A 98,894-nucleotide genomic window follows, 5' to 3' on the forward strand; every position below is an offset into this window, starting at 1 on the left:
ACAAGACTATTACTTGCACATCAAAGAATGCGAATTCAGATTTAACTTCAGAAACGAAGACGTTTATGATATTTCAGTGAAAATAGTCAAGAAATTTTAGGAAGTTCGTGGAAAGACCCTTAATATGATATAATAATTGCTTCGTATCGGTTCGACTCGCAGTGAATGTGAGTTTGCAAGGGAAGACAATTTATATCAGAGGACGTTGATATGAAATTATTAAATATAATAAAACCAAGATGGATGAGCAATAATTTTGAAAAAGCGCTAAAAGCCGTCAGTAAACTGACCGACCAAAATTTGCTGGCCCATGTTGCTGAGAATGCCAAAGACAGTGCTGTACGCATGGAGGCGACTGACAGGCTGACCGACAAAAACAGCGCACAAAAATTTATGCTGACATCGCCGAGAATGGCTTGTACAGCAAATATAGTCGCGAAGAAGCGGTGAACCGCCTGACCGACAAAGACATATTAAGAATGATTGCGAATGGTAGCGCGGAAAAGTATCTCTGCACGCGGACAACGAGTGAAACAGAAGTGGTATATGATGAGTGGATGGTTGCAGGTGGGGGCATACGAGGGACATTTTGATACTACAGAACATGTAACCCACATCTACGAACACACCTTAGACCTCCGCGATGTCGCCCGTAGACGACTGGTTGCATTGTGAAATATCATTAATGAAAATATAGGGATTGCTTGTTTGAAAATAAGCATTTTCTAACCCTGCTCCCAAAATGAAAGAAGCGAATACTTTGTTACGTATTCGTTTCTTCTCTCTATTCCGTATAATCAAGCTGTCTTTGCCTCCGCTTTTTCCGGCTCTTTTTTGGCAGGGTGCTCGCAGAAACGAACATGTCTTTTGCAATATCCTCTGGGTGCAGGGCGTTCTTTTGTGCGTCCATTTCCATTTTTTCTTTGCTTTTGTCTGTTCCTCGTATTCTTTTTGCCTGCAATTTCCCTGTGCTCATGTACAAGGATTTTTTTCACAAGCTCGTTGAACATGGTCGTTGCCAGCGTGTCAAAGTTTTCGTACTTCCAGACAAGGGCGATAAGCTTGTCAGCAGACTTGCGGTTTTTCTCAAACGCCGGTGAAGGTAGCTTCGATTTCTTCAATCTCTTTTGAAAGGGCCTTTTGCTATGTGACATACTGTTCATCAAGAGATATACATCCCGCGTTCCGCTGGTTTCTGCTATATTTGATATGGGTTGTAACCGATTAAAGAGCATTAAATCTCGTCAAGGTATCTCTCAAAAAGAGACGCAGCTTTCAGAAGGTTCGGTGGAAAAGGAATGGTTCTCTCAAAGAACCCTTCGATACCTGGAAACCTCTCCAAGGGAAATCTGATATAAAAACTGAAGAAAGGAAGATTATCCTCCAGCAACCTCATATCCATTTAGGACCCCGCATTCAGTAGGCGTATGGCATGTCATAATAGACGAAACAGGAGAGAAGGGCCATATTTGATGTCAATGTAAGGGGGGACAGAAGTAGATGTCCAAGCGAGAGAGGAGGGGAAAAGGGAAGAAAAGAAAGGGGCTGGTTGGGGACCTTGACCCTTTGAATCGAAAGCGGATATAATTAGGTGTTGGTACCCGGAAGAATTTCCGAAAAGTATCCCGGGGCCTGCCGGTATTTAAACAAGATGTTTTCTATTGACCTCAAGAGAAGGAGGATGTGCCTTGAAAACAGTTGTTCTCTTTGGAAGTCCGCGCAAGGACGGTAATACAATCCAGCTTGTCAGGACAGTGTCGGATGTGTTGAAAGCTAGGGGCGGGAACGTAAGGATGCTTTATCTCAATGACCTGAACATCAGGCCGTGCCAAGGCTGCTACGTCTGCCTGGAGAACGGTGTGTGCAGGATTAACGACGACATGAAGGACATACGGAAATACGTCATGGAATCGGACCTCATCGTGTACGCCACTCCAGTCTACTGGTTCGGGCCGTCGGGGCAGCTGAAAATCACCATGGATAGATCGATTGCCTTTATGGATGAAAATTATAATTCCAGGATCAAAGGGAAGAAGGCGATTACGCTTATGACGTGCGAGGATGAGAAGCAAGATACATGCGAGCCTGCCCTCGGGATGTTCCGAAAGACCTTTGATCTCCTGAATATTGACTGTGCGGGAAACATGGAAGCACTTGGCTGTAGGAATAAAGGTCCCATAAAGCAGGAGTATGTAGAGGAAGCCCGAAAGCTTGCCGAATCAATTGCATGAACGTACCGAAAGCCCTTTACTTCATTACGAAGAAGGTAGGAAAGGCTGTCTGGGATTATAAAATGCTTAACGATGGGGACAAGATCCTTATCGCTGTTTCAGGTGGTAAGGACAGTCTTGCCCTGCTCCGCATCATGCAGGAAAGACTGAAATATGTGCCGGTCAGGCATGAAATCATTGCGTGTCATGTGGATATGGCTTTCAAATGGATGAACACGGAAGCCCTTGTCAGGCATTTCGAGAAGGAGTCGGCTCCTTACGTAATTACCCACGCTCCGGAAGGCTGGAGGGGCACAGAGGACGATCCCGGCTGTTTCTGGTGCAGTTGGAACAGGAGAAAAGCTCTCTTTGATCTTGCCCGTACTGTGGGTGCCACCAAAATCGCTTTCGCCCATCATATGGATGACATTGTGGAGACCATGCTCCTGAACCTTTTTTTTCAAGGCGAGATAGGCACCATGCGGCCTTACCAGGAAATGTTTGGCGGTGAACTAGCAATAATAAGGCCTCTTGCGTACGTTGAAGAAAAGGAGATCATCACCCTCGCCGCTAAGCTTACCCTTCCTGTCATCTCATCTCAATGCCCTCATGGCGATACATCCAAAAGGAAGATTGTAAAAGGCCTTATCGCCGAGATGAAAAAGCACAACAAAAATGTGAAAAAGAACATATTCAGGAGCCACACGCGTATCCGAAAAGAATATTTGCTCGACATAATGAATATACCATGATGATAACTTCAGGAGAGACGCTGAGCTTGGATGACATTGGAGAGAACCGTCAAGTTTTCACTTAGGTGGCCTTGCTGGGTCTGAAAGCGATCGATGCAAATGCCAGGATGACAGCGGGAATCTCCGGTTCGGAGATGCTCTCGTTGGTGGCGGGCTGACCCACGGTGAATCCACCCCGGATGGCGCGGTAGTCTTCTTGTTTGGGATATTTTTAGGTTTCTATCCCTCATACAAGGCTTCGCCCTTGAGTCCCATATATGCGCTTCGGTATGAGTTGGTTCTGCGAGGGGGACACGGTATGTTTTTTTGCGCTATTATTGAGCAGAGTTATGGCCATGAAATGATCTGAAGCCATAGATTGAGATCAACGATTTTTGGAGGATAAAAAAAGGATGGATATGGAAGAAACTGACAAACAGCAAAAATCTGCCGAAGCGCAGCCTGTGAAAATGCGCTTTTTGTGGTGGATTGTCTTGCTCGTAGCCTGTCTTCTGGGCGCGGGAATTTACATACTCCTCATAAGACCTGGCACGGCCCAAGACCAGATCAAACAGGCCCCAATGAACCAGGCGCGGATAGTACCAGTTACGGCAATGGCTGCCAGAAAAGGAGATTTTGGCATCTATGTGAGCGGACTCGGGACGGTCACTCCGGTTTATACGGTCACAGTCAAAACCCGCATTGATGGGCAACTGATGGATGTTTACTACCGGGAAGGTCAGCTTGTGAAGAAGGGGGACCTGATCGCTCAGATCGATCCAAGACCTTTCGAAGTGCAACTGGCTCAGGCCGAGGGGCAGTTGGCACGGGATCAGGCATTTCTCGCAAATGCCAGGGTCGACGCCACCCGCTACCGGACGCTTTGGCAGCAGGATTCAGTCTCGAAACAGCAGCTTGACACCCAAGAGTCACTCGTGAGGCAATACGAAGGTACGGTGAAGATCGACCAAGCGGCGATTAGCAATGCAAAACTTCAGTTGGCCTACTGCCGTGTCACCGCGCCCATAAGTGGCAGGATAGGACTTCGCCTTGTTGATCCAGGTAACATAGTTCGCGTGGCTGACACGAACGGCCTCATCGTAATTACCCAGCTCCAGCCCATTGCCGTGACATTTCCCATCCCCGAAGACCATCTTCAACAGGTCCTTCGCAGATACATGGCCGGAGCGGAATTATCGGTCGAAGCGTTTGATCGGGAGCAGAAGCAGAAACTTGCCATAGGAACGTTGCTCACGATTGACAATCAGATCGACACGAGCACAGGAACCGTCAAACTGAAGGCAACATTCCACAACAAACAAAATGAACTTTTCCCAAACCAATTCGTAAATGTCCGCCTGTTAGTGGATGTGAGGCGGGGTGTCACGATAGTACCTTTGTCTGCCATACAAAGGGGTCCTCAGGGTACATTTGTGTACGTGGTTAAAGAGGACCGGACGGTGACTGTGCGCCCGGTCGGTATGGGAGAGGTCCAGGGAGGCGATGCCGTGATAACGACAGGGATCTTGCCCGGTGAAATGGTGGTTACGGATGGTGCGGAAAGGCTCCGGGAAGGCATAAAAGTGGATCTGAGAGATTTCAACAAAGGAGTTTCCCCCAAGGGACGCTGATGAATATTTCCCGCCCCTTCATCACACGACCCGTGGCAACGACGTTGCTTATGATCGCCATTTTCCTGAGTGGTGCCGTGGCATATAAGCAGCTTGCCGTATCCGCCCTTCCCCAAGTCGATTATCCGACTATTCAGGTCAGGACGTTTTATCCTGGGGGAAGCCCCGAAGTCATGGCCTCTTCAGTGACTGCCCCTTTGGAGCGCCAATTTGGCCAGATGCCCGGCCTTACTCAGATGACCTCCACCAGCTCAAGCGGCAGCTCTATAATTACGCTCCAGTTTACCCTTGATCTCTCCCTTGATGTGGCTGAGCAACAGGTCCAGGCAGCCATAAACGCATCATTTAACTATCTGCCCAAGGATCTCCCAATCCCACCCGTCTACAGCAAGGTGAACCCCGCCGATGCACCGATACTGACACTCGCGCTTACTTCAAAGACCATGCCTTTGACTCAGGTGGAAGACTTAGCGGATACTAGGTTTGCCCAGAAAATTTCTCAACTCCCCGGAGTGGGTCTCGTGAGTATCAGCGGAGGCCAGAGGCCAGCGGTGCGGATTCACGTGAACCCAGTGGCCCTTGCCGCATATAACCTGACGCTGGATGACCTCAGGTCGGCTATTGCTTCCGCCAATGTAAATCAGGCCAAAGGGAGCTTTGATGGTCTGCGGCTTTCGTACATTATAGGCGCCAATGACCAACTGGTTACGAGTCAGGAATACAGTAATCTGATTGTTGCGTATCGCAACAACGCGCCCGTGAAGCTTTCCGACGTGGCCGAAGCGATCGACGATGCGGAAAACGTGAAACAGGCTGCTTGGATGAATGGTGATCCTGCGGTCATTGTGAACATACAGCGGCAGCCCGGAGCAAACGTCATTGAAGTGGTGGACCGGGTAAAAAGAGTGCTCCCTCAGTTTCAGGGTACGTTGCCACCCGCAGTGAAGGTTTCCATATTGACCGACCGTACCAGTACTATACGGGCCTCGGTCCATGATGTCCAGTTCGAGATGATGCTCGCGGTAGCCCTCGTTGTTCTTGTGATGTTCCTTTTCCTTCGTAATGCTTCTGCGACGGTTATCCCGAGTGTCGCCGTGCCTCTCTCTCTTGTCGGCACGTTCGGGGCCATGCATCTCCTCGGGTTCAGTCTGAACAACCTTTCCCTCATGGCGCTTACTATCTCCACCGGTTTTGTGGTGGATGACGCTATTGTCATGATTGAGAACGTGACACGATACATTGAGGCTGGAGACCACCCGCTCCAGGCGGCGCTTAAAGGCTCAAAGCAGATCGGATTTACCATTCTCTCCCTCACCGTCTCCCTTGTCGCCGTTCTGATTCCACTGCTATTTATGGCTGACGTGGTGGGCCGTCTTTTCCGTGAGTTTGCCATCACCCTGGGCATTACCATAGTAATCTCGGCAATTGTATCGCTTACCCTCACACCCATGATGTGCGCCAAACTCCTTAAAAAACACAAGGGTGCGACACAGGAAGGACGATTCTACACCTCCTCTCAGAGGATATTTGACCGGATGATCGGGTTCTACGGGAGAACTCTGACATGGGTTCTTAAGCGACAAAAAGCCACTCTCTGGGTGGCGGTGGGTACCCTGTTTGGTACCATGCTGCTATTCTACTATGTCCCTAAAGGTTTCTTTCCCATCCAGGATACGGGAGTTATACAAGGGATATCGGAGGCGTCTCAGTCCATCTCCTTCCCCGCTATGGCAGAACGTCAGCAGGCGCTGGCCAGAGTTGTTCTGAAAGATCCGGCGGTTGAAAGCCTTTCTTCTTTCATCGGTATAGATGGGACCAATGTAACGATCAACAGCGGCCGAATACTTATCAATCTCAAACCACTGTCAGTCAGGAAGGTAAGCGCGTCCAACGTGATCCGTCGGCTTCAACCGGAACTTGAGAAGGTTGAAGGAATCACGCTCTTCATGCAACCCGTGCAGGATCTTACTGTGGACGCGAGGGTAACCAGAACTCAGTATCAGTATACTCTCGAAGACCCTGATATCAATGAGCTGAACACCCTGTCGCCGAAGCTCGTGGAGGCACTCCGCAACCATTCCGATCTTCGTGATGTGAGCAGTGACCAACAGGATAAAGGACTGTATCTGGCGCTGGAAATCGACCGTAGTACGGCATCGAGACTTGGGATTACGCCGCAGCAGATCGACGATGCCCTTTACAGCGCCTTCGGCCAGCGGCAGGTTTCCACCATTTTTACCCAACTGAACCAGTACCGTGTCGTCCTTACGGCAAAGCCTGACTTTCAGCAAGGACCATCCGCACTCCAGTCCATATATTTGCGCGGCACGCACAGCGTACAGGTGCCTCTGAACTCAATCGTCAAGGCATCCGAGACAACGGGTCCGCTGGTTATCAGTCGTCAGGGTCAGTTTCCTGCCACGACGATCTCCTTTAATCTGGCGCCGAAGGCGGCCCTCGGAGATGCGGTCACCACGATTGAGTCTGCGGAGAAGAAGATGGACTTCCCACCGAGCATCAGAGGAAATTTTCAAGGCACTGCCCAGGCATTCAGGGTTTCCCTAAAAAATGAACCGATCCTCATACTGGCTGCTCTGATAACGGTTTACATCGTCCTCGGAGTACTCTACGAAAGCTACATCCACCCGATTACGATCCTTTCCACACTCCCTTCCGCCGGCGTGGGGGCGATTCTCGCGCTCATGGTCTGTCGCTCGGAGTTTAGTGTCATTGCCCTGATCGGCATAATTCTACTCATAGGTATTGTGAAGAAAAACGGTATCATGATGGTGGACTTTGCCTTGGAAGCGGAACGCAATGAAGGGAAGAGTCCGGCGGATGCAATTTATCAGGCTTCTCTCCTGAGGTTTCGGCCCATTATGATGACTACCATGGCGGCACTTCTCGGGGCGCTACCATTGGCTCTCAGTACGGGGGTAGGGTCGGAACTAAGGCGGCCCCTCGGCATTACCATCGTGGGCGGCCTTGTCGTCAGTCAGTTATTGACTCTTTACACAACTCCAGTGATCTATCTTGCCTTCGATCGGATGGCCAGATGGGTGCGCACCAGTCGGTCAGGAACATCGGACAGTGCCGAGGACGGCCGTAATTCCCAATGAATATCTCATCTGTTTTCATCCATAGACCGGTAGCGACTACGCTTATTACACTTGCAATAGTACTCTCCGGCATAGTTGCAGTCCAGATGCTGCCAGTGGCCCCCCTTCCCCAGGTAGACTTCCCCACTATCCAGGTAAACGCGGGGTTGCCTGGAGCCGATCCCGCGACCATGGCTACGTCGGTAGCAGCTCCTCTTGAGCGCCAGTTTAGCCGCATCGCGGGCGTCACGGAAATGACATCCACTAGTTTTCGCGGTTCTACGAGTATTACGCTCCAGTTCGACCTTGACCGCAACATCGACGGGGCTGCCCGTGATGTGCAGGCAGCGATCAACGCGGCGCGGGGTTTTTTGCCGCCCAATCTTCCAAACAATCCGATCTACCGGAAGGTAAACCCTGCAGATGCGCCGATCCTTATCGTTGCCCTTCAGTCTGACGTGATAGGTGTGCCCCAGTTATATGACGCGGCGTCCAGTATAATGCAACAAAAACTTTCCCAGACGAAGGGGGTGGGACAGGTAATCGTGGGAGGTAGTTCCCTCCCTGCGGTCAGGGTGGATTTAAATCCCACCGCCCTAAATAAGTACGGGATAAGTCTGGAAGATGTGCGTGGAGTACTTGCCTCGACCAGTGTGAACCGACCGAAAGGCCAAGTGACGGAGGGCAACAGAACGTGGGAAATTACTGCCAATGACCAGCTTCGTAGGGCAGTCGATTACCGTCAGGTAATTGTTTCGTATAAGTCTGGCTCAGCCGTAATGCTTCCTGACGTGGCCACTGTTGAGGATTCGGTGGAGGACATCCGCACCGCCGGAATGGTAAATGGCAAGCCTTGCGTAATGGTGATCATTTTCCGCCAGCCAGGGGCCAATATTATCGGTACAGTTGACCGTGTCCGGGATATCCTCCCTCAATTGGCTGCAGCCTTGCCTGGAAGCGTCAAGGTTTCTGTCATACAGGACAGGACCCCACCCATACGCGGCTCTCTCAAGGATGTGGAGAAGGCGCTCCTCGTTTCGGCCGCTCTCGTGATCCTCGTGGTCTTCGGCTTCCTGAGACGCATCCGCTCGACGGTTATCCCCGCCGTTGCGGTGGGGGTTTCCCTTATCGGCACCTTTGGGATCATGTACCTATGTAACTACAACCTCGACAACCTCTCTCTTATGGCGCTTACCATAGCGACTGGGTTTGTGGTGGACGACGCGATCGTTGTCCTCGAAAATATCACCCGGTATATGGAAAAAGGTTTGTCTCCCATGCAGGCGGCATTAAGGGGGTCGAGGGAGATCGCCTTCACGGTCATCTCAATGAGCATTTCTCTTGTCGCGGTCTTTATCCCCATCCTTCTCATGGGGGGGATGGTAGGCCGCCTGTTCCGTGAGTTTGCAGTCACCCTGTCTGCGGCGATATTAGTATCCCTCGTGGTCTCCCTCACCACCACTCCCATGATGTGTGCGACCCTTTTGAGGCCGGAAAATAAATTCTCGAACCATCGTTTCTGCAAGGCAAGTGAGAGTGTCTTTGATTGGATGAAGGGCAGATACGACGTGACGCTCAGGTGGGCACTCCGCCATCACAAGTTCATGCTCTGCATCACGGTGGCTACGGTGATTGCAAGTATCGTTCTCCTTTATACCGCTCCGAAGGGGTTCTTCCCGGAAACGGACACAGGACGTATCCGGGGTACGATACAGGCGGAACAGGACATTTCATTTCAAGCCATGAAGGCGAAACTAGCAACTGTGATAGACATCATAAAGGAAGACCCAGAAGTGCTTTATGCCGCAGGTTTTACCGGCGGCGGCAGCGCGGCGAACACTGCGACCCTTTTCGTCACGCTGAAGCCCTTTGAAGAGCGCAAGACAAATATGGCGAAGCTTATGGCGAGGCTCAGAAATAAACTTGCGGGACTTCCCGGGACGCCTACCTATCTCCAGCCTGTTCAGGACCTGCGTGTGGGTGGCAGGATGGGCAATGCCCTATATCAGTATACATTGCAGGCCGCCGAATTTTCGGACCTGACGACATGGTCCCCTCGTCTTCTCCAGAAATTGCGCACCTTGCCGGAGTTGGTGGATGTGAGTAGCGACCAGCAAAACAAAGGGCTGGAGGCCACACTCGTTGTTGACAGAGCCACGGCTTCCAGACTTGGCATCAACGCGGCGCTGATTGATAACATATTATATGATGCATATGGCCAGCGTCAGGTCTCGATTACCTATACACTCTTGAACCAGTATCGCGTGGTGATGGGAGCGGCGCCCAGCTACCGGCAGAGTCCCGATTCTCTTAAGGATATCTACGTTCCGTCCACCGCCGGTTCCATGGTGCCCCTCAGTGTCTTTACGCATTTTGAACGGAATTCCACCTCCCTTGCAGTTCCACACCAGAGCCAGTTTCCTGCGGTCACTATCTCCTTCAATCTGGCCCCCAAGGTATCGCTCGGGGATGCGGTAGCGGCGGTCGAGAAAGCCGAGCGTGACATGGGATTGCCAGGAACCATCCGCACAAGGTTCGCCGGGGTGGCACAAGCGTTCAAAGACTCCTTGGCCAACCAGCCGCTTTTGATCCTGGCAGCTCTCGTAACGGTCTACATAGTGCTTGGTATGCTTTATGAGAGCTATATTCATCCCATCACAATCCTATCCACCCTGCCTTCAGCCGGCGTGGGGGCGATGCTTGCGCTGCGCATCTTCGGCACTGAGTTGAGTCTTATTGCTCTCATCGGTATTTTTCTTCTTATCGGTCTTGTGAAAAAGAACGGTATTATGATGGTTGATTTTGCGCTAGAAGCGGAACGGAGCGAGGGAAAGAGGCCTGAGGAGGCAATATATGAAGCCTGCCTGCTCAGATTCAGACCTATTATGATGACCACTATGGCCGCGCTTCTTGGAGCGCTCCCTTTGGCCTTCGGAACTGGTGTTGGCTCGGAGCTTCGCCGTCCTCTCGGTATTACCATCGTAGGCGGTCTCACGGTAAGCCAGATGCTTACGCTTTACACAACACCGGTGATGTACCTTTACCTTGACCGCTTCAAGGCCTGGATTAAAGGTGAGCGAAAGGAACATATCTGGCGTAGTCGCAGTGAAATGAGTCAGGATCCGGCGGGTCCTTGATCTGATGAGGTGAGAAAAGATGTTGCAATCGATAAATTCGAAAGACAGGATAAAAATACAGAGGCTGTTGCCGGTTTCCATTCGGATCATTCCCTCTGTCTTTGTCCTTACGGTACTCCTGTTCCTTACTGCGTGTGCGGTTGGTCCTGACTACGTGAGGCCTACGGTTCCAGTTCCGGAATCCTACAAGGAGAATGCGGGATGGAAAGTGGCGGAACCGTCGGACTACATTGATCGGGGCAGATGGTGGGAAATCTACAATGATCCGCAATTGAACGCCCTTGAAGAGCAGGTGGATATTTCGAACCAGAACATAGCCGCAGCAGAGGCGGTGCTTCACCAGGCGCTTGCGCAGGTCAGGATGGACCAGTCCTTTTTCTTCCCTACCATAACGACTAATCCGTCGGCAACGCGTTCGTTGAGATCTTCGAGTCTTACTTCAGGCTCTACGCCATCCGGCACGAGTACCATCTATTCGGCCCCCCTCACTCTGTCCAGTTGGGAGCTTGATGTCTGGGGGCGCATACGACGTACGGTGGAGGGGGATCGGGCGAATGCTCAGGCGAGTGACGCCGACCTCAAAGGGGCGCGACTGAGCGCCCAGACCTCACTTGCCCAGAACTACTTTACGCTCCGGACTCTAGATCGGATGAAACAGCTTCTTGATACCACGGTTGCTGCCTATGAAAAAGCGCTGCAGCTTACGAAGAACCAGTATGAAAGCGGGATCGTCTCACGGGGAGACGTACTTCAGGCTGAGACCCAGTTAAAGAGTATAAGGGCTCAGGCAATTGATTTGGGAGTCCAGCGAGCACAAACAGAGCATGCCATCGCCGTGCTCGTGGGAAAACCAGCCTCCGAGTTTTCTATTCCTGTATCACCTCTTGATACAGTGCCGCCCCTTGTACCAACAGGCGTTCCATCCGAGCTTCTGGAGCGGAGACCAGATATAGCCGGCATGGAGAGACGTATGGCTGCGGCGAATGCCCAGATCGGCGTGGCGAAGGCTGCCTATTTCCCCGCCGTTACTCTAAATGGGGCAATGGGCTATCAAAGTAATGGCATGTCCAACTGGCTTACATGGCCAAACCGGTACTGGGCGTTGGGAACGATGGTAAGTCAGGCTCTTTTTGACGGAGGCTTCAGATTTGCCCAGAGCGACAAGGCGAGGGCGGCATATGATCAGTCCATAGCTGCATATCGGCAGATGGTATTGACTGCGTTTCAGGAGGTGGAGGATAACCTCGCATCCCTTCGTATGCTGGAGGAGATGGCTTCTGTGCAGGACGATGCGGTAAAAACCGCAAGGAAATCTGTGGAGATTGCCCTTAATCAGTACAAAGGTGGGACAGCCAATTATCTTGCTGTGGTCGTGTTGCAGTCGGCAGCTCTTTCAGCTGAAAGGACGGCAGCTACCATTATGAACAATAGAATGACCGCGAGCGTGCTTCTCATCAAGGCCCTCGGAGGCGGTTGGAATGTGGAACCCTTTTTAGGGGTGGATAATGGATCCGCCAAGAGAGTACAACAGGAACCCGAGCCTGTGGAGGCTCCGCCGACGGAAAAGACGACTTCCTCGAATGATGGATAGGTAGCAGATGGCCTCCACAGGAGTAGCAATATATATTTTATACACGAGACTTAAATAAGCGAGATAATTGTCGGAAGATGGAACAAGGAAGGACGAAATACGGTGAGGACTCGATTGCAAGGTTGAAGGATTATTATCCTTACAGGAAACAGATTTATACGGGCTTCTTTCTATCATCGTGACCGTCGCGATCTTCAAGCTTGTATGTGACGCTTTCCTGAAATGAAGGGAATATACACATCCAATCGTTTATTCTCGACTCTTGTTGAAACGGCAAGACCGTTTACCTGGCAGATGATCAAATAGCAAAGAAGGATGAGCATGAAAAGGGCGTTAAATGTGGTCGCTGATTTTCATGATTACTTTTATCGCACAGTTTATATCGGCCCATAATCAGGAGACGATGAAAAAAGATACGGAAGATCTGGGAGTTGTGGCGTCGTCGGTGGCGTTGGAGGCAATGACGGTGAGTGTCCGGTGCGGCGAAAAGAACAGTAACGATCAAGCATGCCGACGATGCGATAAGAACCATCAAGGCAGGCTAGTAGGTTAAGAAGTTCGACCAGATCAGTGCCGGAGATAAAGCGGAGGCCATGTTCTTTGAATTGATCGCTATTTTCGTGATAAAATCTGGTGATAAAGTGTATACCTCTTACGCGAGGGCTGTGGGAGCAGCGGCGCCATGGGGGCTAAACAGGATTGTTTGTAGTGGATATCTTTCAGATAACGGTGAAGATTCGGGATATAGATTACAAGAAGCATGTAATGACATGCTTTTGAGCCGGGGGCAATGCAAGGACGTTCAAGGGCAAGACGGTATGGAATCTCGACTAGGTCAAGGCGGGTAATGAGCTCGTGTTGCCGCTGGTCGACGCGGTGGTTATTGCCTAGGAGAAACCGCAACACAGGATCATGGACAGAAGTCTGTCGATTTTTTAGGAATCAACGATAGGCTATCCATTATGGCCGATTTTATGGGCCAATAGCCTTGGTTCTCAATGATTCAATCAGGACTTCCGGCACCGGAGCAACTTTCCGTGATCTGTAGTCAAACGCAAGAAGCCCTGTCTCGGCCAGTGCGATTATCCGATTTTCTCGTGTTATCCGCTGAAACAGCCGGAAACCGAGGCGGGCAAGTTCACCGATATGGGTGTCGATCAGGAGCTGATCGAACATAAAGGCCTCGGCCTTATATTCTACGGTCAGGTCAGTCATTATTATTCCTGTGTGACCGTCTCCGAGATTTGTCTCGTTTACGCCCATGGTGCGAAACATGTGGGCCCGGGCAGTGCCCAATAGAGAAACGAGTGCATCGTTACCCAGATGTCCGCCGTAATTGATGTCCCGCGGCTGAAGCGTCATAGTATAATGAAACTCGTAACGGGGCTTTTCAATCAATCTAGTTCTCGGCATGGAGCGTCCCCTTTAGTAATTTTCGTGAAGGTGATGAATCTCAATGACCTTCTATACCACTTAGGAGCGCGTATGTCAAAGCTCTTTCGGCACCCAATTTGAGGAGGTCCTGGGCTGGGGTTGGCTTCTTGAGTGGCATTTGCTTGGGTATCTCAGGCGTAAAACGCGCATTGTATCTCGCATTTTTTTATGGTTGACTTGACTATCTTAATTGTTCTCTCATTTCCGTATTAACGGGTCACTTGATTTGATCCCATCATTTTTTAGGTAAGACTCTCTTTTTCTATTCTATACCTACGAGGAAAAATTCAGGCTCAATGAGCATCTCTGCTGTAGGTGACGATGGACATGGTTTGAAAATTAAAGAGAATCCAGTTTTTATTTGACCGTTACTCATAGTAAATGATACTTTCTGTATGTTGATAAATTTTAGTGATAACGAAATGATTTGAAAAGAGAGGTCTTTATGATGCGGAATGTAATAGTTGTGGGAGTGGTTATACTCAGTTTCGTCATAGCGGGAGAAGCGTCGGCACAAATGAAGGACGGTCTCTGGGAAATCACTACCAAAATAGAAATGAAAGGAATGCCAAACCAGATACCTGCCATGACGGTGAAACAGTGCATGACAAAGAATGACATAACCCCGAAACCGATGGGTAAGGATCAAAACTGTAAAATAAAAGACCAGAAGATCATGGGCGACACGGTGACCTATGCCATGGAATGCAAAGGAAAAGATGGGACGGTAACGGAGAGTGTCGGCAAGATGACTTACAAGGGCGATAGTTTTGAAGGCAGTAACAATATAACGACGAAGAGTAAACGGGAAACGATGCAGATGACAAGCAGGATGACCGGCAAGTACTTGGGGTCCTGCACGAAATAGAGCAAGTTAGCTTAATCTCTCGAACGACACGGCTATAAGCGTTAACGATATGTCTGGTGCCTGAACAGGGATCGGAGACAAGGTGTTGAGATTTCAGCCGTTTTCTGTCGCATAACACCCTGTCGGCATAAATGAGACCATTTGGAACCGGGTAATTATGAATCGTACTGCTTCTGAACCTTTTGTCGGTTCCAAATATATATCATATATTTTCGGGCAAATCCTGCCCGTGTCAGCTTGGGCGCAATCATCTGATGATTTTTTTGTCCCGATCTTATATATTATTAATTATTTTTCTGATAAACGGATAACAGAAGTCCTTGTTGAAACCAGACTTAATGGTGATAATGAGTAATAATTGCCGGGAGATGTTTCCCTCCCACGAAAATGATATACCTGAGAGATTTACGAGAGATATCCCCGTTGTATTTGACCAATATCTTATAGGTGGGAGGCTTCGCAGTTGGGATGGGTCCTTTAGGGAGGTTTGTTCCCCGGTCTGCGTGCGTACCAGGACAGGTACAGTCCAGAAAGTCATAGGTATGTACCCACTTATGACGGAGAGAGAATCGTGTGAAGCGCTAAGCGCGGCTGTGGGAGCATACGACTACGGGAGAGGAACTTGGCCTGCCATGAGCTTGGGGCAGCGGATAGAACAGGTGGAGGAGCTTGTTTCCGGGATGCTCGCTTACAGGGACCGGATTACGACTCTTCTTATGTGGGAAATAGGAAAGTCGTATCACGATGCTCAGCACGAATTCGATCGGACAGTGCACTACGTAAGGGATGTCGTTGGTGCTTTCAGGGACATGAGTGCCAAGCCGCCACGGATTGTGGAGGAGCATGGCATTGTGGGGAGGATAGGAGAATCGCCCCTGGGGGTTGTCCTCTGCATTGGACCCTTCAATTACCCTTTATTTGAGACCTTTACCGCACTTGTCCCGGCTCTGCTTGCGGGAAACACGGTAATTTTCAAGCTTCCGAGGTATGGTGCGCTCATTTATCAGCCCCTTCTTGAGGTCTTGGCCGGTCTGTTCCCGGCTGGAGTGGTTAACATGATTTCGGGAGAGGGGCGAGTGATAATTCCGTCCCTTCTTGCTTCCGGACAGGTCGACGGCTTCGCTTTTATCGGGACAAGCGAAGTCGCATCTTTTCTGAGAGGGCTTCATCCTAAACCCCATAGGCTTCGTTGTATTCTTGGGCTGGAGGCGAAAAATCCCGCCATCATATTGGCTGATGCTGATCTTGAGACAGCGGTAAAGGAATGTCTGTCAGGGGCGCTTGCCTTTAACGGACAACGTTGCGCGGCATTGAAAATATTTTTTGTACACGTGACTATCATGGAGGAATTCCTAAACCGTTTATCTGGTGCCGTGGAGAATGTGAAATGCGGAATGCCATGGGATGATGGTGTAATGGTGACTCCTCTCGTGGAGCCGGGCAAGCCTGTGTACCTGAAAGAACTCACAAAAGATGCCGTTGGTCATGGAGCCATGGTGGTTAATGAAAAAGGCGCTATTACAGACAGCACCTTCTTTTATCCCGCCATCCTCTCTCCTGTTACCTCTTCTATGAGAATCTACCGGGAGGAGCAGTTTGGTCCTCTCATACCTGTGGTTCCATTTAATGACATTGATAAAGTTATTCGCTACGTGCAGGACTCAAATTACGGACAGCAGGCAAGCGTCTTCGGTAGAGACATGGATGAGATAGCGCTCGTTGCGAATTTTCTTACAAACCATGTATCGAGAGTAAACATTAACTGCCAGTGCCAGAGAAGTCCGGATACCACCCCTTTTACAGGAAGGAAGGATTCTGGTGAAGGAAGCCTCTCCGTTTCTGACGCTATTACCGCGTTTACGGTTCCTTCCTTTATCTCTGCCAGAGATACTGAAGAGAATAGGAAGATCGTGGAAGTGACAAGCCGGATGAAAAACGGCTGACCCCGGTATAGACGAGGACCAGTTTTTTGGATGCAGTCAAGTCGGGGTGGCCTTATAATTAGATGTCGCATCAGATCAACAAGACCACCTCGGAAATCAATTAGGTTGCCGTAGCATCCGAACAGGAAACGGCAGCAAAAACGAGATTGCGATGAGTATTCAGCAGATTTCGACGGTGATACGAGAGACAGCCCATAGGATTCAGGATAATACAGGCGCTTCAGCTCAACTTGCCGGTATCCAGAAGAAACTGCAAAATGGTCAGGCAGTTCACGATATGACCGAATAAGTGAATCCAGGATGGAAGCCGATGCGGCATGAAAGCCGTGGCCCTTTTTTCTTGCATCACACTCACCGTTTTTCTTGTTGCTTTATCACCCTTAACCCTGTTAATTTAGAAAGTTGGTAATGGCCGGAAATTTTTTTATAAATATCCCATACCGGAAGGTCAGGCAAAATTTCAAGAGAGTCCTGAGTTTGGGCATAGGTATGGAGATCTACTTGGAAAATCACCTGTTAGAAGAATTGGTTGCTTCCGAAGTGAGAGAGTTAAGGAGTAACATTGAGGGGAACGGTCTGGAGTGTACTGTGCATGCCCCTTTCATGGACCTGAGTCCGGGAGGATATGACCGGGAAGTCAGGAGGATCACAAGAGAGAAACTGAAGAAGACAGTCGAGATCGCGGCTTTGCTCCGCGCGAAGGCCGTTGTATGCCATCCTGGTTATGATAAATGGCGGTTTAATAGAAACGATAAGCTATGGCTTGACAGGAGTATTGAAACGTGGACTGAAGTGCTCAGAGAGGCGGAGGGAGGCCTCATGGTCCTGGTGGAGAATATTTTTGAGGAGCAACCGTCTACGCTGATAGAACTCTTCGATCATTTCCGGGAGGAGAACCTGTGGTTCTGCTTTGACTCTGGCCATTTCAATCTTTTTTCTACCGTTTCTCTTGACGGGTGGCTCACGCCTCTGAAAGGGCATATCAGGGAGATGCATCTTCATGACAATCACGGAGGTTGGGATGAGCACCTTCCGGTGGGGGCGGGGACTTTTCCTTTTCGCGAATTGAAGGCGTTCCTTAGGGGGTGGTCTTCCGATATTATGTTCACCAGTGAAGTGCACGGTGAGGACCGGGCAGAGGAAGGCATAAAAAAATTAAAGGAGTTTCTATCATAAATGACTTACAGGATTGAAGTCGCATATAAAGAGGGAATCAGAGACGTTCCCGGAGAAAAACTGAAGAAGCGCATTAAAGGCGATTTCGGGTTGGAAGTTGAGGTTCATGTCGCGGATGTCTATACAGTCGACGGAGATGTTGAAAGCCGTATCATTGATGTGCTTGCCCAAGACGCATTTATAGATCCTGTTACTCAGATAGGGTATATGAACGGCCCTGCTCCCACAGACGCCGACTGGGTGATTGAAGTAGGATTCAAGCCCGGGGTGACGGACAATGTGGGAAGGACTGCGCGAGAAGTGATTGAGGCCTTGTCAGCAAAGAAATTCAGAGAAGGGGAAGGGGTTTTCACGTCCAGGCTATTCTTCCTGAGAGGCAAGTTGGACAAGAAGGATGTTGTACGCATCGCTGAGGGTATGCTTGCCAATACGCTTATCAACAGGTATACATACAAGAGCAAAGACCAGTATGTGAAAGACAAGGGCATGGGCATATATGTGCCCAAGGTTGCCATTACACATGAGCCTATTGTTGAGACCTTCCCGCTGACTGCCAGTCTTGATGAGATGATGAAGATCAACAGGGAAAGGACATGGGCGCTTTCGCGGGATGAAATGATCGCCATTCAGCGGTATTTCATCCGAAAAGAGGTCAGAGAAGAGAGAGAGCGGGTAGGCCTCACGCAAGCTCCTACAGACGTGGAGATGGAGGTCCTTGCCCAGACATGGTCCGAGCACTGCAAGCATAAAATATTCAATGCCGTCATAAGGTATGAGGAGGGGGGGGGCGTACGCACCATCGATAGCCTTTTCAAAACTTACATAATGGGTTCCACCGAGGCGATACGCACGCAGAAAGGCCATAGAGATTTCTGCCTCTCCGTCTTCAAGGATAATGCAGGAATTATACGGTTCAACGAGAGATTCAATCTTGCGTATAAGGTTGAGACGCACAATACGCCTTCTGCTCTCGACCCTTACGGCGGCGCCCTTACAGGGATCGTAGGCGTAAACCGTGATCCTTTCGGCACTGGCAAGGGGGCCAAGCTTGCATTCAATACGAATATTTTCTGCTTTGCCCCTCCTGACTATAAAGGGGATATGCCGCCGCGCCTCCTTCACCCCAAGAGAGTTCTTGACGGTGTTCGGGAAGGTGTGGAGCATGGGGGCAACAAAAGCGGTATACCGACCGTGAATGGCTCTCTTGTCTTTCATCAGGGCTATCTCGGTAAGCCTCTGGTTTTTTGCGGTACGTGCGGGATTATGCCCCGCACCATAAAAGGTGAGCCGACTTACACGAAGCAGGTCTGGAGAGGCGATGCGATTGTTATGGTTGGCGGTAAGATAGGCAAGGACGGCATTCATGGCGCTACGTTCTCATCCGAAGAACTATCTGAGGTTTCGCCCACGAGCGCCGTCCAGATAGGAGACCCTATCACGCAAAAAAGAATGACCGATTTTCTCCTTGTAGCGCGGGACATGGCCCTCTACACCTCCATCACGGACAATGGGGCAGGAGGCCTTTCGTCTTCGGTGGGCGAGATGGCGCAGGATACGAACGGATGTATTATCCATATTGACAGGGCGCCGCTAAAATACCAAGGGCTTTCGCCGTGGGAGATACTCCTCTCAGAGGCCCAGGAAAGGATGACTGTTTCAGTAAGCCCGGATAAATTGGACGAGTTCATGGAGCTTTCAGAAAAGATGAACGTTACGTCCACAGTGCTGGGAGAATTTACTGGGTCGGGTAAATTCCACGTACTGTACAAGGGAAAGACCGTGGCTTACCTTGATATGGATTTCCTCCATAATGGGCTTCCGAAAATGAACCTCCCTGCGAAGTGGGTTCGTGTTATAAGGGATGAACCTGCGGTCAAGGAGCCCGACGATTACGGCACGGTTATCAAAAAGGTTCTAAGACGGTGGAACGTGTGCAGTAAAGAGCACGTGGTCCGCCAGTACGACCACGAGGTTCAAGGTGGAAGCGTGGTCAAACCCTTAACCGGCAGCCTCAATAATGGACCGAGCGATGCAAGTGTCGTAAGGCCCGACCTCGACAGTTCCTGGGGGGCGGTGGTAAGCCATGGGATATGTCCAAAATACAGTGAATTCGATACCTACAATATGGTTGCTTGTGCCATTGACGAGGCAATAAGGAACAATATCGCCACTGGCGGCGCTTTAAACAGAATGGCTCTTCTTGACAATTTCTGCTGGTCTGACCCCGTGGTATCTGAAAGGAACCAGGAGGGTCCATACAAACTCGCCCAACTCGTGCGGGCCAACATGGCTCTTTATGACTACACTACCCTTTTCGGCACGCCGTGCATATCGGGCAAAGACAGCATGAAAAACGATTACATATTTAAAGATATAAAGATTTCAGTCCCTCAGACTGTACTGATATCGGCTATTTCAGTAATCGACGATGTGAGCCGCGCAGTAACCATGGATTTCAAGGAAGGCGGGGATCTTGTTATCATCATCGGAAAGACATATGGCGAAATGGGAGGGTCGGAGTATTTTGCCTCGTTAGGTCTTCATGGCAACATATCTCCAAGAGTGAGGGGGCGAAGCGCGAAGACGATATATACCCGCCTTGAAAGAGCCATCAGGAACGGCATAATCAGGTCCTGCCATGACGTCTCGGACGGAGGCATTGCCTGTTCTCTTGCGGAGAGCGCGTTTGCGGGTGGTTTGGGGGTGGACATAGACCTGTCACGGGTACCTTCCGCTGGGGTGTTCAGGGACGATCTTCTTCTCTTTTCAGAGTCCCAGAGCAGATTCATAGTGTCTGTGAGAGAAAGCGATTACAAAGCATTCCAGGCGCTGATGAAAAGCGTTTCCTACAGTGTCATAGGAACCGTAAGGAAAGACGATAGCTTCGTACTGAAGGGGATTTACGGTAACACGATCGCTCACCTTAAAATAGATGAGTTGCGTGAGGAGTGGCAGGCTCCGTTCAGGGAGATATTTGCGTAAGACATTCGTTAGTCATTAGCGGTATATATCTTTCGGACTCTTTGGCAGAAAAGTAACTTGGAATTCCATCGTCCGTTCCTCCGTGTTCTTTCATTCTGACATCATCTTGTATGTTTTTTTTGGATTTACCGCGTTTATGATACACAAACCAAAGGCAGTTCCATGATACGCTGCCAGTGAGGGTAGTTCTTTGTCAAGGAAGAGACAAAGAGGAGCAAGCCCTTATCTGTCTTATCTACTGAGATCTCATGGCCGGTCAACAGGTTTTTCATTTCCCTGTCGTCGCTTGGGCTGTCTCGTTCTGACCCAGGCCTATCTCGACATTTTTCTTGAAAAACGAGTAACGTATGTAGGTTGTCCCCCCCCCTTGTAAGGGATGCACTCTACGCGGTCGCTCCCTTGTCCATTCAAGCGTTGCGAGCCGTGCTCGTTTTTAGGGAGCGGATAGGGCAGGTTTACTGTCTTCCATATCTTGACTTAAAGGGTATGGGATCTATTTGCCAGTTCCCTTAAGAGATACTATTGTCTGCCCATTTGGGGCATTGGGGACATTGGATGTGATGGTGAGGGAGTCCGTATACGTGGTTTTTACGGCATCAGGCGTGAAGATGATGGAAACAGGGCATGAGGCGCCTTTTGCTAATGTCTGACCATCATTGCAATTGGTTGAGCCTATGACAAAAAACCGCTCACTGGCCAATGACACGCTTCTGATAACGAGATCGGACAATCCTGTATTCTTGACGCTAATGGTCTTGGTGAGAGAAGTGTTTGCCGCTACGGAACCGAAATTGAGAGCTGAGTGTACGGTGATCTTGGGCGGAACCACATTGGCCTTCAGTTTTACTGTCAGCCCATTAGGTTTATTGGTGGCGTTGGAAGTGATAATAAGTTGTCCGGTCTTGACTCCAAAGGAACCAGGGCTTATCTGGATGGTTATGCCGCAACTCTCTTTTTTTCCGATAGGCGAAGCAGTACAGTTGTTTTCGGTTATTTTAAATTCAGAGTCTGGCTGGGCGGCGGCTTTATATATCGTCAGGTGTGAGGTGCCCGTATTTCTAAAGGTGACCGTTTTTTGAAATGGACCAGCCATCTTTAAATTGCCAAAATTGAGGGTCCCAGAGGAGGGCGATATCTTGGGTGGGGGATTGAAAATGGCGGTGATATACGACACTGAGTTGACATTCACGGTACAGACCGATCCTGATGGCCCCGATGATGTGGAGTCGCACCCATCCCAACTGTCCAGGAAGGAATTCTTATTTGGCTTTGCTTCAATGGTTACGTCTGTTCCTTGAGAATAGGCCCCGAGACAGGTATATTTGTCTGTTGAGCAGTCAAGATCAGTTCCGATGACTGTCCCCTTTTTAGTGCCCCCTATACTGGCAACAATGGCGGCGTCGTTATACGCTTTATCGATGTTGATCCGTTTTTTGCTTATTTTGGCACACTTGCCGGAGCCAGGGGCGGTCGTCCCTGTTGCGGCTAATATATTCTGTATGTCACTTACGCTTAGGTCTGTGGTGGCAAAGGGGAACCTTTGCCGCATCACGGCGAATGCCCCGGCTACGTGGGGGGCAGCCATGGACGTGCCTGCCATGAGAGCGGAGCCCCTTTCAGGGATAGATGATGTGATATAATAATTGGTGAAGGTGTCGCCTCCGGGAGCAAGGAGGCTTAGAAAAGATGCAGTATTGGAATAGCTTGTCACGTTGTCTGAGTTACCTGTCGCGCCGACGCTAATTGCGGACGATATGCAGGCGGGGAACGTCAGGGCGCCGCAGTAGCCTTTGCCTTTTTCGTCCCCGTTTCCGGACGCCACAATGGTGGCGATTCCGGCGTCTCTCAAACTATCTATTGTGTCCTTGAATGGTTTGTATTGTTTATCGCAGCTCGCTTGGGTGGTATACTTGCCGCTGCCGATGCTCATATTTACCGAGGCAATATTCGTACCTCGTAGCTCGTAGACTCTTTCGAGACCCTTGAGTATATCTGCCGTGCTCGCTCCGACGCATGGAGAAACCCTCGGGTAGCAGAGCGAGGGGTGATTAAGACGGGAAAACACTTGTATGGCGATGATACTGGCCTCCGGGGCCACACCTCCCCCAGGACTTTCATTTACACCCGTCCGACCGGCCGCGATCCCTGCCACGTGCGTTCCATGGTCGCAGTTGGGGGGAGTACATCCGTTGATGACGTAAGGTATAGCCGACCCGTCGGCAATGGATTCGGAGGCGCCGTCGGGGCAGAGGGAAGAAATAAGGCCATCGCTGGTGTTTGTTGAATAACATGCCTCAGACACCACAGCGCCACTGAGGTAAGGATGGCTCTTGTCGACGCCTGTGTCGAGTATGGCAATGGCAGTGCCTTTTCCGGTCACGTCTGACCCGCGCAGATCAGTGACCCCGATTAATTGCATATTCCAGTCTATGCCTGTCGCCGGTGGAAGGAAAATGTCCTCTACGATGCTTTCAACAAGCCGGGACGAACGGAGGGCATCCAGAGTCTCCTTGTCGACAGTCATAGCCAGATAGGGAATATATTTATACCTGTAGGCGGCAGCCGATTGTAATCCATTTGAGGCGAGTTCGGAAATGACAGACTGCTGGGCGTTTGAAATGGTCGTGTAATGCGCCATTGAAAATGGAAAGGAAGGTTCAGGGATGAAACCAGCCTTGGCTCCCACTATAATTCTTACAGAACCCTTGGTTGCGGCTGTTGAGGCAAGGACTCTGTAATTATCGGGGGTTACAAACTTTGACTCATTTGCATCGTTGGCAGAGGCTTCGCCTGGGCCTGCAAAACCAGCGGCCACAAAAGCAAAAGAACTTACCAATAAGACAATATTTACCCAAATACGAATGTTGCTGATCATTGCCCCTTCACTATAAACTTTCGCCTTAGTTCAGCTTATCCGATGTATGGGAAGCCATAGGTATCAAGGGAGACACTCTCCTTGAGGGGTCTTTTCGGTGTAGTTCTAGGTATTTCATCAAAGTAACCGACCGGGGTCAATTCTACAACGGCAAACTCTTCAGGCACCTTAAGTATCTTCTTTGCAGCCTTTGCATCAAACATGCCCACATGCACGGTTCCCAGACCGAAGCCCCACGCTGCAAGGACTATGTGTTCCATGGCGATACCCGCATCAAACATCAGCCAGTCCCCTTTGTATGTGGCGGGAACTCCTTTATGATAACCAGATAGTCCTTTTTTTGCGATGATGCAGATCACACACGGGGCATTTGTAACAGCCTTTTTGGCGGGATTAGTGGGGGGCAACGTTTCGCCAAGGGCTTCCATTACGCATCGGTTTTTTACCACGATGAACCGTGGAACCTGGGTGTTGGCCCATGATGGTGCGTTTCTTGCCGCATCAAGGATCTCAATTATTATTTCGTCCGGGACCGGGTCGGTCCGGTATTTTCTCACGCTTCGTCGTTCACGTATCGCCTTAAGCAGTTCCATAGTCGCTCCTAGCACCTGATTTTCCAATATAGCGCAAGAAAGACAAGACTGTCAAGAATGATGTAGTTTTGAAGTTCCTCCTGTATTGGCCGTCTTTTAACTCTTAGCTGATTAAAGAGGGCCTGGATTTACTTATGGATTGTAGTGAAAGGAGAGCCAGACCGTCTTTCCGCTCTTATCCGTCCATTCGACCCGGTGTCTTACGTGGGCGGGAATGGAGACGTAATCCCCAGGACCCATTACTCGGACATCCCTTTCGCCCTCGAAAAGGAGACCCGCGCTGCCCGTGAGAAGGATGACCCATTCCGACGTCTCCTGATCATACCACTCCCCCGGTGCAGTGGCGTGGCCGTCAGATACAATGCGTTCCATCCTGAAGCCTTTAGTGGCAAGAAGGATCTCAAGGAGTTCTTCCTTCAGGGAATGAGGAACCATGGAATAGATGTTTCCCTGTTTTCCACCCTTTGGTGCGGGATTGTGCTTTACCATCAGGTCTCCGGTCCGGTTTTCAGGGACCGCAGGAATTCCACGACGCGATACCCCGATCGTTCGGAGGCCCTGAGAAGCAGCCCGACGAGAGAGCGATATTTCTTAACTTCAGCCTCAGTCAGGTCTTCATCTGTGGCCCTCTCTTTCGCCTCCAGCGTGACGGTTTCGGCAGCAAGAAATGAAATAAGCATGTCACGAAGGCTGTCCCTGTTGAACCAAAGGATTTCCTCATATTCGTTTACCTGGAGGAATCGCCTTGCCTCCTCATCAGCGAAAAGCCGCTCAAAGCCTTCATGGAGCTGCGCTGTGCCCATGGCTTCAAAGATATTTTCGTAATTATTGAGAAGCTTGACCATAATCGTTGCACCATATGCCGACTGGTCGTCCATCCCGAGATTCTGGAAGACTGCCGTAATGATAGGCCCAAGGTACCATTCGTCGATCAGCCTGCGGCTTTCCGCGGAACTAAGTGGTTTTTGCGTGACCATACGGCCCGAATACCTGGTGATGACCCAAGCGGCTAGAGTATAAAAGGTAGCAGGGTTCATCTCCTTTTCATGGCACGAATAGCCGGTTTCCCGGTTAGCGGACCCGTTGCCCTTTACTCTTGCTTCAGGCGGACATGACGGTGTAAGCAACAAGGATTCAAGCATGAGGCGCATAGTGTTTGCCTCTGCCACTTCGTTCCCTTGACCGTCGCCATGTTTTTTTATCTCGTGGAGGAAATTAAGGGCTTGGCCTTCCATTTCATTCATGAGGCGAGATGGGATCACCCGGTCTTTCGAAACAAGCGCTTGCGTATGAGCTTCCCAAAGTTGGCGCAATGTGCTGGCATTCATCAATTCCCGGAAAGCATGAAGCGCAGGCTGGAGAAGCATTTCGGCAAGAGATTTTTCTATGTCTGGGACTCCGCGGCCGTTAAGGTGTGAGACGAGACGTGAGTAATGGTCCCACTCGTTGTCAAAAACCTCTCTAAAATCGAGAAAGACGTGATAATCATAGGCTCCGAGTTCCAGGTAGAGGCCTTTCTCGTGGATTTCCTTATTCTTTCTTATAAATTGAAGGTTTGATGCATGGTCTCTGAAGATCGTGAAGGCGTCACCGTTGTCTTGCAGGGCGAGTCCTTCGCCAAGAGACTTCTGCGCGAGGTTTCGTGAATCACCATGGCCGGTCTTCTGTGAATAGGCTACTGCCATCTTGATCCAGCCGGCGGTCTCAGCGAATTTATTGTGATAGGCAACAACAGTATGCTGGCCGCCGTGTTTGTTTGAATAGGCAAATACATCTTCGTTCACGTGGCCTTGAGAGGTAAAGAAATCGTAGAAAAGAAAATGCTCTACGCCGGCAAACAGGTATCTCAGGCGAAGGAGAGGGAATATTTCCCGCTCGTGCCGTTTGATAAGGTGAGGGTCAGGCGTCTCGTCCCAGTATGCCCTCCGGTATTCCATGCCATATTTTTCACTGAGTCCCTCAAGTTGGCCATGACCGAACATGGGCAGACCAGGCATGGTTATCATCAAGATGCAGACGCCGAAATATTTGCCGTCCTTGTCGAACTGGTCCACTGCCGTCCGTTCGTCAGGATTGTTCATGAAATTAACGAATCTTCTCAGGACTTCTGGGTCGAATTCAAGAGTATTTTTCATGGTTTGACGGTATCCCGCGTTGTCCTCGTCCCGGAGCATATGCATGAAGGCGCTGTTGTAAACTCTGTGCATGCCGAGGGTGCGCACGAAATAGCCTTCCAGAAGCCAGAATGCTTCGGCTAGAAGGAGGGTATCGGGCGCTTCTGATGCCACGCGGTCTACGACCTCCCGCCAGAATTCCTTGGGCATGGCATGATTGAATTCTTCTTTGGCGAGACCGTGCTCCGCCCGTGTCGGGATCGCTCCCCCCGTGCCTGGTTCCGGAAACCAGAGTCGCTGGTAATGCTTCTTCGTGAGTGTCATGGCTGCATCGAAGCGGATTACCGGGAACTTTCGTGCCACGTGGAGAATAGTCTGGATCATTGCCTCTCGAACCTCAGGATTCAGGTAGTCGATCTGTGCTGTGTCGTTCCACGGCATGCTCGTGCCGTCATTTCCATGGTAGACATAACGTTCACTCCCAGTCCACCGGTCAACCCGCTTGAAAACCACTGCCGCGTCGGTACGGTTGTAATAATGGTCTTCGACGAAGATGCCCACTCTTTCATCATGGGAAAGATCAGCGCCGCTAAAGGAGTACCAAGGGTAGGGGTTGTAATCCAATGATATGAACCAGTCCGGGTGTTGAATAGTCCATCTTGAGTAAATACCCACATGGTTGGGTACCATATCGCTTGCGAGACGGATACCCCGGAGCCATGCCCTTTCTTTGAGGCTTGCGTATGCTTCCTCTCCCCCCAGGTCTTCCGCGATCTCATAGTCGTAGAGAGAATAGGCGGAAGGAACCGCCTCCGGGTTACCACACAACTGTTTAATCTTTTGTGAGGAAGGGCTTCTTTCCCAGACGCCGATCAGCCATAGTCCGGAAAAACCCTGACGAGAAAGGGTGTCCAACTCTTCGTCTGGTATCTCATCGAGACGGCTGATGGACCGCCCGAATTTTTTTGAGAGCTGATCTAGCCACACGTAGATGTTTTTAGCCATAAGGACGAGACGTGGCATCCAGTCTCTGTCAGGACTGAATTCTTCAGCTTCGCATTCAAGACCAGTGTTTTTGTACTGATATGCCCTGGATTTGCCGGGGCCAGGGAATGTGAGTTTATCTTCTTCTTTGAAGAGATCAAGTCCACCCAGGATACGCCGGATGAATCCTTTGAGGAGAATCCCCCAACAGCCCCTTATGTATTCAAGCTGACCTGAAAGAGAATTGGGCACCAATACCGCAGGACTCCTTAGCATGTCCACAAGGCGCTGGTTGTCGGGGCCAAATGTCGGCTGGGTATCGAAATACATCCTAAGCCCTGATATTATGTGGGCGTAGACGGTCGTCTGCTTAAGGGCCGTGTCGTCGAAGAATTCCATAAAAGGAGAAAAAGCCGGGTTCATATTGGCGAGCCAGAGGAGGAGCATCTCTTCAAGTACGACGACGCGGTTCGGAGTATCTCCGGTAACGCCACTTATATAGTCTTCAAGGGAGATCTCGCCCCGGTATACCGCAACAGGGGGAAACTGTTCTGTAAATTCTCTGATGGTTCTATCCACTTCATCTCTATCAAGGGTCTGATAAATAGAATTGAGGGCCTCCTCCATGGCATTCTCGTTGCATTCACGCCTGAACAACTGGATGACATAATGGAGGATTTCGTCGATAAGACCCATAGCCGATACCTGCCCTGGTTTCACCGCCTGATCGGGAAAACTCTTCAAATCCCTCTTCTGGTTGATCTTCTGGGCAAATACTCGTGCCGCCCTAAAGTCGGCAAAAATCACGTTTCCGTTAAACGAAAAAATTGAGTTGTCGAAATGATAATGGTCCCGGGCCCTTCGGGAAATGTGAAATTCCAGGACGGCTCTGTATTTCATTTATCCATGGTAGCACAGGGGTAGAATAGAGTCAATCAAAGAAGTAAGTGGCGTATGATGTTGATTTTTTTGGGGACGGTCTCCTGATAATATAAGAAAAGATACTGGGTTATGCTGACGCTGCGAGGAAGAAAGAGAGATGAAAGATTATAGATGAAACGATCAAGAGGATTGATGAAAGACTCGCGCAATCCAGAAAACATGATTAGATGGACGATAGAAATCTTGAAGAATTTGTGCAGTTTCTCGGGACTGCTAATAAGGAGACCACGGAGTTTTTTGGATAACTTTCCCATGAGTATCAAGGAAAAGATGATCGGATACGAGAAAGCGACACAAGAAAAAATTGGGTCAGATTAATTATTGGAAGGGGGAGTGACGACTGACGACTAACTTACCACCTTGACACCCAGTTCCCCCTTGTGGAGTCGTATGGTGAGTTTTTCCTCCGGGGCGACTTGGTTTTGGTCTGTCACCACTTCGTTTGTTCCGGTTTTCACCGTAATACTGTAGCCTCTCTTCAGGATATTCTCTGGATTCATATCTAGAAGACGCTGGGTAAGTGAATCGACTGCAGCCTTTTTGTCTTTAAAGTAAAAGGAAAACCCGTGAACCAGGTTGTTACCGATTTCGTCCACATACATCCGATAATTTACCATAAAATCCTTTTGCTCTTTAAGGTCCATCATCCCTTGAAAAAGAAGGAGTTTGGACCGCTCAAGGAGTTTTCTCATTCCCTGTTTGAGTCTTGCATCCATATCGGTGAGAAATGTGGATAGCTCTTTTTTGTCCTTTACCACCAGGTCTGCCGCTGCCGTGGGAGTGGGCGCCCTCACGTCGGCGGCGAAATCGCAGATCGTGAAGTCTATCTCGTGGCCTACCGCCGAGACTACAGGTATTTGGGAAGAGCATACAGCCCGGGCCACGACTTCTTCGTTGAAAGGTGAGAGGTCTTCAATAGACCCTCCTCCACGACCTACGATGATCACATCCACTTCGCCGGTCGAATTAAGATATCTTATAGCTTCCGCTATTTCATGGCATGCTTCATCACCCTGGACCTTTACAGGGCACACGAGGATGCTCATGTTGGTGAACTTGTCGAAGATAATCCTCAGCATATCCCGTATTGCGGCACCAGCAGGAGATGTGACAATTCCGATCCTTTCCGGCAGAAAGGGCAGAGGTTTCTTCCGTTCAGGCGAAAAAAGGCCTTCTTTCAGGAGCCTTTCTTTCAACATCTGGAATTTTAGTTGCAGCAGGCCGACGCCTCTTACCTCTATAACATCCACAAGAAGTCGGTATTCGCCACGCTTCTCGTAAACGTCCACCCGGCCCTTGCATATAATGGCAGTTCCATCTTTAAGCGCGCCATCGGGATATTTCCCCAGGAAATTGAAGACCACGGCTTTTATAGTGGCAAGATTGTCCTTCAGGGTGAAATAGAAATGGCCTGAAGGGTAGAGTTTGGAGTTAGATATTTCCCCTTCCACCAGCACATCCCGGAATTGGCTATTAATAGACTGTCGTATACGGGACGAGAGTTCGGATACGGTATATACGTAAAGTCCCCATTCTGTGGAAGAACGCGCCATCTACTCCTGTTTTTTGAAATAGTCCTTGACTATCTTCATGGCGCAAAATTCGCCGCACATGCTGCATACGTTGTTTTCAAGTTTCCTTTCTTTTCTGAAGTCACGTATCTTATCGGGATCAATGGCGCACGATGTCTGACCTTCCCAATCGAGGGCTTTGCGGAAGATTGACATCGCCTTGTCTTTAGCCATGGCCTTCTTATCTCCTCGTGCCACGTCGGCCGCATGGGCGGCGATCTTACATACCATGACGCCATCTCTGACGTCGGCTGGCGTGGGTAACCCCAGATGTTCGGAAGGCGTTACGTAACAGAGGAAGTCAGCTCCGTAAAAACCGGCAAGAGCCCCGCCTATGGCGGAGGTTATATGGTCATATCCGGGAGCTATATCGGTAACTATGGGGCCTAATACGTAAAACGGCGCATCATTGCAAAGCGTTTTCTGCAGGATCATGTTCGTCTCTATCAGGTTCAAAGGCACGTGCCCCGGTCCTTCTATCATTACCTGGACTCCGTTTTTGATCGCCTCCTGCGAGAGCTCCCCGAGGATTATAAGCTCCTCCACCTGGGCCCGGTCGGTAGCATCGGCGATACAGCCGGGCCTCAGTGCGTCGCCGAGACTCAGCGTCATATCGTACTTTTTAGCAATGGCAAGCAGTCTGTCATACTGTTCGTAGAGGGGGTTTTCTTTTTCGTTGACGATGATCCATTCCGCAAGGAACGCCCCTCCGCGACTTACGATATCGGTTATGCGCCCCTGATTTTTCAGCCTTTCCAAAGATCTTTGCGTTAAGCCGCAATGGACGGTAACGAAATCGACCCCGTCCGCACCGTGTTTTTCAATGACATCAAAGAGTTCGTCTGGTTCCATTTTGGTGATTGTCTTATTCTTTTTCACCGATTCCACGGCAGCCTGGTATATAGGAACCGTGCCTAGCGGTATGCCCGCATGGGATATTATAGTCTTCCTGATTTTGTCGAGGTCGCCTCCTGTGGAAAGGTCCATGACGGCATCAGCCCCGGCTTTAAGGGCCATCTCCAGTTTCCTGAGTTCCGTATCGGCGTCTACCATTTCAGATGAAGTGCCGATATTTGCATTGACCTTTACGCTCAGACCTTTCCCTACTCCTTTTGGTGTATAATTTCGATGCCCGTTGTTGGCCAGAATGGTTGCCTTTCCCTCTGCCACGGATTTGCGTAAGGCCTCTGCATCTATGCCTTCATCGTGGGCGACACGCTCCATTTCTTCCGTGATCTTTCCTTCCCTTGCTGCGCTTAATTGGTTTTTCATGTTCTTATGATCTCCATCTTTTTAATAAGTTTCAGAGGGTCTTCGGCAAAAAGTCTTATGATGGCCTCTTTTCCAATATCTCCCATATCATAAATTATATCAGGCGGATGATTCGTTCCCTGTAAAGCCTTCTCTACCAGAGGATCAAAGTTTTCCCCTATCCATTCCTCTGAGGGCTTAGGCTCTACTTTTCCGTCCGCCAAGATAACATCCATTCCTTCTGTACGGGCTTTTTTTATTGTTTCCTCGCTGAATCGGACATTTGCACAGGATCTAACCCATGGGTAGTGTTTCATGAAAGTCAGGACCATCCTCGCTACGTGGGAGGATGCGCCAAAGCGTGGCTCGCTTTTCACAAGGACGCGGCCCTCATGAGAACCTATCCTGCCCGGAAAGGCAGCTATGTCCTCAATCCCTGAGGCGTTGGCAATCCCGTAACATACGTTGAGTTGTACTTCGGGGATAAATTCGACAATGTTGCGCTCAGTCAAGTGTGCCCCGGCTTTTCTCAAGGTGCTGATGACCCTGTAGCGATCAGCCTCTTTGCTGTGTGTGAGACCAGCCGAGCTATAAAAATATCCTTTTTCATCTATGTGGTAACTCTCGTTCAGCATGGTCGCCATGTACTCCTGACAGGCGAGGAAGCTCTCTCGGAGCGGATATCCATGAGAGAGAAATGCGGTAAGGGCAGCCGAGAAGGTGCATCCCGTGCCGTGGACATGTTTGTTTCTTCGTCTTTTTTGGAAAAGTGAGAAATTCCTTCCATCGTACAGAACGTCGACTGGTTCTCCTGCCATGTGCCCCCCCTTGACTACCACGGCGCGTGGTCCCATCCGGCATATAGTCTCCGCAACCTCCTTCATGTCGTCCGTGTTTTCGATTATTCTTCCGGTGATGACCGAAGCCTCCGGGATGTTAGGGGTAACCACTGAAGCAACCGGAAAAATGGTGTCAATCAGATACCTCAACCCTTCCGTGGTGATAAGAGGGGTCTCGTTCTTCGCACGCAATACGGGGTCGATCACTACGGGAATGTTTTTTTTATCCTTTATGAAGGACGCGATCTCCCGGAGGTGTATTTCATCCCATACCACACCGATTTTGATTCCGTCTATCCTCATCCCCAGGCCAGCCATCCCAAGCATGAACGCAAACTGATTCGCCGGGGTGGGATAGACGGCCTCCACGCCTCTGGGGCCTTGGGCCACCGTTGCCGTAGGGACTGACAAGCCATGGACACGGAGAGAAAAGAAGACGTCCAAGTCCTTTGTGATACCTGCCCCTGACGAGGGGTCATAACCGGCTATGGTAAGGATGTTTTTCATAAGCCCTGATCCGACGGAAAAATATACCTTTCGTGTATAAGTTTTCCAAATATATCATACTTTTGGCACAAGTTGTAGCATAAGATGTTTCTTTACTCACGGGTCAAAAGATGTTAAAAACACCAGTGATGAACACTTCATGCGCAATCCTTGCGGGGGGCAGGAGCAGGAGAATGGGCGAGGACAAGGCGCTCCTTAAACTCGGCGGTCGCCCTCTGATAAACCATGTATATGAGAAGGCACGGCGTGTATTTGACGACATTATCATCATCTCTAACCATCATCATGGTTTTGCGGGAATTGATGTGTCGGCCCTGCCGGATGTCCTTCCTGTGAAAGGCTCCATCGTCGGGGTAGTTTCGGCGCTGATGTATGCTTCCACTCCCTATGTCTTCGTCCTGGCGTGTGATATGCCAAACTTAAGCGAGAAGGCGCTTGTGTACATGGCGGAGGAGGCTCGCGGTGAGGACGTGATTGTTCCCCGCACGGCCCATGGTTATGAGGCGCTCCATGCCATTTATAGCAGGTCCTGTATCTCCCATTTTCTGAGCGCCATTGAAAGGGATTGGCTCAAAATCACAAGCGTGTATCCCTATCTCGCGGTAAGGGAATTGACGGACGAAACAGTCTTCCTGCAAGAAGGGCGTTATGTATTTTCAAACATCAATACCAGAGAGGACCTGCTGGCCGCCTCCGAATTTTATGACGGAGAAAGACTTGCAGTACGGAAGATGACGCAGAAAGATCTGAGTGATATCCTCGCAATAGAAAAAGAGTCCTTCCAATCCCCATGGACGGAAAGGCTTTTTGAGGAGGCTCTTTTATCACCCATTGCCTTCAATTTTGTTATAACGGTGGGGAATGATATTGTCGGCTACTTGTGTCTTTACGCGGTGGAAGATGAGGCGCACATCCTAAACATTGCCGTCAGTCCGCTGCACAGGCAGAAAGAATACGCGTCCATGCTTATGGGCATAGCGATAGAAGAACTGACGGGTAAGGGAATTATCCAGTATTATCTTGAAGTAAGAGAAAGCAACAGCAAGGCATTGCGCCTCTATGGGAAATTCGGTTTCACCGCTATCGGCAAAAGAAAAAAATACTATACGGATACGAACGAGGATGCCCTTGTCATGTATCGTACACAAGGGAATGGATAATAACTGTGGATGATATTGAAGGAAGAATATCTTCAAATAAACTGATTATACCCAACTACTATTTGCTTACCATAAAACTTTCGAAGCCCATGGAGCGGGCAGTGCCAGGACAATTCGTGATGCTTCGCATACCAGGTGGCGAGGTATTCTTAAGGAGGCCTTTCGGCATCTACCATTGCGAGGGGCGAGACCTCACCATTATGTATAAGGTTGTGGGCAAAGGCACCGAGCGGCTGAGCAGTTCGCAGGGGAATGAAATCGTCTTTGTCCTTGGTCCTCTAGGGAAGGGATTCCATGTAGAAAAGAGAGACCGGTATGTGGTGGTGGCTGGAGGTATAGGTATTGCGGGTGTTCACAGCCTCATTAAGCGACTGAATGAGAAGGCGACGCTTTTTTTCGGCTGTTCTTCCAAGGAAGAGATGACTTTGATTGAAGACCTAGAGCATTTGAACCCGTATATCTCAACAATGAATGGCTCGTATGGCTACAAGGGCGACGTGGTGGCCCTTCTCGGCGCTCATCTCCAGACAATGAAAGGCAATATAGAGATTTTTACCTGCGGACCGGGTCTGATGCTCAAAGGGCTGAAGGCGCTCATAGAAAATGACAGGGTGCCGTGTCAGGCGCTTGTCGAAGAACGTATGGCGTGCGGCCTTGGTCTGTGTTTCGGCTGTGTAATAGAGACGGATGATGAAGCGGAACCATTTAGAAGAGTATGCAAGGAAGGACCTGTATTCGACCTATGGCAGATACGACTGTAAAGCTTTATAGTAACACACTCCGAAATCCGGTGATGAACGGTTCTGGCACCCTCGGGTACGGAAAAGAGATTGAGCCGCTCTGGCCCATAGAGACCCTAGGCGCCTACGTGACCAAAGGACTCTCATTGAGACCGCATCACGGGAACCAAGTACCTAGAGTATGGGAAGAACGCTACGGGATGATCAATAGCATCGGCCTCCAAAATGTGGGTGTTACGCGCTTCTTTGACGAATACTTTCCTCTTTTCAGGAAAAAGAATACCCCTGTCATCGTCAATTTTTTCGGATTCACAGAAGATGAGTATGTTGCCTGCGCGGAGAACATAAAACCGGATCCGCTCATAGTGGGGCTTGAAATAAACCTTTCATGCCCTAACGTGAAAAAAGGAGGCATAAGCTTTGGAAAGGATCCAGACATGGTTGGCGGGATTATCCGGCAGGTGAAGGCCGTTACCCCGATTCCCCTCATAGCAAAGCTGACACCTGAAGTGAAAAATATTATGGATATCGCATGTGCCGCCCATGAAGCCGGTGCTGACGGTCTTACCCTCATCAATACCATTCCCGCAGCAGCAGTAGATGCGGTTGGGAAAAAAGTACCCATAAAGGGAGGGCTTTCAGGCCCTGCCCTTAGGTCTGTGGCCCTGAGGGCTGTGTACGAAATCTCGAAGGCTGTACCTGTGCCGGTCATAGGCTCAGGGGGGATCATGGACTACATGGACGCCGTCTATTTTTTTATGGCCGGCGCCAAAGCGGTCGAGATCGGAACCGTTACCTTCGTTGACCCCTTCGCCATACCGAAGATCATTGACGGAATAAAAGATTACATGGAAAGAGAACGTTATGCGGACATGGACAGCATTATCGGGTGCGCACATTGTGAAGACTTGAATGGCCGGTAACAAAACCGTTGAACTGCTCTCCAGGGAGTTAGGTCTGAGCAACCTGTGTGCACGAATTCTCTTTTCCCGGGGATTTTCAGACCCAAGAAAAGCGAAACTCTTTCTTCATCCCAAAATTGAAGATCTTTCGGACCCTTTTCTTCTCCCTGACATGGAGAAGGCGGTTTTAAGAGTCATTGAAGCCATCCGTACCAATGAGAAGGTGTGCATTTACGGCGATTATGACGCGGACGGTGTAACGTCAGCGGCCCTTATGATCAACTTCCTTAAACCTCTTGGGATTACACCCGTAGTGTATCTGCCTGAAAGGCGGGAAGGATACGGTCTAAACGGGGCGGCAATCAGGAAGCTCAAAAAAGAAGGAATAACACTCCTTATCTGCCTCGACTGTGGGGCTACTAATGTGGGAGAAATTAAGGAGGCGAATGCCCTCGGTATAGAGACCGTAGTAATTGATCACCATGAGACGGGCGATGAGCTGCCCCCCGCTTACGCCATTATAAATCCCAAGAGGAAAGATGCGCAGTTCCCCACGAGGGAACTGGCGGCGTGCGGCGTGGTCTTTTTTTTTCTCCTTGCCTTCCGGAGAGTCCTTTTCAGAAACGGACAATTACCCAGAACGATAAATCTGAAGCAAGAGCTTGATCTCGTGGCATTAGGCACGGTTGCCGATATGGTTCCCCTCACTGGGGACAACAGGATTATCGTCAAATTTGGCATGGAAATGATGAAAAAGAAACCACGGACATGGCTTAGGTCATTTTACGCCAGTCGCATACTGGCACGCGGCGCAGTAGATGAATACAGTCTCGGGTTTATCATTATTCCAAGGATTAATGCGTCGGGAAGGGTATCAAGTCCCGATCATGCGCTCAGATTCCTTGTTTCTGAAGACGAATCTGCGTCTAGGGCAATGTTGTCCGAACTTCATGATGTGAACAGGCGTAGGCAGAAGATCGAACAGGAGATAGTGAGAGAAGCGGTAGAGGCCATAGAGATGGAGAATCTAGCGGACAGGAACTCAATCGTCCTCTTCAGGGAAGGCTGGCATATCGGTGTGATCGGTATTGTTGCACAGAAATTGACGGAAATGTACCAAAAACCATCCATTGTGATCACCGAGGTGGACGGGCTTTGGAAAGGCTCGGGAAGAGGGGGGGACGGCATTGACCTTCATAATATAATCGAGTCTGTCTCCCACCTTGTGGAGAAGTTCGGGGGGCACAAGTACGCATGCGGGATTTCACTGCTTGAGGAGAACCTCATACCTTTCAGAGATGCCTTTGATGAACGAGTTGAGGGAACTCTGCAAACAAGAGAAAAGATTATCAGGGCAGATACCAGTGCGGCTTTCGAAGAACTGACAGGCGATCTCGTGGATTTTATCGAGATGGCTGCGCCTTTCGGCATGGGTAATCCGAGGCCCAACCTGCTTCTCAAGCCCTATGCAGTGCGGATGAACAACAGGTTTGCGAAAATCATCGATGAAGCTAACCACATGTGGCATGGTACCTTTCGGGGCCGAATCTCCATGCCGGACGACGAAAGGGCAAACATTATAGCTTCCCCTGTTATAAAAGAGGATATGGGCGAGAGGTTCATCCATCTAGCCATAAAGGAATTTGTGACCCCGGAAGGAGTGAATCTACCCTCGTAACCCTCCTTTTGTTTTTCCAGCCGCTCCTTTTCCCTCTCTCCTGTCCCATATTCTTCCCAGCATCGGACTGGAAAAGCTTGAAGGTATCGTCGTCACATAGAACCCGTGACCCATCCCGAAATAGTAAAACACAATGGAGGTATCTTTGATGACAGTTCCCAAAAAGAATTTCCCCTCTGATGATGAAGGAAAAAATCAGATATACGGTGTGATCAAGTCTGCCGGAAATACATCTTGCACTGCAGATATGACGACAAGCTTAAATACAGGGTACGGAAAAAATTATGATCAATCAACTATTTGATCTCTGAAATAACGATAAGTACGATCTCTGGGCTACCAAGCGCTCCGTTTCCCGGCGGTCAGCCCATGCTGTCGTTTCAAGTTGTTCAACCTGTTGACTTACTCCACGGGAGTTTAGTATAAAGGCAGGAAGGCGGCTGGATACGGTTCTGAAAATCTGCTTTAGGGGCGGGCGATATGCACATATACTTCAATGTTTTCTGTCACACCCAATGGGGACAGCACGTCTGTGTCCTCGGTTCGCTGCCGGAGTTGGGAAGCCAAGACCCTTCGGCGGCAAAGAAAATGTCTTATTCTTCCGTACACATGTGGGTTGCGGAAATTGTCCTTCCCTCTGAACGAGAAGCTGTTTTCGAGTATAAATACTTTATTACCAATAATGCGGGAAGTATCCTCTTTCAAGAGACGTGCATGCGAGTTTTTGCGCTCAACCGGGAAGGCCTCCCTGTCTTGAAACCACAGGACCGACTTGAAATCATTGATGAATGGAATTCTCCGTCCGATCCGGATTCCCTCTTATTGACCGCGCCACTTGTCGGAACGATTTTCAGACGCATAAGTAAGGAAAAACCGACAAGCCAGCCAGCCGAGACCGGTGGCGAGTCAGATTCTACTGTGGTCCGGCTGAGTCTTATCAATCCTCGTGTGATGGATGGGGATACGGTCTCGGTGGTGGGGGCCATCAAGGATATTGGAGAATGGGACATTGAAAAGGCCGCTCCCATGGACCCATCCGGTTTTCCATGCTGGACCCTTGATCTGGCGGTAGAAACAAAACGCCTGCCTTTTCTTTACAAATATGTCGTGAAAGATAAGACAGGCAAAGTCGTTGCTTACGAGGAAGGCCCTGACCGCAGTTTCCAGTTTTCAGACAACCGTTTCCAGGAAACCGAGCGACAGACCCGTTTTGTCGCTGTGACGGACAATAAATTTCGGTACAAAAAGAAATGGAGAGGCGCCGGAATAGCCGTACCTCTCTTTTCTATTCGCAGCGACAGAGGCTTAGGTGTAGGAGAGTTTACTGACCTCAAAGGTCTTATCGACTGGGCCTGTGAATCCGGCTTCCGGCTCATCCAGTTATTGCCCATCAATGACACCATGGCTACCATGACCTGGACGGATTCATTTCCTTACAGCTGTATTTCTGTGTTTGCCCTTCACCCGCTATACTTGAATCTCGACGATATCGGCGGTCTGCCGGAGGGGATGGATAAGGAAATTGAGATCCACCGGGTTAGGCTGAACGGCTCTGATGTCCTTGAGTACGAGAAAGTCATGGCTGTCAAGCTTCCTCTCCTCCGGAGAATCTTTGAAGCCGAAAAAGATGGATTCCTTTCATCCCCGGAATTCAGATCTTTCCTGGAGCAGCACAGTTACTGGTTGTGCGTTTACGCCGCTTTCTCCGCTCTCAGGGATCATTTCCACACCAGCGACTTTCTTAAGTGGGGGGAATACAGCGCGGCGAGCGAGAAAGATATAGAGATCCTGACCGCACCGGAATCGGAACACTTTGACGGGGTAGCATTCTACTATTTTCTCCAGTATCATCTCCATCTCCAATTTTCCGAAGCCTCCCGATATGCGCGGGAGCATGGGGTGGTCCTGAAGGGAGATATCCCTATAGGGATTCAGAAGCGGAGTGATTCTTGTTGGATCAATCCGCTTCTGTTCAATATGGACCGGTCAGCAGGCGCACCCCCTGACCCGTTCTCCGACGCAGGGCAGAACTGGGGCTTCCCCACTTATAACTGGGAGGAAATGGCTCTGGATAATTATTCATGGTGGCGTCACCGCATGAGTCATATGTCGCTCTATTTCCAGATGATACGCCTTGATCATGTGCTCGGGTTCTTCAGGATCTGGGAGATTCCGGACGGGTTTTTATCTGGCCTCATGGGGCGGTTTAACCCAGCCCTCGCTATTACCGGTGACGAGCTTATGCAGCTGGGCATCTGGGATGTTGACCGTCTTACCGAACCATATATAACGAGCTGGCTCGTGAAGGCTGTCTTCGGTCGGGAATGGACCAGAATTATGACCGATTGTCTCGAAGAGCAGGAACAGGGACTGTTCAGATTGAAATCTGAATTCCGCACCCAGAGTCTTGTGGCACACTCCCTCGCCGCTTATGACCACGGTGCGATGGCTGAGGGGATACGCAGAGACAGGTTGGAAGATGACTTTTTTACCCTGATATCTAACATGATTTTTTTCAAGGACCCCATACAAAACGGCTTCCATCCCCGTATCAACATGAGTGATACGGCATCCTTCGCCTGTCTCGAAGGATGGATGAGAGAAAAGCTGTTCTCCCTCTATAATGACTATTTCTATCATCGCCAGGAAGATCTTTGGCGGGAGCATGCTATGGTTAAACTGCCGGCCCTGAAAAAAGCTTCCAACATGTTGATCTGCGGTGAAGACCTGGGAATGATCCCTGACTGCGTGCCTGTAGCCATGGAAGAGCTTTGTCTCCTGGGTCTCCGCATACAACGTATGCCCAGGGAACCGGACCGAGAGTTCGGATATCCCTGGGAATATCCGTATCTCACGGTCTCAACCACTTCCAGCCACGACATGTCGACGATGCGGGCATGGTGGGAAGAGGACCGGGCCCGCACGGAGCGGTATTTCAAGAATGTGCTTGGTCATGAAGGGGAAGCCCCTCTCACGTGTGAACCAGCTATAGGTGAGGAGATCATCAGGCAGCACTTAGAGTCGCCCTCCATGTGGGCGATCTTTCCCATTCAGGACATTCTTGCAATAAGTGAAAACCTTAGAAGGCCCGGGAATCCACGGGACGAGCAGATCAACGACCCCGCTGTAATGTTCCATTTATGGAGATTCAGGCTCCATTTGTCTGTCCAACAATTGCTTGATGGGAAGGACTTTTCATCTAAGTTGCGAAAATTGATGGAAGAGTCCGGCCGCAATACCCCCTATTAAAAGACTGTCGTCCCGACATTATACCGTCATTATAAAGGCCTTCTTCCCTGACAGATATCAGGAAGATGATCCTGGACAACCTCTCCTGCTCTTTTTTATGTTTTACCAATTCTTAAGCGTGTAAAGAGCATTGAGTCTCGCCAAGGATGGGTATTCGTAGTATGAGAAACCTCCATAAAGGGGACATACCCATAATGTCATGGAGTTTGTACTCTTAGAGATAAGACCCCATCCCTTAAGAGAGGCATACGACATGCCGTAATAGGCAAAACGGGAGGGAAAGGCCCGCCGATGTGTGGGAGATACCTATATAGGCGGCTAGGGGAGAGGAGGGGGAGGGAGCAGGGCGGGATACTGCATTGATTTAAGAGGCTTTTTGGTGTAGAGTAACGGAAGAATGGCTATATTTTTTTGGTGATAAACTTGCGGATTGGAATTGCTATTCAAACTTTTGACCCTAAGAAGGGTGGAGCTGAGCGGTACTCTTATGACCTTTCGTTGAAACTTGTCAAGTTGGGTCATTCGGTGGTGGTTTTTTGCCGCCGTGGAGTTTCCCTGCCGGGCGTTACCCTGGCCCAGGTAAATACAGCCTCCTATCCGCGATGGCTTCGATCTCTCTCTTTTGCCCTGAATCAGCGGAAGATCTCAAAGGCACAGAAGCTCGACGTAATGCTGGGGTTTGGAAATGTCTTTGAGGCCGATGTGTACCAGAGTCACGGCGGCGTGCAACACATATGGATGAGGCGGGAGATCGAGAGCTACCGGGACCCGGTGGAACGAAGGTTTAAGGCCATGCTCCTCAAGAGCAGCCTCAATCAGAAGATCCAGCAGTGGATTGCGGAATACCCTATCAGGAACCGGAAATATAAACGGATTGTGGCCATATCAGGCATGATCAGGGATCATATGGGAAAACATTTTGGCCTTAAGCCGGATGACTTCCAGGTGGTTTATAACGGCGTTGATACGATGCGGTTTAGGCCTTTAGATGATGCGGGCGGTCTGGCCAACGGAGCCACCAGGAGGATTTTATTTTCTGCCGGAAATTTCAGGCTGAAGGGACTTTTCCCCCTTCTTCAGGCATTGGGAGAACTTGCAAAGGAACGCCGTGACTTTCACCTCACCGTCCTCGGGCGTGGCCGCAAAGAGCGCTATTTGAGCCTCATCGGAGAACTTGACGTGGGAGATCTCGTCACGTTCCTGGGAGAGACGGCCCATCCGGAGCGAATCTACGCCCAATCCCATATCCTGGCCCATCCTACCTATTACGATGCATGTTCCCTCACGACCATGGAGGCCATGGCTGCCGGACTCCCCACCATTACCACCCGATGGAACGGCGCCTCCGCCCTTGTCTCTCTCAAAGAGGGTTACGTCCTCAATGAACCGGCTGATGTGGCGGGCCTTACCTCGGCCCTCCGAGACCTTTGCGACGACGATCGGCGGCGGGAAATGGGCCGGAATGCGAGGGCCAAATTAGAGACTTACACGATTGAAAGGAATGCAAAAGAGATGGAAAAAATACTCGTAGAGGCGGGAAATGGCTGAGATATCGGACGAGTGGTCGAAGCTCTTCTCGTACAGGTATAGAATTCATAAGAAATACAAGGAGATATGGGAGGTACCCTTGGTTAAGAAGCGTTCCATCCTCCTCAAGCGTTACCTCAAAGATGGCATGGCGGTCCTTGATGCGGGGGCGGGCATGAAAGGTATAAAAGACGAAATCGCGGACCTCGGTATCCATGTGACTTACAAGAGTATGGACATTGACAGGAGTAATGAGCACGACTTCTACGATGTGGCTGACATACACGAGAAATTTGACGCCATCATTATGTTTGAGGTGATTGAACATTTAGACCTCGAAAACGGGCTTCAATTTCTCAAAGGATTGAGCGAGAAGGTGAAGGATAAAGGGATTATCATCGTCTCCACGCCCAATATCTTCAACCCCTCCCGGTACATGCGGGATTCGACGCACAAGATCTTTTACGGGTACGACGAACTCTGCGGTCTCCTCAATCTTGCGGGGTTCGGCATAAAAGATGTCTGCCGCTCATTCAACGATGCAATCCACCGATACATTCTCAAAGTCCACATTCTGGGATGGCTCTTTCGCGTCCTTTCCATAGACTACGCCCTCTCCGTTTTTGTGGTTGGAGAAAAAGAGTGACGCAGCGCGCGAAGATTCTCTTTTTTATCCAAGGGTCCAATGTGGCTGCCAGCAGACTCCGGGTACTTCAGTACCTTCCGTACCTCGCGGAGGAGGGTATTTCTGCGGAGGTATTGCAATTCCCGCGCGGGCCTAAAGAGTGGATATCCATGATGCCGTCCCTCAAGAGTTCCGACATGGTTTTTGTCCAGAGGAAACGCCTCCCCCTCTACGCACTCCTTTTAATCCGCCGCCTGGGGAAAAAGATCATCTATGATTTCGACGATGCGGTGATGTTCAAAAACTCCCTTTCCACTAACCCCTATTCTTTAAGAAGGAAGATGAGCTTCAAAAGGATGCTTGCATATACAGACCTTGTGATCGCTGGAAACCGGTTCCTTAAAGGCGAGGCGGAAAAATATCACCGCAATGTCCGCGTCCTCCCCACGCCAATTGACGGAAAACGTTACCTGGCAAAGATATACGAGCCGAGAGAAAGAGTGAATATAGGATGGATCGGCGACCATGGGAGCATCCATTATATGGAGAGCTACAAGGACGTTTGGGAGAAGATCGGAAGCAGGTATGGCAAGAAAGTCCTTCTCACCATTATCTGCGACACTTTCATTGAGACAGTCAATATGGAGACGAAGAAGATATGGTGGAGCCGGGAGAGCGAGGTCGATTCTCTCCTTAATCTCGACATCGGGGTTATGCCTCTATTTGACGATCTCTGGTCGAGAGGCAAGTGCGGGTTCAAAATCATCCAATACATGGGCGTTGGCGTGCCTCCTGTCTGTACGCCTGTGGGCATCAACAGGGATGTCGTGGAAGACGGGGTGAACGGATTCTGGGCGATGACAAAAACGGACTGGATAGATAAGCTTTCGGCGCTCATTGAGGACCCGGCCCTCCGGGAATATATGGGAAAAGAGGGCAGGGCGCGGATTATGGAAGGCTATACAGCTGAGGCGTGCGCTCCGACACTGGTCGACTGGGTCATGGGGCTTTGAAAAAAAGGATACTCTTTATTACCCACCGTAATCCCCAGGGATACAGAATTCAGCAGTATTTCCCCTTTCTCGAAAAGAGAGGGTTCGAGGTGGAGCTTTGTACTACAGAGTCAACTTTTTTGCAACTCCTTGAGCGGGTCCGCGCGGCCGATGTGGTCTACATTCAGCGCCTCCTCCTGAGTTCCTTAAAACTCCCAGTAATGAGAAAACTCGCGAAGAGGATCGTCTTTGATTACGATGACGCCATCATGTACGGGGCAAAAGGAGAAAGCCCGACGAGGCGAAGAAAATTCAAGCGAATGATCGCTGCAGCAGATGCGGTCCTCGCGGGAAACATATTCCTACTTGAAGAGGCTAAACGCCACCGCCATGATGCCCTCCACTATGTGCCCACCGTGGTCGATACGGGCGAATACCCGGTAAAGGTCCACGAGAGGTCGGTAAACCCTGTCATGGGCTGGATCGGAAGCAGTTCCACCTTAAGGTATATCCGTGATATAAAAGGGCTCATCGCATCGTTTCTCAAAGCGGGGCAATACTCCTTTGAGGTGGTGGCTGATGCTCCCCCTGACTTCGAACTGACCGGCATGATATTCAGGAAATGGGAAAAGGAGAAGGAAAAAGCCATACTCCTCAATTTCGACATAGGGATTATGCCCCTTACGGACGATACCTGGTCCCGCGGTAAGTGCGGTCTCAAACTTATACAGTACATGGCGTTAGGACTCCCGTCTATAACCAACCCGGTAGGCGCTGCCAACGAGATCATAACGGACGGTGTCGACGGCTTCCTCCGGACGAAGCTGGAAGAGTGGGAGACAGTCGCGAAAGAGCTTGCCGCAGATCCGGACTTGAGGAGGAAAGTAGGAAAGGCCGCCCGCGAGACCGTGGAAGAACGATATTCCTTAAGGGTTTGGGGTCCCAGGGTCGCGGAGATTATAGACTCCTTATGAAAGTCCATATCATAAATGGCACGAAATGGCGCCTTGAAGACGAAGGCCTCCTCGAAATTCTAGGCCAGGTTACGGGTAATGGAGCGGTAAGGAGGGGTTATGCCGTATATCCCTATAGAGACGGGAAGGTCTTTATAAAAGCATTCCTGGAAAAGGGGTTGTCCGGTTTCGTGAGAAACAAGATCCTCCCCAGAGGAAAGAAGGAATTTGTTGCGGGTACTCGGCTCATCTCCTTTGGAATTGCCACGCCAAGGCCCCTCGGATACGGGATCACGCCAAATGGATCGTACATAATCCAGGAGTGGATTGAGGCGGAGAATTTCTCATCCATATTGAAAAAAGGAGACGGAGCCCATCTCCTGGCAGGGCTGGCCGGACTCTTAAAGACCTTAAAAACCCTTCAGATAAGACATAACGACCTTCATCTTGAAAATGTGCTCGTAAAGGAGGGCCGGCTTTTTCTCATAGACCTCCATAAAATGAAGATCAAGAGGTTCTTCCGCCTCGGCGACGAGGTCTCGAATCTGGCCCATTCCCTTGTCTCTGTCTACGGTGATATGGACGAGACAGAAAAAGAGGCCTTTTTCCGAATCTATGGCGGAGATGAAGCGCGTCGGCCCCTGGAAAAAGAGATAGGGAAGCTTGCGGCCAGATGGTTCAGGAAGAAAAGACAGAGGGCCTTTGATCAGACCTCAAAGATTGAGGTAAGAGGAAACAGGCTCTGCGTGGCGGATTGGAAAGGCTTGAGCTTGGGCAGTCTCGTGGAAACCATAAAACAGGATAAGAAGGTCAGGGTCGAGAGGTATAGCGACCATATACGGAAAATTTACCGGGACAAGAGACGGCTCAAAAAGGCATGGAAGTCCCATGTGGTCTTTCTTTACATGAGCCTTCCGGTTGTGCCTGAGCCCTATTATCTGGCCCTCCCTGAGCAGGGTCAACCGGGCTATATTGCAATGGAAGACCTGAAAGGTAAAGGCGAGGAACTGGACCGCTACCTTGACCGCCATTATGACACAAATAGCTATTCAGAGCGGAAGCATTTCATAGACAGCCTCTGTGGTTTCTTCGACAGCCTCTTTAAGTGGGGCATCGTGCACAATGACGTGAAAGGGTGCAACCTCTTCGTGATTGGCAAGGATGCCTTTGTATTTCTCGATGTGGAAGATTTCACCTTCGATTTCCTTACCGCCGACTGTATGGAAAGGATGTTCTTCCAGCTCAACACCACCATTCCCAAGCGGATCGTCATGAGGGACAGAATGAGGTTCTTCGTCAGGGTCACATCTTCCTTAGAGATGGACAAGAAAGCCCTCTTCCGCAAACTTCTTTACAAATCAGCGAAAGCAGAGATCGTGTACGAGGGGATATCCGGGCTTGTGAAGGAGAAATGGTGAGAGCTTAAGCGGTGATTAAGTAAATACTTCTAAAAAACCATTTCCTGTCCTCTGCAGGACATTGATAAATATGATATTTACTTTTACGGCTCAAATCAGTATACTTTGCCCAATGGAGAGGTGACCGAGAGGCCGAAGGTGCTCGCCTGCTAAGCGAGTGTACGGATAAAACCGTACCCAGGGTTCAAATCCCTGCCTCTCCGCCATTAGTATTTCCGCTTGATTCAAACGGTTGATTTTTAAGTTTACTCCACCACATTAATACTACGCACGTAAGCGCACAGATGTAGCGTCCCTTAAGTTTTTCTGTCCTGTGGTGTATACTTTTAAGAAATACAGGAACAAAATAACTGTATATACTTCTATGAAGATCACGTGATATTTATGATCAAATACTGCCGACAAATTTTTAACGGAAGAGCGCTGCACGCAAATCAAAATAATTGAAGAAAACCACTATCAAGACTACATCCTTCTGTTCATATCAATTCCACCAATTACCCCTCCCTCCCCGAAAGAATTCCAGATATTTTTGCATCCAGTATTTTGATGATTTGTGACGTTTTTTCTTGACAATATCCATATATTACCGTATACTATATCTTCTTTAAATTCTTAAATAAAGGATTTAGATGAGAGCACAGCCATAATTTTTCCCTCTGCATAAAACAACAACATAATGTTCTGTCCACGCAGCAACAGGGGGAGGTATTTTGCCCCTGAGTCTGTCTCTAAACGTGCCTCTTGGCGTCTCAAAGATGGCCTCTTCCGTTCCCATTGCTTCTGGTGATGCGGTTATCTTCCCCGCAGGAAGCGGCACCCCTATTCCAGGGGCCGCCGCTTGTTCCATGAAGGCTGGCCCCTCATTCAAGCAAACCAGCGCTTTTTTCGGAGAGACGTTCTCCATAGAAAGCGCTTTTTTATTTATTATATATCAACGACAAGTATATGGGCACGGTCTATGGCCGGGACGATGAATACAGAACATTTCCCAACATTAGGGGGGCTACGATGGGGCGATGATATACTGCGGCAGCGCTTACCGCACAGTGGGAAGCGTCAGAGCGGGTCCTGTCACGGGTTATCGCCGCCGATGGCGTTGATACGGAGAACCGGACCCGCTCTTTCCGTTCGTATCGGGCTTAAGGTAAACTGTCCACCTTTTGCTGGCGATCTGTTTACCATTGCCCGCGAGAAAAACTGTTGTGCCTTTGGGCGATAAAGCAAGATTCATGGGAATGCAGATTCATCTAATTAAAAACTTTCAATAAAGGAGGATGTATTATGGCCGAAGTAAAAATTTCAAAAGGGCTGGCGACAGTCAGCTTAAACAAAGAAGGGGTAGTCAGCATGGTAATGGATAAAGCAGTTTTCGTTGAGGCAATAAAGAAATTTTTTTATTGTGTCCCTTGTTGTAAATTGATCAGCTGCCCCAACTTGATGAATATCTGCCCCCCTGTGTTATGTGACCATGGCTGTTTCTTCGCGAAGCCTGGTGACTGTTATCATATCGGCCTGCCAGACGGTAAAATCGTCCAGGACCAGGATAGGAATAAAATCAGCTTAAATAAAGAAGACATGCTGGAAATGGCCAAAAGTGGGATCTTGACCCCCGAAGATTTGGCGATCATTGCTGTGGAGATTCGTGATTCGCTACTAACTCGCGGCTAACCACCTAAAAAGCAACAATCAGGGGCCGCGTTGGCTTTATGAAGCGCGGCCCTTAATAAATATTATGAGCGGAGGCGCAATTTGAGACTAAGCAGTTATCTGATCCTGTCGGATCGCTTGAAAAACGGCGGTTACGCAGCCCTGAGCGGCCTATCCGGCGCCATAGAACTAATAAGCGAGGGCCTATATCAGTTATTAGAAAAGATCACTCTTAGCGGGGAACCCCGCTCGCTCTGCATTGAGAAAGATTCTCTCCCACCAGATATACTGGAGACTTTTATACGTCGCGGCCATATCACCGAAATAAGCCACGAAGAAGAGCGTTCTTATGTTAAAGAAGTAGCGTCAGCTCTCCATGAGATTAGCGCAGCACACCCCAATGTGGTGGTTATTCCCGATCTCGACTGCAACTACCGCTGCATTTACTGCTTTGAAAAGCCTCTTCAGTCCAAGCTGAAAGAGCGTAAGACGAAAATGGATAAAGTAGGTGTGGATAACTTCTATCGCTCAATCGACCAGCTTGCATCACAGATAGGCCCCATATCAGGGGGAATTACCCTCTATGGCGGCGAATCCCTCAGTGCGGAAAATAAAGAGGTTGTGGGGTATATCGTAGAAAAGGGAGTAAAAAATGGACATAAATTTTTCGCTGTCACCAACGGACACGACCTGGACGCCTATTTGGGGCTTCTGGGAAGAGATAAAATCTCAAATCTGCAGATAACAATTGACGGGCCTCAAAGTATTCACGACAGGCGCCGGATTGCCTTGGACGGCAGCTCTTCTTTTCAAAAGATCATGAATAATATAGGCCGGGCAATTAAAGAGACCGATGTGTCTATAGGGGTGCGCGTCAACCTGGACGGGGACAACTACCAGGCCTTTGGAGAGCTTTTAAGTGTTTTTGATCAGGAAGGCTGGCTCAATGATAATAGAATATCCGTTGGTGCTGCAATCGTTGACCAGAGGGACCAGCGCGGGGCAGTGTTTCCCGTGCAGGATATAAATAAAGTAAAAGCGGAACTGTCCGGAGTGACGGGTCAGTACCCCAATGTGGAAATCGGCAGTCAGCGGTCGTCAAGCAGAGGCAGAGTTCTATCATCGCTGGCATCAAGTAAACCCTACGGCCTCCGCAGCTCTTATTGCGCCGCCAGTAGTGGAATGTATATTTTTCTGCCTGATGGGACCATATCATCCTGTTTGGACTCTTTGGGTGAAGAATGCAGCTATATCGGCAGCTATTCGGCAGAGGGCTTGTTTCTCGACAAAGACAAAATAGCCCATAGATTCAACCGTTCCGTCGCTAATATACCCGCCTGCCTGGACTGCAAATATTGCCTTGTATGCGCCGGAGGATGCGCGCAGTACGCCGAATATAATTTCCATGACATCTATCCCTTATTGCGAAGATTTTCCGGAGACTTACTCCTGGGTATTGGCGGAGGCTGTAGAGAAATATCTTAAGGCTAACGGTCTTTGATTTTTTGAGATTGTTTGCCGGGGAGGGGTATTTACGATAGATACATAATATGCTTGGCAGCCTACTTTGATATGAGCAATGAAAAAATCGAATGGGTAAAAAGACACATCAGGGGGCATATTGGAAAGGGGTGACATTAAAGGTCATTGGATTCCGACGTATAAGCCTGAACCAAACGACGCGGTCCATTGGTGCATAATTTTGCCACCTATATTCCACGTGTAGGGCCGACCTGATGGGTTGAATGGAATAGATTGGTAAACGGCACAGCATCCTTTAATCTTACCGATATTAGGCGATGCCTCTCTAACGCAACCTCAAGAGTCTGCCCTGCTCACGACCAACAAATTTGTGGAGACAGCGCAATCGGCAACGGTCAAAGTGAACCGGCCATCAATAGTTTGTCAACTTCTCAACTACCACCTGACGAAGAACACTGCCTACAAATCGAAATAATTGAAGCAAACTGCTATAAAAGACCATATCCGCCGGTTCATATCAATCCCACCAAAACGGTACCCATGAATAAAATGAAACATCAGTACAAAACTTAAAAAAATCCCTTTTTCTCAAAAAAGTATAATGGAGAACAAACAATATATTTGGTGGAAAGGTTACTTTGTTTCCACCATTGGAATAAACGAAGAAATAACAACATATATTGAACGTCAAAGGAGTGGAAAGACTTAAAGGCAAGAGAGGCTTGAACTATAGGAATACACTTAAGCGTGAGTTAGGGGTTATTTTTTGACAAAGGTTGGGGCGTAAGTGCCCAAAAATATGGCCCTTAAGAGCGAAGCGACATACATTATTGACAAAATGACGTTGGCCGTGGCAGACTGAAAGATAGGTCTATTTGGAAAATATTAATAGGGATGGACTTCTTGGCTGATCGTTTAACGGCGATTCAGAACTATTTTGAAAAACGGGTAAAGTGTTACCTTGAGGCCTATTCCACAAAAAGGCTTTCCAGCCTCACTGATGCGATTTACCGGTTCGGGTGGTATTCTCTGCGCTTCATTTTTCGGCGTACCATGCGCCATCTGGCAGTGATTCAACCTCAAAGTGTCCTTGACATAGGGTGTGGTTGCGGCGTCTATTCATTGGAGATTGCGAGAAGAGGAGCTATGGTTACCGCTTTAGACATCTGTCGGGGAATGATTGATGCCACGGAAAGCCTTTTAAAACAGAATGGCCTTCAAGACCGAGTAACGACCATATGCGCGAACTACCTTGATTGGTCCAAGGGAGTGACCCATGAATATGATTTGATTCTCGCCATCGGGCTTTTTGATTATGTGCATGATGCTGGTCATTACCTGACCTCATTTCGGAGGATTACCAAAGGAGCTATTATTACCTTCCCTGCCGATTATGCGCTCTCATCGCTGGCCCAGCTAAGCTATCGGAGCCATGGGATTCAAGGCTATTTCTACACTAAACAACAGATTGAGGAACTTCTGCTTTCAGCTGGTTTTAAGATAGTCCATTTTTCGAAGCTTTTTCCCGGCACTTACATGGTGCACGCGGTGTGTGCTTTGTGACTCTGCTTGCCGGAATAGCATAGAGGAATGAACCTTCTCCAAGAGAGCCGGTTTTGAAAAAGCTCTCCTGAAACAATATATTCCCCAGAGACTGTATAGGTTGATACCTAGAGAATTGGGTATAGTACGGAAGTTCGGCAAGTGTGCGTAGGATCAATCATGTACTTGATAATGAATACTGGAGGTTTGATATGAGAAAGGCGGTGGCTACCATCTTAAGTAAAGACGGACTTCTCCGAATATTCAAACATGAAAAAAGGCCCCTTAGATTTGAAGATCTCCAGAAGGCTTTCGATCTCTCAAAGAATGACAAAAAACCCATGAGAAATCTTCTTAGGGAGATGATACGAGAAGGACTCATTGTCAGGCTCAAGAATAACCGGTTCGGTATCCCCCAGGAGATGAACCTTCGAACCGGCACTCTGTGGTGTACCAGGAGTGGAAATGGCTTTGTTGTGCCTGACAAGGAAGGCGAGAGAGACATCTTTGTCTCGTCGCGGTACATCAAGGATGCGTTCCACGGCGACAAGGTAGTGGTAAGAGTGGAACATGCCGCACGGGGCAGAAAAGAAGGGAAAATTATTAAGGTAACGGAGCGAAAACTGCACAATGTTGTAGGGTTCATGAAGATACACAAGAATGTCGCTTTTCTCGTCCCCGAAGACGAACGAATTTCCCGCAATTTTCTTATAAGCGGCACGGGTGTGAAAAAACTGAAAGACGGAGATCTGGCCGCTGCCCGCATAACGAGTTTTCCTGACGGAGGAAGGGAACCAGAGTGTAGGATCACAAAAGTCTTTTCTGACCTTTCAACCCTTGAATCCATATCCCAGTTTGTGGAATACAAACATAACCTGCCTATGAGGTTCAGAAAAGGTACTGAAAGCGATGCGGAGAAGATTGATCCTCTTGTGCCGGCGGATGGCCGGTTAGACCTTAGAGACACAGCACACGTCACTATCGACGGCGAATTCGCGAAAGACTTTGATGACGCGGTCTATGTGGAAAAGGGCAGAAAAGGCTACACTCTTTATGTTTCCATCGCCGACGTATCTCATTATGTTGAAAAGGATTCGCGTCTGGACCGGGAAGCCTACGAGCGAGGCACCAGCATCTATTTTCCCGGAAAGGTCCTTCCTATGCTCCCCAAGGCGTTGTCGAACGGGACATGCAGTCTCAAGCCTGACGAGGACAGGCTCACCGTCACGGCGGTAATTCAATTTACCAGGAGCGGCGATGTTTCAGGGACCGCCTTTCATAAATCAATCATAAGGAGCGCCGCCCGCCTCACATATAGACAGGTGGAAGACGCCATTGTCAAGAAAGACAGGAAGGCGCGGAGCGCGATAAGACCGTTGATTCCCATGCTCGCCCGCATGGCAGACCTTGCGCGACTCATCGCCGGCAGAAGAGAAGAGAAGGGGAGCCTTGACTTTGACCTTCCCGAACCGGAGGTATTGCTCGACATCGAAGGGGGCATAAAAGACATATTAAGGACGGAAAGGCTATTTTCGCACAGGATTATTGAGGAGTTCATGATTGCCGCCAATGAGGCCGTAGCGAGATTCCTGTCGGAAAGTGCAGCTCCAGCAGTATACAGAATACATGAACCGCCCGAAAAAGAGAAACTGAGAGACCTGGAGAAACTCCTTGATACCTTTGCAATTCCACACAGAGGAAACATAAAAGATATAAAGACCCTCAAGGCGGTTCTGGATACCGTAAAAGACAAGGAATACGAATTTCTCATAAACAGAGTTCTCTTAAGGTCCATGAAGCAGGCGCGATACTCCACCATTAACAAGGGGCATTTCGGGCTCGCCTCGGATTGCTACCTTCATTTTACTTCCCCTATTCGCCGATACCCTGATCTGATCTGCCACAGAGCTTTGAAGGGTGTCCTAACCGGGGGTCTGAAGTACAAAACTGAGAAAGAACTCGACCCGGCAGCCGTTCACCTCTCGGAAAGAGAGCGGATTGCCATGGATGCCGAGAGAGAACTTGAAGACAGGATCAAGGTTCTGTTCATGAAGGACAAGATAGGTGAGGAATATGAGGGTATAATTACCCACATTACCTCCTACGGCATCTTTGTCGAGCCTTTTGATGTCTTTGTCGAGGGGATTGCGCTTCTTTCCGAGCTTTATGACGACTACTACCTCTTTCAGGAGGACAAATACCGGCTAATCGGCAGGCGGACAAAAAAGGTCTACCGCATTGGCGACAGGGTAAGGATCAAGGTTGTTCTCGCTGATGTGGAAAAAAATCTGCTCCACTTCGCGTTTGTCCGCTGAGGACGGAGTATAAGTACACCATACTTTGTGCGCCTTAAACCTACATTGACAAGGCGGGACCAGATATTATGTTTGCTAAAAGCATGAATTTTGGAGAAGGACGGACCGTGATGGAACATAGGGGCGGGAGTTAGGAGAGTTTTGAAATGGGTGCTAATAAAGGCGGGAAAGAATCTTCCTCCCAGTCAGGAAAAATCTTTGATGGAGAATATTATATCGACATTTGATTGAGCGACTACTGTGGCTCGGCCCGGGAATCGCTCTTAAAAGGAGTAACAAATGGGTGTTACTGGAACAAACAGTGGCGAAGTGTTTCAATTTCCTCTCTCGTATCCCCTTAAGGTAGTAGGGAAAAATACGAATGAATTTTACGCGACTGTAAATTCTATCATCGAAAAGCATCTGGAGGCGAACGAAGAAGTCACATGTCGCACCAGGACCAGCTCCGGGGGAGAATATCTGTCCGTCACGGCTACGTTTAACGCCCGGAGCAAAACGCAGCTTGATGCCATATATCAGGAACTCAATAACCATGAACTTGTGATAATGACTCTATAGACCTTGGTGTTCCTTTTTCCCTGCGGTCTCGGACGAAAGCGGCCGCGCGCGGCCATGGGCAGTTTATTGCACTGCTATGGAACGTAAACCGCTTGGACGTAAACCGTATGCAGCTGGTGTTAGACAGACTGCCATTTTCGTAGTTTTTTTCATAGGGTACGCCATACTTTCTATTACTATCTTATGTCTCGCTCACGACGTTCATTGCGAGGCTTGTTTTTTCAGGCCGCCGCTGAGCCTGATACGTTCGTTAAGTCCGTCTCTTGTGCGGCCGATTTTATATGGTTGGGACACTGGCGAAACACTGTTTTCACTCCCTCATCTATTTGAAGTCTCTATAACATCCTTGTTTCCCGCCTCTCCAGCAATCAAATATTAGTTGCAATTGGTTACCATTTTTAATAAACTTCCAGTGATGGTGGGTATCCCTGTAGCGCGGAAACTCACTTGTAATTGGGATAGCAGCTCCATAATTTTTCCGTTACTATTGATCTCTTGATTTCACTTTTGGGATACGCGCAACCTCTGCGACTTGCATGAGGGCGGTAGCCTGCCAAAAGGCTATGTCATTACCCTGAGGGCGGGCGATGTTTCGAGCCGAGACAGACTAAGATACTTATTACCAGAAAAGCTGATGGAGACGGAATGTATACAAAGAAAGTAATTATAGGCTTGGTAATTTCTGTTTTTTCTCCATATCTCTCTTGGGGCGCGGCGGCGTCCATCATACGGAACTTGATATACCCAGATACCTGAAGAATAATATCCACTGCCAGCAGCGTTACGGTGAGTTAAGGGCGAGCTATATCAACTGGACTGACCCGGCGGGGATAGGTCACGTGATTATTCCCGTCAATACACCCGTCATTGTGGATGTGTCAAGAAGATATCCCAGGATTGAGACCCAGAATATACCTAAAAAGACAATCATTTTTGAATTAGACAAGGGAAGAATAGAGATGAGCAGTGAGCAGTACATCAATATAATTACCTCGCCCCAACCGACAGACATTGAGCGTCGCTCGGCCATAGACCGGAAAGGCATACAGGAAGGAAAGGTTTACGAGGGTATGACCAAGGAAAGAGTGAGAATTGCCTTGGGTTACCCTGCTGCCCATAAAACACCTTCCCTCGACAGCGCGGCGTGGTGGTATTGGACCAACATGGACCAACAGGTGGAAGTCCATGCTTGTAGAATTTGATGCTTCCGGTAATGTAATCAAGATAACACGATAAGACAAACAGGGAATATGGAAGATCGAAGAATTGCGCTGGTAACCGGAGGAAGCAGAGGGATAGGGGCAGCAATTGTCCACTTCCTGGCATGCGACGGCTTTGATATCTGGCTTAATTACAGGAGTGACCATGATGCGGCATTAAAGGTCGCTCGTGGAGTGGAGGAAAAAGGGAGAACATGCGTCCTGCTGCCCTTTGATGTCTCCGATCCCGAAGACGTAGAAAAACACTTAAAACCTTTGCTGGAAAAGGAGACGCCTTACGCACTAATCAATAACGCAGGATTTAAGAAGGACGCAATCCTCGCCTGGATGGCTGATTCGGAATGGAAAGATGTGGTTTCTGTGAGTCTCAATGGATTCTTTCTTGTCACCAAGCCAGTGGTAAACGGTATGCTGAGGAAAAAGAAGGGACGTATTGTGAATATCGTCTCTGCCTCGGGACAAAGCGGCATTGCGGGTCAGACGAATTATTCAGCCGCAAAAGCGGGTCTTATCGGCGCCACCAAGGCCCTTGCGGCGGAAGTGGCGAGAAAAAATGTCCTTGTAAATGCGGTTTCCCCAGGCTTCATTGAGACTGAGATGGTCAAAGATCTCCCGAAGGAAATGATCTTGCCTATGATTCCCATGGGGCGCTTCGGGACACCCGCCGAAGTAGCGGCTGTGGTCGGTTTTTTGTGTTCTGAAAAGGCATCATACATTACGGGGCAGGTCGTTTCCGTAAACGGCGGCGCGTACCGGTGAGAAGTGGAACGTCTTCAAGTAATAAACGCATTATGTTTTGACATCGACGACTTGGCTCATGGTCTTAATGTGAGGAACGGGTCCCGCCTGAAGAGCAATTACCTCGTAGAAAAAGAGACTTATTCGCTGCTAGAGTCGCTTGAAGTTATGAGGATTTCAGCGACCATGTTCGTTCCAGGATATGTGGCCGCTCGTTTCCCGCGCCTCGTGAGAGAGTTTGTCCGAAAAGGTCACGAAGTCGCTTCCCACGGATACACTCATATAGTACCTGCGCGATTGGAGCGAAAAGGCTTCCGTGAAGATGTCCTGAAGGGCAAAAAGATCTTGGAGGATATTCTTTCGGTCGAAGTAAACGTTTACAAGGCTCCGGAATGGGGTATTACCGCAAAGACCCCTTGGGCTTACGATGAGTTGATCGCGGTAGGTTATAAGGTCGACCATACTGCGCAACCAGCGCTGCTTAGATTTCTCGGGCGTCGCGACGACGACATGAAGCCGTTTATCTACAAAGATTCTTTGACCGTCATTCCGGTGACATCATGCAACCTGGCCGGGCACAGTGTGCCTTTCAGCGGAGGCTTCTTTTGTGCCTACGTTCCAGCTATCATTCAGGCAGCCCATTATCGTCGCCTGAACCGGAGAGGTATGGCTTTCAATTACTATTGTCATCCTTTCGAAATTTATCCTGCCGGGTTCAACCGCCATGCGTGGAGATATGGCTCAGTACAGGCCGCCTTCTATGGGGCGCATTTTGGTATTTACAGACACCATGTATCATATCTTGCCAAACGTTTTAAATTTGCACCGCTCAGAGCCGCATATAGCGAATATCTGCCTCATGGGAACGTTTTGACGGCCATTGGGCAGGAAGTTTCCTGAACATGTGGCTTTAGTTGTTGCTGGAATGGCGGACCTGACGCCGGTTTGTTTACATGTGGGTCAGGACAGGATACGAACGTGACGAGATTGCAGGAAGAACCTTATGTATAGAGTGGCTATAACGGGTATCGGGATCATTTCATGCCTTGGAGTGAATATAGAGGCAGTAAGTGCATCTCTTCGAGCGGGGAAATCGGGCGTCACTGTCGATGAAAAAAGAAAGGAACTGGGGTTTCGCAGCCCCATGACCGGAGCCATAAAGGATTTCAGGCCTCACGAAACACTCTCCAGGAAGCAGTTGAAGACGATGCCTGATTTTGCAGTACAGGCATATACTGCGGCGATGGATGCGATTGCCATGTCGGGCCTCTCCCTCAAGGAGATCAGAAGCGCAGAGACAGGCTTGGTGTTTGGTTGCGATTCAAGCTGTCTCGCGGCCATAGAGCAGGCGAGAATGGTACTTGAACAGGGCGATACGATGGGTATTGGTAGCGGATTCATTTTCCGTTCTATGACCTCGACGGTCACCATGAACCTCAATACGTTGCTCAAAACGAGAGGCGCCTGCTGGTCTATCAGCTCCGCATGTTCAAGCGGGGGTCACGCAGTGGGGCAGGCAGCGGATTTGATTGCCCTGGGGCGGCAGGAGCGGGTGATATGCGGGGGAGCTCAAGAAATCAACTGGGAATCTATGTGCAGTTTTGATGCAATCAATGCCTTCTCGACGAGAATTGACGCGCCCCAAGAGGCGAGCCGGCCTTTTGATAAGAGCAGAGACGGCCTTGTGCCTGGCGGCGGAGCGGCGGCGATACTGCTTGAACGGTATGACCTGGCCGAGAAAAGGGGTGCGACAATTCTAGGCGAAGTGCTCTCTTATGGATTTTCGTCCGATGGTGCCAATCTTTCTGTACCAAGCGAAGAAGGTATTTCATCCGCTATGGGAAAGGCATTGAAAAACGCCGGATTGGAACCGTCTGAGATCGACTATATCTGTGCTCATGCAACCTCGACGCCTCTGGGCGATGCAGTCGAAGCATCTTCTATCTCTACCGTGTTTGGTGACAAGAAACCTTTTGTCTCGTCCACGAAGTCGATGACAGGCCACGAGTTGTGGATGTCGGGGGCATCTCAGGTGGTCTATTCTACGGTTATGGCCAAGGACGGTTTTATCGCCCCGAATGCCAATTTCCATGAACCGGACGATAGTTCTGCGGGATTGAATATTGTCAGGACTGCCATTCCTGAGCCGCCCCGGATGGTGCTCTGCAATTCCGCCGGTTTTGGTGGAACCAACTCTTGCCTGGTCCTGAAATTTCACGCATGAAATACGATTGCGCAGTTATCGGAGCCGGTGTGTCAGGGATGACCGCAGCCCTTATCATGGCTCAGAAAGGATACAGGACCGCCCTTCTGGAAGCCTCGCATAAGACAGCCCCCACGATCAGGGGATTCAGGCGTTGTGGTCTTTTTTTTGACACAGGCTTCCATTACACCGGGGGCCTGAATGACGGAGAGCCCCTTGATGTGTTTTTTCGATTTCTTGGACTTTCCGGAAAGATTGAAACATATCCTCTGAATGAAAATGGATTCGACATCTTCCGGTGCCTCAATCCTTCCTTCGAGTTTTCCTTCCCTTCGGGATACGACCGGATCAGTGAAAGACTCAAGGGGGTATTCCCGAAGGACACCCAGGCTGTCGACGCATATCTTCAGGAAGTAAGGCGTATATATCATTCCCAGTTATACTTGGATCTTGATGTGAGCGCCGATGTGGCCGGCCTTGCCACAGCCAGTGCCGGGTTGAGTCTGAGGGAGTTCCTTGATGGAGTGACGGACAATGAGATGCTCAAATGCGTCCTGTCCATGCACTGCCTTCTCCACGGTGTCATGCCGGAAGAGGTCTCCTTCACGAGCCATGCCTGCGTCGCCGGGTCTTACTACGAATCGGCAAGAGGCATAAAAGGCGGTGGTTTGAGCCTTGCCGAAGCTTTTGATGCCCGTCTTGAGGAGACAGGGGTAGAGCTGTTTTGCGGAACCGAGGTGACGGACATCCTCCTTTCGGAGGAGCGTTCTGTGAAAGGCCTCCGTTTTTGCGATGGTCATATCCTTGAATGCGGAATATGTATTTCCACGATCCATCCGCTCCAATTCCTTAGGCTTGTTCCGCCATCGGAGTTCCGCCCGGTCTATAGAAGACGACTTGAAACCCTTGAGGACACCTGTTCAGCCGTAATAGTCTACGTGGAATCAGATGTGCCTTTAGAGAGTCTAGACAGAAGGAACATGTTGCTTTTTCCGGTGCCGTGCTTTCCTGATACGGAGCGCGATTTGCCGGTGGAGGGGAAACCGTTTTTTATTGCCAGAGCGCCTCAGGAGCATCAGGGATCGGCAAAGGAAGGATATATCATCATCTGTCCCGTGCCGAATATGGGAAGAGACAGCCGCCCTGCGGGCCTGTACTCCGACGATCCAGAAACATACCGGTCCTATAAGGAGAGTGTAAGTACGAAGATACTTGAACACATCGAATCCTCCTGTCCTGAATTTAAAGGAAAGATGACGCAAGTGGATTGTGCTACGCCTCGGACCCTGAAGAGATACACCCACAGTCCTGTTGGGAGCATATACGGGGTGAAACACGGTATCAACCAGCCAAGCCCTCTTCCTGTGACCAAAATAAAGAATCTTTTTCTCGCGGGACAGGCTGTTACGGCGCCTGGAATCCTCGGTGCGGCGGTTTCCGGTTTCCTTGCCTGCGGGAGTGTGTTGGGTCATGATAGAATCATGGAGGAATTGAAGGGATGGGCATGAGGAGAGTCGTCGTTACGGGAATGGGCGCTGTATCGCCTTTTGGACCTGGGGCAGACTGTCTTATGGACGGGCTTATGACGTCAAAGAGCGCGGTAAGAGCCGTCCCTGAACTCTCCCTTATAGGAGGCATGAGAACTGCGGTCGCGGCAACGGCAATCAACGTGGATCCCAAAGAAATTCCCAGGAAGTTCAGACGATCCATGTCAAATATGTCCATTTTTGCCACCCTGGCTTGCCGAGAGGCGTGCGAAATGGGACATATCGGAGAAGCGCAGTATTCGAGTGGTATGATGGGCCTGTCTATCGGCTCTACCGTCGGGAGTCCAACTGCTACCTATGACTTCTACAAGGATTTTATTCCGAACAATAGTATCGAGGCCACGAGAGCGACATTTTTTTTTCAGATTATGAATCATTCCTGCGCGTCCAATGTAGCCCAGGCATTGGGGATTACTGGCAGGATGTTCGCTCCTTCTTCAGCCTGTTCAACGGGCAACCAGGCAATAGGGTACGGTTTCGAAATGATCTCCTTTGGACGACAGGATATGATGCTTTGCGGAGGGGCTGACGAGTTCCATCCCCTTTCTGCCGCCACCTTTGATATCATTAATGCGGCTTCAATCAGGTATAATGATCGTCCGCATATGACCCCTCGTCCTTTTGATATGGATAGAGACGGGGTAGTCTGCGCTGAGGGTTCCGGTATCCTTCTTCTGGAATCACTGGATTCAGCCCTGCGAAGAGATGTTCCCATTCTTGCGGAGGTGATTGGATTTGCCACAGTTTCAGACCCTACCAACATAGCGGATCCCCATGCCGACTCTATAGAGGAATGTATCAGGAAAGCCCTCCTTGATGCGGGCATTGAGCCTCATGAAGTGGGCTACGTTAATGCCCATGCCACGGGCACGGTGTTGGGAGATGTTGCGGAGAGCCGGGCAATTGCAAAAGTATTTGGAAACCGGACCCCGGTAAGCAGTCTCAAAGGCCATCTCGGTCATACCATGGCGGCGTCGGGGGCGTTGGAGGCGATAGCTACAATCGAAATGATGAACCGTAATTGTCTTATCCCCACACTTAATCTGGATAATGTCGATCCTCTTTGCAAAGACTTGGCCCATATCAGACAATTGGAGGATGCAAGAATAGATACGGCAATCAAGAATAATTTCGCGCTGGGTGGCGTAAATACCTGCACGGTACTGAGGAGGTATGCACATGACCGATGAAAAAATAATAGAGATTATAAATGCCTCCCTTGCGGAGGAGTTTGAGTTGGATTCGGATAAGATGGTCCCAGAGGCCGTTCTCTACGATGACCTCGGACTTGACAGTCTCGACAAAGTTGACACGGTCATCGTACTGGAAAACACCTTCAAGATCAAAATACGCGAGCAGGAGGCTATTCGGGAGATAAAGACCCTTGGCGACATACATCGGTTTGTGATTAATAAAATCATGAATTTGAGTAATCCTCAAGACGCAGAAACCAGGAACTGAGTGTATGGACCGTGGGATGGCGAGACTGGGATTTTTTTCTATTCTCTATTCAATCCCTATGAACATCATTGTCTACCCGATGATAGTTCTTTGGACACTCCTCGGAATACTGATGCTCCCTGTTTTTTTTGGTATCTGGAAAGTTATTGCGGATTGGGATAACAGTCGTATCATGCAGTTTTTTATCTGGATTTACGGAAAGGGTTGGGTAGCCATAATGCTGCCTTTTGTGAGGTTCAGCAGGACTGGCTTCACAAGAGACCTGATCGGATCTTCCTATGTTATGGTAATAAACCATCTTTCATTCTTCGATTTTTACTGCATGGGTTATCTTCCGTTCCGTCGCATTGCAGCGGCGGTTCGTTCGTGGCCTTTCAGGATGCCATGGTATGCACCATTTATGCGTCTTGCCGGATATCTTGATGTTGAATCTTTGGGACCGGTGGGGTCAGTTTCAGTGGGCGCGGACATTCTCTCGAAGGGGGGATCCGTCCTTTTCTACCCGGAGGGGCACAGAAGCAAGGATGGAACGCTCCAGCGCTTTTTCTCTGGGGCATTCAAACTCTCCGTGGAAACAGGGGCTAAAATTCTGCCTCTTTGTCTCACTGGAACTGATGTTCTTCTTCCGCCGGGACGGTGGTGGATGCTGCCGGCGAGAGTGTGCCTTGTCGCACTTCCCCCGATAGACCCCGGGAACTTCGCCGGACCTCTCGCCCATATAGAGATGAGAAAGTATACAAGGGCAGTGATGACTGAAGCCGTTCAAGGTATGAGACAATGGTGAGCGAATTTCCCAGCCTTCCCATGGCGGCAGAGAAACTGATCCCTCAAAGGCCGCCAATGGGCGCAGTTGACCGGCTAAGCGAGTATCACGGATGTCAGGGCGTTGTGGAAGCGCATATAGACCGGGACAGTCTTTTCCTCAGAGATGATGGCTCGGTTGAACCAATGGCGCTGGTTGAGATAGTCGCCCAATCCTTCGCGGCAGTCAAGGGTTATGAGAATCTCGTACAGGGGAAGTCCGTGGGGAAGGGCTATTTGACAGAGGTTAAGCGGTTCGAATTTTACGGAGCCATTCGAGGAGGAGACGAACTATCGGTCGTCATTAACAAATTTGGAGAAACGGACGAATTTACTCTGGCTGAGGGCAAGATAATCTGTCGCGGCGAGGTGATGGCTTCCGGAAATCTCATGGTATGGGTTCCAAAGGAGGGGTAGTGATTCGTAATGCGTATCTTAGAGTCTTGTCCTTTATTTTTCTATCTTTTTTGTGCGCGGGTCTTTGTCTTGCGGCGGAAGCAATGGATGAGCAGCGGCCTAAGGATACCAGGTCTGCAGTCTTTGAACGTATCGCCGCTCAGGCGGCTGCTCTGGAGACGATCTCGAGTGATTTTATCCAAGAGCAGCATGTGTCCATGTTAAAAGAGTCTATTGTCTCCAGTGGGAGATTTGCCTACGAAAGACCTGACCGTATTTACTGGGAGGTCATCAAGCCGTCGCCTTCCGGGTTTGCGGTCATGGGGGATAAAGCCAGGCGATGGGAGGGAGACCTCGGTAAATCAGAGATGTTTGATGTACAAAAGGTGCCTGTGGTCAGAGCGATCGTAGAACAGGTTTTTGCTTGGGCCCGTGCCGATTTCCAGTGGCTGGAAAAGAGGTACAGGATCGTGGTGACCGAGAGGGATCAAACATCCCTGAAGCTGTTCCCTCTTTCCTCTCAGGAGAAGAAATTTATCTCCCATCTGAATATCGTCTTCTCGGGTGATTGGTCCCATGTGGCCGCAGTGGACATTCATGATAAGAGTGGAGATCATATACTTATCACTTTTTCCCGCACATCCTTGAACGAACCGCTCCATAAGGACCTTTTCCCGCGATAATGAGCCTGTTTTATACCATATTTTCAAGGGCTTTCGAATTTTTTTCCCGGCGAAAGATAATTCTGTACGCCATGATTGTTGCAGTCATGGGTTTGAGTGCGGTGGCCATGAGAGGTATTCGGCTCAGCGAAGACATAAAGCCGATGCTGCCGGAGGGCAGCTCGGATGCGGCAATAGATTTTAGGCTCCTGCAGCAGACCCCTTTTCTGCAGAAAGTTGTGATAAACCTGAAAGCTGGCCCTGAAATTGACCGGGACGGACTTGTCGAGGCAGCAGACCGGCTGGCCAAGGCATTAGGAGAGCCTTTTTATGACCGGGTAGTTGCCGGTCCGGACCTGGAGGATCCGGAGGAACTTTTTACTTGGTTTCTTAAAGCGAGTCCTTCGCTCATGACGGAATCGGATATGACGAGAATCGGAGAGTTCCTCAATCAAGAGACTGTTTCGTTGAAGCTCCAAGATGTGCGGGCCAAACTCCAATCCTCGGAAGGATGGATCATGAAGCCTCTGCTTCGTGGAGACCCGCTCGGGTTTTATATGATTGTTCTTGAGAAAATCAAATTCATGAACATGTTTAAAGGTATGACTCTAAAAGAGAACCATTTTATAAGCGCCGATGGGAAAAATACGCTTCTGATTGGGAAAACTTCCATCAAGTTTACGGACGCTGTAGGGTCAAAAGATCTTATTACCTACACCAAACGGATCATCAATGCCAATACCCCATCCGGTATTGCGGTCTCCTTTTTAAGTGGACATGCCTATACAACCGCGAATGCGGAGACCATAAAAGAAGACCTCTATGTAATATTGTCCTGCGCGTCCGTTACAATTCTCTGCCTTCTCTTTCTTTTTATGCGGAATTGGAGGGCGGTTTTCGTATTTCTCGTGCCCACATCAGTGGTATATATAGCAACTGCCGGCATCCTTTCCATTTATGGCAGCATTTCTGCCGTAACGATTGCCTTTGGCTCTGTACTTATGGGCATAGCTGATGACTACCCCATTTTTACCTATCTATCCCTAAGAGACATGGGTGCATACGGGGGAACGGATGTGGCGCGCATATCGCGCCCGGTGTTGTTTAGCGGGATAACTACAATGGCGACTTTCAGCGCTCTTTTCTTTTCCGAGCTTCCAGGACAAAGACAGATTGCGATGTTCTCAATCATCGGTATTACAGCCTCCTTGATCTTCTCCCTTATTATCCTGCCTCACTTTATCAGAGGATTGCCGCCTACGGGAGAGTATGCCGTTAGGCACGTGCCAATCAAGGGAGCCGCATACCGGACCGCTGTGGTCACCGTATGGGTACTCCTTATAGCGGCCTGCCTCATATGTGCAAGCCGGCTTAAGTTTAACGGCGATATGCGGGCCATAACCATGGTCCCTGCAGCAATAACCGCTATGGAAGAGGAATTGAAACAGACATGGGGAGATTTTCGCGGAATGGCGATGGTCTTCACGGAAGGAATGGGTATGGAGTCGGCTCTTGAGAATAATGACCGGTTGTTCTCCTACCTCAAGAGAAGAGTTCCTCGTGACGAATTTCTGAGCATTGCTCCTTTGCTGCCGTCTGCGCATACCCAGGAGGCTAACCGACTGCGCTGGGAGACCAAGTGGTCAAATCAAAACAGAAACATAGTGAAAAGGCTGCTCGACATGGAGGGCGATAAGGAAGGTTTCTCCTCCACCGCTTTTGATCTCTTTCTTAAGAGACTTGAAGAGAGACCCCTTGCTGTTACGGAGGACGGCCTTAGAAAAGCGGGACTGGGCGAGGCGGTAGACTCGATGATTATCCGTGACGGATCGGTTGTCCGTATCCTTACGTTCGTGCCCGACACCCCGGAAGTATCGGCCCTTTTCAAGGACAGAGCCGATACGCCGTTTGTGGCTCGTTTTGTTTCGAACCGCCAATTTAATAATACCATCAGCACAGCCATGGTCAAAAATTTTATCCAATATATTATCATGGCATCATTCGTCATAATGGTTTTTCTTGCAGCACTCTTCCGTAATCTGAAAAAAGTCTTGCTCGCGGCCGTTCCTGTCGCCACAGGTCTCATCTTTATGTTCGGTGTAATGGGATGGAGGGGCATTGAGTTCAACCTCTTCAATATTATAGCCACCATACTTGTCATAGGATTAAGTGTGGACCTCGGTATTTTTATGGTGAGCAGAATCTCCGAAGGGAATAGCCGTAACACGAACATGGCGGTGTTCCTGGGTGGGTTAACGAGCCTGGTGGGCATGGGCGCTCTTGCACTCGCGCGGCATCCGGCCATCCACTCAATCGGGGTATCGGTACTCCTGGGCATGTGCGGTGCCATACCTACAGCCCTCTTTGTCATACCGGCGTTGGGTGGTTCCAGGGGACCGCGCGAGGCGAGGGGTTCGCTCCAATAAGTACTATTCTATATTGAATAAACTGAGAACAGCCATCATATTGTCAGCAAAAGGCCCTGCAAGTGAGACAGTGCCAGGCACCTTTGTGCGGACTTTTTCCTTCGCTCCCGACTTTGTCGGTTTTGAGGGTCATTTTCCGGGCTATCCCGTATTGCCGGCCTTTATCCAGGTGATGACGGTGCTTGCTATGACCGAAGAGGTGAAAGGGCATGAGATTGATCTCATCTCTCTTGTAAAGGCCAAGTTCCGGGCCGTGGTTCTTCCCGATATAGCCGTTGAAATTCAGTATCGTGAACGTTTGGTAGCCGGAAGGAACGGTCTTGAGGCGACAATCAGAGTCCCGGAAGGCGTGGCCGCTTCATTACTCCTTACCTTTACGGACAGACGTGAAATATTGTCAGGGAAATAGAAGAAGGTTATCAAGGACCGCGGGGAATAATCGGATGGCTCAAAACATGTAGGAGATGCCCCGGGTGCGGACAGATAAGGCGATCGCCGAGTTTAACAGTTCCAAAGCCAGTTCATAAAAATGGATCTATATATCGTTTTCCATGATTTCATAAGGAGTGACTCTCGTCCATGTGGTGAATCCTGCATTCACAAGAAAGAACTTTTCCGAAAGGAACACCAAGAAGGGTGATCGGTACTTTGTGAAAGAGGAGATTGACGTGGCCAAAACAAAAGGGGATGGCTTAATTACCTAATAGTGGGCAAATTACGTCACCAAAAGAATGTACACGAAAAAATCATGGGTGAGAGGGCAGGTGTAGCAGGTACTTTTGTTCTCTGCGGCATATTCCAGCAAGAGGATTCACTCTGCGGCCGGAGACATTTTGCCCATTTCGACTTTACCTAAAGGTGAGAAGAACTGCACAGGAGTCTACCGCAGCCACCCATAATAACAAGAGGTAAAAAGATAATGCGCAGGCCATATTTCCCCTCAAAAAAAGGCGATCCTTCTCCTCTTTGCGTTACCGTTGAGAGGCGGGTCCGGTTTGAAGAGACTGATCCTCTGGGCATCGTCTGGCACGGCCGATACGCGAGTTATTTTGAGGACGCGAGAGGAGCCGCAGGAGAAAAGTACGGCATAGGGTATCTGGATCTGCACAGGAACGGAATCATCGCTCCCATCAGAATCATGCACTCAGATTACCATCATTCGCTCAAATACAACGAAACCTTTACTATTGAAGGGATTATTCACTGGACGGAGGCTGCCAGGATCAATATTGAGTATGTCATACGGAATAAAGATGGTCTCCTGACTACCACAGGATATACGGTGCAGATAATGCTGGATGCGGGAGAAAATGTGCTTCTCATTCCGCCGCCGTTTTACAGGGATTTTATGGAAAGATGGAGAGCAGGGCAGGTCGTTTGAGAGAAGTCCTGATTGCTGATGTAGGAGTGGTGACCGCAGCAGGGAATAGCCTTGACGCCACATGGAATACCATTAGGTCGGGCAAAACTGCGATCCACGAAATTGACCGTTTTCCGATAAAGACTTACAGATCTCGGATGGGAGGGGCCATCCCCGGCATCAAACCGTCCGGTGCAGGCTCTATGACCGGCCTGGTTCTCAAACGGCTCTTGGACCAGATCGAGAGAATCCCCCGTGATTCCATGATCGTGACCGCTACCACAAAAGCTGGAATTGATAATCTGGAGAAGATGAAAAGAGGCCTGCCCTTTGAGGCGTACGATATTCTCCCATACTCAATCGGAGAGAAAGTAGCAGCGAAACTAGGCGCCACGGGCTGTACATGGAATGTCAGCGCGGCATGCGCGTCGTCGACAGTTGCGGTGGCGGAAGGGGCTGCTATGGTGGCTTATGGAAAAGCGGAGTCTGTCCTTGTGTGTTGTATAGATGTACTGACGGAATTTATATTTTCCGGCTTTTCCGCCCTGCAGATTCTGTCTCCAGTTCCATGTATGCCTTTTGACAGAGGCCGGACGGGACTTTCTCCTGGGGAAGGTGCGGCATTTCTGCTCCTTATGAATCCTGACTGCGCCCGACGGGGAGATTATTCCGCCGAGTATATTGTCGTTGGTTCAGGTATCTCCAATGACGCGTTCCATATTACGGTTCCTGACATCAACGGAAGAGGATTGGTCCGTGCGGTCGAAAAGGCGATCAAGGCGGCACGAATAGGAAAGGATGAGATCGGAGGAATCAGTGCTCACGGTACGGGTACGATCCACAACGACCTCATGGAGCTGAATGCATTTCGGACTGCATTCGGAAGCGCATGCCCTCCGCTTTACTCCATTAAGGGCTGTGTGGGTCATACGTTCGGGGCCTCGGGCGGTATTGAGCTTGCAGTAGCAACGAGGGTGATTGCTGAGCAGACTATTCCTCCTACTATAGGCTGTCGGAACCCGGAACCGGGGGCTGAAGAGATTGTAAGCCTTTCTTCTCGGCCGATGCAAGGCAAATATATGCTCGTCACGAATTCAGGTTTTGGCGGAATCAATGCGGCAGTCATTCTGAAGAGGAGAATATTGCAGTGAGAGTGATGGTAAGAGGAGTCGGGTGGGTGAATGGCGCCGGCACAGGACGTGGAAGAGCGATCTCCTTTGCCACGGGCGGCAACGAGGGCCTCCCGAAGCTTTCAAGCAAGGAACTGTTCCGCAGACCCTTTCCTCGGTTCGGCAGGATGGATAGTTATTCTCGTACTGGTTTGGCTGCTATAGCTCTGGCCCTCAAAGACGCCGGTCTGGATGAGCCGGAGGGCGAGCAGAATATTGCGGTGGTAGCCTCCACCGTCTACGGAAGTCTTAGCGCCGACGCGGATTACTTCAGTACAGTTATTTCTGATGAAGGACGCCTGGCGAGTCCCAACTTTTTTGTATATGCTCTTCCCAATACTTACCTCGGAGAGGCAGCCATCTACTTCCGGCTTACGGGACCAGGCTTTGTTTGCTGTGAATCATCTGCCTCCGGCCTCCATGGCCTCCGTAGGGGCATTGATGGAATAGAGAGAGAAGAATATGAAATAGTGTTGACAGGTGTATGTGACGTAGGAACACCCCCTTCCATCGGCGGGACGAACCAAATTTCCCTTGGAGCCCTCTTTTTTGTGCTTCAAGGCGAATCCAGGACTTTACATCAACCATATGGTGCGCTGACTCAAGACGATATGGGAACGACTTTTTTCGAGAATGCGAAAGTTAACAATCTCAATGATCTTGCTGCCATATGCACGGCGAAGATCCGTATCAAGAACGAGGTAATGAGAAGTATATGAAAATGACGCTTATCTATCCGTCCTGGCCGAAACTGCAAGGACAGACGGAGTTTCATCTGCCCCCCCACGGACCCGTAGTGTTGGCTGCAGAGATCCCAGCGGACGTTGATCTTACGTTCATTGATGAGAACGTACAGAAGATTGATTTCAGCAATGACACTGATATTGTCGCCCTTTCGGTGATGCTTACCAGCCAACTTCCTAGGGCATTTGAGATATCACGCAGATTCAGAGATATGGGGATCCCGGTTATTTTTGGTGGCATTGCTGTAATGCTCCACAGTGAAGAAGTGATGAGCCATGGGGATTGTGTTTTTCTTGGAGAAGCAGAGGGCAGGATCGCCAGGATGCTTGATGATTTCAGGAGAGGCACCCTCAAGAAGGTGTATGACTACATGTGGGACTTTCCGGACATAAGCCGCGTTGGAAAGGCCAGGCGGGAGATTCTTGACCGCTCTATGTACAATTACCGCGGTATCCAGATGCTTGACCTTGTACATGCGTCGCGGGGATGCAAGTTCAACTGTTTTCCTTGCTGTACAGGATTTCTCGGCGGAAAGCAATTTCGTCCAAGGCCTATCGATATGGTAATTGAAGAAATGGACTCCATCCCGAACAACAGGCTGTTTCTTGTGGACAATTCTCTGGCCCAGGACCGTCAGTGGGCGATAGATCTGTTTACTGCTATGATACCCCTTAAGAAGAAATTTGTCTGTCATCCCATCTTGGACGATGACAGAGTCCTTAGCCTTGCAGCCGAGGCAGGTTGTTGGTACGTGTATCAGGCTGTTTTTGACACTTCAGACGTTATCCGAAACAGAATCAGGAGATTGAAAGATCACGGCATCAGCGTCGAAGGGACCATTATATTGGGGATGGACGATCAGGACGAAGACTATATCAAAAGGCTCGTTGACTTTCTTCTTGAGATAGGACTCGATATGGCGGAATTTACCATCCTTACCCCTTTCCCTCATTCTCCCATACGGGAGCGGATGGAAAAAGAGGGAAGAATACTGAGCAATAACTGGATTGATTATACGGCGGACAAGGTGGTTTTTCAGCCGAAGCTGATGACCCAGGAAAAGCTCCAGGAGATGTTCTATTATTCATGGAATACTTTTTATGCAGGAGGAGGTTACCAGCTAAAAATGGGTGAACTCTTCAAGAAGGTGATCCGCCGTGAAATGGGGGACGGGACATACAGGCGGCATGATGTCAGATTAAAACGCTCCTTTACTTCCAGAAAATCCTCCCGATGAGCCGTATATTTTTTATTTCGTCCAATACCATGACCGTTCCCTACCCGGTATATCCCCTGGGGATGGCCATGGTTGCCTCGGCACTTGATTTGGCGGGGCACAAGGTCATGCAGTTCGATTTTCTGGCCGAAGAATCGTCTTGTTACAGGCTTGATACAGCGCTAAGAACCTTCATACCGGACATTGTTGGGATCTCGTTGCGCAATATTGATACCGTAGACTCATTTACCGCGGACACAGCTTGGGCCCTGGCATCAGTGAAGGGTCTGATGGAAGTCGTGAGAAAGGCTACGGGAGCACCGGTTGTTTTAGGGGGGGCGGCTTTTTCTATTATGCCGGAAGATATTCTTGCCTATTTAGGAGCCGACCACGGGATTGTCGGAGATGGGGTGGTCTTGTTTAACTGGCTGATAGAGAAGATTGAACGGGGAGAGCAAGCGCCAGCCATCGTGAGAAACGACAGCGGATTCCATGAAGAGGAAATGTCCTTCGCGCCTCTCTGGGATAAAGAACTGGTCAGGTATTACACGAAGAAGAGCGGCGTTGTTGGACTTCAGACCAAGCGGGGCTGCCCAAACAAGTGCGTGTATTGCACATATCCGGTGATTGAGGGCTCACATTTCCGGTGCCGTGAAGCCGGGTCTGTAATAGAAGATATCTTGCAGCTTAAAACCGATCATGGGATTAGCACAATCTCGTTTACAGACTCTGTATTCAATGATACCCACGATTTCTATCTTGAAATCGCGGAGGCCCTTTTGAGTCGCGATGTCCGCATTAAATGGTCCGCTTATTTTCAGCCTGGAAGGATAACGCGTGACAATGTGGGATTGCTGAAGCGCGCGGGACTCTATGCGCTGGAGGTGGGAACGGATGCTTCGAGTGACACGACTCTAGAAGGACTCGATAAGCCGTTTTGTTTTGACGATGTGGTTCATTTCAATGAAGCCTGCGTTAACGAAGAAATGCCGTGCGTCCATTACATAATGTTCGGAGGTCCCGGAGAGACTCAGGAGACGATAGAGGAAGGGCTGCGCAACATAGCGTCGCTCGACAAGTGTGTGGTTATCGCATTCTCTGGGATAAGGGTATTTCCCGGTACCCAACTCCATGCAATATCGGTAAAGGATGGCATTATGGCCTCACAAGATACCCTTTTGAAGCCTGTGTTTTACTATTCTCCGGAAGTGGATGCCGCGCATCTGAATGAGACCTTGCGGTCTGGCTTCCGTAGAAAGAAAAACAGAATCTTTCCTCCTGAAGCGTTTCAGGCGAAGGTTCAGCTTCTCTACAGGTTCGGTGATAAAGGACCACTCTGGCATAAAATGATCTCTTTCGGATAAATTTCAAGACCATGGTTCGCGTAGACTTCGGAAAAATACTATTCGTCCACCCCCTCGGGTATGCGGCGGATGCCGCTGGTTATGATATTTCAAGGATGGCAAATATCATGCCACCTTTGGGTATTGCAAGCATCGCCGCCTATTTAAAAGAAAAGGACATTGAGGGGAAAATTGTAGACTGCAACGCCAAGCCTGACTCTGACCGCGTCATTGCAGAGTACCTGAGGGACGCCCGGCCTGCCTTTATCGGATTAAGCTGTGTCACCGCTAATTTTCTTGATGGCATACGGATTGCCCGTATGGCGAAAGGAGTTCTGCCGGAGATCAAAGTTGTCTTCGGAGGGCATCATGTATCGGCCTTAAAGGAAAAAGCGCTGGAGATGTTTCCCGTCATTGACTTTGCCGTCGTGGGGGAAGGGGAGCAGACGATGGCAGAGCTTGTCGAAAACGAAGGGGAAGGGCTGTCCCTTATCGGGGGTCTGATTTACAGAGAGAACGAAGAAGGACCCTGCTTTACCGGGTATCGCTCCCGGCTTTTAGACCTTGATACGCTTCCGTTTCCCTTGTATGAAAAATTGGACGGCTATCCGGAAAGTTACAAGCTGCCTATATTCAACTACCCGGCCACTCCCAATTCCAGCTGCACATCGAGCCGCGGTTGTCCCTATCGATGTTCCTATTGTGACCGGTCGGTCTTTCCTGCAAATTATCGATTTAATTCGGCTGAATACTTGTATGAACATCTAAGATATTTGAAGGAACGCTTCGGTATAAGGCACGTTAACCTCTATGACGATCAGTTTACTTTCCACCGCAAAAGAGTGGAAACATTTGCGCGTTTGATGGTGGATCGGCCGCTGGGGGTCACCTTCAACTGCGCCGTGCGGGCGGAACATGTCGACTCGGAAGTTCTTGGGTACATGAAAGAAGCAGGATGCTGGATGATCAGTCTCGGCATCGAAAACGGAGATGAAGAACTTCTTTCCCGGCACAGAAAAAATGCAGATCTTGACCTAGTGGCGGAGAAGATACGCCTTATCAAGAAAGCGGGGATTATAGTCAAGGGACTCATGATGATGGGATTGCCGGGCGAAACAGAGGAAAGTGTGCGGAGAAGCATGCGTTATGTGTTTTCCCTTCCAATAGACGAGATAAATGTGTCCAAATTTACTCCTTTCCCCGGTTCACAACTCTATGAGAACGTGAAAGAGTTTGGGACTTTCGATGAGGACTGGGAAAAGATGGACTGTATGCATTTTCAGTTCATTCCTAAAGGTATGACACGGGACGGAATGGAAAAGCTTTTCACCTTGTTTTATAAGAAACACATCCTGCGACCCAAAGGGCTTTGGCGATATTTTACCATGATATGGCGTTCCCCCGACAGTTGGATAAGGTTTATCCGAAATATCACCGCTTTTCTTCGATTCGCACGGACCGACAAACGACATGCGTGAAATGGCGGTATCTGCGGATTTTGACACAAGAAAGCAGGAACTGCCGGTTTATCACCCGTTCCGATCGGAGAAGGCAAGAGAAAGGTATCTGAGTCTATACGATCGAAGGGCGAGTCTTTGGCCTATCCCCTATGAATCAAAGATGGCGGATACCTCATACGGCCGTACATTCGTGCGGGTGAGCGGGCCCGATGGCGCCCTACCCCTCGTTTTGCTGCCAGGCGCGACGAGCTCGTCGCTCATGTGGGCTCCCAACATAAAGGTTTTGTCAGAGAATTTCAAGACTTATGCGGTTGACAATATTTATGATTTCGGGAGAAGCGTCTACACTAGGGCCATCCGGGACGAGGAGGACTTTGCGTACTGGCTCAACGAGTTCTTTGATGCGCTGGGTCTTGGAGCTAACATTAACCTCGTAGGTATGTCATATGGAGGTTGGATTGCGAGTCAGTATGCTCTGCGTTTTTCAAACAGACTTCATAAAATAGTGTTACTGGCTCCGGCGCGTACAGTGCTTCACTTTAGACCCTCCTTTGTGCTTCGTGTGCCTCTTGCGCTGCTTCCTTGGCGCTTCACCGTCAGGAGATTTGTATACTGGATATTTGAGGAGTTTGCGCGAAGAAGAGGAGAGGCAGATGTAATCCTTGAGAATGTGGTGGACGATATGCTTGCCGGATTTCAGTGTTTCAAACCAAAACGTTTCGTCCAGCCCACCGTACTGAAGAAGAAAGAACTGAGGAACCTCAAGGTACCCATGCTCTATATGATTGGTGAATACGATAAGCTTTACTCCGCCAGGAAAGCCGTGAGACGCCTCAATAAGATATCTGCCAGGATAAAAACAGAGATTATTCCCGATGCCGACCATGCTCTCACGATTGCCTGTGCGGAAATAGTGAATCAAAAGATACTCGACTTCCTGAGGTCGTCTTGACCATGAATCAGAAATCGCCATCACTGATGTCAGTGGAGAGTAATTATAACCTCCTGGTATTCATTGTTATTCCCGTTTACAACCATGGGGAGACTTTGAAGGATGTGGCGGTCCGTGCCCTCCAAGTGAACGACAACGTACTGGTCATTGATGACGGCAGTACGGACGGCGGTCCCGAGAGCATCGCACAGCTTCCTCTGACGCTGATCCGTCATTCTGGGAACATGGGGAAGGGTGCGGCTATTATGACCGCAATCCGTGCGGCACAGAGTATGGGGGCAACGCATATTGTAACCATAGACGCCGACGGCCAGCACAGTCCGGAGGATTTTCTCTGCTTCGCCCCTTTGATTGAGCAATATCCTGATGCGATAATAGTGGGAACACGGGCATTTGATCCAGCGAACACTCCGATGTTATCTAGATTCGGGCGCGTCTTTTCTAATTTCTGGCTGAGGGTCCAGACGGGACAGAAATTGAAGGATACCCAAAGTGGGTTTCGTGCCTACCCTCTTTCCATCCTGAAATGGCTGAGACCGAGGGCGAGCCGTTATGATTTCGAAGTGGAGATTCTTGTAAGGGCGGTATGGGCAGGAATTGAGCTAAAAGAGGTCGATATATCGGTCTATTATCCTCCTCGTTCACTTCGCGTATCCCACTTCCGCCTCTTCATGGATAATTTCCGCCTCACCGTTCTTAATACGAGACTGACCCTGAGGGCAATGCTGCCTCTGCCGCACAAGATGTTTGGAGTAACTGGGGAAGAGTTCAAAAAAGTTACGATACTGAAACCAATTAAATCCTTAAGACTGCTTCTCACAGGTAACAATTCTCCGGAAAGGCTTGCTGTCGCCGGAGGGCTTGGGGCGCTCATCGGTGTCCTCCCCCTCATTGCATGTCAAAATATCATGACGCTTTTTGCAGCCAACTATTTTCGTCTGAATAAACTGATGGCGCTCGCGGCAGCCCAAATATGCATACCTCCGCTGATTCCCGCACTCTGCATTGAAGTCGGATATTTTATACGCCACGGCAAGTTCCTTACCGAAGTCTCCCTGGAGACCATCGGTTACCAGGCCGCTGAACGGATTTTTGAATGGTTCATTGGTTCCCTCGTTCTTGGGCCTGTAATAGGAATTCTTGTCACCATAACCATTTATATAACAGCTTTGTTTCTGAAGAGAGTAAGTCGTGAATGCAACTGACGCTTCCCGGATTCATCCCGACAGTGCGCAATGGACGAGCCGCAGTATAGGCTCCCGATTCGGACATAAAGTATTCTACCTCTTCATTAGGTCCACAGGTCGGAGAGGGGCCTATTTTTTCCTTTACTTCGTGGTTCTTTTTTATGTCTTTTTTGCCCCGTCGATACGCAAAAAGGCAGACTATTATCTTCATCGGAGGTTTGAGAGAAAGCGCTTCCTTGAAAGACTTATGGATACATACCGTATATATCTCAACCTTGGCAGGGCGCTGATTGACAGGGCGATAATAGGCATTCTTGGACCGGATAAAATACATATGGAGTTCAGACAGCGGAGAGTTCTATACGATCTTGTCGGAGAGGGGCGCGGCCTGATTCTGCTTACGGCCCATGTTGGCTGCTGGCAGGCAGCAATGTCAACGCTGGAGGCTCTCCGTGTGCCCGTCCATCTTCTTTTGCATCGTGAAGAGGGCGATGTGGACCTACATTACTTTGAGCATGCCGGCGTCCGAGCTCCTTACGGGATTATTGACCCTAAGGGAAGCATGGGCGGTGTTTTGGAAATGATAAGCGTTTTGAAAAAAGGGGAGGTCCTTAGCCTGATGGGCGACAGGCTCTTAGGCAGCAGAAAAGGAGCAACAGAGGTCGATTTCCTTGGAGAAAAAGCCTTGTTTCCTTATAGCGCCTATAAAATTGCCGCTGCGATCGGGACACCCATAGGGGTCCTCTTTTCATACAAGTCCGGTCCGGCAAGCTACTCATTGGAGCTGGCTAAAGTGATACGAGTACCTAGCGACGCCGCAAAAGAAGACAGGCATTTTCGTCCATATGTCGCTGAGTTTGCAAGGGCCCTCGAATGCTATACAGCGGCCCATCCTTACCAGTTTTTTAATTTCTATGACCTGTGGGAGAGGACATAGACATAATTTAACCACAAGAGAGAGGGATGTGAGATGACCATTAAGGAACAGCTGAAAAAGATTCTTATTGAGGGGCTCAATATTGAGGATATGATGCCAGAAGAGATTGAGGATGACGCACCCCTTTTCGGGGAGGGGCTTGGCCTTGATTCTCTGGATGCAGTTGAACTGGTTGTCTTACTGGAAAAACATTTTGGAGTGGAAGTGAAAGACCTGGAGGAGGGAAGGGAGGCTTTCCAGACTATCAATACCATGGTTGATTTCATCAAGGAAAGGAGCAACCGATGAACGAGCTGGCCTCTGTCCCGATCACAGGGGTGGGCTGTCTGTGCGGCGCTGGAGGGGTATTAAGAGAGTGCTTGAATTCCCTATTTGAGGGCAGACGCAGCCCGAAGCCTCCAAAGAGGTTCACCGGCACTCATTCCATTCCCTATCCTGTATTTGAGGTTCCAGACGCGGCAGTTCCCGGCAGTATGAAAGATGCTTCCCATATATCATTTACCGGCAAATTTGCCATTACGGCCGCCCAAGAGGCATTGAGTGATGCATGGCTTGACCAGAAGGCCCTTGAGGGGAAGAAAGTTGGAGTCTGCGTAGGTACAACCGTAGGCAGTGCGATGAATAACGAGCTCTTCTACAGCGAATACCTCAGGACAGGGACGGCGGACATGAAGCCCATAGTGCGCTTTTTGAGGAGCAATCCCGCCCAGCTGATCGCCTTGAAATTCGGTCTCACAGGGCCATGTCAGACGGTGGTGAATGCCTGTTCATCAGGCACTGACGCTGTGGGAATAGGCGCATCATGGATCCAGTCGGGGTTATGTGATGTGGTAGTTGCCGGAGGGGCCGACGAGCTTTGCCACGTGACATACAACGGATTTATTTCTCTTCTCATCACGGACGAGTCAGCGTGCAAGCCTTTCGACCGAGAGAGAAAGGGACTCAATCTCGGAGAAGGTGCGGCAATGCTTGTTTTGGAATCAGAACATTTTTGCCGGGAAAGAAAGAAGACCCCACGGGCACGTTTTCTTGGCTACGCATCCGCAAGCGATGCCTACCACCTTACCGCCCCTCACCCTGAGGGAGACGGGCTCAGGCGGGCGATTATGGGTGCGCTACGATTTTCCAAAAAGGACATCCGTCATATCGCCTTCGTCAATGCTCATGGGACCGCCACACCGGATAATGACAAGGTTGAAGGCGGGGTGCTCCGTGAATTGCTTCCAGGGATCCCGTTTTTCTCCACAAAAGGCTATACAGGACATACATTGGGGGCGGCAGGTGCGATAGAGGCTGCCTTTACGGTGGCATGCCTCGAACTGGGCATCATACCAGGCAATGCGGGTTTCGCAAATCCCGACCCTGAAATTGATGTGTCGCCTACGACAGTCACGACACGGATCACGGGCAGTGCGGCCATTTCGCAATCCCTCGCATTTGGAGGCAGTAATGGTGTTCTCGTATTAGGCAAAACGGAGGATTAACCATGAAAATCTGCATTGAGGGGATCGGTATCGTCGGGGGATTTGGTGCAGGTATCAAAGAATTCTCGAAAGCGCTCGCCACGGGAGGCAACCATGTACAGTCCGTTCCTCTCAGGGTCGGCGAAAACGTAACCGAAATACCCGCGTTTCTTGCGGACACTTCACATCTTAATGACTTTATCCCGAAAAAAGCATTAAGAAGGATAGATCATTACGCTAAGATGGCCTTACTGGGTTCTTATCTTGCCCTTCAAGACGCCTCCATGATGGACATTGATCCTAAACTAGGTATTGTTGTTGCTAGCGGATACGGCGCAAGCGCCACCACGTTCGCCTTCCTTGACTCGTTTATTACAAGCAACGATACTTTTTCCTCTCCGACCCATTTTTCAAATTCCGTTCATAATACTGCCGCTGCGCAAATTTCAATACTCCTAGGTACGATTGGGCCTTGTCTCACAGTAAGCCAATTTGAAATGTCGGTTCCTTCAGCACTTATAACCGCCATTAACTGGCTAAAAGAAGGAAGGGTGGAGAAAGTGCTTTTCGGGGCCGTGGATGAGTACTGCGATGTACTGGGATACTGCTACCATCGATTCTTTGGACTCAACCAGGCGATAGAGCCTTTTCTCTTCGACAGACAGACTGCCATTCCTGGCGAAGGGTCCGCTTTTTTTCTGCTCTCTATGAAAGAGCCCTCCGGTAAAACATACGGACATATTACGTCTGTCGCGGCAGAATACCGCGACGGTCCGGGACTTCCTCTACCCCATAAGACGTTATTTATCCTCGGGGCTGATGGTCATGGAAAATATGGCCGATATTATGAACAATGCGTTACAAGTGAAATGAACATCACTTCTTACACATCCCTGTTCGGAAGTTTCCCGACAAATACTGCCTTTGACATGGCGGTGGCGTGCCTGTCTTTGAAAGGAAATAAGGTGTATAGTCCTCCTTCCTGGATTATCCGTCCGGCCGAACTTACCATTCCTGACGGAACCGATGCTCTTGACGCCTCCGAAATCTGCTGTTTTAAAATGGGAAATCATGGAGAATCAGGGGTGATAACATTAAAAAAGGATTGAAAAATCATGGCCCGAGCGGTTGCCTTAGAGCGCTTGTCAGTCTTTATTTTTTACTCTCCGCACTGTTTTGCTGTGTGCAAGGTTGGGCCGGGGATATCTCTCACGGAGAAGCCGACCGTTACGGGATGGGGGTGACTGTAGGGAATAGCTATACCCCCCAAAACGACATATCATTTATGGCGCTCTCTGGATTTACTCTCTTTGACTATGGCAAAGTGTGGCGAAGGAAGGCTCCTGAAGCTTTACGCTTCAAGCTGGAGGCTGGCTTGGGATCAACCACAAGGCCGGAAAAGAAACTCATTACTTCAGCAAATATGTTCGCTCTTTACTATATCAGGAACTTTGGGCTGGGGTCATTTCGTCCTTATGTCGAAGGGGGGATAGGGGCGATTTATACCGACTTTCAGGTTGATGGCCAGGGATCGCGGGTTAATTTCAATCCTCAAATAGGGGTAGGCGCTGAGTTCAATGTTGATCCTGATACCACACTGTTCCTTGCTTTGAGGCTTCATCACATCTCGAACGGCGGACTTAACAAGGACAACACGGGCATAAACTCGGTCACCTTGACTTTAGGCCGTTTTTTTGGGATGGACTGAGGTGGGCTGGTGACGGGATGGGATGAATGCCTTATTTTCCCTTGTTATAATGCTAGCTGTTTTTTTACCTCACTATAGCAATGCGCAGGATCCATATATTTGAGATTGCGGACAAGAAATGGTGTCCCCGGTCCATTCGTGGGGTTGTTACAGATTATATACAGTTCGGCACAATGAAATGGGGTGTGGATGTGACAATTGCATCTGTCCTGGGACGCAAGCTTGAGCGCCTCGGGGTGCAGGAGGTGGTTGATCTCTGTTCCGGAAGCGGAGGACCGTGGATTCGTTTGTTTGAGATTCTCAACACGACATGGCCCTTCTCCCGGGTATGCCTCACGGACAAATTTCCCAATATACCGGCCCTCAATTACGTGCGTCAAGCTTCGCAGGGCAGGATCAGTTTTTCCCCGGAATCCGTCAACGCCGCATGTGTTCCCGGTACCCTTGTCGGCTTCCGGACTATTTTTGCCGCCTTTCATCATTTCACACCGAGAGAAGCTCGCGATATCCTCAATGACGCTGTCAATTGTCGGCAAGGGATCGGCGTCTTCGAGATAACGCAGCGATCGCCCCGGGCAATTCTCAGTTTTACCGTCGTTTCGATTCTAATGCCTCTTTTTATTCCTTTTATCCGGCCATTACGGTGGTCAGGCTGGCGTGGACGTATATGGTCCCTGTGGCCCCCCCCCTGGTACTGTTGTTCGATTCGCTGGTGTCGTGTCTGAGAACCTATTCTGTGGCGGAACTTGAGAATATGACGAAAGACATTGGCAAAAAGACGTATATCTGGGAAATTGGGGAAATTAAATCCCCAGGCTCACCGATCGCCGTAACGTATCTGCTGGGATATCCAAGTGAAAACTGACTCAATCGAGAGACATTTCCGTCCAGGCCGGGAACTCTGAAGACAATATGCCCGGCGCAGAGTGATTTTGTATTCCCGGGAAATACAAGGGAGGTTGATAAGTATAGTTTTTCGTAATTTCATTCTAACCACAGTTTTCTTCGTGCCCGCCGTTCTTACCCTCCCTGGACGCCAGGTTATTACACATATCTCAAGTGTATGTCTCGTGGCTGGCCGTAAAGGAGATGACAAAACACTTTAGTATTAGTCTCGCTGATGACTGTGGGCTCATATGGGCGGCTATGTGGACAAAGAGAACAGTATCTGCTACCGCAGAAACCGTCTATCGTGTGGCTTCAATCTTGAAACTGTTTACCGCTACCGCAGTCATGTGGCTTGCAGAGAAAGGACAAATCAACATTGATGAGCCTATTTAGAGTTACATACCGGAATTTTCCATTAAGACCCGTTTTCCGGAAAACGGGAAAATTACGCCCGGAACATCATGACCCGCCATTCAGGTCTGCCTTCCAACTTCGCATAAGAGCATTATTTCAAAAGAACCCGAGTTCTTCAGCAAACTGACAGATCTCATCAGAGAAGAGCATGCGGCGTATTCACCCGATTTTGTTTATTCCTATTCCAATCTTGCCATGACTCTTCTTGGCAGTGTTGTTGAGAGAGTAAGCGGAAAGAACTTTGATTCCTATATGGGCGAGTCTTCGTTTAGTATCCTCGGAATGGTTTGGTCTTCCTATTCTCCGAAAGCCGGGATGACGATGGCTTACGTGGGTTACCGAAACAGCAAAAAGGCCAGCAGTCTTGGTATCCGTGATTTGCCCTCCAACGGCATGTTGTCGAGCGTCGTCGATCTTGGCAAGTTTACGACCATGGGTCCTGTCGGGTTGGAAATCGGATGGCCGACAGTTTCTTAAGCCGGAAACGCTGGCCGAAATGCTGTGTTCCCAAAACTCCAACGTGCCGCTGGATCTGGATATCAGGATTGGCCTCGGGTGGGTGCTCCACAGTCTGGGAAATACCAGGTTCAATAATACCGGACTGGTAGCCCACCACGGAGCAGGACTGTTTTCCTTTAATGGGTACTTTTTGTGTTTCCAGCATCAAGGCTTAGCATGGTGGTGCTTTTCATTGGGTTTCTTCCGGGCCAGCGGTTGACAATGTGCGATTGAGGTGTCAATGCTTGCTCTGGAAAGTAAGACGGGTGCGAAACAGCCGGAACGGGCAAGTTTCCATGAAAGCGATGAACCCTTGTCCGCAGAGGAGATAGAAACCTATGTTGGCCATTATGCCACCCTTATCGGTCTTGTCAGAGTCACGGGAGAATAGGGAAAGCTTGAGGCGGATGTGTTGGAATCGGCTTGATCTCTTGCCTCGCATCAACAGAATGATGGCCTTGAAATACAGACTCTTGGGAGTTCTTTCGTCAGTCTTGGTGAGCTAGATCACGTGGGACTGTCAAGAATAAGTGCTGCAGGGCGTGAAATCTTGCTTGTCCGCTCCCAAACCTAGATATGATTTTCGGAGAAAAGATTACACTGCCGCAGATTTCAGAGAAATGGCTGAAACGCATAGGGGTGTATGAGATTGCAAATGCCGGCGATATCCTCTATTTTGAAAATGTACAGGTCGGGCGAGCGACGGTATACTTCACCTACTGTTGCTAAAGGAGCCTTGAAGTTCTCTAATATGTCCCGTATCGGAAAATGAGGCGGTGTTCCTCGGACTTGGCGTGGGTATGGGGGAACAGTTCGCGCAATAAACATTAATGGTAAAGAGGAGCTGAAATACTAAGGATATCGGTTGAGGAAGATAGAGACTAAAAGATCACGGTGTTTCAGTCTCTCCGCCAGGAGAGTGTGGCAAGGAAACTTTTGCGGGCCGCAAGATCAGACCGCATGATTGACGGAGGTGTGTGTCGGTAAATGGAAAAGAAAGATGTGTCTCAGGATAAAGGGATATACGGCCAATGGCACGGCATCTCTTATGCGGTTAATGAGAACGGCGATTACGAATTAACGTCCACCGCCGGATGGGAACCGGCTAATGTGGCGAACCGCCAGGTGTGGAACCTCGTGCAGCATGAGATTGAGGATGTTCTGAACAGAGTAAAGAACAATGAACTCAGTCCCATCGCCTATCACACAGTACGATGTCTCATGGATGTGAAAATTCTCTCCCGATATATCGGCTTCTCGCGCTTCACAGTGAGGCGGCATTTCAAGCCCCACATTTTCAAACGTCTTGACCCTGCCATTCTTGAACGTTACGCCCGGATTTTTGGCATAACAGTCGAGCAACTTCAGGAAGCACCGAAATGATCAACATACTGGAAAAAGATTTCATCCACCGTCAGTCAGCTCATTGTGAGAGCGGCTCTACGGCAAATCTTCTTTTTAATCACGGCATCAACATCTCCGAAGCGCTTGCATTTGGCATTGGGGGTGGACTTTTTTTTGGCTACTTCCCTTTTGTGAAGGTCCAAGGTTTTCCCCTTGTCACGTTCCGTAACGCACCGGGGAGAATAATGAAAGGCACTACGAGGAGGCTCGGGATTAAAATAGAAAGCGCCCGGTTTAAAAACCCTGAAAAAGCCATGGACGCGCTGGATGCCATGCTTGAGAAAGGCACACCAGTAGGTCTGCAGGCTGGAGTCTACTGGCTTCCTTATTTTCCCGATCCTTTGAGGTTTCACTTTAATGCTCATACCCTCGTGGCAGTCCGGCAAAAAGACAACGGCTACCTCATCAGTGACCCCGTCTTTGACGAACCGGTTGTCTGTTCCAAGGAAGATTTAAAGAAGGCCCGATTCGCGGAAGGTGTTCTTGCGCCGAAAGGCAAAATGTACCACATCTCATCAATTCCGGATCGTTTTGATCTTTCAGGAGCAGCGAGGAAAGGCATGAAAGAAACCTGCCGGATGATGATCAGAACACCGATTCCCCACATCGGGGTGAGAGGGATACGGCTTCTCGCAAAGAGGATGAAGAGGTGGCCAAAAAAATATGGAAGTCGGAAAGCAAAACTCCATCTCGGTCATGTAATAAGGATGCAAGAAGAGATCGGCACCGGAGGCGGGGGATTTAGGCTCATGTATGCTGCGTTCCTTCAGGAGTCGGCCACTATCCTTCAAGAAAACAGACTGCGTGATATTTCGGCGAGAATGACGGAGACGGGCGATAGGTGGAGGGAATTTGCCATGTATGGTGCCAGAATATGCAAGGATAGATCGGCCGACGGTGACGACTATGACCTCCTGAGCGACATTCTTTTTGATTGCGCGGACAGGGAGTCAGCAATATATGGAGATCTGCTGAAATTGGTGAAGTGACGGTGAGAGGAGTGTGCATGGGGGACATTCTAGGTGTTCATAATCTCTCAAAGGTTTACCCAAGGGCGTCGCGGCCTGCGTTAAACGGAGTAAACCTCACCATTGGCGAAGGATCGATTTTCGGTCTCCTTGGACCGAATGGAGCTGGAAAGACCACCGCAATATCAATTATGAGCACGTTACTCCAACCGACGGTCGGTACGGTTACCATATGCGGAATAGATACGGTCAAGTATCCAGGACAGGTAAGAAGTCTTATTGGTTGCGTCCCCCAGGAAATAGCACTTTATCAAAACCTGACCGGGCGTGAAAACCTTAGATTTTTCGGTCGCATGTATGGGCTAAGAGGCAAAATACTTGAGGCGAGGGTTTCTGAATCTATCGATTTCGTCGGCCTTAATGAAAGCGCGGACCAGCGTGTCTTTACCTATTCAGGAGGAATGAAACGGCGAGCAAATCTGGCAGTTGGTATTCTCCACGGTCCTAAGTTGCTGTTCCTTGATGAACCGACGGTGGGGATTGATCCCCAGTCCCGTAGCCTGATCCTCGAAAGACTGGCCCGACTGAAGGATCGGATGACAATGGTTTATACCACACATTATATGGAAGAAGCGGAACTGCTTTGTTCATACGTGGCGGTTATTGATGCAGGAAGCATAATAGCGGAGGGTCCACCGGCCGAGCTTATCAGCCGGTATCCAGGATGCCTCAACTTAGAGGCGCTCTTTATCCGCCTCACGGGAAAACAGCTGAGGGACTGATTGAAATTACCTGCCTCTGTAATAAAGGAACTTACCCTGTTATACAGAGACCTTGCGGGTCTTCTCGTCCTCTTTGTTATGCCGGTAGTTCTCGTCGTTGTAGTGACCCTTGTGCAGGAGAATGTATCGAAGTTGATGGGGGAAGACAAAACGGCAGTTCTCTTTGTAGATATGGACGGCCAATCCGTAGGCCCAATGATTGAGGAATCTTTGCGGAAGTCAGCCTCCGTGAAGATGGTCACGGAAATCAACGGCAGGAAAGCTGATGTAGATACCGCGAAAATGGCGGTAGCCAAAGGGGATTTTCAGATGTCCATCATCGTTCCTTATGGTATTACCGAAGTCTTCAGGAAAACTGCGAAACAAAGAGCGAAAAACTCCTTTTCCATCAAAGACGGGAGGACCAAGAAAGCCGTCGGCGTGGTTGCTGAGGAGTCGACGCATCTGCTGGTCTATTTCGACCCCACCCTGAAAGAATTATACCGGTCCGGCATGGTCAACGCTTTGCAAAAAATGCTCCTTGCTCTCGAGACCGAGGAGAGGATAAAAGGTTTGTCGGATCTTCTTCCGAAAGAGATGGAGATGATTTCCAAAAAAGCTATGGGTAACGCTTGGTCTGAAGAATTCAGAAATGCAATTCCCAGCGTTCGTCTGGACTGGGACAATAGACCAATTATAAATGTGGAGGAAAAAACAGCTATGTACGGGGACACGGCAAAAGCCCCTACCACGGTCCAACAGAACGTGCCCGCATGGACGCTCTTTGGTATGTTTTTTGTGGTCGTTCCACTCGGAGCATCGTTGATAAGAGAAAGGCAAGACGGGGTGATGGCCAGGCTTCTTACCATGCCCATATCGTACATAACAATAATATCAGGGAAGGTAATCGCATACACCCTTATCTGCATGATCCAGTTTGGGTTGATCCTGGCAGTGGGCAAGATGTTGCTCCCGCTCCTTGGAACTCCTGCGCTGGACATGGGATCGTCGCCGGAGTCACTTATGCTCATTGCGCTGGCTTCCGGCCTTGCGGCCGCCGGGTATGGCATTCTATTGGGTACGGTAGCTCGAACATACGAACAGGCCTCGACTCTTGGTGCGGTATCCGTGGTTATCGCCGCGGCCCTTGGAGGAGTTATGGTTCCGTCCTATGTGATGCCTCATATAATGCAAAAGATAGGCATGTTTTCCCCTCTTTCATGGGGGCTCAATGCATTTTTGACTATCTTCGTACGCGGAGGCGGTATAAAGTCGATATTTCCCGAGATAGGATCAATGTTCTTATTCTTTGTCTTGACAATATGCATCTCATGGTTTTACATGTTCCAGCGGGGAAGATTCCGTGCCCATTAATGACAAGGTGAAAGAGAATGGAAATACTCGAAAAGGATGGACTAGAAAAGGAATTACTTGAACTGATCGTCAATGTGTGCAACATTACCGACCCGATCTCGGAGGACTTTTCTCTGGATGATCAGCTTATAGGCCAGGATTCTCCGCTGGGGCTTGATTCTCTTGATGCGGTTGAGATCGTAGTGGCCGTAGAGAAGCAATACAATGTCCGTATCGGCTCCCAGGAGACCACACGCAAGATCGTTAGATCATTGAGAACCTTGGCGGATTACGTGAGAAGCCAGAATGAGGGCTACACGGCAGTGAGTGCCATGTAGCACATTGAGAACCTCCCGCTCTCAGGGATGAAACAAAGGATTTTTTGTCCTTTTTTTATCTTGTGCGAATGGAAAAGTTCTTCCATGATGATATAAATTGAGGCAGCCCCCGTGTTTCCCTTGTAAGAGAGATTGGAAAACCAGCGTTCGAGGGGAATCTCGAAGTTCATGTTTTTCATATGCTCGTAGAATTTCATCTTGAAATACTCTGAAGAGTAGTGAGGCAGGAACCAGTCGACCTCAGAGGCTACGAGATTATGTTTCTCCATGACGCGGGGCAATGTCCTTTCCACCGCAACCTTTAGGGCTTCCCGGTTCAGAAGCTTTACGTCCTGTTTAATGAGGAATGCTCCTTCGGCCAAGGCGTCATGTAACGTGGAAAAATCGCGCCAGCCGGTCATTGTACCGTCGACGCTTTTTTTTGCCCCAGAGTACATACATGTCTCAAGCTCTCCTGCATAAGAAATATGCTCAATCCAGTCTATTCTTAGAGCTGGCTTGTCTACGGCACGATGGGTTGCGAGGAATATGGCTCCGGCCCCGTCGGAAAGCATCCACCTCAGAAATGCGGTATCAAAGGGGATCAGCTTATCTCTCCTCATAAATGCCTGCTTCTTTTGTGCTACTCCCTCAAAAAAACGTGCCCTTGTGTAAGTCGATGCCACATCGGACCCTGTCGCCACCGCATTCTTCGTTAGGCCCAGTGCTACATTCATATATGCGTATTTCAGGGCGGTCACCCCTGACAGGCAAATGCCGGAGGTTGTGACAACTTCGCAGGGTTGGCTCTTAAGTTCGCCGTGGACCATCAATCCGTGGCCGGGCATCAGTTGGTCGGGAGTTGAAGTGCCACAGCAGAGGCATTCTATGTCACGCAGGGAGAACCCGTCGTAAGGCATGAGGCGTCGGACCGCTTCCGCAGTGAGTTGCGCGTTTGTGTGGGTTGTGGCGCCTGTGGCCCGATCTATGGCGTAGTATCTTTTTTGGATATTATTGCTTGCCAAAATAATCTGTTTTATCTTGGACGGCATATTGTTCAGTACGCCCAGCACGCTGTCAATTTCGTCGTTTGATACGGGGTTATTGGGAAGGAAAGCTGCTATGTCGGTAATATATACATCCATAGGCGTGAGCACCTCGTTATAGTTTCGCTCCTGCGTGCCCCGATCTCATAAGGTCCGCATAATTTTCATAAAACGCCTTTTCTTCCATTCTTGTGGGAAGTACTGCATTTGTGAGGGTGTAAAAGTCAAGGTCATGAACCGTGATTTTCTCTTTCAAAGACTCATAGAGGGCGGTTCCGGGTAGTGGCGTGAGGACAGAAAACATTGGAAGATCAACAGGATTTTTCTGCAAATAGTCTCGCATTGCCTGAAACTGCGCTTCATCCCAGTCGGGAGATATTATGAAATCCCCCACAATGGTAATGCCTATGTCATGGAGAATCCGTATTGCTTCGGAGTTTATCGCGGATGAGCTTTCTTTCTTCATCTCCCCAAGTTTTCCGTCATCAATCTCCTCGAAACCGACAATAACCGATCGGAGTCCAGCTTTCTTCCATTCCGTGAATAGATCTGCGTGGCGAACCACAGTGTCGGAGCGCGCATCGGCTACGAAGTTTTTCCTCAAGCCTGACTCCAATATCCGCTGGCACAATTCAAAGGCATGGGACGGGTTTCCAAAGGTATTGGCATCGACGAGACGGATCACGGGAATATCCCCTAGCATCTCTATGTCGCGTACTACTGTTTCTGGAGTGTTGACGAGATAGCGACCTCCGGTTGTCTTCTCAATACAGCAGAAGGAACATCTGTGAGGGCAGCCGGATGCGGCCGTAACAGCTCCTAATGCGAACCCCAAGCCGGGAAGTATATAATGATCTCGATAACGGCCTACCAAGTCGTAGCGAGGAGGTTTTTTTTCAACCAGGTCGTCATGTGTATACGTTCTGGAATTGAAAGACAACGGATTGCCTGGTCTGGTCTTGGCAACACCGGGAATCATCTCTGTGTTGCCTCCCGACTCAATGGCCGTGACTAATTCCATGAAACTCAGTTTCCCGAGCCCTGCTACGATATAATCTACAGAAGCCTTGTTGAAGAAGCTGGGGTCGTTGCTTGCATGTACACCTCCGACCACGACGGTTGCCTGCACCGTCTCTTTTGCGGCGGACGCAAGAGCAAGCATTGTGTTTGCTTCACAGGTTACCCCAGTAATTCCGACGACATGAGGGTTCGAATCGGAGAGTGCGTCGAGGAAGGTGTCTGTCTCTGTCTTGAGGTCGATTATCTTCACTTCGTGACCATCAAGGTTACCGGCAAGGGCTTCCAAGGAAAGCGGTTCTCCGCGAAAGATCAATTTCAGGGAGTTAATTCCGTACTGCTCCTCTGGAATGCTGCGCCCGCAATTCGGAGGATTAACAAGAAGGATTTTCATTCAGCGTCAATTAAAAGGATCGGAATTCTCCCGTTCTGATGTTGCCGGAAAGGCATTCTTTCCGGAAAATAAACTTACGGCTAACCATAATATATCTAATCACTTTGAGTCAAGGAAATTCATGGGCCGCATGGCTTCTCGGAATATGTTGCGTTTTTCGTATCAAATTAGAAAGCGAAAAGGAACGCTTAACACATTGTAAAATATGATCTATAATACTCTTATGGAAAAGAGTATCGGATGAAATGGAGAAGATGGGGAATTCGAAGCGAGGAGATATGTATGAGGAAATTTATCCTTTTTTGGTGCATGGCCATCCTGCTGTTGGATACTGGATGGGTTGTTGCGCTTGACGCCTCTGATGAGAACCCTGAAAAGGGAACACTGAAAGTAGTGATAACGGGCATGCAAAATGAAAAAGGTGATGTCATAGTTGCCCTCTTCAGTTCAAAGGAGAGTTTCGAAGGAAATGGACCAGAATTCCAATCGGTAAGAGTGGAAATAAGCGGAAAAAGATCCGAATGCGAGTTCAGCAATATCCCCTTCGGCGTATATGCGGTGAAGGTCTTTCACGATGAGAATGGCAATGGGAAGCTTGACAAGAATGCCATGGGGCAACCCCGGGAGCGGTATGGGTTTTCTAACAATGTGAGGAACCTATTCGGTCCTGCCGGGTACAGTGAGGCCAAATTTTCTTTCGAAAAAGTGGATATGGTTATTGGCATTACCTTGAAATGAAAAAATGCGGAGTGATTAAAGGCGTAGTGTGGAATGACAGAAAAGAAGGAAGACAAAAGACTTAAGTTGGGTAGCCTGGAAAGAGGATTCCGCATGAGAGAACTGACAACTGCCGAAGGCATTGCCAAATCGGTGATTCCTCACCATATGGCTCAAGAATTACTTACCGAACCGGTTAAGACAGTGCGTACTATGACGTATTCTGGCCCAGAATGCGTGAAGTATGTCCGACTTATAAAACCTCTTCCTCCTCTTTGAACAAAATTAAGCTATCCTTCTCCCTGAAAGATCAAAGCAAGGACATCACACATTTTATAGAACTTAGCGAGACAATCTTCAGCGATAACAATGAGTCTTCTTCTTCTAAAAATGAGCTTTACACTGCAACAAGATTTACCATTGAGCAGACAACGGAACTGATCGAAAACAGCCTGCTCTCTTGGATGACACCGATTCAACCAGTATGATATTATGGTCGGAAAATTTTATACCCACGGTCTATCGAGAGGACTTATACCTACCGACCTTGCATTTTATGCGGAGTCTGCGAAGAAGATCGTAGATAAAGAGATGGCGTTAAGACATTAAGTGACCGCTCACCTGTCCGAAAATGAGGATACCAGAGCCATGCAGTTGGCACGTACCGTGCGTGCTCCGGAACTATATGTTGGACCGATCTTTTCGACAGGAGGGGGCCAGCTCGTATAAGGATCCGAAAAAAGAGGAGACCACAACGTGATCTGTTTACTCATGATCGTATCTCCGGTTATTGTCGCATGTATATTACCGCTAACAGCAGACGACCATAATGAAATCTGGAGAAGCTGTTGGCGGTGGACGGGGTTGTACTGATGTCCCGTCTATCTCAGCCATGAGACAGTACAAATGAAAACCTTCATAGACCGTTCATGTGGCTTGGACACAGACTTTGTAAAACACGGAAACCTGGCCTTGTTTTAAGTGTTTAGGTGGGGGAGGAGAGAAAGGCTTTTAGCCACTTAAAGCTCAATACCTGGAGCGGATACTTAGTGTTTACAAGGCGTTTTTCATAGAGATCCGGACGGCCATGGCCACTAGTCCCGGAGGTTTTCTCGGTAAAGACCTGCTGGAGGTGAGGGCAAAAGACATTACTCATGACCTGAAACAGACAATAAAGGAGAAAAGACAATATCCACTAGGGATGAGGATCTCTCATAATTATTTCTTTATGAGGGATCTTGTCACCAGGAAGAAAGATTTTATGGAAGATAACCATCTGTATTGGCAGGTAAAGGATTTCCAGGGCAATATAGCCCTTCTTCTAAAGTTGGAAGAGTTATACTCTACATAGAGAGGGACAGTGCGGGATAGGGACCGCCGCCGGAGACTTGACAGCCTTCTCGACCTTCCTTATAATAGGCACCGAACTATCATGACCGAACGAGAGATATTAGAGGCACGGCATGAGCTCCTACGGGCTGTCCGGGAATTCTTCTATGAGCGTGATTACCTGGAGGTGGAAACGCCTTCCATCATGAAGACTGTACCCCCTGATCCTTATATTGACCCCATTAAAGTGCTCGTGGGTGAAAAAGGGCCATTCTACCTGCATACATCACCAGAAGTGCATATGAAGCGGCTCCTGCAATACGGGCATAATCGTGTTTTTCAAGTCTGCAGGGCCTACAGAGTAGAGGAACTGACGGAGCTCCACAATGTGGAATTTACCATGCTTGAGTGGTATCGGGAGGGTAACTATGAGGATGTCATGGGAGAAGTCCAAGATCTTGTATATTTCGTGGCAGGCAAACTGCGCTCCGAAGGGGTGAAACGCTTCGCAGCGCCGTACCGGGTATTCGAGATAGACCGCCTCTTTCTGGAGACGACGGGCATTGATCCTCTTCCTCTTAATAGGGGTGACTTTTTTCTTGCCATGCAAAGAGCAGGTTTTAAGGGTCTCGACGAAAAAGACGGATGGAACGACCTCTTTTTCAAGCTCCTGGTTCAGGAGGTCGAGGGTCGAGTAAAAGAGAAAAAACCTTATTTCATAAAAGACTGGCCCAAGTCTATATCTACTATGGCAAAAAGGAAAGACTCAAAGAAAGCCGAAAGATTTGAATTTTACATCGACGGAGTTGAGATTGGAAATGGCTATTCTGAACTTCTGGAACCAGAGGAGCAGAGAGCTAGGTTCATGAAGGACAATAGGGATCGTGTTCGGCTCGGCAAAGAAACGTTTCTCCCGGATGAACCGTTCCTTGCTGCCCTTGAGTGCCTTAAGGGACCTTACGCGGGGGTTGCCGTTGGCATGGACCGTCTGCTCATGAAGATCATGGGGCTTGAACGAATCGACGAGGTTATCGTACACCGTTTTACAGCATGATTTTGTAAAAGAGAATCCCGATGTGCTTTCTTGAGACCACTTGCCGTAATGGTCATATTCGAAGTGTCGGGCGACAGGCGCAGGAAATTGTTTTGGCCCTGAACTGAAGCCTGTGTGATGGGAGGCCGACAGATCTATAAACTTCTGACAAAGGATTTCCGATCTTTTTATGTGATAGACGCTTGCGATAAGAGGTGGTTTTTCTGCAGTCATATTTTTCTATATATTTCGTGGGCGTAACGAGCGTTGTCGTATATATCCCTGCTTCCTGACTCAAGAGAATAGAACTTTTGCTTTCACGCCAAGCCGTACGAGGAATCTTGCAATGGCTTCCGCCTCGGACTCATGCCCCAGAATAGTCGCCTCCAAATTATTGGTCTCCGAAAAAACAGATATAACTGTAGTGCAGTCATTGTCCTCAAAAAGGTATTCCATTTAGGAACTCCGCTCCCGTCAAGGGTGGGGACATTCGCGTTGATATTTTTCGAAGACTATGTAAACGTCACACTGCATGATTTTGTGTGGCGTGAGTTGAGATATCCTCTTTGAGGGGAGTGATTGGCATCTCAGCAACTGGACTGACTGACAGGGTATATGTAAAGGGGCGATAAGAAAAGCAGTATCCCTTTTCATACCCTCAATTTTTTTCTCTCAAAAAAAGGGGCGACGCATAGACAAATAATCGTATAAAAATGCTGGAGGTACGCCGGCGGAAGCGACCAGCTTATGGAGGATAAATATTGAGGATAAATATAACGGTCAACCCCTATGAAAATTGGTATTTTGCAATAACTTCCCTGATTTTGGGAACCGCCTTTCTGGCTGCCTTCATTCCCTCTTCCATCAATACCTTTTTCTGAGAGAAATCGAAGATGGAGACACCTTTCGTGTCGGGCTCTATCACCACATCCGCATGCCGTAGTCTTGTCTTGCTGTTTTCGTGCATCATGATATTGGCCGACTGACCTATTATGTCAATCAAGGAGGTTATGTTATTGTCTTTCACATCTTTTGAGAGATTGACGGCAATCACGATGTCAGCCCCTTTGCGTTTTGCGATGTCGCAGGGGACATTGTCTGTAACCCCTCCGTCAACAAGCGTACGATTTCCGAAGGTGACGGGAACGAAGATCCCTGGTATTGCCGACGAAGCCCTTATGGCTTTTGCAAGGGAGCCTTTCTCAAGTGTCACCGTCTCGCCGGTATTGATGTCTGTGGCGACAGGATAGAAAGGAATTTTTGTGTCTTCGACTTTTTTTACTTTAATGGTTTGCTCCACGAAAGCTTCAAGTTTGGCACCTTGAACAGGTCCCCATTTCGAGTTCACAATGGATACATCAAGTATATCATTTCTGTCTATCTTGAACGCTGTCCATTCAAGCTGGAAACTGTCTGGGTTTGACGCATACATGCCTCCGATCAGACTCCCCACGCTTGCTCCCACAATCATTCGGATCGGTATTTTTTCTTGTTCTAGGATGCGGATTACTCCCACATGGGCGAAACCCTTGGCCGATCCACCACCAAGGACCAATGCGATGGCGGGGGCAGTCTTTGGCGTCACCTGCACCGACTGGCAGGAAAACAATGCAGCAGCCAGAATAAGAAGGCAACTGACGAGTTTAGTGGGGCTACCGGAGTCCGACATAGGGATTATAGACCTTTTCTCTCGCGATTGTACTCTTCGGAGTTTCTCCATAGTTATGCCCCGAGGCTACCACCGTGTCACCAGGTAAGACAAAAAGCTTTTCGTGGATAGATGATACAAGGGTTTCCCACGAACCCCCTGCGAGGTCTGTTCGGCCTACGCCGCCCACAAAAAGGGTATCGCCGGTGAATACGATGCCCTTGTGATAAAGGGAAATGCTCCCCGGAGAATGGCCTGGAGTATGAAGCACCTGAAGAGAGGTCTCTCCGATGATAATTTCGTCATTTTCTTTCACGGTCTGATCTGCTGGCGGGGAAGATTCCGCCCCGAAAGAATCCATAAGGGAAAGCGACTGGTGTACCAGGTTTTGGGCTTCCGATTCGTGGATGATGATTTTGGCCCCTGTGAGATCCTTCATCTTTTTGTTCCCCATAACGTGATCTACGTGGGAATGGGTGTTGACGATATACCTTATGTTATATCCTCTTGTCACCGCCTCTTTCACGATACGGTCACCTTCGGAGGCGGGGTCTATGACCAAAGCCTCGTTGGTTTTCTGGCAGGCCACGATGTAGGCAAAGACTGCAAATCCCCCCACTTCGATCTGTTTCACGAACATAAATTCCTCCTAATTGTTTAAATAATCATATACTTTTTTGAGCCGTATTTTCAATTGATTTGATGACATGTGAAATTGTCTTTGAAAATTTTGCTTTGCAAGAACCATTCAAGTGTGCCAGAATATCATGAAAGGTTGTGCCTTGCGTTCAAACTGAGGCAGGGATTTAAATCAACTCGAAAGCTTGAGAGATAAAATGTATATTGAGGGAACTACAATAGACGACACATGGCGGACAATGATGGCTGTCTGTGTTCAGCATGGGATTGACTACAAAGTGGCGAGGGGAAGCTATGAAGGGCAATTGAGGAAGCAGTTTTCCAATGTGATGATTAAGATAAAGGCCCCATGGGTGCGTCCTTTGGCACCTATTCTTCCACCTTCTCTGCCGGGCCCTACAACCGATGAGGCCATACAGGAGTACTTTGTAGAATACCTAATGGGAGACACGGTGAAACCCAACGAAGATTATACCTATGGCAGTTTTATCGTGCCTCAGATCAATGCTGTCATAGATATACTGAATCAGTCCTTCGGGGGTACCAATCAGGCGTGCATCACCGTGGGCGACAGGGGATCAATAAAACTTGCCGATCCTCCTTGTCTCAAAGTAATCGCCTTTGATGTGATTGATGGGAGGTTGGTAATGTCTGTCTTCTTCAGGAGTTGGGACGCCTTTGCGGGTTTTCCGCAGAATATCGGAGGCCTTCAACTCCTCAAGGAATTTGTCCTTGAGCAATTGACATTCGATTTGTCCGATGGCGAGATCTACTGCTATAGCAGCGGGCTGCATCTTTACGAACAATATTGGGATCTTGTCGATCAGCTCTGCTACGGAACCCGGTGCAAGCCTTCGCATACGTAATGCTAATTCAGCGCAGTTACACATTTTGATTGTAAGCCGACACAGTTTGGTAACCGTATGTCTATAAACGAAGCCGATGACATTCTCCCGATGTGTTTCTTCGCATAGGGAAACCTGCGTGGCAACCTTCCCCCTCCAGTGTACCGCTCGGTATGAGGCTTCAAGTTCTCCTTAAGCGGGTTGAGTTTAGCTGAAGTATATGGTTTTGGCATAAATTAAAGATGATCTTTCCCACAGTTTGTTGAATATTGCCCCCATTTTGCCTCATGAAAGTTTTCTTTTCATGTCGATAAACAGGTTTTACTGTGTATGGCAATCAGAAGAAGCTTTCCATTTCTCTCTTTCCTGTGCGACTGTCAGCATAAGACTCCGGAACTGGCTGTATCTCGGTTATTTCAAGCTGGCCTTCTCTACGCTTTATTTAGAATTTTCTTGTTCCATGAGAACTTGCTTTTTTCGATGTAGATGCTTCGTATGGAGAGGGTGATTTCAAGGTAGACGGTTGCTGGCGGTCGCTTCCTCGGGGGTTCTCTTTATTGCTTCCAATTGTTATTAGAATTCACCTTCGAGGTTATAGAGCCACAGAAGAGTTTTTTTGGATTTTATCCACAGGGAATCCTGTTTAGTTGAAAAGGGCGTGGTTTCGAGGACCTCCAGCAGGTATTTCCGTGATTTTTCCCCATCTCCTTTCTTGGCATAGCCATATCCTATATCATAGGCGGAAGCCTCTATGATAGCGGTATATTTTTTCGTAAGCTGTTCCATTCTTTTAAGTTTCAAGAAGATGTCCTCACGTTCGGCTTGGGATGCAGACGAGTCACTAACTATTTTCTCATACTGAGATTTAAAAAATTTCACAGTTTTCAGAACATCTTCTGAATAATCGTGAATCTTGAGAAGGGCGTAAAGGGCAATATCTATTTCCCCCTTCTTGATCTGATCGTCCGCTCTTTTGAAAAATTCCTGTACGTTTGCGTCGTTTATGGCCGTTTCTCTTGCAGCAGACACTTTTCTGGGCTTCTTGTCAGCCCGTTCAGCCCCCGATAACGGGGCTGCCAAGAACACGGACGCGAGAAACAGAACGAAAAGGAAAGGGACGGCAATCTTCCCTTTCCTTGGACCGTATTTTAACCGATTGCTTCTTTTAACTTGTTGCCTGGTTTGAACTTCGGAACCTTGCATGCAGGTATCTCGATCTCCTTTCCTGTCCTCGGGTTTCTTCCTATCCGCGCAGCTCTTTCTACAACAGAAAACGTGCCGAAGCCGGTCAATGTGATCTTGCCGTCTCTCTCTTTAAGCGCTTCCGAGATGTTATCGAGAAGTGCGTTCAGCACTTTCTCTGCAACAGACTTCTTTATCCCTGAATTACTTGCTACATTAGCGATGAGCTCAGTTTTTGTCATCTGTTTCCCCCTCGTGGTCTGAAAAATGGCGGTGCAGGGAATTGAACCCCGGACACTGCGGATATGAGCCGCATGCTCTAACCATCTGAGCTACACCGCCGCTGTTTTGATATAAGCTATTCCTGGCAACATTGTCAATACCAAAGTTGGCATGGCGGAGAACGATCTGCTCGCTTTTTTCTGTCTCGGTAAAACCAATTGTGGTATAAAAATGTGAATTCATTCGGTTGGGGGCAAATAAATGAAAGTCCTTGTGACAGGCGGTTGCGGGTTTATAGGCTCACATGTAGTCGACGCTTTTGTTAGTGATGGCTGTGACGTGGTTATAATAGATAACCTTTCTACCGGGACGATGGAAAACTTAAACGTAAAAGCTAAATTTTACCATTCCGACATATGTTCCGAGGAGATTGAAGAAATTTTCCATGATGAGAAACCAGATATTGTCGATCATCATGCGGCCCAGATTTCCTTACCTTTATCAATAAAGGAACCCCTCCTTGATGCGGAGGTGAACATCAAAGGAACTTTACGGCTTCTCGACCTGTCGCGCAAATACGGCGTAAAAAAATTTATCTTCTCGTCCACTGGCGGTGCGATTTACGGAGAGGCTGAAAAAGTGCCTACCGGCGAGGACTATTGTCCCGAACCTGTTTCACCTTATGCAATCTCGAAGTTTGCAAGCGAAAAGTATATCAAATTCTTTTTTCGCCAACACGGACTTGCCTATACTATACTGAGGTACAGTAACGTATACGGCCCGAGACAGATACCACACGGCGAGGCCGGTGTGGTGGCGATCTTCGCCGATATGCTGCTTTCAGGGAGACACCCGGTGCTCAACCATTTTCCGGAAGAAAAACAAGGCGTGATCCGGGATTACTGTTTTGTGAAAGACATAGCCAGGGCGAACATCATTGCCGCAACAACCGATAAACCGAGTATATTCAATATTGGAACCGGGAAAGCCACTCATACCCTTGAGTTGTATGCGTTGGTAGTTGACGTCATAAGGAAGAAAGGTCTTGTGATACCGTCGACGTTTGATGAACCTCTCAGGGATTCAGCGAGGGCGGGCGATATACAGGTGAGTATCCTCAATGCGGCAAAGGCGAGAGAAGAGATGGGTTGGGAGTCTGCGTACAGTGTTGAGACGGGCCTTGCCGAGACCGTAGACTGGTATCTGAGCCGAGGAGCGGGAAGTAAAAAAGGAAAACCAGCAGGCAGATAAACCGTCCAGGGAAGCAACAGCCTCTGTTTCTTGGGTGGTCAGAAGGTACGGTGTGAGACTTAAAGATGTGCTCACGGGAACCTCCTGCCTTCCGTAGCGAGAGGGCTTTTCAGCATATCTGGCAATTAAGAAGAATCAGACGATCCTCGTTGATATTGGTCCGGCAGCCGTCAGGAGACTCTTTGGGTTCGGCCGGCACACGGATGTGCTTGTCATAGAGTGTACGTTTCCCGAGAAGAAAGTGAAATAGCATACGGACTTAAGCGTTCTAGGCAGAGTAGTGCGCGAGGCGGAGCCTGGAAAAGCGTTGCTTACCCGCCTCTGCCCCGAACGGGACGATTCTATGGGACCACTTCATGCGCCGTACCTTATTTGGGAAGACGACATTGAACTGAACGTTTAATTCCTTATATCTTTCTCTTGAGAATCAGAAGCTCTTTGCCAGACTCCAACTCGTACCGCCTTGATTCCCTGAGCTCAGGTATGAGCTGATCTATCGCACTGTCCGAGACAATGACCAACTTTCCTTTCTGCTTAAGATACATGAAGCTCCTTTTGATGAAGGCTTTAGTGGCTTCTGCAATGGGCGGCTCTTCCTCCCAAGCGTAATTCAGGGCAGGTTGAACGAAAATAAGATCGAACGAGTTGGTCAGGAGGAAAGGGAACTCTATCTCAAAATGGAAAAAGCCATTCCGCTTCGCGATGTCTTTTGATTCGGCGAACCAGTCCTGATTCGTTATTGCGGTCCAAGCCTCATTGCTGCCGTCAAGGTTGAAGAGCATATCCTGGATCCTTGAGCTTCCTGCCGTATTTGTAAAATATGTCGCCGTAATCACGTCCATCAGGTCTCTGATGCGGTCGGTATAGATCTTCAGTTTCGCTTCGGTGGCGTTTCTTATCTTGACATCTTCCTTGATTCGCTCCGAAAGGGAGAAGAGCAGGGCATACATCTGTTTGAACTCTTTGATAACCGCCTTTGGCGGCTCGCCGAAGAGGCTCATTTGACTGTTGCCGGAGTCTATGGTGCTGGCGATAGCCTTGAGGGGCATCCCTATGAGGGGATTACCAAGCCGGTAGTTTTTGGCGTGGATGTCAAAGCGGCTTCTTATAGTATTCTGCAGCACATCAAAGGAGATGTGAGACCGCTCTATCCCGTGGAGGAGGTTGTTGACGATAAACCTCTTAAGGGAGGATTCCTCTTCCCACTCCGCCCTGAACGTATTTTTTTCACGATATGGCAGAATAAAAGAGAGGTATGCGAGACCGTCGATCAATTGGGTAGAGAAAGAACCGAACCCTGGGGTGATGTCGAGGATTTTCAGAGAAAAAAGATCTTCCTTTGTGAATTTTGCTCCGTTTCCACCAACGATTATTTCTTTCAGATTGATGTTGATCTGCCTCTCTTTTTTGGTAAACAGATAAGAAAGGATATCGGTATGATCATACCTGTTGATGATCCTGGTTTTTTCGGAGATTCGGTCTGCGATTGGAACATTTTTTTCTTCCAAATATAGTTCAGTGGAGGGGAGCTTCCAATCCGAGAAGAACTGGCGGTATATGTCTACAACATCCGGGTAGAAGTCAACCTTCTTTCTTTGAATCGCCATGGCTGGCTGGAGAGAAAGTCTTTTTTCCGAAAGCACCTGAATGAGCGCCTGTCTTTCTTCTTCGAGTATATCAGGCAGCGTACTTTTTAACCCTGCACAAGAGAACGCTTGGCAGAAAAGACGCACCGTATCCATGTCTTCTTCAAAGACCGCCCTTTCCAGATCTATTTCGATAGCCCTCTTTTCAAATTGCATCGGTCTGCGTATAAGCATCCAATGTTTGCCGTTTGTCAGTATGCCCCACGGCGTCTTGGATTTTTTCAGAAGATAGATCATCTGATAAACCGGCATTTTGTTTTCGAACTCAAGGTAAAATCCGCCCACACCTTCATGGAGGTTCCTTCCGTACCTCTTCAGCATCACGATTCCGATTGTCTTATCATAATACTCCCTGGTACCCCAGAGTTTAGAAGTCTTCATTCTTTCGTCTTCGGAAACAAACAGGGCTACATCCGGCTCTTTTATGCGCTCCTCAAAGAACTTGGGTTTGGATTCGCACACGTGACCAAGATTCTTGAGTATGGGCTTCACGAGGTGAATCTCGGTATGTATCTCGCTGGCAAATTTCTTGATATCCTGAAATTTGGTCAGCAATCCAAGGAGGGAAGCGTAGATGTCTTCATTTACAGGAAGAGAGAGGATCGTATCAATGCTTTGCTCGGCCAGAAGCGTATTTCTTAAGATGCAGGAAGACATTGCTTTGAAAGAATAGACGTTTCATGTGGTTTAGTCAAGAATGAGGTATGTTTTTTCTCTATCCAACTCTATCTTCTAAATTCATTCCGCTTGAAAAGACCTGCCGCTTCCTTCCATTGATTAATGAAGATATTACAATTGATATAACTATAATAAATATGGAGAGGACCCGATGAGTACACCATTTATAGTTGTAGTGAAATGAGGATAAGAAAGAGGGTGTTCGAGAGAGTTAGACGTGAATCACGGCTCAACAGGCAGCATCCTTGAGGTGAAATCACCACACCCTTTTAACATAAAGCAAGACATCAACGGTCAATGCCAGTAAAATGAATGTCGTAAACATAACATCCAACTTATCATACCGTGTGAACACTCGCCGGAATTGTTCTTTGCCCATTGAG

The 98,894-nt window shown here is 49.1% G+C and carries 84 protein-coding genes, 2 tRNA genes and 1 pseudogene; 67 read left to right on the plus strand and 20 right to left on the minus strand.

Features of this window, described 5'->3' with window-relative positions; genetic code table 11:
* Window positions 1–210 precede the first annotated feature (210 nt).
* On the plus strand, window positions 211–450 hold the full coding sequence (locus LBQ00_04000; GenBank protein ID MDR2018023.1) for a hypothetical protein: 240 nt from the start codon (window positions 211–213) through the stop codon (window positions 448–450).
* A 347-nt stretch (window positions 451–797) separates the two neighbouring features.
* Here LBQ00_04000 and LBQ00_04005 read toward each other — a convergent pair whose 3' ends face one another.
* Complete coding sequence (locus LBQ00_04005; GenBank protein MDR2018024.1) at window positions 798–1,154, minus strand: DUF4368 domain-containing protein; 357 nt, start codon at window positions 1,152–1,154, stop codon at window positions 798–800.
* 80 nt (window positions 1,155–1,234) lie between these two features.
* A complete protein-coding gene (locus tag LBQ00_04010) occupies window positions 1,235–1,402 on the minus strand; it encodes a hypothetical protein (protein ID MDR2018025.1) in 168 nt (55 codons plus the stop codon).
* Between the two features lie 286 nt (window positions 1,403–1,688).
* Between LBQ00_04010 and LBQ00_04015 the strand changes: the two genes are divergently transcribed.
* The 7 genes from LBQ00_04015 (at window position 1,689) to LBQ00_04045 (ending at window position 12,951) form a co-directional block, all read left to right on the plus strand.
* Window positions 1,689–2,231, plus strand: a complete 543-nt coding sequence (locus tag LBQ00_04015) for a flavodoxin family protein (GenBank protein MDR2018026.1) — start codon at window positions 1,689–1,691, stop codon at window positions 2,229–2,231.
* The gene (locus LBQ00_04020) at window positions 2,228–2,962 is read left to right on the plus strand and encodes a hypothetical protein (protein ID MDR2018027.1); all 735 of its coding nucleotides are present in this window, start codon (window positions 2,228–2,230) and stop codon (window positions 2,960–2,962) included. The genes LBQ00_04015 and LBQ00_04020 overlap by 4 nt, the downstream gene beginning before the upstream one ends.
* A 398-nt stretch (window positions 2,963–3,360) precedes the next feature.
* Window positions 3,361–4,572, plus strand: a complete 1,212-nt coding sequence (locus tag LBQ00_04025) for an MdtA/MuxA family multidrug efflux RND transporter periplasmic adaptor subunit (GenBank protein ID MDR2018028.1) — start codon at window positions 3,361–3,363, stop codon at window positions 4,570–4,572.
* The gene (locus LBQ00_04030) at window positions 4,572–7,691 is read left to right on the plus strand and encodes a multidrug efflux RND transporter permease subunit (GenBank protein ID MDR2018029.1); all 3,120 of its coding nucleotides are present in this window, start codon (window positions 4,572–4,574) and stop codon (window positions 7,689–7,691) included. Before LBQ00_04025 ends, LBQ00_04030 begins: the two co-directional genes overlap by 1 nt.
* Window positions 7,688–10,807, plus strand: a complete 3,120-nt coding sequence (locus LBQ00_04035; GenBank protein ID MDR2018030.1) for a multidrug efflux RND transporter permease subunit — start codon at window positions 7,688–7,690, stop codon at window positions 10,805–10,807. Before LBQ00_04030 ends, LBQ00_04035 begins: the two co-directional genes overlap by 4 nt.
* A gap of 19 nt (window positions 10,808–10,826) precedes the next feature.
* On the plus strand, window positions 10,827–12,398 hold the full coding sequence (locus LBQ00_04040; protein MDR2018031.1) for an efflux transporter outer membrane subunit: 1,572 nt from the start codon (window positions 10,827–10,829) through the stop codon (window positions 12,396–12,398).
* A gap of 403 nt (window positions 12,399–12,801) precedes the next feature.
* On the plus strand, window positions 12,802–12,951 hold the full coding sequence (locus LBQ00_04045; protein MDR2018032.1) for a hypothetical protein: 150 nt from the start codon (window positions 12,802–12,804) through the stop codon (window positions 12,949–12,951).
* A 419-nt stretch (window positions 12,952–13,370) separates the two neighbouring features.
* On the opposite strand, the gene LBQ00_04050 is transcribed toward LBQ00_04045, so the two are convergent.
* Complete coding sequence (locus tag LBQ00_04050) at window positions 13,371–13,811, minus strand: acyl-CoA thioesterase (GenBank protein ID MDR2018033.1); 441 nt, start codon at window positions 13,809–13,811, stop codon at window positions 13,371–13,373.
* A gap of 466 nt (window positions 13,812–14,277) precedes the next feature.
* Here LBQ00_04050 and LBQ00_04055 point away from each other — a divergent pair, with 466 nt between their 5' ends.
* From LBQ00_04055 to LBQ00_04075, 5 genes are all read left to right on the plus strand, one after another.
* A complete protein-coding gene (locus LBQ00_04055) occupies window positions 14,278–14,700 on the plus strand; it encodes a DUF3617 domain-containing protein (protein ID MDR2018034.1) in 423 nt (140 codons plus the stop codon).
* A gap of 347 nt (window positions 14,701–15,047) precedes the next feature.
* Window positions 15,048–16,643: an aldehyde dehydrogenase family protein gene (locus LBQ00_04060; protein ID MDR2018035.1), complete on the plus strand. Its 1,596-nt coding sequence runs from the start codon at window positions 15,048–15,050 to the stop codon at window positions 16,641–16,643.
* 151 nt (window positions 16,644–16,794) lie between these two features.
* Window positions 16,795–16,932 carry a hypothetical protein gene (locus LBQ00_04065; GenBank protein ID MDR2018036.1) on the plus strand — a complete coding sequence of 46 codons (138 nt, stop codon included), beginning with the start codon at window positions 16,795–16,797 and terminating at the stop codon, window positions 16,930–16,932.
* A 119-nt stretch (window positions 16,933–17,051) separates the two neighbouring features.
* A complete protein-coding gene (locus tag LBQ00_04070) occupies window positions 17,052–17,819 on the plus strand; it encodes a sugar phosphate isomerase/epimerase (protein MDR2018037.1) in 768 nt (255 codons plus the stop codon).
* Window positions 17,820–20,801: a phosphoribosylformylglycinamidine synthase gene (locus tag LBQ00_04075; GenBank protein ID MDR2018038.1), complete on the plus strand. Its 2,982-nt coding sequence runs from the start codon at window positions 17,820–17,822 to the stop codon at window positions 20,799–20,801.
* A gap of 493 nt (window positions 20,802–21,294) precedes the next feature.
* Here LBQ00_04075 and LBQ00_04080 read toward each other — a convergent pair whose 3' ends face one another.
* The 7 genes from LBQ00_04080 to LBQ00_04110 all read right to left on the minus strand — a co-directional run bounded on the left by LBQ00_04080 (window position 21,295) and on the right by LBQ00_04110 (window position 32,477).
* Window positions 21,295–23,676: a S8 family serine peptidase gene (locus LBQ00_04080; GenBank protein ID MDR2018039.1), complete on the minus strand. Its 2,382-nt coding sequence runs from the start codon at window positions 23,674–23,676 to the stop codon at window positions 21,295–21,297.
* A gap of 35 nt (window positions 23,677–23,711) precedes the next feature.
* The gene (locus LBQ00_04085) at window positions 23,712–24,269 is read right to left on the minus strand and encodes a nitroreductase family protein (protein ID MDR2018040.1); all 558 of its coding nucleotides are present in this window, start codon (window positions 24,267–24,269) and stop codon (window positions 23,712–23,714) included.
* A 132-nt stretch (window positions 24,270–24,401) separates the two neighbouring features.
* Entirely contained in the window at window positions 24,402–24,758 is a 357-nt protein-coding gene (locus tag LBQ00_04090) for a cupin domain-containing protein (GenBank protein MDR2018041.1), read from the minus strand.
* A complete protein-coding gene (locus LBQ00_04095) occupies window positions 24,758–28,267 on the minus strand; it encodes a hypothetical protein (protein MDR2018042.1) in 3,510 nt (1,169 codons plus the stop codon). Before LBQ00_04095 ends, LBQ00_04090 begins: the two co-directional genes overlap by 1 nt.
* 389 nt (window positions 28,268–28,656) lie before the next feature.
* Window positions 28,657–29,862, minus strand: a complete 1,206-nt coding sequence (xseA, locus tag LBQ00_04100; GenBank protein MDR2018043.1) for an exodeoxyribonuclease VII large subunit — start codon at window positions 29,860–29,862, stop codon at window positions 28,657–28,659.
* Window positions 29,863–31,152 carry a phosphomethylpyrimidine synthase ThiC gene (thiC, locus tag LBQ00_04105; protein MDR2018044.1) on the minus strand — a complete coding sequence of 430 codons (1,290 nt, stop codon included), beginning with the start codon at window positions 31,150–31,152 and terminating at the stop codon, window positions 29,863–29,865. It lies immediately after the preceding gene.
* Window positions 31,149–32,477 (minus strand): PfkB family carbohydrate kinase, encoded by a 1,329-nt coding sequence (locus LBQ00_04110; GenBank protein ID MDR2018045.1) that lies wholly within the window; start codon window positions 32,475–32,477, stop codon window positions 31,149–31,151. Before LBQ00_04110 ends, thiC begins: the two co-directional genes overlap by 4 nt.
* Before the next feature lie 128 nt (window positions 32,478–32,605).
* On the opposite strand from LBQ00_04110, the gene rimI reads away from it, so the two are divergent.
* The 11 genes from rimI to LBQ00_04165 all read left to right on the plus strand — a co-directional run bounded on the left by rimI (window position 32,606) and on the right by LBQ00_04165 (window position 45,927).
* Window positions 32,606–33,637, plus strand: a complete 1,032-nt coding sequence (rimI, locus tag LBQ00_04115) for a ribosomal protein S18-alanine N-acetyltransferase (protein MDR2018046.1) — start codon at window positions 32,606–32,608, stop codon at window positions 33,635–33,637.
* 5 nt (window positions 33,638–33,642) lie between these two features.
* Window positions 33,643–34,398, plus strand: a complete 756-nt coding sequence (locus LBQ00_04120) for a dihydroorotate dehydrogenase electron transfer subunit (GenBank protein ID MDR2018047.1) — start codon at window positions 33,643–33,645, stop codon at window positions 34,396–34,398.
* The gene (locus LBQ00_04125) at window positions 34,380–35,300 is read left to right on the plus strand and encodes a dihydroorotate dehydrogenase (protein MDR2018048.1); all 921 of its coding nucleotides are present in this window, start codon (window positions 34,380–34,382) and stop codon (window positions 35,298–35,300) included. Before LBQ00_04120 ends, LBQ00_04125 begins: the two co-directional genes overlap by 19 nt.
* Window positions 35,290–36,957, plus strand: a complete 1,668-nt coding sequence (gene recJ, locus LBQ00_04130) for a single-stranded-DNA-specific exonuclease RecJ (protein ID MDR2018049.1) — start codon at window positions 35,290–35,292, stop codon at window positions 36,955–36,957. The genes LBQ00_04125 and recJ overlap by 11 nt, the downstream gene beginning before the upstream one ends.
* Before the next feature lie 480 nt (window positions 36,958–37,437).
* Entirely contained in the window at window positions 37,438–40,206 is a 2,769-nt protein-coding gene (locus LBQ00_04135; protein MDR2018050.1) for a 4-alpha-glucanotransferase, read from the plus strand.
* 423 nt (window positions 40,207–40,629) lie between these two features.
* A complete protein-coding gene (locus tag LBQ00_04140) occupies window positions 40,630–41,754 on the plus strand; it encodes a glycosyltransferase family 4 protein (GenBank protein ID MDR2018051.1) in 1,125 nt (374 codons plus the stop codon).
* Window positions 41,747–42,379, plus strand: coding sequence for a class I SAM-dependent methyltransferase (locus LBQ00_04145; GenBank protein MDR2018052.1), 633 nt, complete (start codon window positions 41,747–41,749; stop codon window positions 42,377–42,379). Before LBQ00_04140 ends, LBQ00_04145 begins: the two co-directional genes overlap by 8 nt.
* Window positions 42,380–42,420: 41 nt before the next feature.
* Window positions 42,421–43,371, plus strand: a complete 951-nt coding sequence (locus tag LBQ00_04150) for a glycosyltransferase family 4 protein (protein ID MDR2018053.1) — start codon at window positions 42,421–42,423, stop codon at window positions 43,369–43,371.
* Window positions 43,368–44,324: a glycosyltransferase family 4 protein gene (locus LBQ00_04155; GenBank protein ID MDR2018054.1), complete on the plus strand. Its 957-nt coding sequence runs from the start codon at window positions 43,368–43,370 to the stop codon at window positions 44,322–44,324. The genes LBQ00_04150 and LBQ00_04155 overlap by 4 nt, the downstream gene beginning before the upstream one ends.
* Window positions 44,321–45,721, plus strand: a complete 1,401-nt coding sequence (locus LBQ00_04160) for a hypothetical protein (protein ID MDR2018055.1) — start codon at window positions 44,321–44,323, stop codon at window positions 45,719–45,721. The genes LBQ00_04155 and LBQ00_04160 overlap by 4 nt, the downstream gene beginning before the upstream one ends.
* Window positions 45,722–45,835: 114 nt before the next feature.
* Window positions 45,836–45,927, plus strand: a tRNA-Ser gene (locus LBQ00_04165).
* A 422-nt stretch (window positions 45,928–46,349) separates the two neighbouring features.
* On the opposite strand, the gene LBQ00_04170 is transcribed toward LBQ00_04165, so the two are convergent.
* Window positions 46,350–46,571: a hypothetical protein gene (locus tag LBQ00_04170; GenBank protein MDR2018056.1), complete on the minus strand. Its 222-nt coding sequence runs from the start codon at window positions 46,569–46,571 to the stop codon at window positions 46,350–46,352.
* A 434-nt stretch (window positions 46,572–47,005) separates the two neighbouring features.
* Between LBQ00_04170 and LBQ00_04175 the strand changes: the two genes are divergently transcribed.
* From LBQ00_04175 to LBQ00_04355, 37 genes and pseudogenes are all read left to right on the plus strand, one after another.
* Complete coding sequence (locus LBQ00_04175) at window positions 47,006–47,392, plus strand: hypothetical protein (protein ID MDR2018057.1); 387 nt, start codon at window positions 47,006–47,008, stop codon at window positions 47,390–47,392.
* A gap of 81 nt (window positions 47,393–47,473) precedes the next feature.
* Window positions 47,474–48,856, plus strand: coding sequence for an SPASM domain-containing protein (locus LBQ00_04180; GenBank protein MDR2018058.1), 1,383 nt, complete (start codon window positions 47,474–47,476; stop codon window positions 48,854–48,856).
* A 900-nt stretch (window positions 48,857–49,756) separates the two neighbouring features.
* Window positions 49,757–50,416 (plus strand): class I SAM-dependent methyltransferase, encoded by a 660-nt coding sequence (locus tag LBQ00_04185; GenBank protein ID MDR2018059.1) that lies wholly within the window; start codon window positions 49,757–49,759, stop codon window positions 50,414–50,416.
* A 191-nt stretch (window positions 50,417–50,607) separates the two neighbouring features.
* Window positions 50,608–52,710, plus strand: a complete 2,103-nt coding sequence (rnr, locus tag LBQ00_04190; GenBank protein MDR2018060.1) for a ribonuclease R — start codon at window positions 50,608–50,610, stop codon at window positions 52,708–52,710.
* A gap of 279 nt (window positions 52,711–52,989) precedes the next feature.
* Window positions 52,990–53,268: a DUF493 domain-containing protein gene (locus LBQ00_04195; protein ID MDR2018061.1), complete on the plus strand. Its 279-nt coding sequence runs from the start codon at window positions 52,990–52,992 to the stop codon at window positions 53,266–53,268.
* Between the two features lie 704 nt (window positions 53,269–53,972).
* Complete coding sequence (locus tag LBQ00_04200) at window positions 53,973–54,470, plus strand: hypothetical protein (GenBank protein MDR2018062.1); 498 nt, start codon at window positions 53,973–53,975, stop codon at window positions 54,468–54,470.
* Between the two features lie 48 nt (window positions 54,471–54,518).
* Window positions 54,519–55,247, plus strand: a complete 729-nt coding sequence (fabG, locus tag LBQ00_04205) for a 3-oxoacyl-ACP reductase FabG (GenBank protein MDR2018063.1) — start codon at window positions 54,519–54,521, stop codon at window positions 55,245–55,247.
* Window positions 55,248–55,250: 3 nt separating this feature from the next.
* The gene (locus LBQ00_04210) at window positions 55,251–56,126 is read left to right on the plus strand and encodes a polysaccharide deacetylase family protein (GenBank protein MDR2018064.1); all 876 of its coding nucleotides are present in this window, start codon (window positions 55,251–55,253) and stop codon (window positions 56,124–56,126) included.
* Between the two features lie 103 nt (window positions 56,127–56,229).
* Window positions 56,230–57,450: a beta-ketoacyl-[acyl-carrier-protein] synthase family protein gene (locus LBQ00_04215; protein MDR2018065.1), complete on the plus strand. Its 1,221-nt coding sequence runs from the start codon at window positions 56,230–56,232 to the stop codon at window positions 57,448–57,450.
* Entirely contained in the window at window positions 57,447–58,937 is a 1,491-nt protein-coding gene (locus LBQ00_04220; GenBank protein ID MDR2018066.1) for an NAD(P)/FAD-dependent oxidoreductase, read from the plus strand. The genes LBQ00_04215 and LBQ00_04220 overlap by 4 nt, the downstream gene beginning before the upstream one ends.
* Window positions 58,928–60,166: a beta-ketoacyl-ACP synthase gene (locus tag LBQ00_04225; protein MDR2018067.1), complete on the plus strand. Its 1,239-nt coding sequence runs from the start codon at window positions 58,928–58,930 to the stop codon at window positions 60,164–60,166. Before LBQ00_04220 ends, LBQ00_04225 begins: the two co-directional genes overlap by 10 nt.
* Window positions 60,156–60,437 carry a phosphopantetheine-binding protein gene (locus tag LBQ00_04230; protein ID MDR2018068.1) on the plus strand — a complete coding sequence of 94 codons (282 nt, stop codon included), beginning with the start codon at window positions 60,156–60,158 and terminating at the stop codon, window positions 60,435–60,437. Before LBQ00_04225 ends, LBQ00_04230 begins: the two co-directional genes overlap by 11 nt.
* Window positions 60,438–60,441: 4 nt before the next feature.
* Window positions 60,442–61,221 carry a 1-acyl-sn-glycerol-3-phosphate acyltransferase gene (locus tag LBQ00_04235; protein ID MDR2018069.1) on the plus strand — a complete coding sequence of 260 codons (780 nt, stop codon included), beginning with the start codon at window positions 60,442–60,444 and terminating at the stop codon, window positions 61,219–61,221.
* Window positions 61,215–61,655, plus strand: coding sequence for a hypothetical protein (locus LBQ00_04240; GenBank protein ID MDR2018070.1), 441 nt, complete (start codon window positions 61,215–61,217; stop codon window positions 61,653–61,655). Before LBQ00_04235 ends, LBQ00_04240 begins: the two co-directional genes overlap by 7 nt.
* Window positions 61,655–62,317 (plus strand): outer membrane lipoprotein carrier protein LolA, encoded by a 663-nt coding sequence (locus LBQ00_04245; GenBank protein ID MDR2018071.1) that lies wholly within the window; start codon window positions 61,655–61,657, stop codon window positions 62,315–62,317. The genes LBQ00_04240 and LBQ00_04245 overlap by 1 nt, the downstream gene beginning before the upstream one ends.
* On the plus strand, window positions 62,317–64,722 hold the full coding sequence (locus tag LBQ00_04250; protein ID MDR2018072.1) for an MMPL family transporter: 2,406 nt from the start codon (window positions 62,317–62,319) through the stop codon (window positions 64,720–64,722). The genes LBQ00_04245 and LBQ00_04250 overlap by 1 nt, the downstream gene beginning before the upstream one ends.
* A gap of 13 nt (window positions 64,723–64,735) precedes the next feature.
* Window positions 64,736–65,131: a hypothetical protein gene (locus tag LBQ00_04255; GenBank protein ID MDR2018073.1), complete on the plus strand. Its 396-nt coding sequence runs from the start codon at window positions 64,736–64,738 to the stop codon at window positions 65,129–65,131.
* A gap of 510 nt (window positions 65,132–65,641) precedes the next feature.
* Entirely contained in the window at window positions 65,642–66,103 is a 462-nt protein-coding gene (locus tag LBQ00_04260) for an acyl-CoA thioesterase (protein ID MDR2018074.1), read from the plus strand.
* The gene (locus tag LBQ00_04265; protein ID MDR2018075.1) at window positions 66,100–67,233 is read left to right on the plus strand and encodes a beta-ketoacyl-[acyl-carrier-protein] synthase family protein; all 1,134 of its coding nucleotides are present in this window, start codon (window positions 66,100–66,102) and stop codon (window positions 67,231–67,233) included. The genes LBQ00_04260 and LBQ00_04265 overlap by 4 nt, the downstream gene beginning before the upstream one ends.
* Before the next feature lie 5 nt (window positions 67,234–67,238).
* Window positions 67,239–67,970 (plus strand): hypothetical protein, encoded by a 732-nt coding sequence (locus tag LBQ00_04270; GenBank protein ID MDR2018076.1) that lies wholly within the window; start codon window positions 67,239–67,241, stop codon window positions 67,968–67,970.
* Window positions 67,967–69,232, plus strand: coding sequence for a cobalamin-dependent protein (locus tag LBQ00_04275; GenBank protein ID MDR2018077.1), 1,266 nt, complete (start codon window positions 67,967–67,969; stop codon window positions 69,230–69,232). The genes LBQ00_04270 and LBQ00_04275 overlap by 4 nt, the downstream gene beginning before the upstream one ends.
* Window positions 69,229–70,575 carry a lipid biosynthesis B12-binding/radical SAM protein gene (locus LBQ00_04280; GenBank protein MDR2018078.1) on the plus strand — a complete coding sequence of 449 codons (1,347 nt, stop codon included), beginning with the start codon at window positions 69,229–69,231 and terminating at the stop codon, window positions 70,573–70,575. Before LBQ00_04275 ends, LBQ00_04280 begins: the two co-directional genes overlap by 4 nt.
* 11 nt (window positions 70,576–70,586) lie before the next feature.
* Window positions 70,587–72,032 carry a B12-binding domain-containing radical SAM protein gene (locus tag LBQ00_04285; GenBank protein ID MDR2018079.1) on the plus strand — a complete coding sequence of 482 codons (1,446 nt, stop codon included), beginning with the start codon at window positions 70,587–70,589 and terminating at the stop codon, window positions 72,030–72,032.
* Between the two features lies 1 nt (window position 72,033).
* Complete coding sequence (locus tag LBQ00_04290) at window positions 72,034–72,966, plus strand: alpha/beta hydrolase (GenBank protein ID MDR2018080.1); 933 nt, start codon at window positions 72,034–72,036, stop codon at window positions 72,964–72,966.
* A gap of 2 nt (window positions 72,967–72,968) precedes the next feature.
* On the plus strand, window positions 72,969–74,171 hold the full coding sequence (locus LBQ00_04295; GenBank protein MDR2018081.1) for a DUF2062 domain-containing protein: 1,203 nt from the start codon (window positions 72,969–72,971) through the stop codon (window positions 74,169–74,171).
* Window positions 74,158–75,090: a lysophospholipid acyltransferase family protein gene (locus tag LBQ00_04300; protein ID MDR2018082.1), complete on the plus strand. Its 933-nt coding sequence runs from the start codon at window positions 74,158–74,160 to the stop codon at window positions 75,088–75,090. Before LBQ00_04295 ends, LBQ00_04300 begins: the two co-directional genes overlap by 14 nt.
* 33 nt (window positions 75,091–75,123) lie before the next feature.
* The gene (locus LBQ00_04305; GenBank protein ID MDR2018083.1) at window positions 75,124–75,378 is read left to right on the plus strand and encodes a phosphopantetheine-binding protein; all 255 of its coding nucleotides are present in this window, start codon (window positions 75,124–75,126) and stop codon (window positions 75,376–75,378) included.
* Entirely contained in the window at window positions 75,375–76,574 is a 1,200-nt protein-coding gene (locus LBQ00_04310; GenBank protein MDR2018084.1) for a beta-ketoacyl-[acyl-carrier-protein] synthase family protein, read from the plus strand. The genes LBQ00_04305 and LBQ00_04310 overlap by 4 nt, the downstream gene beginning before the upstream one ends.
* Window positions 76,575–76,576: 2 nt before the next feature.
* On the plus strand, window positions 76,577–77,662 hold the full coding sequence (locus tag LBQ00_04315) for a beta-ketoacyl synthase chain length factor (GenBank protein ID MDR2018085.1): 1,086 nt from the start codon (window positions 76,577–76,579) through the stop codon (window positions 77,660–77,662).
* Window positions 77,659–78,261 carry an acyloxyacyl hydrolase gene (locus LBQ00_04320; GenBank protein ID MDR2018086.1) on the plus strand — a complete coding sequence of 201 codons (603 nt, stop codon included), beginning with the start codon at window positions 77,659–77,661 and terminating at the stop codon, window positions 78,259–78,261. Before LBQ00_04315 ends, LBQ00_04320 begins: the two co-directional genes overlap by 4 nt.
* A 1,146-nt stretch (window positions 78,262–79,407) precedes the next feature.
* A pseudogene (locus LBQ00_04325) lies at window positions 79,408–80,040 on the plus strand (beta-lactamase family protein).
* A 262-nt stretch (window positions 80,041–80,302) separates the two neighbouring features.
* Window positions 80,303–80,452 carry a hypothetical protein gene (locus tag LBQ00_04330; GenBank protein ID MDR2018087.1) on the plus strand — a complete coding sequence of 50 codons (150 nt, stop codon included), beginning with the start codon at window positions 80,303–80,305 and terminating at the stop codon, window positions 80,450–80,452.
* A gap of 596 nt (window positions 80,453–81,048) precedes the next feature.
* Complete coding sequence (locus LBQ00_04335) at window positions 81,049–81,444, plus strand: hypothetical protein (GenBank protein ID MDR2018088.1); 396 nt, start codon at window positions 81,049–81,051, stop codon at window positions 81,442–81,444.
* Window positions 81,441–82,454: a BtrH N-terminal domain-containing protein gene (locus LBQ00_04340; GenBank protein MDR2018089.1), complete on the plus strand. Its 1,014-nt coding sequence runs from the start codon at window positions 81,441–81,443 to the stop codon at window positions 82,452–82,454. The genes LBQ00_04335 and LBQ00_04340 overlap by 4 nt, the downstream gene beginning before the upstream one ends.
* A 17-nt stretch (window positions 82,455–82,471) precedes the next feature.
* Window positions 82,472–83,215, plus strand: a complete 744-nt coding sequence (locus LBQ00_04345; protein MDR2018090.1) for an ABC transporter ATP-binding protein — start codon at window positions 82,472–82,474, stop codon at window positions 83,213–83,215.
* Window positions 83,216–84,568, plus strand: a complete 1,353-nt coding sequence (locus tag LBQ00_04350; protein ID MDR2018091.1) for an ABC transporter permease — start codon at window positions 83,216–83,218, stop codon at window positions 84,566–84,568.
* Window positions 84,569–84,585: 17 nt separating this feature from the next.
* On the plus strand, window positions 84,586–84,885 hold the full coding sequence (locus LBQ00_04355) for a phosphopantetheine-binding protein (GenBank protein MDR2018092.1): 300 nt from the start codon (window positions 84,586–84,588) through the stop codon (window positions 84,883–84,885).
* On the opposite strand, the gene LBQ00_04360 is transcribed toward LBQ00_04355, so the two are convergent.
* Window positions 84,861–86,009, minus strand: coding sequence for a beta-ketoacyl-ACP synthase III (locus tag LBQ00_04360; GenBank protein ID MDR2018093.1), 1,149 nt, complete (start codon window positions 86,007–86,009; stop codon window positions 84,861–84,863). The two genes, LBQ00_04355 and LBQ00_04360, sit on opposite strands and share 25 nt — an antisense overlap.
* 16 nt (window positions 86,010–86,025) lie before the next feature.
* Window positions 86,026–87,321 carry a B12-binding domain-containing radical SAM protein gene (locus tag LBQ00_04365; protein ID MDR2018094.1) on the minus strand — a complete coding sequence of 432 codons (1,296 nt, stop codon included), beginning with the start codon at window positions 87,319–87,321 and terminating at the stop codon, window positions 86,026–86,028.
* A 282-nt stretch (window positions 87,322–87,603) separates the two neighbouring features.
* Here LBQ00_04365 and LBQ00_04370 point away from each other — a divergent pair, with 282 nt between their 5' ends.
* The 4 genes from LBQ00_04370 (at window position 87,604) to genX (ending at window position 90,421) form a co-directional block, all read left to right on the plus strand.
* Window positions 87,604–88,059, plus strand: a complete 456-nt coding sequence (locus tag LBQ00_04370) for a DUF2141 domain-containing protein (protein ID MDR2018095.1) — start codon at window positions 87,604–87,606, stop codon at window positions 88,057–88,059.
* 212 nt (window positions 88,060–88,271) lie between these two features.
* Window positions 88,272–88,526 (plus strand): hypothetical protein, encoded by a 255-nt coding sequence (locus LBQ00_04375; protein ID MDR2018096.1) that lies wholly within the window; start codon window positions 88,272–88,274, stop codon window positions 88,524–88,526.
* Window positions 88,527–89,125: 599 nt separating this feature from the next.
* A complete protein-coding gene (locus tag LBQ00_04380; GenBank protein MDR2018097.1) occupies window positions 89,126–89,389 on the plus strand; it encodes a hypothetical protein in 264 nt (87 codons plus the stop codon).
* A 9-nt stretch (window positions 89,390–89,398) separates the two neighbouring features.
* Complete coding sequence (gene genX, locus LBQ00_04385) at window positions 89,399–90,421, plus strand: EF-P lysine aminoacylase GenX (GenBank protein MDR2018098.1); 1,023 nt, start codon at window positions 89,399–89,401, stop codon at window positions 90,419–90,421.
* A 273-nt stretch (window positions 90,422–90,694) separates the two neighbouring features.
* Here genX and LBQ00_04390 read toward each other — a convergent pair whose 3' ends face one another.
* From LBQ00_04390 to LBQ00_04400, 3 genes are all read right to left on the minus strand, one after another.
* Complete coding sequence (locus LBQ00_04390; protein MDR2018099.1) at window positions 90,695–90,856, minus strand: hypothetical protein; 162 nt, start codon at window positions 90,854–90,856, stop codon at window positions 90,695–90,697.
* A 331-nt stretch (window positions 90,857–91,187) separates the two neighbouring features.
* A complete protein-coding gene (locus LBQ00_04395; GenBank protein MDR2018100.1) occupies window positions 91,188–92,069 on the minus strand; it encodes a patatin-like phospholipase family protein in 882 nt (293 codons plus the stop codon).
* Window positions 92,053–92,688 carry an MBL fold metallo-hydrolase gene (locus LBQ00_04400; GenBank protein MDR2018101.1) on the minus strand — a complete coding sequence of 212 codons (636 nt, stop codon included), beginning with the start codon at window positions 92,686–92,688 and terminating at the stop codon, window positions 92,053–92,055. Before LBQ00_04400 ends, LBQ00_04395 begins: the two co-directional genes overlap by 17 nt.
* Before the next feature lie 196 nt (window positions 92,689–92,884).
* Here LBQ00_04400 and LBQ00_04405 point away from each other — a divergent pair, with 196 nt between their 5' ends.
* Window positions 92,885–93,553: a thymidylate synthase gene (locus tag LBQ00_04405; GenBank protein MDR2018102.1), complete on the plus strand. Its 669-nt coding sequence runs from the start codon at window positions 92,885–92,887 to the stop codon at window positions 93,551–93,553.
* A 552-nt stretch (window positions 93,554–94,105) separates the two neighbouring features.
* On the opposite strand, the gene LBQ00_04410 is transcribed toward LBQ00_04405, so the two are convergent.
* From LBQ00_04410 to LBQ00_04420, 3 genes are all read right to left on the minus strand, one after another.
* Window positions 94,106–94,561 (minus strand): hypothetical protein, encoded by a 456-nt coding sequence (locus LBQ00_04410; GenBank protein ID MDR2018103.1) that lies wholly within the window; start codon window positions 94,559–94,561, stop codon window positions 94,106–94,108.
* Window positions 94,562–94,680: 119 nt separating this feature from the next.
* A complete protein-coding gene (locus LBQ00_04415) occupies window positions 94,681–94,956 on the minus strand; it encodes an HU family DNA-binding protein (GenBank protein ID MDR2018104.1) in 276 nt (91 codons plus the stop codon).
* A 26-nt stretch (window positions 94,957–94,982) separates the two neighbouring features.
* A tRNA-Met gene (locus LBQ00_04420) sits at window positions 94,983–95,056 on the minus strand.
* Between the two features lie 141 nt (window positions 95,057–95,197).
* Here LBQ00_04420 and LBQ00_04425 point away from each other — a divergent pair.
* Window positions 95,198–96,187 carry an NAD-dependent epimerase/dehydratase family protein gene (locus tag LBQ00_04425; GenBank protein ID MDR2018105.1) on the plus strand — a complete coding sequence of 330 codons (990 nt, stop codon included), beginning with the start codon at window positions 95,198–95,200 and terminating at the stop codon, window positions 96,185–96,187.
* Between the two features lie 407 nt (window positions 96,188–96,594).
* Here LBQ00_04425 and LBQ00_04430 read toward each other — a convergent pair whose 3' ends face one another.
* Window positions 96,595–98,490: a hypothetical protein gene (locus tag LBQ00_04430; protein MDR2018106.1), complete on the minus strand. Its 1,896-nt coding sequence runs from the start codon at window positions 98,488–98,490 to the stop codon at window positions 96,595–96,597.
* Window positions 98,491–98,894: the final 404 nt, after the last annotated feature.

Source organism: Syntrophobacterales bacterium (genome assembly GCA_031274925.1).
Taxonomy (GTDB): Bacteria; Desulfobacterota; Syntrophorhabdia; order Syntrophorhabdales; family Syntrophorhabdaceae; genus PNOM01.

Excerpts from the sequence above, each read along its gene's own strand:
- LBQ00_04000 (MDR2018023.1), top strand. The coding sequence starts at position 211 with ATGAAATTATTAAATATAATAAAACCAAGATGGATGAGCAATAATTTT.
- LBQ00_04005 (MDR2018024.1), bottom strand. The coding sequence starts at position 1,154 with ATGTCACATAGCAAAAGGCCCTTTCAAAAGAGATTGAAGAAATCGAAG.
- LBQ00_04010 (MDR2018025.1), bottom strand. The coding sequence starts at position 1,402 with ATGGATATGAGGTTGCTGGAGGATAATCTTCCTTTCTTCAGTTTTTAT.
- LBQ00_04020 (MDR2018027.1), top strand. The coding sequence starts at position 2,228 with ATGAACGTACCGAAAGCCCTTTACTTCATTACGAAGAAGGTAGGAAAG.
- LBQ00_04025 (MDR2018028.1), top strand. The coding sequence starts at position 3,361 with ATGGAAGAAACTGACAAACAGCAAAAATCTGCCGAAGCGCAGCCTGTG.
- LBQ00_04030 (MDR2018029.1), top strand. The coding sequence starts at position 4,572 with ATGAATATTTCCCGCCCCTTCATCACACGACCCGTGGCAACGACGTTG.
- LBQ00_04035 (MDR2018030.1), top strand. The coding sequence starts at position 7,688 with ATGAATATCTCATCTGTTTTCATCCATAGACCGGTAGCGACTACGCTT.
- LBQ00_04040 (MDR2018031.1), top strand. The coding sequence starts at position 10,827 with ATGTTGCAATCGATAAATTCGAAAGACAGGATAAAAATACAGAGGCTG.
- LBQ00_04045 (MDR2018032.1), top strand. The coding sequence starts at position 12,802 with ATGAAAAAAGATACGGAAGATCTGGGAGTTGTGGCGTCGTCGGTGGCG.
- LBQ00_04050 (MDR2018033.1), bottom strand. The coding sequence starts at position 13,811 with ATGCCGAGAACTAGATTGATTGAAAAGCCCCGTTACGAGTTTCATTAT.
- LBQ00_04055 (MDR2018034.1), top strand. The coding sequence starts at position 14,278 with ATGATGCGGAATGTAATAGTTGTGGGAGTGGTTATACTCAGTTTCGTC.
- LBQ00_04060 (MDR2018035.1), top strand. The coding sequence starts at position 15,048 with ATGAGTAATAATTGCCGGGAGATGTTTCCCTCCCACGAAAATGATATA.
- LBQ00_04065 (MDR2018036.1), top strand. The coding sequence starts at position 16,795 with ATGAGTATTCAGCAGATTTCGACGGTGATACGAGAGACAGCCCATAGG.
- LBQ00_04070 (MDR2018037.1), top strand. The coding sequence starts at position 17,052 with ATGGCCGGAAATTTTTTTATAAATATCCCATACCGGAAGGTCAGGCAA.
- LBQ00_04075 (MDR2018038.1), top strand. The coding sequence starts at position 17,820 with ATGACTTACAGGATTGAAGTCGCATATAAAGAGGGAATCAGAGACGTT.
- LBQ00_04080 (MDR2018039.1), bottom strand. The coding sequence starts at position 23,676 with ATGATCAGCAACATTCGTATTTGGGTAAATATTGTCTTATTGGTAAGT.
- LBQ00_04085 (MDR2018040.1), bottom strand. The coding sequence starts at position 24,269 with ATGGAACTGCTTAAGGCGATACGTGAACGACGAAGCGTGAGAAAATAC.
- LBQ00_04090 (MDR2018041.1), bottom strand. The coding sequence starts at position 24,758 with ATGGTAAAGCACAATCCCGCACCAAAGGGTGGAAAACAGGGAAACATC.
- LBQ00_04095 (MDR2018042.1), bottom strand. The coding sequence starts at position 28,267 with ATGAAATACAGAGCCGTCCTGGAATTTCACATTTCCCGAAGGGCCCGG.
- xseA (MDR2018043.1), bottom strand. The coding sequence starts at position 29,862 with ATGGCGCGTTCTTCCACAGAATGGGGACTTTACGTATATACCGTATCC.
- thiC (MDR2018044.1), bottom strand. The coding sequence starts at position 31,152 with ATGAAAAACCAATTAAGCGCAGCAAGGGAAGGAAAGATCACGGAAGAA.
- LBQ00_04110 (MDR2018045.1), bottom strand. The coding sequence starts at position 32,477 with ATGAAAAACATCCTTACCATAGCCGGTTATGACCCCTCGTCAGGGGCA.
- rimI (MDR2018046.1), top strand. The coding sequence starts at position 32,606 with ATGAACACTTCATGCGCAATCCTTGCGGGGGGCAGGAGCAGGAGAATG.
- LBQ00_04125 (MDR2018048.1), top strand. The coding sequence starts at position 34,380 with ATGGCAGATACGACTGTAAAGCTTTATAGTAACACACTCCGAAATCCG.
- recJ (MDR2018049.1), top strand. The coding sequence starts at position 35,290 with ATGGCCGGTAACAAAACCGTTGAACTGCTCTCCAGGGAGTTAGGTCTG.
- LBQ00_04135 (MDR2018050.1), top strand. The coding sequence starts at position 37,438 with ATGCACATATACTTCAATGTTTTCTGTCACACCCAATGGGGACAGCAC.
- LBQ00_04145 (MDR2018052.1), top strand. The coding sequence starts at position 41,747 with ATGGCTGAGATATCGGACGAGTGGTCGAAGCTCTTCTCGTACAGGTAT.
- LBQ00_04160 (MDR2018055.1), top strand. The coding sequence starts at position 44,321 with ATGAAAGTCCATATCATAAATGGCACGAAATGGCGCCTTGAAGACGAA.
- LBQ00_04170 (MDR2018056.1), bottom strand. The coding sequence starts at position 46,571 with ATGGAACAAGCGGCGGCCCCTGGAATAGGGGTGCCGCTTCCTGCGGGG.
- LBQ00_04175 (MDR2018057.1), top strand. The coding sequence starts at position 47,006 with ATGGCCGAAGTAAAAATTTCAAAAGGGCTGGCGACAGTCAGCTTAAAC.
- rnr (MDR2018060.1), top strand. The coding sequence starts at position 50,608 with ATGAGAAAGGCGGTGGCTACCATCTTAAGTAAAGACGGACTTCTCCGA.
- LBQ00_04195 (MDR2018061.1), top strand. The coding sequence starts at position 52,990 with ATGGGTGTTACTGGAACAAACAGTGGCGAAGTGTTTCAATTTCCTCTC.
- fabG (MDR2018063.1), top strand. The coding sequence starts at position 54,519 with ATGGAAGATCGAAGAATTGCGCTGGTAACCGGAGGAAGCAGAGGGATA.
- LBQ00_04215 (MDR2018065.1), top strand. The coding sequence starts at position 56,230 with ATGTATAGAGTGGCTATAACGGGTATCGGGATCATTTCATGCCTTGGA.
- LBQ00_04220 (MDR2018066.1), top strand. The coding sequence starts at position 57,447 with ATGAAATACGATTGCGCAGTTATCGGAGCCGGTGTGTCAGGGATGACC.
- LBQ00_04225 (MDR2018067.1), top strand. The coding sequence starts at position 58,928 with ATGGGCATGAGGAGAGTCGTCGTTACGGGAATGGGCGCTGTATCGCCT.
- LBQ00_04230 (MDR2018068.1), top strand. The coding sequence starts at position 60,156 with ATGACCGATGAAAAAATAATAGAGATTATAAATGCCTCCCTTGCGGAG.
- LBQ00_04235 (MDR2018069.1), top strand. The coding sequence starts at position 60,442 with ATGGACCGTGGGATGGCGAGACTGGGATTTTTTTCTATTCTCTATTCA.
- LBQ00_04240 (MDR2018070.1), top strand. The coding sequence starts at position 61,215 with ATGGTGAGCGAATTTCCCAGCCTTCCCATGGCGGCAGAGAAACTGATC.
- LBQ00_04250 (MDR2018072.1), top strand. The coding sequence starts at position 62,317 with ATGAGCCTGTTTTATACCATATTTTCAAGGGCTTTCGAATTTTTTTCC.
- LBQ00_04260 (MDR2018074.1), top strand. The coding sequence starts at position 65,642 with ATGCGCAGGCCATATTTCCCCTCAAAAAAAGGCGATCCTTCTCCTCTT.
- LBQ00_04270 (MDR2018076.1), top strand. The coding sequence starts at position 67,239 with ATGGTAAGAGGAGTCGGGTGGGTGAATGGCGCCGGCACAGGACGTGGA.
- LBQ00_04275 (MDR2018077.1), top strand. The coding sequence starts at position 67,967 with ATGAAAATGACGCTTATCTATCCGTCCTGGCCGAAACTGCAAGGACAG.
- LBQ00_04280 (MDR2018078.1), top strand. The coding sequence starts at position 69,229 with ATGAGCCGTATATTTTTTATTTCGTCCAATACCATGACCGTTCCCTAC.
- LBQ00_04285 (MDR2018079.1), top strand. The coding sequence starts at position 70,587 with ATGGTTCGCGTAGACTTCGGAAAAATACTATTCGTCCACCCCCTCGGG.
- LBQ00_04290 (MDR2018080.1), top strand. The coding sequence starts at position 72,034 with ATGGCGGTATCTGCGGATTTTGACACAAGAAAGCAGGAACTGCCGGTT.
- LBQ00_04295 (MDR2018081.1), top strand. The coding sequence starts at position 72,969 with ATGAATCAGAAATCGCCATCACTGATGTCAGTGGAGAGTAATTATAAC.
- LBQ00_04305 (MDR2018083.1), top strand. The coding sequence starts at position 75,124 with ATGACCATTAAGGAACAGCTGAAAAAGATTCTTATTGAGGGGCTCAAT.
- LBQ00_04310 (MDR2018084.1), top strand. The coding sequence starts at position 75,375 with ATGAACGAGCTGGCCTCTGTCCCGATCACAGGGGTGGGCTGTCTGTGC.
- LBQ00_04315 (MDR2018085.1), top strand. The coding sequence starts at position 76,577 with ATGAAAATCTGCATTGAGGGGATCGGTATCGTCGGGGGATTTGGTGCA.
- LBQ00_04330 (MDR2018087.1), top strand. The coding sequence starts at position 80,303 with ATGCTTGCTCTGGAAAGTAAGACGGGTGCGAAACAGCCGGAACGGGCA.
- LBQ00_04335 (MDR2018088.1), top strand. The coding sequence starts at position 81,049 with ATGGAAAAGAAAGATGTGTCTCAGGATAAAGGGATATACGGCCAATGG.
- LBQ00_04340 (MDR2018089.1), top strand. The coding sequence starts at position 81,441 with ATGATCAACATACTGGAAAAAGATTTCATCCACCGTCAGTCAGCTCAT.
- LBQ00_04345 (MDR2018090.1), top strand. The coding sequence starts at position 82,472 with ATGGGGGACATTCTAGGTGTTCATAATCTCTCAAAGGTTTACCCAAGG.
- LBQ00_04355 (MDR2018092.1), top strand. The coding sequence starts at position 84,586 with ATGGAAATACTCGAAAAGGATGGACTAGAAAAGGAATTACTTGAACTG.
- LBQ00_04360 (MDR2018093.1), bottom strand. The coding sequence starts at position 86,009 with ATGGATGTATATATTACCGACATAGCAGCTTTCCTTCCCAATAACCCC.
- LBQ00_04365 (MDR2018094.1), bottom strand. The coding sequence starts at position 87,321 with ATGAAAATCCTTCTTGTTAATCCTCCGAATTGCGGGCGCAGCATTCCA.
- LBQ00_04370 (MDR2018095.1), top strand. The coding sequence starts at position 87,604 with ATGAGGAAATTTATCCTTTTTTGGTGCATGGCCATCCTGCTGTTGGAT.
- LBQ00_04375 (MDR2018096.1), top strand. The coding sequence starts at position 88,272 with ATGCGTGAAGTATGTCCGACTTATAAAACCTCTTCCTCCTCTTTGAAC.
- LBQ00_04380 (MDR2018097.1), top strand. The coding sequence starts at position 89,126 with ATGGCCACTAGTCCCGGAGGTTTTCTCGGTAAAGACCTGCTGGAGGTG.
- LBQ00_04390 (MDR2018099.1), bottom strand. The coding sequence starts at position 90,856 with ATGGAATACCTTTTTGAGGACAATGACTGCACTACAGTTATATCTGTT.
- LBQ00_04395 (MDR2018100.1), bottom strand. The coding sequence starts at position 92,069 with ATGTCGGACTCCGGTAGCCCCACTAAACTCGTCAGTTGCCTTCTTATT.
- LBQ00_04400 (MDR2018101.1), bottom strand. The coding sequence starts at position 92,688 with ATGTTCGTGAAACAGATCGAAGTGGGGGGATTTGCAGTCTTTGCCTAC.
- LBQ00_04405 (MDR2018102.1), top strand. The coding sequence starts at position 92,885 with ATGTATATTGAGGGAACTACAATAGACGACACATGGCGGACAATGATG.
- LBQ00_04415 (MDR2018104.1), bottom strand. The coding sequence starts at position 94,956 with ATGACAAAAACTGAGCTCATCGCTAATGTAGCAAGTAATTCAGGGATA.
- LBQ00_04425 (MDR2018105.1), top strand. The coding sequence starts at position 95,198 with ATGAAAGTCCTTGTGACAGGCGGTTGCGGGTTTATAGGCTCACATGTA.
- LBQ00_04430 (MDR2018106.1), bottom strand. The coding sequence starts at position 98,490 with ATGTCTTCCTGCATCTTAAGAAATACGCTTCTGGCCGAGCAAAGCATT.